Origin of the sequence: Aquimarina sp. AD10, from assembly GCF_003443715.1 — a bacterium.
In the GTDB taxonomy this organism is placed as follows: domain Bacteria; phylum Bacteroidota; class Bacteroidia; order Flavobacteriales; family Flavobacteriaceae; genus Aquimarina; species Aquimarina aggregata.
Genome location: NZ_CP031965.1, coordinates 1,498,087 through 1,613,429 on the forward strand (window position 1 = coordinate 1,498,087; position 115,343 = coordinate 1,613,429).

The following is a 115,343-nucleotide window of genomic DNA, read 5'->3' on the forward strand; positions in this document are numbered from 1 at the left end:
ACCTGAAAATATGGCAGGAACTCCTATCCTATCTCCGAGATCTGATGCAATTATAGCATGATTATTCTTTTCAAACTCTAAAATCAAATCATGCAAATATTCCTTTTCAAGTAACGGTTGATCTACCAAAGTAATTAATATCGCATCATAAGATTCATCTTCATTAAGAATCGTATTAACACCAAAACTTATTGTAGTCCCCATACCAGCACTCCAATTCGAATTTTTTAATATAGTGACTTGAAAATGGGCTATTTCTTGATAAACTAAATTATAATTTGCTCCTAAAACGACATAAGTAGATACATTTTCAATTTCCAGAGTTTGCATGATAGCATGACTTATTAAGGTGGTATTTCCCCATCGTAATAATTGTTTTGGAGTCCCCATTCTGCTAGAAGACCCCGCTGCCAAAATAAGGTGAGCAATCTTAGGTTTTATTTGAAAGGACATTTAAATGTTTTCGTTTTACATCATCATGAATAGCCCCTTTCTTGTCCTGTAATGGTATTGGTTTCTGGTTTCTTATTACCGATAGAATTTCTGCTATTATCGCAATTGCTATTTCTTGAGGAGTCTCTGCCCCTAAGTTTAATCCTGCTGGACCATGTAAAATATCTAAAAACTCTTCTGAAATCTCTGGGTGGTACTCTATAAATGCTGAAATTAATTTTTCTCTACGTCTAGCAGGACCTAATAAACCTATATAAATTGGATTATACTCTTTTAAAGCCTGTAGATACAATACATCTTTTGCAAAATTATGAGTCATTAAAATAATTGCTGTTTGATCATCAACATGATCAAGCTTTACATCTTCGGGTCCACAATTATGAATTTTACTGGCCCCTGGAAATTCTTTAAGTTGTTTAGGGCTCTGAGGGGTACTAATAACCTCAATTTCCCAACCAGTAACAGAAGCTAGTTGACATAACACTACCGCATCGTGTTCTGCCCCTATAATAATCAAACGAAAACAAGGTTCCATTATTCTTTGAAAACAAGGCAATGCGGTTGTCTGTGGTAAGTTACTTGAAAAAGAGATTTTCTGCTCTTCTTCAAACTGAATCACAGACCCCATACTTTTATTCGTTTCCGTTTTCGAAAAATACGATGTGATTTCAAAAGGTTTTCTTGAACTTAAATGTTTTTTTATTGAATCAATTACAGTTTCATCAATATCAAAGGGTTCTATAAGTATATATAGAATACCTTCACAACCAAGACGGTATTTACCATCATAGGTCATAATTTTTGGAATTCCAGATTGAAAAACCGATTGTGATTGGCGCAATACTTCTTTCTCTACGCAACCTCCACTAACAGCTCCTTTGGCAACCCCATTTTGTAAAATTAACATACCTACTCCTGGTCTTCTGTATGAAGAACCTTCTACATCAACTACAGTAGCCATAACAGCAAGAATTCCTTGCTGTCTGGCTTTTTCATAAGATGTTATAATTTCTTTAAATTCGTGCGTCATATATACCCAAATCTACCCAAGAGGGGCTTTAGTTTTCATATGTTTAATAAAGGGTTGTTTATACAAACGAATTCCTTTTGCTGCTTTAATAGCATTGGCAACAGCGGCACCTGCTGGCGGCAATGTAGGTTCTCCTAATCCCGTTGGTGCTATATCGCTCTCAATAAAGTGGGTTTCTACTACAGGAGTTTCATTAATTCTTATTAATCGGTATGTGTTAAAATTTACATCCTGAGGCTCTCCATTTTTAAAAGAAAAATCACCATACATAGCATGACCAACACCATCGATGACACCACCTTCTATTTGGTTCTTAGCTCCTAAAGGATTTACAACGATACCACAATCAACAACGCATGTAACCTTTTTTACTACAGGAATATCATTCTCTAGAACCACATCAGCTACTTCGGCAACATGCGTATTATGACAATAATATGCACTAAAACCTTGATAAACCCCTTCTTTGGCATTACCCCATCCTGATTTATCTACAGCAACTTTTATGACTTTTTCTAATCGTTCAGGAGAGTACTGAATACGCTCATCTGTAGTTCCTTTAACCTTTTGTAATAAATCTAAACGAAGCTGAATACGATCTTTTTCTAAGATTTCTGCCACTTCATCAAAGAAACTTTGTTCTGCAAATGACAAGAAATTAGTATATGGGGCTCTCCAGGCACCCGTAGTAATTTTGCTATTATAATTTGCTACATCAACTTGGTAGTTTTCTACTGCACCTGCAGGAAAGAAATTCGGGATTAATCCATACATATTTGAATTAACAGATGCTTCTTTAAGATGATATCCTGTAATTTCGCCATCTTTTATAGAAGCTGTTATTCTATATTTAATTGCCGGTCTATAAATTCCTGCAGACATGTCATCTTCTCGAGAATACACTACTTTTACAGGTTTTTTTGCCAAATTAGAAATCTCTGCAGCTTCCAAAGCAAAATCCCCATACAATCTTCTTCCAAATCCTCCTCCCATTCTTGTCATGTCGACTGAAACTTCTTCTGGTTTTCTATCTAGTAATTCAGCTACTCGTCTTGCCGTTCCTGCTGGAGTTTGAATAGGTCCTACTAAACGAACTTTATCTGTTGTCACATCTGCAAAGAAGTTCATAGGCTCCATACAGTTATGTGGTAAAAATGGAGATTCATATGTTCTTTCTACTATCTGATCTGCTGCTGCAAAGGCTTTTTTAACATCACCATCAGCTCTCATAGTGTTAAACTCTGAGCCTCCTAAAAGATCTGTTAAAATCTTATCATGATCTTCAGTATTCTCAAGTTTATCATCAGATGTCCAATTGGCTTTTAGTGCTTTCTTCCCTTTCATAGCTGCCCATGTATTAGTGGCTAAAACAGCTACTTTATCTCCGAATTTAATTACATCTTTTACACCATTAATAGCTCTGGCACCTGTATCATCAAAATCAACAAGTTTATTACCAAAAGCAGGAGGTCTTAATACCACAGCATATGACATACCTTCTTCCTTATAATCTAATCCATACAAAGGTTGACCTGTTGTAATTTTTTCTACATCTACATTACTTGCATCTTTTCCTATTATTTTGAAATCTTTTGGTTCTTTTAACGCTACTTTTTCCGGAACTTCTAAAGCGGCGGCTTCTTTTACAACATCTCCATATCCTAAAGTATCACCATTAGTATTGGTAATTACTCCATTTTCTGTTTTACATTCTGATGGTGCTATACCCCATCTTGCAGCAGCTGCATTCACCAACATTTGTCTGGCAGTTGCACCGGTTTGACGTAATGGTTCCCATCCATGTCTTATGGATTGACTTCCACCAGCTACTTGACGCGTAAAATTTTTAGTATCTAAAGCCCCTTGTACGACATGCACTTTATCCCATGACACATCAAGTTCTTCTGCAATAAGCATTGGCATAGAAGTTTTGACTCCTTGCCCTATTTCAGGGTTTGGCGAAAAAATTGTAACCATACCATTGTCGGCTATTTTTATAAATGCATTAAAATCATTAAAGTTCAATTTGGCGATATCAACAGGTGGTGCTACTTCAGGTTTACACGCTTGAAAAAGATTAAAACCAATCAACATTCCTCCACCAGCAAGGGTAGATGTTTTTATAAAGGACCTTCTGCTAAAAGAAGGTGAAACACTTTTCTTCATTTTTTGTGAAATTTAAATTGATTAGCTCATTTTACTAGCTGCAAGTTCTACCGCCTTTTCTATTCTATTATACGAAGCGCATCTGCAAATATTCCCACTCATAGCATCTCGAATTTCTGATCTATTAGGGTTCTTTTTTTCATTTAAAAATGCCGTTGCAGACATTATTTGTCCAGCTTGACAGTAACCACATTGTGGCACATCTATTTCTTTCCAAGCTTGTTGTACAGGATGCGTACCATCTTCAGAAATACCTTCAATAGTGGTAATTTCGCTATCTTCTATCATCGATACCTGAAGTAAACAACTTCTAGTAGCAGATCCATCGATATGCACAGTACAAGCACCACATTGACCGATACCACAGCCAAATTTAGTTCCAACCATATCTAAATGATCTCGAAGCACCCATAAAAGAGGGGTATCCTGATCGGCTTCAATGGCATGAGCTTTTCCATTTATTTTTAAATTATAAACTGGCATGAGTTTTGATTTTTTATGTTTAACTAGTCTAAATAAAGCAATTAACCATGAATTGCTACTTAATGTACTAAAAATTCATTTTAATGATTTCAACTTTAACAGACCTTTATAGTTCTATTAATACTATTTTCAAAATCCCTTTATAATTCCGAGATTTGCATTAAAACCATTCTTTTGACAAACAAGAAAATTGTTATTACTGGCGGGCCATCTACAGGTAAAACTACTATTATAAAACATTTAGAAAGCATTGGAGAAAAGTGCCTTCATGAAATATCGCGGCAAGTTACTTTAGAAGCTCAGGAACAAGGGGTTGAACAACTGTTTCTTGAAGATCCAACTTTGTTTAGCAAAAAACTTCTTGAAGGACGTATTAAACAATTTATCGAAGCTCAAGAACTTATTTCATCACGAATATTTTTAGATAGAGGTATTCCTGATGTACTCGCATACATGAATTATGCTAATGAAATAAATCCTCCTAGTTTCGTAGAAGCCTGTAAAAAACACAAGTATGACACTATCTTTTTGCTTCCCCCTTGGGAAGATATTCATGAAACAGATAATGAACGATATGAAAGTTTTGATCAAGCTTTACAAATACATCATCACCTTTATGAAACGTATACCTCATTTGGATATGATTGCATTGAGGTTCCTTTTGGCAAAGTAGATGTTCGTAGTGATTTCATTATAGAAAATGTTTTATAATTTTGATAAACTCACCTCTTCAAATATTAGAGCAGTACTGGAAACATAACAGTTTTAAACCTTTACAGGAAGAAATAATTAATTCTGTTTTAGAAGCAAATGACACCTTTGCATTATTGCCAACAGGTGGAGGAAAATCTATATGCTTTCAAATACCCGCTTTACTTAAAGAAGGGATTTGTATTGTAATATCACCATTGATTGCCCTTATGCAGGATCAGGTTTCAAACCTCCAGGCAAAAGGAATTAAAGCTATTGCCTTACCAAGTGGTATCAAATACTCTGAACTAGATACCTTACTTGACAACTGTATTTATGGAAATTATAAGTTTTTATACCTCTCTCCAGAAAGATTGCAGCAAGACATCGTTAAAGAGCGATTAAAGCAAATGAATATTAATCTTATCGCAGTTGACGAAGCGCATTGTATTTCTCAATGGGGAAACGACTTTCGCCCATCCTATAAAAAAATAAAAATTCTTAAGGATTTAAAACCAACCGCTCCTGTTATAGCATTAACAGCGTCTGCTACATCTCGAGTAGTTGATGATATTATTTCTGAACTCGATCTTTTTCAAACGAAAATATTTAGACAATCTTTTTTTAGATCTAATTTAGGGTATTGGGTTATTAAAGCTGAAGATAAAATATACAAAATAAATCAGATATTAAATAAATACCCCGGAACTTCTATTATTTATGTAAGAAACAGAAAAACAGCTGTAGAACTAAGTGACTTTTTAAACTCTAGCGGGTCCAGTGCTTCATATTATCATGGGGGCGTAGACGCTATAGAAAAAACAAAAAGATTCAAACTATGGCATAAAGAAGAAATTCGTGTTATGGTAGCAACTAGTGCTTTTGGTATGGGAATTGACAAACCCAATGTACGCACTGTAATACATTATAATATCCCAGAAAGTATCGAAAGTTACTTTCAAGAAGCAGGAAGAGCCGGAAGAGATGGCAAAAAGGCCTTTGCGTTTCTTTTAAAAAACGAAACAGATAACAATAGACTGAACAATCAATTTATAAAAGTATTACCAGATACTGATACCGTTAAAATCGTATATAGAAAATTAAGTAATTACTTTCGAATATCTTATGGAGAAGGTGAACAGTCTATTCATGAATTTGATTTCCATACTTTCTGTAAAACGTATAATATCAATACACTTGTATCTTATAATGTGTTACAGTTTCTTGACCGTTGTGGAGTTATACGATTCACACAGCGATTCACAAAAAAAAGTAGTCTACAAATACTCACCACTGGGAACCAATTATTAACGTATATAGAGAACAACAAAAATTACGAAATAGTGCTTAAGACTATTTTGAGAACTTATGGAGGTATCTTTGATGAAAAAATTGCTATAAATATCCCTGTTATAGCCTCCAAAGTCAATTTAGATGAAAAAGAAGTGATTATGTTATTACAAAAACTTCATACTTCTGAATTAGTCGATTTTAACTATAAGCAATATGATGCAGAAATCATCTTTTTGGTTCCGAGAGAAGATGATCATACAATTAATAGAATTAAACATCATTTAACCGAACAGAATAACGAAAAAATTAAAAAGGTAAATGCAATACTCAAATTCTCAGAAAACATTAGTCAATGTAAAAGTGTACAGTTACTAAATTACTTTGGAGAAAAAGAAGCTAAAGAATGTGGTATCTGTAGTTTTTGTAGTAACAAACAAAAAAATCATAAAAAACACGATATAACTAAAATACAAGAAGATATTATAAGGCTTTTACGAGAAAAAAAATTATCTTCAAGAGATTTGATAGCTATGTTAGCTTATCCAGAAGAAATTATTCTCGACGTTTTACGTGAAATGAATGCACATCAAATAATAAAAATAAATCACAACAATAATTACCAACTACTAAAAAAATGAGAGATTTACGAATCATATTCATGGGAACCCCAGATTTTGCTGTCGATACTTTAAAAACTATCGTTGAAAACAAATACAATGTTGTTGGTGTTATAACTGCACCTGATAGGCCTGCTGGCAGAGGTAGAAAATTAAAGGCTTCTGCCGTTAAGGAATATGCATTAACTAAACATCTAAATATATTACAACCAACAAATTTAAAAGATCCTGATTTTATAAAAGAACTAGAAGCTCTTAAACCAAACCTTAATGTAGTTGTAGCGTTTAGAATGCTTCCAAAGATAGTTTGGGATATGCCAGAATATGGCACATTTAACTTACATGCATCTCTGTTGCCAGATTATAGAGGAGCAGCTCCTATAAACTGGGTTGTTATTAATGGAGAACAAAAAACAGGTGTGACTACTTTTTTTATTGATGAAAAAATAGATACAGGTCATATCATTTTACAAAAGGAAGTGGCTATTGATGATAATGATACCGCTGGAGTACTTCATGATAAACTAATGACAGAAGGATCATTACTTGTATTACAAACTTTAGAATTAATTAAAGAAAACACTTTTACTATAAAAGAACAACCTAAAGAGGCCAAATTTAAAACTGCATACAAATTAAATCGTGAGAATACAAAAATAGATTGGAATGATGATATTAATATCATTAATAACCTTATTCGAGGTTTAAGTCCGTATCCAGCTGCTTGGTGTGAACTACAAAATAATGGTATAACACAAAACATAAAAATATATAATGCAATACCCCTAACAGAAGTTCATAATTTTGAAGTGGGAAAAATTGTGATCGAAGATACTATGATCAAGGTAGCAGTTAACAATGGGTATCTAATTATTACCAAATTACAACTCCCTGGAAAAAAAGCAATGGAAAGTAATGCCCTCTTAAATGGATATACTTTTTACAGAGACGCCAAAATGGCCTGAGGCTAGAGTATAGTTAGGATTTAAAAATCATCAAAAAACTTTATTGTTTATTAACAATCCCCTTGAGTTATCAACAAAACCCTGTATTTACTGGGCTAATCCTTGCACAAATCATAAATCCGTATAAATTTGTAGAGCGTTTAACATAAAGATTGGTTTAACCAACAATTAATTTAAAAACAGAATTATGAACAAAACAGAATTAATCGATGCAATGGCAGCTGATGCTGGAATCACAAAAGCAGCGGCTAAAAAAGCCTTAGAATCTTTTTTAGGAAACGTTGAAGGTAGCCTTAAAAAAGGTGATCGTGTTTCTTTAGTAGGATTCGGATCTTGGTCAGTTTCTAAAAGAGCTGCAAGAGAAGGTAGAAACCCACAAACAGGTAAAACTATCAAAATTGCTGCTAAAAACGTTGTTAAGTTTAAAGCTGGTGCTGATTTATCTAGTTCAGTAAATTAATCAGCTCTTTTCGATATTATTTAAAGCCCTTGATAATCAAGGGCTTTTTTTATTGATTACCAACAAAAACACCAAACAGCTTTGATTATTAGAAATATTTATTTAGCTTTAAGATAATCAAAGCCATCATATGATATCACTTCAACCATCAAAAGGACATCTATTAATTGCCGAACCATCTATAATCGGTGATGTGTCTTTTAATCGCTCTGTAGTACTTCTTGCAGATCATAGCGAACATGGTTCTATTGGTTTTATAATGAATAAACCTCTTGATTATCGATTAGCAGATCTTGTTCCTGAAATTGAATCGGAATTTAAAATTTATAATGGCGGTCCTGTTGAACAGGATAATTTATATTTTATTCATAAAGTTCCTGATCTCATACCCAATAGCGTAGAGATATCTTCAGGAATTTATTGGGGAGGAGATTTTTCTGTTGTTTCTGTACTCATTTCAGAAAACAAAATAACCCCTAATGAAATACGATTTTTCCTAGGGTATTCTGGATGGGATTCTGAACAATTAAATCAAGAGCTTGAAGCCAATTCTTGGGTAATTGTAGAAAATAGTTACAAGAAAAACATATTCGTAAAGTCATATGACACCTTTTGGAAAGAAAAAATGATTGAATTAGGAGGCGACTACTTACTTTGGTCTAATGCTCCAGAAGATCCAACATATAACTAACTACTTTTAATTTTACGTATTCAATCTTATTTTGGTATTTAATATACCCAATAATCGTTTGCTTATTTCTACAGTATACTCCTTTTTCCTAAATTTAGTAATAGGTACAATTCCTTGTATTACATTGGTAACAAATAATTCATCTGCCTTTTGCAATTCAAACGGAGAAATTGAGGCTTCTAGTACCTCATAATCTTTTAGTTCTTTAAGTATTCTCAACAATTGTGTTCTTAGTACACCTTTAAGACAACCATCAACTATTGGCGGTGTTTTTATAGTATTTCCTTTTACTAAGAATAAATTTCCATTTAAAGCTTCGATAATCATTTTATTCGAATTCATCAACAAGCAATTGTCAAACTTATTTTCTTTAGCAAATATACCAGCCAAAATATTGGTTATCTTGTTATTAGTTTTCAAGGTAGAAAGTAAATCTGCCGCTACATAATGATCTTTAAAAAGAGTCACTTCACACAAAGTTTCAGGTATATGATAAAAACCAGAATCTAAGGACGATACGGATATAGAGTATTCTACTTCATTTGATTTTGGAGTATATAAACCACCAGAGATCCTATGTACAATAATTTTGATTCTGGCGGCCTTTTTCTCCAGACCACTCTCTTTTATTAATTCTTTAATTTCTTGTTCTAAAAGCTCCGGAGTAAAACGCATGGGTATTTGCATTCTTAATATACGCATTGAGGCCATCAATCTAAAATAATGATCTTCCCAAAATAAAATATCACTGGCATTTACACGTATAGTTTCAAATACAGCATCTCCATATGCATATCCTCTATTTTTATACAAGCTTTCGTCTGTATCTTTTACAAGATTTCCATTAATATTGATCATAAAAAAAGTCCCATAAAATTTGAATTTCTATGGGGAATAAAAAAGTTAATAAAATAAAGGCAATTATGCTGACCCCAATACTTGCTTAAGGTTGCTTATCATATTATCCCACAGCATTTTACTCTCACTCATCTCATCTTCTTCAGAATAATCGGTTACCATTAAAGAAACATCTTTAGTTATTTCGTCAACCTGTATGCGCAATTCAAAAAAGTAATCGTTTCCTTCATCTTCATCTTCGGTCCATCTAAATTTAATACGCTCACCGCTTTTTTTACTTAAAAGTTTTGCTTCCTCTTCAGAATCATCCCAAATAAACGTGAATAATTCACCTCTCGAATTTACATTATCAGCAAACCATTCTGAGAGGCCAGATGGAGTAGATATATATTGATATAATAGTTGCGGCGAAGACTGTACCACAAATTCAAGTTCATATTTTGTTTTTTCAGACATATCATTAATTGTTGGTAAGCCAATATATAGATTAATTGTCGACTTTAAAAGGACAATGAAAAAAAAATTAATTATGCATTATTGTTTGCGGCATTCCATTTTGTTTTTATATTTGCACCCTCTTAAGGAATTCTTCAAAAAGAGTTCTGAAATAATAGAACGAATAAAAAGGTTTTATTGTTTAAAAAATAAGAGAATTAAGGCGAGGTAGCTCAGTTGGTTAGAGCGTCGGATTCATAACCCGGAGGTCGGGGGATCGTGCCCCCCTCTCGCTACATATGAAAGAAAAAGTCGAGATTTACATCTCGACTTTTTTTATTTTAAGATTAGTGATTCTACTATTCTTCAAATTTTTTTGAACAAATATTAATTAAATAGATGTAAAATAGAGATTCTTTGATTTAATGACACACTTTATTTTGTGCTAAAAGCACTATTTTATAAAGATAAATTCTCTATAAATAGTTCCGTACTCATCCGTAAATTGAAATATATAACCACCTTTTGGGAAATCTCTAATCGAGATTTTAGTATTCCTTTCTGCACTAACGTTAACTCTTTTTTTAATTCGGTTCACCATATCTATAATTGTAACTTCTCCCCTTATATTTTCGTTGCGGGAAAAATTAATATTATCCACTGTAGGGTTTGGCCAAACGTTGAAGGAAAGACTTTCATTTGAAAATCTTGCAGTAGTATCAATCGGACCAGTTTTATCTATTGAGTTGTCAACACGAACATCATTATTTATTCCAGTTTTTAGCGTTAAGTCATCAAAATAACCATCATTAGACGTACCGCTATTTCGCTGACTAAATAAACTCACTTTTATTTTACGAGTACCAACGGGAGCTATTCGTTCATCATTTATTTGTTCCCAATTACTACTAGTGTTTCTCCAATCACTGTCATAAGTATCTAATACAATTTCACTATCACTTATATATGCTACTTTAATTCGACTTCTATCGCGACCACGATATGATCTAGTAAAGCCATTAAATAAAAAGGATTGTTTGCCTGCATCGATAGTGGCTCTATATTTTTCGACATCTATATTCTGATAGATTTCACCCGTACCAGAATTACCTAACCAAAAAAAATAGTCTTTATCTTTAGCATCAGGATAGCCACTTTGCCCTCCCTGAACACGTTTACTGGTCCCTGATACTTGGATCCATGCATCAAGATTACTTTGCTCTGCACTACTTTGTTTTATCAAATTCTCACCGTAGCTTATATTCCCTCCATTATCAGGTTTTGGTATTTCATAGAAAACCATCATTGCTCTATGATCACTAGCATAATTATTTAACAATATTTCTGCTTCATCACCAGTTGGTCCATATCGTACGGCCTTTTTAGCGATAACATTTTCTCCTCGATGATAGATAATATCGATTCGATCATAAACCTCATTTGCTGATCTATTAGGAGTCCATGTATTACCAGGATCTAATATTTCATTAGGGTAAACTATGCGCCATGAATCTTTCAGGCCAATACTAGTTGCGCGTTGACTTGTTGGCCAATTTACTTTCATCATATGAATTCCTTCATCTGCTGCACGTTGTGTCCAATCTAAGTGACTAGGTTCATTAAAATCACCAGTAAAAAAAACTGGAGTTCCAGAAGGCACCATTTTTTGTATCTCATTCACTATTTTTATCATTTGAGCCGAACGTGCTCTATTAGCTGAGTTAATAGCTTTTAATTCTGATGTAATTTGACCATCGCGTATATCATATGGCCCATAGGGATATGATGTCAAATGGGCATTAAAAACAAAAACTTCTAATCCCTCTGGTAGTTTTACTTTAACACCATATGTATTGGTAGAAATAATAGGGTAACGAGAAATAATCGCTTCACTCTGACTATTTGTATGATAATAAAACCCTAAAGAGTTAGCCACACTTCGTGCTGCTCCATACGACTCTTGAATTCCAATAATATCTGCATCAGACGATCTAATAACATCAAGTACTGTTCTAGAACTTGTTGTAAATAATTTATTAAAAGTCATTACTTTCAAAGTACTTTGTCCTTGAATTAGGTTAATAACACAAAGTAATACCAGACTTGATAATACGTATTTTCTTTTCATTTTCACTATAATTAATTAGGTTTTAAGCATAACAGTTTCTCTGTTATATCCTAGTGAAAATATTTTATTTTAAACCTAACTATACTAAGTCTCAATTAAACTTCTGTTAAGTTAAAAGTCGGATTGATTTTATCTATTAAATTACATATCAACTCTATATTAAACTTTATTTCTGATCTTATAGTCTTAATCTAAGGAGGTTATTTACTTTGCTTTGATCATCATTTTTTGATGCTATTTTTTTTATCTTTACTTCTCGTTATAATGCTATCAATTATTACCCCATAATTAGCCTAATTTTATAAGTCATTATGTGGTTTTTAATTTCTATTCTTACCTTGGAGCTTTTAGCAGCTATCGCTGGAACGCTTTACATCAGAAAACGTCGTGTTACTAAACGATCTATACGTTATTTAGTCTATTTTTTATGGTTGACAGTTTTTGTTGAATATGTATTTGGTCTGATGCCTTATTACATAGAACATATCCCCTTATTAGTTAACTTAAAAAATGGATTTTTTTCGACCAATGTATGGGTATATAATGTTTACACTATTATAAGTGGCTTGTTCTACATCTATTTTATAGAACAACAAACACATATCCGGTGGATAAAAGGGTTTTTACGAGTATTAATACTACTCTTTATTTGCATTTGTGGTACCCAATTGGTGACGACGGATGGTTTTTTTGTTGAATTTCATAGATTACTTTATGCATACAATATTCTATTTGTTCTGATCGCAGTGATATTACTGCTTTACGATTACATAATGACTGATGAGATTATACCCATTCTTGACATTAGTATATCTGCGAGTATTGGAATATTTGTGTTTCACACTCTAGAGATACCATTAATAGTATATCGTTATATTGATTCGATAAGTGGCAGAGCTGCTTTTATATTATATGGCTTATTATCTGTAGCATGTCTATTTCTATATGGTCTATGTATTATAGGCTTTATATTAGGTTTGAAAAGAAAGGTGGATTGATTTATCGACTAGTCTTATTCATTATAATGTTATCAATAGAGGGTTATATACCCCAGAATCGATTAGGTAAAAGACTGTTACTGTAAATTTTGTTACGATAGAATCATCAATGATTACTAGTAACTATCAATATTTAACAATTTATTTAGTTTTTATTTCCTCTAGATTATTATATTTAATTCACTTAACGTCAACCACTTATTACCTACATCATATATCAACCCCGTTTTCAAACATTGATTTGAAAACGGTTTTTTTGTGTGCATTTCGAACATAAAAAAAGGTAAAATGTAGGTATATCACTTAGAACAAAAAAATCAAATAAATACTTGCATTAAAACCCTATGTAAGTAGTATTCCCTCTATCTGAATCCAATGGTAATCAGAGTAAACATCGTATCCCTAATTCATTGGTTGATTTCAATGGCTATTGTCATAATCAAAACCCTAAACCTAGACATTTAAAAATATGGTTTGAAACCAATTCTGAATAACATTTAGTAACACTGCAAATATCATAAACATATTAAGTAACGCACTTACTAAAACAAGTAGATCTTAATACAATAGTAAAGGGGGTAATTATTTTAACTTTTAAAACTTACAATATTATGAAAACAAAAAAAACAAGAATTAACACATTTATAGACTGGACTCGTTATCTAGTTTTTATGATCTTATGTTTTGGATATAATGGATGGAGCCAACCTGATATATTCAAACACATTGCCACCACATCAAATATTAGTGGTAACACTACCACGATAGACAATCCTACAACTAACGGAAAACCGAATGCAAAAGTATTTGTTACTCATGATTATGGTTCTGGTCCATATCACACTTCTCCTATTGGTGTCTATTATTCTGGTGGTAAATGGAAAATTTTCAACCAAGACAGAAGTGCTATGACAAATAATACGAAATTTAATATCCTCGTAGGGCCAGATTCTCCAAGAAGAGCTTTTGTGCATTCAGCCACTTCTTCTAACACTAATAGCCATATTACTACCATTGACCATCCAACTACTAATAATAGACCAGATGCTAAAATTATATTAACACAGCATTGGACAGGAACTTATAACCCCCATTCCTTGGGTGTATATTATGCTAGCGGGAAGTGGAGGATCTTTAATCAAGATTTTGCAAGCATGCCTGTAGGAGCAAAATTTAATATCCTTATCAACAATTCCAGAACCTACGTACACACAGCTTCATCTGCTGGAAACAGTCATATCACAATTTTGGATAATTCTCAAAGTAACAATAAGCCCGGAGCTTTTGTTTTTGTAACCAATAACTGGGGAACTAGTGGTCCTTATAATCCTCATGAAGTTGGAGCATGGTATAACGGCAGTAAATGGACATTATATAATGAGGACACACAACCAATCCCTGCAAATGCAAAATTTAACGTAATAGCTTACAATCCCTCAGCTTCAAACTTGAATGGTTATTTTGAGGGTAATGACAATGGTCATTATTATGTTAGACAGGTCGGAAAAAATATATATTGGTTTGGAGAACACCCCTCGGGTAACTGGGCCAATGTTTTTATAGGAGAAGTTAACGGAACTCAAATTCACGGTGAATTTTATGATGTTCCTAAAGGTCGATTTCAAGGAAGAGGAAAACTCATACTAGAAACTAATGTAAGCGAATCTGTAATTTATAAACTTTCTGGTTCTAATTTTGGTGGATCAAGCTGGTCAAAAGAAACGAGACCTTCTAATCTACCAGGTAGTAGAGTTGCAGGTTTTCAATCTAACAGCACCTTAACTGGAAGGTGGCGAGGAAATGATAATGGTTTTTATTATATAAGACAAATCGGCTCTATTGTAGTATGGTATGGCGAACGTAATTTTAGTTCAGGAATACCAACATGGTCTAACATTGCGATAGGATCCCGTTCTGGAAATACAATTAATCTTACTTGGGCAGATGTCCCAAAAGGAAATATTAATAATCATGGAAACCTTACTTTAAGAGTCAACAATATCAATCAACTTTCAAGAACTGCAGGAACAGGAGGCTTTGGGGGATCGTTATGGAATAGAAATAATCGGTCGCTAGTACCTTTATTGGCTAAAAATACTCAGGATATCAAAAGCTCAGTTAAAAAACCATATACCGAATTATCTAATAGCCCTAATCCTTTTTCAGACAAAACAGTTATTAAAATTCCTGATATTGGTACTTATAAAAGTGGAGAACTTTTGGTCGCTAATAGTAAAGGACAAAAAATATTAACTATCCCGATAAGAAAAGATCAGCACGAAGTTTCACTTAAAAAGGAGAATCTAAATCCTGGGGTTTACTTTTACTCATTAATAATAAATGGTAAGATAGTAGGGACACGTAAAATGATTATAATTAATTAGTAGTCTTATCTTTCTCATTGCCTCCTTTACTTTTATATAACAGATAATATAAAAAAAATGAACTATCCAGTACTATTAAATCTGGGTAGTTCATTACCAATCAAAAATAAAAAAAGGTGCAGGTTAGGGCTGCACCGATTAAATCTATATGTTTACGTTAAGGGTTATCCCCTTTTGCAATTTTGACTGGAACAAATTTACGGTAAAACCGTAAATTAACAAAATATTTTGATATTTTTTTTAAAAATATTTTTTTTACTACACTTATTCCTTTGAAAACCAGTCACAATTTCTGTTTTGATAATAATACTAATTCTACCAAATAAAATCCAGATGTAATGATTAACTTAGGTTCTCTTTTTTTTTGACAAAACTCTTATTTAACAACCTAATATTTAAAAAATCATATGAAAATACTAATCATTGGGGGAAACGGTACCATAGGTAAAAAAGTCTCATCATATTTTGCAAAAAAACACGAAATTATTATCGCAGGAAGAAGTAACGGTGATGTAAATGTCGATATTGCCAATAGTGACTCTATAGCGGCAATGTTTGAAAAGCTTGGTAAGGTAGACGCTATACTGTGTATCGCAGGAGAAGCGAAATGGGCTAATTTTAATGAATTAACCGAAGAAGATTATTATATTGGTTTAAGAAGTAAACTAATGGGACAAGTCAATATTGTTCGCATAGGTCAACATTATTTAAATCCAAATGGGTCGATAACCCTTTCTACTGGTATTCTGGCTGATGATCCTGTTGTCAAAACTACTAGTGCTGCAATGGTAAATGGAGGTATCCATAGTTTTGTACAAGCTGTAGCTTTGGAGGTAGAAAACGGAATACGTGTTAATGTTGTTTCTTTAGGAATGGTAGAAGATGCCTATGAAAAATACAAGGATTACTTTCCTGGACATAATCCTGTACCAATGAATAAAGTAGTTAACGCTTATGCAAGAAGTGTAGAGGGAAAAACGAACGGTCAAATTATACGATTTTATGAATAAATCTTTATAAAAAAACCATCTTAAATCTAGATTTAAGATGGTTTTTTTATATTATATTTTTTTAGGACTACATCTGAGCTGATAACGCATTCATTTGTTTTGATTTTACCTGCATATATTGACTTAACTTCTCTATTTCTTCACCAGGTAGCTTATTTATAAGCAAATCATACTGTTTTGTAAGACTATTACTTGCAGAATTTAACTTAAGAAAAGAGTCCATATCACTTGCTTCGACAGCTTTTTTATAATTTGACATATACTTCTCATAATCCCTTATATACTTTTGAACGTCGGCATTCTTTGTACTAGCAGACGTACCAGGGATTCGAACAAGTTTGGTGCTTTTCTTATTTTTTTTAGTTCCGCTCTTTTTAGAACTTTTTTTCTTTGTTGATTTTTTTTTCTTTTGAGATATTGCTTTTTCTTTTAATGCTTCTTCTGCAGCAATAGCAGTAGAATCTACAGCGGTTTCAACAATGTCAACTTTATCCGATTTAGGGTCTTTCTTACATGAAACGACTATCACCAACATTAAGCACAAAAAAGTAGCAAAAATGTTCTTTTTCATAATTTAAATTTTAAAATAATAAATAGCTATCTAAAAATATCTATCTATAACGATAAGGTTTAGCTTGAAAGTATTAAATTAATAATTTTTTATTACAACAGTGCTTTTAATTCATCAAAATTCATTTCGTTTTGGGTACCCAACTCCATGTTCTTGACAGTAAACGTTTCATTCTTTAATTCAGAATCACCCGCAAGTATAACGTATTTCGCACCTTTTTTATTAGCGTAATTCATTTGCTTTTTCATTTTAGTCGCATCTGGATATAACTCTGCTAATATCCCTTCTTGTCTTAATTTATTAATTGCTTTTAAAGAATATAATGCTTCGGCTTCACCAAAATTAATAAACAACGCCTTTGTTACTGGTGCCACTGTTTCAGGAAATAAATCTAATTCTTCCAGTACTAAATAAATCCTATCTAATCCAAAAGAAACTCCTACTCCACTCACATTTTTTAATCCAAAAATACCTGTAAGATCATCATAACGTCCACCACCACCGATGGATCCCATTTTTACGTTTTCGGGAGCCGCAACTTCAAAGATAGCTCCGGTATAATAATTTAAGCCTCTTGCCAAAGTAACATCTAAGTCCAAAGTAGCGCATTGTAGAGGAATTGTTTGAATAGCTTTTACGATAAACTCTAATTCTTTTACGCCTTGCATACCTTCTTCAGAAGAATTTAATAAATCTTTTAATTTATTAATTTTTTCTGTTGCATTTCCTTCAAAATTAAAAAGTGGTTGTACTTTAGTTATTGCATCTTCAGAAATCCCTTTAGACAACATCTCTTTCTTAACTCCTTCTTCTCCTATTTTATCAAGCTTATCAAGAGCAACAGTAAAATCTATTAGTTTATCACTGGCTCCAATAACTTCTGCTATACCGGATAATATTTTTCTATTATTCATCTTGATGGTAACTCCATCAAGCTTCAGTTTTGAAAAAACGCTATCATATAATTGAATAAAGTCTACTTCTTGCCATAGAGACTTACTTCCAACTACATCTGCATCACATTGAAAAAATTCTCTAAACCTACCTTTTTGGGGTCTATCGGCACGCCATACAGGCTGGATTTGATATCGCTTAAAAGGAAAGTCAATTTCATTTTGATGTTGTACAACATAACGTGCAAAAGGTACGGTTAGATCATAGCGTAAAGCTTTTTCACTAATTTTACTCGTCATTTTTGTACTATCCTTACTATCGTACAATGCATCATCAACTTTCTTTAAATAATCACCACTATTTAATATTTTAAAAATTAATCGATCACCTTCTTCGCCATATTTGCCCATAAGGGTATCGCTATTTTCAAAACTCGGAGTCTCTATTGGATGAAAACCAAACAATTGAAACTGCTCCTTTATGGTATCAATAATATAATGTCTTTTTGCTACCTCGATAGGTGAAAAATCTCTAGTTCCTTTTGGTATTGAAGGTTTTTGTGCCATTGTATTCTTTTTAATTTAAAGGTTTTTAATTGAACTGCTGATTATCAAAAACTTAAATCAGAACAATAAAAATTAAAAACCATTAGGGCTGCAAATATCTAAAAAAACTACAAAGTCATTTCTTCTAAACACAAAAAATCTAGTTTTTTAAGTAACTTTAATTACTTTTTGTAGTCATATACTAAAAACACATTTTATACACCTACTATGTTTTCACTTCTTAGAGAAAATATTCGTATTGCAATGGACTCTATAAAAGGGCAAGTATTAAGAACCATTCTTACGATTTTAATTATAGCAATAGGTATAACTGCATTAGTAGGTATCTTAACATTTTTAGGCGCATTAGAAAAAACTATAACAGGTGACTTTGCCTCTATGGGAGCAAATACGTTTAACCTACAACGGTATGAGTTTAATACTCGTAATAATAGGGATAGAGAAAAAATAAATCCTATTATTAACTATAGAAATGTAAGAGCATTTAATGACAAATTTCAATATCCGTTTTCAAAAACATCAGTATCCTTTACAGGAACCAGAGGAGCTGAAGTAAAATATGAAAATGAAAAAACAGATCCTGAGGCTTCTGTTCTTGGTGTTAACGAGAATTATCTTGAAAACACGGGTACAGAAATTGATAAAGGCCGAAACTTTACGTTTTTCGATATCCAGAATAACAATCATGTCTGTTTAATAGGTTCTGATTTTACAAAAAACTTATTTAAAAACACAAATCCGATAGGAAAGACAATTAGCATTCGCGGTGTGAAATTTAAAGTAATTGGACTTCTAGAAAGTAAAGGAGCGACTTTTAGAAATAATCAAGATTTGAAGGTATTAATTCCTTTACAACTAGCACGGTCTATATTTACCTTACCAAATATAAATTATAACATCAGTGTTAAAGTTGATGATAAACAATTCTTAGAAGGTGCCCAAGATGAAGCCATAGTTACATTTAGAAATATCAGAGGACTTAGTCCTGTTGAAGAAAACAATTTTGGTTTAGAACGTAGTGATGATCTTATCAACAGAATATCAAACATTACTTCGTACCTCTATTACGCAGCATGGATTATAAGTATTATTACAGTTTTTGGATCCTCGATAGCATTAATGAACATTATGCTTGTATCGGTAACAGAGCGTACTCGAGAAATAGGGGTTCGTAAAGCACTAGGCGCTAAAAAACATACTATTTCTGGTCAGTTTTTTTTAGAAACTGTTATCATAGGGCAATTTGGAGGTCTTATAGGTATAATTCTGGGTATTGCAGTTGGTAGTCTTGCTGCATCTATATCAAATTTTGAATTTACCATTCCTTGGCTTGCTATTGTAGCAGCCGTGGTTACCTCATTTTTGACTGCAGTAGTTTCTGGATTGTATCCGGCTGTAAAAGCAGCTAATCAAGATCCTATTGAATCGCTTAGGTACGAATAATAACATTAATTATTCTTTTCAATCTTCGACTAATTTGGCAAAATAATTGAATAATTCACCTTTTGTAATAGAAGCTCCTTTTTGTATTAGTGTAAATTTATCAAGATTTTTATCATCACTATATGCCTTAGAGGCATTATAAAATACGACTTCGTCATTCAATAAATTATCACGCAACCAGTCATACCCTGCCTGTGTAGTGACATCTATCTCTTCATTATTAATTTTGATAGCAATCAGAAGCATTTCATTATCCTTAAGTTCAAACAAATGAATTTGATCTTTAGAAAAATGCTCAAGATATTGGGCATTGTCTAATACTTTTTCCCAAACTAAATCACTAAAAATATCAATCTCTTCTTCTGCTACATCTGGTTTATTAGCTTTAATATCACTCCATTCATCTGCAGTAATAGATTGAGTAGCTAAGAAATTAATAAACTCTACATGTAGTTCTTCTAACTGTTCTTTTGTTAATCTAGCGTATTTCATTTTCTAAAAAAATTGACCGCAAAAATAACTATAAAATCAGGATTCATAAAACAATTAAGAGGTTCTTATTAAGGTTTACATTGAAAACCAATGATCTTTGCACTTTAAAGTTCTTATCTTTATATTTTACACGCAATACTTTCTTAATTATGACTAGATCAATTAAAATTTCGATCTTATACATCTTTTTATTTTTTCTAATAAATACTATGCAGGCTCAAAAATTATCTAACATTGAAAAGAACATCATCATATCTGTAGAAACTAATCATAAATCTGCACTATTATTTTTAGAAAAAGTAGTAAATCTTAACAGTGGCACCATGAATCATTTAGGTGTTAAAGAAGTCGGAAATGTTTTTAAAAAGGAATTCGACAATATTGGGCTGGATACGAAATGGATAGAAATGCCTAAAAAAGTAAATCGTGCTGGACATTTATTTGCTAAAACAAAGGGTACAAAAGGAAAAAAAATATTGCTCATTGGTCATCTAGACACTGTTTTTGAAAAAGACAGTCCTTTTCAACAATTTAAAATTGAAGGAGATACTGCTTATGGTCCTGGAGTAAACGACATGAAAGGGGGTAATGTAATTGTATTATATGCGTTAAAGGCATTACACGAAAGTAATTTATTAGAAAATGCTCAAATAACTATTGCATTTACAGGGGACGAAGAAAGTACTGGACAGCCATTAGACATTAGCCGAAAAGATTTAATCGAAGCTGCAAAAAACAATGACATCGCGCTAGGTTTTGAAACGTCAACAGGATTTAATTATGCCACTGTTGCTCGAAGAGGGTCTTCTGGATGGAAACTTGAAGTTAAAGGAAAAAGAGCCCATTCTTCAGGTATTTTTAATGAAAATATTGGAGCCGGAGCAATTTTTGAAGCCTCAAGAATTTTAAACTCTTTTTATACAGAAGTTAAAGGAGAAGAATTTTTAACCTTTAATCCCGGGGTAATTTTAGGCGGAACTGATATTGATTTTAATAAAGAATTAAATAAAGGAGAAGCTTTTGGTAAGAACAATGTTGTAGCGCAAACAGTTATAGTAAAAGGAGGATTACGTTTTATATCAGAAGAACAAAAAGAAAATACTCGATTAAAAATGAGTGCCATTGTCGAAAAAAACTTACCTCATACTTCAGCAAAAATAAGTTTTACAGATAGTTATCCCGCTATGCAACCTACGGCAGGAAATCTCAAATTATTAAAAATATTAAATGCTGTTAGTAACGATCTTGATCAAGGAGAAGTACAAGCTTACGATCCCGGAAAAAGAGGAGCTGCCGACACTTCTTTTGTTGCTGATTATGTAGATTGTCTAGATGGGCTTGGTACCATGGGTAAAGGAGCCCATACACCCAAAGAATCTTTAGATTTAACAACTTTTGAGGCGCTTACAAAACGTACAGCATTATTAATTTACAGACTAATCCAAAATTAAATTTCCAGATATAAAAAATCCATCGCTACAACCATAGCGATGGATTTTATTAAATCAATTACAAAATTTGCCCAATTAATTAAATATATATCGTAATCCAACTTGTGCTTGCCATCTTGAATCAAGACTAAAATCATTTGCAAATGTTTTAGTTTGTGACGGGTCAAAAGTATAGATTGGATTTGTTCTTCCTGGGTCTGCTACTGCATCAAAAGAAACTCCAATAGGTTGATCATTAACAGGGATTTCTATTACTCCCCAATCAGAACTTAATAAGTTTCCAAAATTTAGAATATCCAAACTTAATTGAATCGTGTTGGTTCGTTCTCCCACTTGTATATCATAATCTTGTAGAAATTTAACATCCCATCTTCCTCTCCAAGGACTTAAAATAGCATACTTTTCTGCATAACTACCTCTACGTCCACTTAAATATTCATCTTGCTGAATATATGCTTCATACGCCTGTCTTTGTGTTTGTTGTTCTGCGGCCGTTCCACTAAAATTAAATGTTGCCAAATCGGCTTGTGTAGGAATATAAATCAAATCATTAAGTGGCGAACCGTCTCCGTTTATATCACCAGAGTATGTATATGAGAACCTTCCACCTTGTGCATATTCATAAAAAGCACCTACAGAGGTTCTCCATTGTTTATTTTTACCATAGCTAAAGGATTTATTAAGTTGCCCTACAATTCTATGTTTATCTCCATATCGTGCTGTTGAACTAACAGCCTGGTTCACATTACCTAAAGCCGGATTTCTATCAAATGCATCACTAGAAATTTCTGCATCTAGAGAACTTGCATCTTCAGCTTCTAAGTAATTATAGGCAACACTGGCAAATATACCATTGCTAAAATTCTTTTGTAGTTTAAAAGACCAATTAAAAGAATACCCTACATTAGTATTTGTAAAAACATATGCGTTTGTTGGACCTCCAAATTCATTTACTGCTCTATCAGAAAGTTGATAAATAACCCTATTATCAGCTCCAGTGAGTGTACCAGTAGGAGTTCCTAAACCAAAATTTCTTACCATTTGAGCATTGATATCCTCTGTATAAATTACATCTGTTGATGCTACTATACCATTTTTAAATCTATAATCGATTCCCAAACTATTTCTAAATACCTGTGGAAACTGAAAATCAGGAGCTGAAGTTGTATAAAAAAAGAAATTTGGATTTGCCACCTGGTTTCCTATCCAAACAAAAGGTAAACGCCCTGTAAAAATACCTGTCCCCCCTCTTATTTGAAAAGTTTTATCTCCTTTAACATCATAATTAAAACCAAGTCTAGGAGACACTAATAACCTTCTTGTTGGTAAATCCAAACTATTTAATTGTGTTGGACTACCGTTTTGATCAAAATACGTGATTCCTGGCTGGTAATTACCATCTGGGAACGTTCCCCCTGCTCCTCTTTCAATATTTTCTGCGATCTTATCAACGGTGTCAAAATACAGTGGCTGATCGATTCTTAAACCATAAGTTAGCGTAAACTTATCGTTCATTTTCCATTTATCCTGAGCATAAAAGGCAAGTTGACCAACATTTGTTTCTGCCAAAGCCCAATTTCCTGAAGCATTGTTAGTATCAAAAACGTTTTGAGCATTTGCTAATGCAGCGGCTATAGTTCCATTATTAACAGCATCTTCAAAACTTGTACCTGGATTAGTTGGATCAATCCTCACACTCTGAAAAGCATCAAAAAATGTACTTACAGGACCTTGACCAGCTGCAGGATTTGCTGCTAAATCATACACCCCAAGATTAAAAGAATTATCGAATTCAAATCTCTCGAAACTAGCACCTAAAGTAATTGTATGATTTCCCGTTACAATATTTAAGTTATTTGTAATCTGATATACTTTTTGTTTCAAATTATTATTAATTGAAAAAGGCTCGTGCCCAGCTACTATATATCGAACTCCTTCTTGCTGAATATTAATTGGTGGTGCTGGTGTAGAAAAAGGATCTCGACTGTCATCAAAAGAAGTATAACCTGCCTGAAATTTATTAGATATATTTCCTCCAAAATTAGAATTTAATTCAACTAAAAATGAACTAATCTTATTATTGATTTGATATCCTGAGTTTCTAAATTGCAACGTAGTTAAGTCTGGTCCCCTTCTACCTATTGCTTCTCTATTTGCTGGTAAATCTCTAGACGCATTTAAAAAATTATACACTATAGCCATTCTATGATTATCATTTATATTCCAATCTAATTTAAGAAGACCCTTGGTAGACTCGGTATCATGAGTATACCCTTCGTATGCACCTGTTTCATATCCTAATGTTCTTAATTGCTCTGATACAAAATCTAAATCTTCAGCAGATACTCTAGATACATTTGCTCCTGTTAATCCTGGTCTAGCGGCTAAAAAATTTGAACCTAAATCTTCACGATCATCTTTTTCAAAATTTCCAAAGATGAAAAGTTTATTCTTAATAATAGGCCCTCCTACACTTACTCCATATTGCGCTTGTGTTAGATCTGGAACAATTATATCATCATCTCCAACTTTATCACCTGTCATATCCTGATTACGATAAAACCCATAAACAGTACCTTTCCATCGATTCGTACCACTTTTAGTTACAGCATTTACCGATGCTCCTGTAAATCCTGCTTGAGTCACATCATAAGGAGCTGTAGCCACTTGTATTTGATCAATTGCATCTAATGAGATTGGCTGGGCATTTGTTTGTCCACCTGGTGTTGCTGCATCTAACCCAAATGGATTATTAAAAATAGATCCATCTAAACTAAAATTATTAAACTGGTCATTTCTTCCTCCAAAAGAACCATTACTGGATGCGGTAGGCTCTAATCTGTAAAAATCAGCTGCTGACCTAGTAATTGTGGGCAGCGATTTTAATTCTCTACTACCAATACTAGTTTCTGCTCCTGTTCTTTCACTACTAAAAGTTGTGCTTTTATTTGATGTAATAATAACTTCTTCGAGTTGATTATCATCCTCTTGTAATATTATCTCTGCATTGAAAGTTTGTCCCAATTGCAAAAAAACATCATTTATAACATGTTTTTTAAACCCAACATAGCTTATTGAAATGGTATAAGGTCCACCAACTCTTAAGTTAATTAAATCGAACCGTCCGTCAAAATTAGTTGTCCCACCATAACTTGTTCCTGTAGGTTCATGAAGTGCTGTGATATTTGCCCCTGGTAATAATTGTTTTTCTAAATCATAAACGACACCAGAAATATTAGAGGTAGTGACTTGAGCATTACTAATAATACAAGTCAATACAAAAATTGCCATGAAAATTTTTTTCATTGAATTTGTAAATTTATGTGAATAATGAATTGTGTATATAAAGTAAAATAAAAAAATCGCTCGAATGAGCGATTTTCTTTTATATTATAAAACAGTTATTAACCGTATGATAACTAGTTATTAACCATTTATTAATTATTTCTGAGGAATAACTTCAAAAGCAACAGGAACAACTACTTGTCTATGAAGACGAACAGACGCTTCATATTGTCCTAAACGTTTGATAGTTCCACCAGGTACAGTTATAAATTTCTTTTCTAACTCAACACCTTCTTTACCAAAAGCTTCAGAAACATCTGCGTTAGAAATAGATCCAAATAATTTGTCTCCAGATCCTACTTTAGCAGCAATTTTAAACTCGAATGAACCAAGTTTTTTTGCAACTTTTTCTGCATCTTCTACTTCCTTCTTTTCTTTAAAAGCTCTTTGTTTTAAAGTCTCAGCTAATACTTTTTTCGCAGAAGGAGTAGCTAAAACAGCAGCACCTTGTGGGATTAAATAGTTACGTCCATAACCATTTTTCACTTCTACTACATCGTCTGCAAATCCTAGATTCTCGACGTCTCTCTTTAATATAAGTTCCATAGTGTTATGACGAATTTTATTTTAATAAATCACCAACGTATGGCATTAAAGCTAAATGTCTTGCTCTTTTTACAGCAACACTAACTTTACGTTGATATTTTAATGAAGTTCCTGTAAGACGACGAGGTAACAATTTACCTTGTTCATTTACAAATGCTATTAAGAAATCTGGATCTTTATAATCAATATATTTAATACCAGATTTTTTGAAACGACAATACTTTTTGTTTTTAGTAGTATCTATATTAAGAGGAGTAAGATATCTGATCTCTCCGTCTTTTTTTCCTTTAGCTTGTTGTTCTATAGATGACATATCTTAAGCTTTTTGTTTGTTTCTATTTCTTCTTTTCTCTGCCCAAGCAATAGCGTGTTTATCCAAACGTACAGTAAGGTAACGCATTACTCTTTCATCTCTTCTGTACTCAACTTCTAATGCGTTGATTACTTCACCAGGTACCTGGTATTCAAATAAGTGATAAAAACCACTTTTTTTGTGTTGGATTGCATAAGCAAGCTTTTTAAGCCCCCAATCCTCTTTGGATATCATCTTGGCACCGTTAGAAACAAGAATGTCTTCGTATTTCTTAACTGTTTCCTTTATCTGGTCATCAGATAAAACGGGATTCAAGATGAAAACAGTTTCGTAATGATTCATAAAAATCTATTTTAAATTAAAAATTGGCTGCAAAAGTAATGTTATTTTTTGTAATATTCAAAATGATACGTAAAAGAGTTCTATACTTTAGCACTGCAAAATCTTCAAAGGTATTCAATTCATCGTTATAAAGCACAATTCATCGATAAAATACACTTTTAGTCATGTTTTAAACAAAAATGTCATTACTATTGTATTATCATAAAACCAAATACAATGAAAAAGCCTCAAATAAAATGTGCCGTTGTTGATGACTCCCCTACACAACGTTTAGCAATTACAAATCAAATTAAAAAATATTGTCAATTAGAGCTTGTTGGAGTATGGAACAATGCTATTGAAGCCAAAAATGCTTTACTTGACGTAAAAGCAGATGTTTTATTTCTTGATATAGAAATGCCTGTATTAAATGGTTTTAAATTTCTTGATGACTTAGAAAACAAACCACATGTTGTTATTGTTACTGGAAAATCAAAATATGCTCATAAAGCATTTGATTATCACGCTATCGATTTTTTAAAAAAACCATTAAGATCAAATCGTTTTGGAACAGCAATAGAAAAAGTTTTACAAGTTTATAATTCAAAGTCGAACATAGAGCCTAATACATATTTTCCTTCAATATTTATTAAAAGTGGCACAAAACAGCATAAAGTGTATCTGAATGATATTTTATATATTTCTGCTATGGGAGACTTTGCAAAAGTTCATTTAGAAGGAAACAATTCATTAGTAATTACAGGGACCATGACATATTTAGAATCATTACTTCCTAATAAAAAATTCTTTAGAGCACACAGATCATTTATTGTTAATCTAGAAAAAATCGAAAACTTTACGACTAGATATATGGAAATCAAAAACGAAACGATACCTATTAGTCGACAAAAAAAACAGGAATTAAAGGACATTTTAAATTATATGTAATCGGTTTGAACAAAATTCTAATTACATAATGCAAGTATTTTGTTCTTAATTTTGTTAAATAGATTGATTGACAACACGTAACAGCTAAGCTTAAAAACAGCTGTAAAATAGGGAGTTATACCGATTAACCAAGACAAAACACTATTCATAAACAAGGCTACTAGCTCGATGAAACACTAACTTTTATCGACAAAAAACCCAAATTGTTTGTTGGAATAATTTATATTCATTAATATTGTAAATAGAATATATAACACTACACAAGTGGAACAATCTCAATTAAAATGTGCGGTAGTAGATGACTCTCGCCTTCAAAGACTCGCTATAGTCAAACTAATAGATGAACATTCTTCGCTAGAATTAGTGGCAGAATGGAATAATGCTATTGAGACTAAGAATGGATTATTAGATACTCAAGTAGATCTTTTATTTCTGGATATTGAAATGCCAATACTTACTGGTTTTGACCTTTTAGATGATTTAGAAAACAAACCTCATATCATTTTTGTTACAGGAAAAACAAAATACGCTTTTAAAGCTTTTGATTATGATGCAGTAGATTACTTAAGAAAACCATTAAAAAAGGATCGTTTCAACGCGGCAGTAGAAAAGGCATTAAGCATGTCTCGTTTAGGGACTGAAAGTGCAGTTGTAGAGGATGATGATTATATATTCGTGAAAAGTAATTTAAAGAAAAGGAAAATTTTTCTTAGTCAATTAAAATATGTTGAGGCGTTAGGTGATTACGTAAAACTTATTATGGAAGAAGGAGATCCAATTGTAGTTTTAGCTACTATGAAATCTTTTGAAGCACAATTACCAAGTGATCGATTCTTAAGAATACACAAGTCTTATATAGTTAACCTTGACAAAGTTGAACGCTACAATAGTCGTAATATAGAAATTGCAGACGAAAAAATACCTCTTAGTAGACATAAAAAACATTCTTTAATAGAAGCGCTAAACAACTAGTAATTATCTACATTTATAATAATTCTTACTCCTGAAAACTCTTTTATAGTTGCAAAAGAAGTATGTATCTTTTTTATAATGTCTTTAGTTTTTGCTAAAGATTGTTTTTGTGGTATTTTAATCAATATATTTTTATGATATTGATTTCTTATTCGTGATATTGGAGGAAATTCTGGTCCTAAAACATTTTCATGAAATGAATTTCTAAGAGAACGTGCAAGCCAGTCTATTGCACTATTGACTTTATTGTAGTCTTTATGTTTTCCTGTAATTTTTATGATTCTAAAAAAAGGAGGATACTTGTATTGATGTCGTTCTTCTATTTGATCTTTATACATCCCCTGAAAGTCATTTATTGATACTTGTTGAAGAATTTGATGATACGGATTATATGTTTGAATTAAAACCTTTCCTCTTTTCTTTGTTCTTCCGGCTCGTCCTGCAACTTGTTGCATCAATTGAAAACTACGCTCATGTGCTCTAAAATCTGGAAAATTAAGCAAATTGTCTGCATTCATTATACCAACAAGAGTTACATTTCTAAAATCCAAACCTTTTGACAACATTTGCGTACCAACTAAAATATCAATTTCTCCTTGTTCAAAACTATTTATGATCTTTTCATAACCATATTTCCCCCTGGTAGTATCTTGATCCATACGACCTATCTTATAATCAGGAAAAAGTTCTTTGAGCTCTTTTTCTATCTGTTCTGTCCCAAAACCTTTAGTCTGTAGTTCTGTACTATTACAAGCCATACATTGCAACAACATTGCCATATTATAACCACAATAATGACACCTTAATTGATTTCTATGATTATGATAGGTAAGACTAACATCACAGTTTGGACATTGTGGAGAATGCCCACATGTGTTACATTCTACAACAGGAGAATATCCTCTTCTATTTTGAAAAAGAATAACCTGTTCTTTTTCTCTCAAAGCATCTTGAATTCCTTCTAATAGTGTATCACTAAAATGCCCTGTCATTTGTTTCTTCTTATATTTCGTCTTTACATCGACTAAATTGATATCTGGCATAAGAACATTACCAAACCTTCTAGTCAGTTTTACTAAACCAAATTTATTCTTTATCGCATTATAATAGGTTTCTAATGAAGGTGTAGCAGACCCCAATAGCACTTTTGCCTTAAACATATGGCCTAATACAATAGCAGTGTCTCTTGCATGATATCTCGGTGCAGGGTCATATTGTTTAAAGGTACTTTCGTGCTCTTCATCAACAATAATGAGACCCAGGTTTGTAAATGGCAGAAATATAGCTGATCTGGCTCCAATAACTATTTGAGCCTTTGATTTAGCACCTTTGACATTATTCCATGCCTCTACTCTTTCGTTTACAGAATACTTAGAATGATACACAGTAAGTTTTTCTCCAAAATATTGTTGCAACCTACTAATAAGCTGAGTTGTCAAACCTATTTCTGGCAATAAATACAAAACCTGTCTACCTTGTTTAATAGTTTCCTCTATAAGTTTTACATATATCTCTGTTTTTCCGGAAGAAGTAACACCGTGTAACAAACAAACATCTTTTGTATTAAAAGACTCTTTTATCTCCTTAAAGGCTATATCTTGATATTCATTAAGCTTTTTACTTTCGTACTGAATATCGGCTTCATAATGCACTCTATCGGTTTGAACATGATACTCTTCTAGAATATTTTTATCAATTAAAGTCTTTATAACTGCACTGGAGCTATTTGATTTTTTAACAAGTTCAGTTACTTTAATCGGTTTTGAAGTTTGAGCTTCTAAAGTAAATAATTGCATCAATACTTCTCGTTGCTTTGGAGCCCGAGTAAGCGAATCAAGTAATAATTTTAAAGCTTCTTCTTCTTTATACTCTTGACGAAGTTTAATATATCTAACAATCTTTGGTTTATATTGCTCATAAATCTCTTCTTGTACAGTAATTACTTCCTTTTCTAGTAATCTTTTTATAACCGGAAGTACATTTTTCTTACTTACAATATTCATTATTTCCTGAATTCTAAGTAAACTTTGATATTGTAATGCCTCAAAGACTAAGAATTCATCATCTTTTAAAAGAAGTTCATCTACCGTATTGTTCTCGTTTTTAAGAACAATAGTTTCACTTTCGAGCAAGAAAGCGCTTGGTAAGGCAGCTCTCATCACTTCTCCTTTAGTACACATATAATAACTAGAAATCCAAGACCAAAGCTTTAGTTGATCCTTTGTAACAATAGGAGATTCGTCTAAAATATGTTCTATCTCTTTTGCTTCATAAACAATAGGAGGTGTTTGATGCACTACAGTAACCAGAGCAGCATAAATTTTACTTTTTCCAAATTGAACTGCTACTCTCATACCTGGCTTTACAAAAGCTGCTTCACTACTATTTATACTATAAGTAAACTCTTTATCGAGTGGTATAGGAAGAATTACATCTATAAAGTATGACATTAACGAGGTATAAAGAAAAAATAGACTAAACAGTTTCTAGCTTACAAAAATACAAGTTTAGTCTCTAGAAAGTCAAATAATATGTCTAGAAGTCATTTTTAGTTACTTTATTACATATTTACGCTATTCTAACATAGAAATAAAATAAATAAAGTCTACTCTCATAAAATACGAAAATAGCCTGATCATGATTTGATCAGGCTATTTTCGTATTTTATAAAAATCTATTTTTATTTCGTTTCTCCCAGCATTCCTCCTTTAATTATTTCGCATGCTGGTTCATTTCCAAGCCATATTTTAAATAAAGCGTACTTAAAATCACGGCCTTTAATAAAACCTAGTTCTTCTCCGTTTTTATATGTTTTGATTCCTTTTCCTTTTAGATACACTAAATCATAAAAATCATTAATCTTCATTGGAGAATCAAATAACTTAAGAAAATCTTCGATTCTTACATCTAGACTTTGAGTATTTCCAAACATAGCATCATCAAAACCTTTTCTGAATACTTTTATCATTCTTTCATTAGTAACCTTTTTAGAAGCAATATTTAATCGAATAGCCATTGTTTCATCAGATTCTAATACTTTTTTATCTTCATTATACTTTTGTTGCGTATATAAAGTACCTGCGTAAGTTTTAAATGACAGCACTTTTCTCATACCACCACCATTAAACACTAACTCTTCTCCATCAAAATTCACTTTCTCAGGGACTACAATATCTCCAATTCTAACTTGGGCAGATGCTATTGAACTGAATGTCAATGCAACTATTAGGGTAATTATTTTATTCATGGTTTAGTTTTTTTAAAGTTTAATTATACGTTTAGTTCTATAAAACGCCAAAAACTAACGTTAAAAAGTGTTAAATTTTTCACTCCTCTCTAAAACTGCTATGAAAAACTATACTTTTAACCACTTTTGAGTCCTGTATAAAAAGGCAATATACCCTCTTACATTTAATACTTTAGGGTTATCTTCATCGACCCATATTTTACAACGATACACCTTTCCGTTTTCTGGATCTAAGATAGTACCATCTTCGTATTCATTCCCGTCTTTTTCTAATTCATTGATTATAACCATACCTTCTATTGGTTGATTATGTTCTTCCCCATTACATTCAATACATAATTTACTTCTATCTTCTTCTTTCAATATTCTTTTGATTTTACCATAGAATTTGTCTCCTTCTTTGTAAATCTCTACTATAGATTTTGGTTTTCCTGTAGTATCATCGATAGTTTTCCATTCACCTACAATTTCTTGTTGTGCACTAGCAATACTAGAAATCAATAGTGATAGTGTAAAAAGTGTTTTGAAAATGTTCATGATAAATTGATAATTTGATTAGTGAAATTAAGACTAGAAAAGCTATCTGCAGCTCTGCAGATAGCTTATATATTAATAGAACTACGTTATTGGATACCTAACATCCCTTTTTTTATACCTTCACTTGCAGGTTCATCTCCAAGCCATATTTTAAACAAAGCATACTTAAAATCACGACCTTTTATGACACCTAATTCTTTCCCGTTTTTAAAAGCTTTTACTCCAACATCTTTTATATAAACTATGTCGAAAATATCATTCTTAACTATAGGTTCGGAAAAAAATTTAATAAACTGATTAATCCTTTTATCTAGAGGTTTCGTATTACCAAAGGTAGCTTTGTGAAAACCATCTCGCACTGCTTTGATCATTTTCTTTTGTGTTACAAAACCAGAAACTATATTTAATTTTATAGCCATCGTTTTATCAGATTCTAAGATCATCTTAGGATCTTTACTTTTACCTTGTAGATATAATCCACCAGCATACAAATCTATCCAAAGCATTTCTCTCATTCCTGCTCCGTTTAATTTTAAATCTGTATCTGCAAAATTTTCCTCATATGGTAAAATTGCTTTACCAACTCTTATTTGTCCAATTGCAGTAAAAGAAATAAAGGTAATAAGTATTAAAATAGTTTTCTTCATGTTAATTAAGGTTTAATTGGGGCTTATTAGATTTTTTTAACATTTTGTTGGCAAACAAATATAAAAAAATATTATGCGCGCACAACATTATGACGAATGCCTACCTTAATTTTAACAAAAATACAATTATATTTTATTGATTTCTAATTACCTAGCATTTCTTTCTTAAGTCCCTTATCCGCTGGTTTATTTCCTAACCAAATGTTAAAAAGAGCCACCTTAAAATCTAAACCAGTAACGTATCCTTTTTCTACTCCGTCCTTATAAATAACACTTCCTTTACCTTTTTCATACACAATATCATATACTTGATCAACCTCGATTTCATTATTAATAAAACCGATAAATTTTTCTATTCGTTCTTGGTAAGGTGCTAAATTACCATTTGTAGATTTTTCAAAACCTTCTCTTAATGCATTAGCCATTTTATTTGTAGACATTAGGCCTGATAAAATGTGTAGTTTAATAGCCATGGTTTCATCGGCCTCTGCAATTGCACTCGCACTTTTATTTTTCTTATTAAGATATAATCCTCCAGCATAAATATCGATAAAGAGTTTTTCTCTTAATCCTCCTCCATTAAAGACGAGACTTTCTTTATTGAATGTTACATTATTTGGTAAAGTTGCATCTCCAATTTTTACTTGTCCTTGTACGGATATAACCGTTACCAATGCTAAAAATAATACGCTTAGTTTTTTCATACTTAAAATTATCTGTTTGTGTTAAATTAAATTACTTATCAAAATTCTTTCTTAATTGGTTTAATGAGGCATTAAGCTCAAAACCCAACAATAATAGATTGGCATTGAGCCATATATACAGCATTAATATTAATACGGCTCCAATAGATCCATATAATTTATTATAATTTGAAAAATTATCTATATAAATTCCAAATAAATATGTAGTAATAATAATCAAAAAAGTAGTCATAAAAGCACCTGGAGAAAAGAATTTATTATTTCTTCCTTCTGAAGTGCCAAAATAGAATAGTGTCGCTACTATAATAAATATCATAAAAACGAACAACGCGTATTGACCAATTGTTAGCCAAAATAACGTATCATCTACCATTCCTATCTCATTTAAATTATTCACTAAATATGTAAAATACAATGTACCTATTACCGTAACTAACAATAAGGATGCCACGATTATAGATACTCCAAGTGCCACAAGATACTGTCTTACAAAATTTCTATTTAAATTGACGTGATAGGAATACTCAAAACCAGAAAAAACTGCATTTATTCCGTTTGTCATAAATAAGATTGAAAGTATAAATACCGTTGACAACAACCCTCCTCTTGGATTTGAGGCTATATCATTAAAAATCCCAGAAAAAAAACCTGATGTTTGTTTTGGTAATGCTCCATTTATAAACTCGAAAAAATTATTTTCAAAATTATCAATAGGTACATAAGGGATAAGATTTAAAAGAAAAAGCAAAAATGGAAATAATGAAAGAAAGAAACTCCATGAGATAGAACTTGCTCTTGCCGAAAAGGTTCCTTTTATAATTCCGATAACATAGATTTCAATCAAATCATATACCGACAATCCTTCAAAACCAGGAAGAACAAGTTTTTTCCCTAACTTAACCAAAAGATTAATCACAGGGATTTTACTTAACTTATCTTCAATTGCTTTTGACATATATTTTAGCTTATATCGCTTTTAGGCTTAAATCTAAATTATATACAGAGTGAGTTAACGCTCCACTACTTATATAATCAACACCACATTCTGCATATTTTCTAACGGTATCTTCATTAATACCTCCACTAGATTCTGTTAAACAGGTATCACCTATAAGCGCTACAGCTTTTTTAGTATCTTCGTAATTAAAATTATCAATTAATATCCGATATACTCCTGGGGTTTTAAGTATTTCTTTAATTTCATTAAGATCACGGGCTTCTACAATGATTTTAAGATCTAAACTATTATCTAATAAATACTGTTTTGTTTTCTCGATTGCCTTTGTAATACCGCCTGCAAAATCGATATGATTATCTTTTAGCATAATCATATCATAAAGTGCAAATCGATGATTTTCTCCTCCCCCAATTTTTACTGCCCACTTTTCTAATGCACGAATTCCAGGAGTAGTCTTTCGGGTATCCAAAATCTTTGTTCCTGTTCCATCTAACAGTTTTACAAAATGATTTGTTTTTGTAGCTATAGCACTCATTCTTTGCATAGCATTTAAAACTAATCGTTCTGCTTTTAGGATAGATTGTGATTTTCCTGACACATAAAAAGCGATGTCTCCGAATTTCACAGAAGCTCCATCCTGAATTTTAATGTCTATTATCATTTCGGGGTCGACATAATTAAATACCTGTTTTGCAAAATCTACTCCTGCTAAAATTCCATTATCTTTAACCAAAAGTTTTGCTTTTCCAGACACAGAACCAGGAATACATGCCAGCGAGCTATGGTCTCCGTCACCAACATCTTCTCGAATAGCATTGGATATAATCAAATCAATTTCTTTATCAAATTGGGCTTTACTAATCATATTGAATGGTTATTTTTGCTAATGTAAAAAAAAGAAGTCGGAAGTACGAGGTTCAAAGTACAATGAAACAACTTTTAAAAAAATACAATTATTTAGTATAGCACATGACCATTAAATTACTTGCAATAGGTAAAACTGACGACAAACAACTTGAAGAGCTTACTCAAAAGTATATCAAGAGGTTAGGGTTTTATGGTAAATTTATTTTTGAAGTAATTCCCGATCTTAAAAACTCAAAAAACCTTAGTGAAGCTCAGCAAAAAGAAAAGGAAGGTTCTTTAATTTTGAGTAAAGTAGAAAATTCTGATATTTTGGTAGTATTGGATGAAAATGGAAAACAATATGATTCTGTTCAATTTTCTGAAGTCTTACAAAAATATATGAATAGTGGGATTAAACAATTAATTTTTGTAATAGGAGGACCTTATGGATTTAGTCCTGAAGTCTATCAACGTGCTAATAGCAAATTATCACTATCAAAAATGACGTTTTCTCATCAAATGGTTCGTTTATTTTTTGTTGAACAATTATATAGAGGTTTTACAATATTAAAAAATGAACCTTATCATCATCGTTAGACAGTCATTTCTTTACTTAATTTTAATTACTACATTTACCAACCTTAAATATAATCTTACACTATGTTACCTTATCTAAAGCTTATTAAGTTTGACAACCTACTCATTATTGCTTTAGCACAAGTATGTATTAAATATGGGCTTTTTGAGCCTTTTGGTATTGCGATAACACTTAATAGTTTTGGCTTAGCTTTATTAATTGTTTCAAGTATTTCTATTGCTGCTGCAGGTAATATTATTATTGAAATTTACGATCGTGAAAATCTAGGAATAAAAGGCTTGTTATATGGATCAATAACAGAAAAGAGTGCCAATAGATTATTTATTATTTTTAATGTAATTGGAGTTGGTATTGGGTTTTATTTAGCTAACTTGATCAATAAACCAGGCTTTGTTGCTCTTTTTATAATTGTATCGGGAGTATTCTATTTATACGCTTCTTATTTAAAAGAAATAATAGGTCTTAAGAACATTACCATTAGTTTACTAGCGGGATTAAGTCTAGTGGTAGTTGGGGTTTTTGATCTTTTACCTGCTATAACTCCAAAAAATAAAGAATCACAAACTGTACTGTTTTCTATTGTATTAGACTACTCGATCTTTGCTTTTATGATTACTATGCTAAGAGAGTTAATAAAAGACTGTATTCATATAGATCGGGATCATAATATCGAGATAAAAACAATACCAATATTATTAGGTAAAACCAGAACTTCTAAATTAATTGGGGTATTGACAATTTTTCCGATACTCGCTATTATATATTATATTTATACCTATTTATTTTCTAATAGTACTGCTGTAATTTTAATATTATTTTGCTTGGTTGCTCCTTTGCTATATTTCATGATTAAAAGTTTTTCTGCACAAACAGATAAACAATTTTTACTTTTAAAAAATATCCTAAAAATATTGCTTGTTGTAACTGCCATTTCTCTATTACTTTATCAATTTATATTATTATAAATTATGCTAAAAGATATTTTAAAAGAATACAATATTATTCTTGCCTCGGGATCTCCAAGAAGACAACAGTTTTTCAAAGATTTAGATTTAGATTTTAAAATACAATTAAGAGAAATTAATGAAGTATATCCTGATTATTTAAAAGCAGAAGAAATATCAGATTATCTAGCCGAACTAAAATCAAAAGCTTTTACTGATCTTAACCCTAAAGATATCCTAATAACTAGTGATACGATTGTTTGGCACAACAATAAAGCTTTGGGGAAACCAAGAGATACAAATGAAGCAAAGGAAATGATTGCCTCATTATCTAATGATACTCATAAGGTTATCACATCTGTGTGTTTTAAAATGGGAAATGAGATCAGAGTTTTACATGATATCACAGAAGTTACTTTTAAGAAATTGAACCAAAAAGAAATCGAGTATTATGTCAACACCCATAAACCCTTAGATAAAGCAGGTGCTTATGGTATACAAGAATGGATTGGCTTTATTGGAATATCAAATATTAAGGGTAGTTATTTTAATGTAATGGGATTACCCACCCATATCGTTTATCAAACCTTAATCGATATTGCCACAAACAAAAACATTTAATGTTTTTGTATTTTTGTTGATTAAATTAATCACTTAGAGTACTATAGCGTTACTTATTTTTTTGGGAAATTTTTAATCTCTATAATAGGTCTATATATCTCTTTTTTAACAAAACCAGATACAGCATCTTACAATAATTGTGTATTAAATTTTGTTTTGGTCGCGGTCATAAAATTTAGGTATTCATAAGTCATTGCTTTTGTATAAATATCGATTGCAATACTTTCATTTATTACATGCTTTTTTTGGTATTCATTTAGAAAATTTCCCATAGTATAAGCACCTTCAAAATCATCATTTCCTGTAATCCAAGGAGCATAAAGGTTACCTGTTTCTGGTGGTGTTAATTGATTTCCCAGCCATGCCCATAGATATTCGCAAGGTATCATAACTATCAAAGCATAAATTGATTCCATTTGTGATACTACGTTAGATTCATACTCTGCATACTCCTTACAAGCTTTGCTAGGTACAATTCCGTTAGCGTCCTTGATATGCCATATATCCGGAAATGTCTTATTATATTTCTGATAGCTTTTGTGTTTTTTTAATAAAAATGCCTGAAGACCAGGATTGGTTGCTTTTTCTGCGGCTGTTAAGTAATCTTGTTCTCCATTAAAACAATAATATGCATCACTTACATTAAATCCACCATATGTTACTGGATCAAGTGTTCCATCTGCAAGTCCTTGAATAAAATCAGTATTTAAGGCATCATCTGCAATTTGCATACAATCATCCCACATTTTCCAGAAAAGGGAATTTGCTGGAGGTGGTGCCGTAGATAATTTATACTCAACTAAAAAGCTTTTATCTAATTCTATTCTTCTGTTGTTTTTCATGATTAAATAATTTTAAAATTCTATTAGTAAAACATATCAAATTATGCAATAACAATACATTATAAATTCATGACCTTATCAATTAACTACTTAATCTATAAGATTAATAGTCTATTGTAAATTAGGGTTTACTCATTAAAAAAAATATTTCATTCTATTTCATTTTATTTTTGGGAACAAAACAATTTTATAAAATGTTAATCGATATTGATAAATTATAGGTTTATTGTAATTTGCATATTAAAATTAATGCTATGAAAAGGTCTATATTATTATTTGGGATTTTAGGATTATTTGTAATTATTGCTTGTAGTAACATAAAAGCCGATAATATCTCAAAAACAGTTATAACAGAAGCCTCTTATACGGATACAGAGTCCAATACACTTTCAGAGGATTTCAAAAAATACTGGTATAATGGCACTGCAGAAATATCATCATATCAATTAGAACAAGCTAGATATGGCGAGATAAGAAAAGGAACATCTGTTCTCATATTTGTTACAGAAGATTTCTTACCTAATGAACAAGTAAAGGCGGATCAAAATAGTTCCAATAATATTCCGGTATTAAAATTAAATGCTACAAAAAAATTTAACACAGGTATTTATCCATATTCGATAATGCAAAGCACATTTTATCCTGTATCAGATAATAGACATGCTATAAAAGTATCTAGCTCAATGCAAGAATGGTGTGGTCATGTTTATGCACAACTAAATAACAGAGATGAATTCGAAATTATGTCACATTCTTATTTTCAAAATGAAGCTGACCAAGAATTTAAAATAGATAAGGCTATCTTAGAAAACGAACTTTGGACAAAAATTAGAATTAATCCAAGTAACTTACCTGTTGGCAACAAAATGATAATTCCGTCTTTAGAGTATTCAAGGTTAAGGCATAAAGAAATAAAACCTTTTAATGCAAAATGTTCATTACAAAAAAACGACGTAACGAGTACTTATACTATAGAATATCCTGAGTTAAAGCGAAGTTTAAGCATAACTTTTACAACTAAGTTTCCTTATGAAATAGAAAGTTGGACAGAAACTTTTAAAAGCGGTTATGGTTCTAATGCAAAAGAATTAACGACCACTGCCACTAAAATAAAACAAATTAAATCTGCTTATTGGGGTAAGAATCGTAATAAAGATGAAGTGCTAAGAACAGAGTTAGGGCTTCAATAACAATTTACAACAAGAACAAGAATTTAGCTTAAAAATATATCCAAGCAAAAAAACAATTACAATGATAAAATTATCTGAATCAGAAATACAGAAGAAACTTAAAGAAGTTGATGGGTGGGAATACAATGAAAATGCACTACATACAACTTTCGAGTTCAACGACTTTAAAGATGCTTTCTCTGTTATGACTCGTATTGCTTTTGAAGCAGAACTCCAACAACATCATCCAGACTGGTCTAATGTATATAATAAATTACAAATTAGTCTTTCTACACATGATGCTGGAGGAATAACAGAAAATGATTTTGTACTTGCAAAAACAATTGATAAGATTATTGAAGGAGATTCATAATCTTACCTTTAATCTAGTACACTATAATTTTTAGAATTTTACAAATCGAAGTCTAACAAACATTTGTCAAAAACTTGGTTTCTACTTATGTTTGTATTTACAATTTAAAATTATCGCAATGGGAAGAGCTTTCGAATTTAGAAAAGCACGTAAGATGAAACGTTGGTCAGCAATGGCTAAAGCGTTCACTAGAATAGGTAAAGATATCGTCATGGCTGTAAAAGAAGGCGGGCCTGATCCAACTTCTAATTCTCGTTTAAGAGCTGTAATACAGAACGCCAAATCTGTAAACATGCCAAAAGACAATATCGAACGTGCAATTAAAAAAGCATCTGATAAAGAACAGGGCGATTACAAAGAAGTACTTTTTGAAGGATACGCACCTCACGGAATTGCAATTCTGGTAGAGACTGCCACAGATAACAATAACAGGACCGTAGCAAATGTTAGATCTTATTTTAATAAATGCGATGGAAATTTAGGAACCTCTGGATCAGTAGAATTTATGTTTGATCATACCTGTAACTTTAGAATTAATGGTGAAGGTCTAGACCCAGAAGAATTAGAATTAGAGTTTATTGATTTTGGAGCAGAAGAGGTATTTCAAGACGATGATGGAATACTAATTTATGCCCCTTTTGAGAGTTTTGGGGCCATTCAAAAGGAACTTGAGAGCCGGGAAATAGAAATTTTATCTTCTGGATTTGAACGCATTCCTCAAGTAACAAAAAAGCTAACCCCTGAGCAAGCAGCTGATGTAGAGAAGCTTTTAGAGAAGATCGAAGAAGATGATGATGTACAGAATGTTTATCATACAATGGAAGAATCTTCTTCTGAGTAATGAAATATACCGTTTTAATATCTAAAAGAGTTTGATTTTCTTATCAGACTCTTTTTTTATGTAAATTATTCTTTTCAACCTATTCTAATAATTATTATTTTAAATACTTATCAAGTAATTTCCTTTATTTGAATTGAGCTAAAACTTTACTCATTAGTTTTAATATTTTCATTTATGAATAGTTAAAAAAAAGTTAATAAAATTTTTCACTTTTTTATTTTTTTTCTATTTTCGCTGCAAAATTCATAAAAACCCCAAAATGATTATGAAAAAAATCACCTTCCTATTTTTTCTGACTTCTATGTTAATTTTCCAATCTTGTTCTAGTGATAGTGATGAGGATAGTGGAGCATCATTACCTGATGAAATAACTTATGGTCGTGAAAAAGTTACCATTTCTTCTGCTTTGATTGAAGATTTCGGAAATGGATTTAATGGATATAATTATGACTTCACACTTAAGGGAACTCTCGATGGGAAAGAATATAGTTTTTATGTAGAATTGTACTCTCCTGTAATTGAAAATGACAATCGTTTTAGAAGTGGCATATTCTCTTATAATCCAAATCCTACAGAGCCTGCTTTCTTTTTTGATGATGCCTATATTACTGTTGATGGGCAAAGAGTAAATGTTACTGGAGGAAAAATTACGGTTAATGCAAATAGTGATACAAATTTTGAATTTACTACAGATGTAAGTATCGAAAATGGAAAATCCATGTCGGTTCTCTATGATGGACAATTTACTGTAGTAAGCGGTAGATAGTTTATAGCTTATATAAACATAACAAAAAGGGCGTATTGATCAATACGTCCTTTTTGTTATGTTTTATTTATATTTCCGACTTATATCTAAAACCTTCACTTATGAAATTATTAGCAACTATAATCTTATTCGTATTTGTATCAGCTAGCACATATGCCCAAGAAATGGATAACAACAAATTACAAGAAATTATTCATAAAAATGCGGATACCTTAAATGGTGTTTCGGGTAACTGGAAATTTTTGTATAAAGAGGTTCCTATGCTATGTGTTACAGATCAAACCAATAATAGAATGCGTATAATTTCGCCTATTGCCGAATCGAAAAAATTAGATAAAGATCTTTTATTAGATGCTATGACAGCTAATTTTCATTCAGCATTAGATGTTAAATATGCTATTTCAAATGAAATCCTTTGGTCTGTATATATACATCCTTTAAAAGAATTATCTAATGAACAAGTTGAAAACGCGATATCACAAGTATATTATGCTGCTAAGACATTCGGAACAACATTTTCTAGTACCGAATTAATTTTTGGAGGAGGTCAAGTAGAAGAAAAACCTAAGGATGATAAAATAATAGAAGAAAAAACTCGAAAATTTTAATCCACATTAAAACTATATCCAGGTATTTTTCCTTTTACGCCTTTGAAAAAGTTATACATGTATTCAAAATCTTTTTCAATACTATTTGTCGGATAAAACGGTTCTGAAATTACATTTTGTTTTTTTCCAAAATCAAAAGTAATCATAATTATAGGCACTTCTGCTTCTTTAGCAATATGATAAAAACCGGTTTTCCATTCTTTTACTTTCTTCCTAGTTCCTTCTGGAGCAATGGTAAGACGCAATTCTTCTCTTTTTTTAAACAACTCTGCTATTGCTTCAACTTTATTTTGACCAGGTGTTCTATCTAGAGGAATCCCTCCTACTTTTTTAAAATACCAACCCAAAGGCCATTTAAAGAGTTCTTTTTTTCCCAAAAAACTAATTTTAAGATTGACCAATTGTCGGATTAACAAGCCTATATAAAAGTCATGCCAACTCGTATGCGGCACTGCAATAACAACACATTTCTTGATATGGTCGGCATTAAAATCACCAATAATTTTCCAACCTAGTATTTTATAATAGATAAAAGATGATAAACGTTTCATAAAATACTAAGTTGAAAATATATTTATAAAGAACGATAAATTTTCTTTAATACCTCTGCATTAACTTCGGATTTCCAATCTTTACCCAAAGCATTTTCCCATAGTGGTTCTAAACTAAGTGCTACTTCGCACATAGTATCCAATTGTTCTGATGTGATATCAGCACAAACTCCAACAGGCAATGTTATATTATGATATTCTTTCATTTTTTTAAATATAGCGACTCCTTCTGGGTAATATTTTTCTAATTTATCAAATACAATGCAATTTCCAACACCATGTTTTGTTCCTAAAACATATGCCAATCCATAACTCATTGCATGAGCAACACCCACTTGTGAATATGCTATACTCATTCCTCCGTGCCAGGAAGCCATCATTAATTTTGAATCAGCATCTTCTTTTTCTAAATTATTTTCTAGAAAAATTTCTTTACACAAATCCAATGCTTTCTCACCATAACTTTGGCTAAAAGCATTCAGATATGTACCATTTAATGACTCTACACAATGAATATAACAATCCATACCTGTATAAAACCATTGATTTTTCGGCACATCATTAATTAATTCTGGATCTAAAATAACCTGATCAAATGGTGTAAAATCTGAATTAATACCTAGTTTTCGTTCTGGTCCAGTTAATACGGTAGTTCTAGACACTTCTGCTCCTGTTCCAGATATAGTTGGAATCCCAACATGATAAACAGCTTTGTTCTTAACCAAATCCCATCCTTGGTAATCCGCCGCACTTCCTGGATTGGTTAACATAATAGCTACAGCTTTTGACAAATCAAGTATAGAACCTCCACCAATTCCTATAATACCGCTTGGCGCAAACTGATAGGTACTATTAATTCTATTCACCAATTCATCTACTTGAGATGTTTTGGGTTCTTCTTCAGTTGATACATAAATTATTTCATCCATTGAACGTAATGGAATTCTATCTTCAATAAATGAGATATTATTTTCAAAAACACTATCTATTAAATAGATAAAAGGTGCAATACCATTTCGTACTGGAGAAATTATTTCTCCTATTTGGTCAAAAGCTCCTTTTCCAAATACTACTTTAGGAACCATTGGGAAGTTTTTATGTAAAGTAGTTTGTTTTTTATCGGAAGTAATCAAATAGTTTGTTTCCACTACATTTTCTTTTTTAATTATTTTCTTAGCTCTTTCTAAATCTTCCGGGGTATCAATTTCAACACCTTCGTGTCGAGTTTCAATCATTTTTATATTCTTACCATATTCAAGGTATCTAATACATTCTATTTTTTCAGAAGCTTCCAGTTCTTTCATTGGTAGCTTATAAAAATCCAAAATAGCTTGTTTTCTAAAAGCATAAACTCCTTTATGCTTATGATATGTATAATTTAATTCTTTATCTCTAGGATACGGAATTGGTGATCGTGAAAAATACAATGCATAGTTATTTTCATCTACAATAACCTTTACACTATTAGGATTCATAATATCATTCCAGTCACTAATAGGTGTCATAAGGCTTGCCAAATCGATTTTATCCGAATCATCTTCATAAAATACATTTAAGACTTTTTCAAGGCTTTCTCGATCAGTAAATGGCTCATCTCCCTGAACATTTACCACAATATCCACATCCAAACCTTCAACAGCTTCAGCGATTCTGTCACTACCACAACTATGTTCTTTAATGCTCATAATTGCTTCTCCACCATTAGAAACTATTTCTTCATAAATAATATCACTATCAGTGACTACATATACTGCATCAAATAATCCAGAATTAATAGTAGCTTCATAAGTTCTTCTGATCACTGTTGTTCCTTCAAGGTCTTGCATTAACTTACCAGGAAACCGCGTTGCAGCGTATCGCGCAGGAATCATTGCGATAATCTTAAGTTCTTTTTTGTTCAATGTTTGTTGCTTTTTGTAATAGCAAAATTAGCTTTTTTAAATCAATTTTCGAGCCAAGCTTTATATTTAGTTATCTATATAAATCTTAAAAAAATCATAAATATCAGCCAAAGAAAAGCTTATCAAATTTTTCTTTGTTTTATTTTACATCGATCTAAGAATAAAGAGCCTTTTATATAAAACACTTCAATAATAAAATACCCTACTATCTACTTAATTCTTTTTTTACCATTTTATATAATCAAATAATTCAATCCGTTAAAATAAAACAACTTAGCTTTCAATAAAAAAATCATTCTTAAATCCAATAAGATATAATTTCTTTTTGGCTCTAGTTACGGCTGTATAAAGCCAGCGTAAATAGTCTTTATTAATACCATCTGCCAAATAAGGCTGTTCTATAAATACGATATCCCACTGACCACCTTGAGATTTATGGCAAGTTATTGCATACGAAAACTTAACCTGTAGACTATTAAAGTACTTATTATTTTTCACTTTTAAAAATTTCTTATACTTAGATGTTTCATCTTCATAATCCTTCATCACCTCTTGATACAAAGTATTTGATTCTTCATAAGATAATGATGGGGTTTCAGATGTTAATGTCTCGAGAAGTAAAACTGTTTCAAAAGATTTTTGATTTGGATAATCAACCATGCTAATTTTGACCTCTGCAAACCTAAATCCATACAGTTCTTTTATGGCATAAATTTCTAGAATCTTAATGATATCACCATTCGCAATAAATCCAGCTTCGCTTTTGTTATCAAGCCAAAAATAATTATTCTTTACAACCATTAAATAATCTCCTGCAGAAAGTTCTTCTTCTTGAAAAAGAATTCTTGATCTTATTTGTTGGTTATAAATATTCGCTCTTTTATTTGATCGAAGTATAATCACAGATTCTTCATGACCAGAATCTGAGTAAGCTTCATTTAAGGCATCCATAATTTCATGACCATCGATACATCTAATTATATCGGTATATCCGGATATATTAAATTGAAAAGTATCATAAAAACCACCATTAAGCTGCTCTCTTAAATTAGTTGCATTCATTAAGATACCACTATTTTCGGCTTGCCTTACAACTTCGTCTAATTCTATCTGGGTCACATCCTTATTAAAACCCATAGATAGATTATCTGGATTAAGAGCAGGACTGACTTCCAGTTTTACTGGTGGTAATTGTGCTGTATCGCCTATAAAAAGGATTTTGCAATTATATCCTGAGTACACATACATCATCAAATCATCTAACAAAGAGCCATTTTCGAACAATTTACTGTCACTAGGAGTATCAGGAATCATAGATGCTTCGTCAACTATAAAAAGAGTGTCTCTACTTTTATTTTGTTTAAGCTGAAAAGCTAAACCACCGGATTGATTCTTTTTTGGATAATAAATGTTTCGATGGATCGTCTGTGCGTGCTTGCCAGAATAATTGCTAATTACTTTAGCTGCCCTTCCTGTAGGAGCAAGTAATACTGCTTTCAGCTTCGCTTTCCATAAATTCTTAACCAAAGTACCTATTAATGTTGTTTTTCCTGTTCCTGCATAACCCTTAAGAAGAAAAAGAGCATCTTTGGATCCCTCTAAAATGAAATGAGATAATTTCTGAAGTACAACGTCCTGTTTTAGAGTGGGTTCAAAAGGAAAATCTGTTTTCAATAATTCATAAAACTCTTTTTCCTTCATTGATTTATTTTAAATATAAACATCTAACTTAAGTTAATAAATCAAAGATAGGGATGATTTTTTGGCAATAAACTTTTACGATTAAAAAAAAATTGTAGATTTGCGTATACACTAATGTTTAAAGCTAAATCATAAAATGAAAATTGTTATTCAATTAGTTCTTTGGGTAGTTATAGGGTTTTTAGGATACTTGGTATTCAATTCTGTTATGGGACCTGTAAGATTCAACAAAGTAAAAGAAGTAAGATATGCTAAAGTCGTTGAAAATCTTAGAGATATACGTACCGCTCAATTGGCTTATAGATCTATAACTGGAAAATTTGAAAAAAATCCAGAAAAACTCATCACATTTATAGATACCGCTAAATTCACACTAACACAAAGAAGAGATTCTAGTTTTATAAGATTTAATAAAATCCTGAAAATTGACGAACCGAAAGATACTGTTGTTGTTGACACACTAGGGTATGCTTCAGTAAAAGATTCTTTGTTTAAAACTGGTAGTCATAAATCAATGTTGAAAATTCCTATTGCGGGCGTTGATGCAAAATTTGATTTAGATGCTGGTTTTATTAATAAAAATGACCTGAGAATCCCTGTTTTTGAAGCTAAAGTAGCAAAAGACGTACTTCTTCACGATCTTGACAAAGATTTGCTTGCTCAAGAGAAAGAAGTTGTTTCTGTTGATGGTGTTAATGGGGCATTTTTATCTGTTGGATCAATGATTGAAGTAAAAACATCTGGTAACTGGCCAATGACCTATGGTGCAAACGACCAATAATAATATAGATAATACATCTAAAAAATTGTCCATTCAGGTAAGCTTGAATGGACTTTCTTTTTGTACGAGAGACGCTATTGATCATACAATACTAACTGTTGAACAAGAAAATTTTGGAATACAATTAACTCCCGAGCAAATTTTAAATAAAATCAAATATACTTTTGATACGAATTCTAATTTAAAAGAAAACTTCGAAACAGTAGAAGTTATATATCAAAATGATCTTTATACTTTAGTTCCGAAACCTTTATTTGATGAAAATCAAGCAAAGGAATATTTAAATTACACTGTTAAAGTCTTCGATAATGATTTTATAGCATTTGATGAGTTAAATCAACATGATATTATTACCGTCTATATCCCTTATGCAAATATTCACAATTTCTTCTTTGAAACTTTTGGTTCTTTTACATACAAACATTCTACCACCATTTTAACGAATGCTTTGCTCTCACAAGAAAAAAATAGTGATGATATAACTGTTTTTGCTAATATGAATTCAAAGTCTTTTGATTTATTTGTAATCAATAAAGGACGGTTAATTCTAAGTAATACATATAGTCACGAGACTAAAGAGGATTTTTTATATTATTTGATGTTTGCTACAGAACAATTACAATTAAACCCAGAGGAATATCATTTGGTATTTCTTGGTGATATAAAGAAAAACAATGATTACCATAACATTGCACATCAATACATAAGAAAAGTTAGTTTTAGCAACCATCTGTTGAATTTAAAACTATCACCAGACATTCGACCTATAGAGCCCCATCAACACTTTGTTTTACTAAGTCTTTTTTAATATGCGTATCATTTCAGGAAAATATAAAGGAAAAATACTTTATGCTCCAAAAAAATTACCTGTTAGGCCTACAACTGATATGGCAAAAGAGGGATTGTTTAATATCTTAAATAATCATTACAATTTTTCTAATTTATCTGTAATTGATTTATTTGCAGGCACAGGTAATATTAGCTATGAATTTGCTTCAAGAGGCACAAAAGATATAACCGCAGTAGATGGGCATTATGCATGTTTGGGTTATATAAAAAATGTTTCTAAAGAACTTAATTTTACTATTGAGACTATCAAGAGTGACGTATACAAGTATCTTGAAAAATCAAGCAGTAAGGCCGATTTAATATTTGCTGATCCTCCTTATGATTTTGAAACAGAAAAATTTTCTAAAATAGCTATTCTCGTATTTGAAAAAAACCTTTTAAAAGACGATGGAGTTTTAATCATAGAACATTCAAAACATACTTCTTTAGAAGAAACTCCACATTTTAGCCATTCGCGAAAATATGGAGGCTCTGTATTTAGTTTTTTCGAAAAGTAATACTAATAATTATTGATTACTCATAACCGAAGTTCTTATAGAGAATTCGTCTATAGTAGTTAGATTACTTAAAGAGTCTATTTGATAAGAAGCATTGCTTATGATATCTTCATAAAAGGACAGTACTTTAGCATCAAATCCAGGTGTATCCTCAGCAGTTAGCTTAAAAATATCCATCTGATAAATAAAATTATTTAAAATATGATGACTTGAGCAAAGCATAGCCTTATAAATATTAAGCTTTGCATTTTCCAACTGTACCTTTTTACTATTTCTACGCATATCGATAAAAAGGAAAACGCAAAAAATTAAAAATGGAAAAATTAGTTCGTCTATCTCTAAATAATCAAAGCTTTTTAAGAAGGTAATGAATTGATCAAATAAATCTAACTCAAGGAGTATTGTCGACACATAAATAAAGGAGGAAAATACTAACCCTAAAAGCGTTAGTTTGTACTTATTCATTTGGTTAGGGGATTATAAAGTTAGGGAGTTGTGATTTGTAAGTTTTACTAGGGTTACGATTTAAATTATTAACAGAAAAAAATATACGTTTAGGGGTCTGACCAAATAAATATAAGTAAAATGACGTATTAGAATATTTATTTTACGAGTATTTTAACATAATTTTTATGATGAAAACCCATAATCTTATTAGTATAATGATTTAGATACTCTTTCTACTTTTAAAACCTTGTTTAAAAATTACGCAACTTCCTCACCTTTAGAAGCTTCCCATATCATAAACCATTCTTCATTTGTAATATCAACTTTTAAGGCCTCTACTGCAGATTGGATTCTATTAATTTTTGTTGATCCAATTATTGGTAAAATACGTGAAGGATGTTTTAAAATCCATGACATTAATATCTGATCCAAGCTGGCATTGTATTTTTTAGACAATTCAGCTACAATTCCATTAATTCTCAATACACTTTGATCAGGTTCTTTTGCAAAGAACTTTCCTCCTTCTAAAGTAGAATACCCCATTGGACTTATCTGTTTTGTAATGCATTGGTCTAAAGTTCCATCTTCGAATGGCTCTAAATGTAAAGGAGAAATCTTAATTTGATTTGTTACTAAGGGAATAAAAGCGTTTAACATTTCAAATTGTGAAGGTGTAAAATTAGATACACCAAAATGTAATACTTTACCATCTTCTTTTAGTTTCGAAAAGGCTGATATAATCTCTTCTGGGTTCATTAATGGACTTGGCCTATGAACCAATAATAAATCAATATAATCAGTTTCTAAATTCTTTAAAGATTTCTCTACTGATCTAAGTATATAATTTTTATCTAAATCATATGATTTAATGCCATTATCAGGCCTGTTTGGCGTTACTAATTTTATGCCGCATTTAGTAATTAGTTGCATTTTTTGCCGAAGAGCACTTTGGTTTTTTAAAGCATTCCCAAATAGTTCTTCAGTAGTATAGTGACCATATATATCAGCATGATCAAAAGTGGTTACCTCTATATTTAAGCAGTCTTCTATTAGTTTTTGAGTTTGGCTTACAGTTAGATTAGCGCCCCATTCTCCCCAATTCATACATCCTGCCACTATACGTGAAAATGTTGGGCCTTTTTTCGAAACCTGAATTTTCATATTTAAAGTTTTCAAAAGTTAATGTGTTATACTATAAGGACGATTAATAATCTATTGCATCATAAATCACTCTTTGTATCTCTGATCGAATATCGTTAGAAATCAGTTTACGATTTGCTGAATCAGGAAAAGTACGATTACTTAGAAATACATAAACAATTTCTTCTTCTGGATCTGCCCAGGTAAAGGTACCTGTAAATCCACTATGACCAAAGCTTGTCTTTGAAATACAGCCACATGTAGGTCCTATATCTCCTAATTGTGGCTTATCAAACCCCACTCCCCTACGTACATCTCTATTACAATAATAGCATGTATTAAACTCTTCTAAAGTTTGACTTTTAAAATATTGCTTTCCTCCATAGCTACCTCCGTTTAAGTACATTTGCATAATTTTAGCAACATCATTTGCATTAGAAAACAGCCCAGCATGTCCGCCAATTCCACCAAACATAGCGGCTCCTTGATCATGCACATAGCCATGGATAATCTCTTGTCTGAAGGCACCATCATTTTCTGTAGGTACAATTCTCTTTTTCTTAAATTTATTAGATGGCAAATAAGATGTATTGTTAGCACCTAATGATCTGTAAAAATGTTGTTGTGTGAGCGCATCTAACGAGTTTCCGTAATGATTTTCAATATATTTTTTTAATAAGTAATACGGTAAATCACTGTATTTATAACGTAGTCTTTTTCTTAATTCACTATCTCTTATTCTTAAAAATAAAGAATCGCGCATATCACTACGAAAATAAAGGTTCTCTGTTACTCTTATATTAAATTCATCTGAAGATTTAGTCCTATAATATTTTTTATCTGGCTTTTGTGTAACACTATCAAGAGTCTTTAAATAGAAAGGTATCCATGCTCTAAGTTTTGCATAATGAGAAAGCATCGACCTAATCGTAATATCTTTTTTGTTAGAATCTTTAAAAGAAGGTAACATTTCACCAACACGTGTATCCAAGGAAACGATTCCTTTATCTTTCATTTCTATAACAAGTGGTAAAGTGGCTAGTATTTTTGTTAATGATGCTAAATCATATATATCAGTTCCTTTAACTTTTCTTAGCTTATTATAGGTGTGATATCCATAATTTTTATTAAAAACAACTTTTCCTTTTCTTGCGACGATTAATTGCAATCCTGGAGCCATTTTTTCTTTTAATGTACGATCAACTATAGAATCTATTCTTTTTAACTTGTATGAATTCATTCCTACACTTTCTGGCAGGCCATAAGTCAATCTGTTTAATGATCTCGTTTCAATTCCAGTCCCTACCGGAAAATCTTCCCCTAAACTAACAGGAAGCTTTCCTTTTGCCCCTATTCCTCCAAAAAGCATTTGTGCTGCTTTTTCCTGAGAGACTTCACTGTTTTGATATGCCATTAAGATCCCTTCAAAATTTAAGGTAGTTAACATATCCAACATAGCATAGGGTCTCGCAAAAATATTTAACACTGTTGTGTTAAGCCTTGCAATTTCATACAACCAGACTAATTCTTTGTCAGTGAACTTATAATCTTTCCAAGGAGAAGCATTAGATTTATGAAAACCTATTACCACATAATTATAATTACGCAACTGATCGATCATCTCACTTAATTGATTTGCCTTAACCCAGTCGACTTTTGCATACTTATTAAGCTCTTGATAAAAAGCATCTCCAGAATCATCACCCATAGATACGTAGGCAACTTTTTTTAAATCTAGATTTTTGACGGGCATCACAGCTCTATCATTCTTTAAAACTGTTAATGAGTTTTCTACCAAACTATGATGAAGTGTTTTGTTTTTAACACTATTCAATTCTTCATATAAAAAAGCAGTTTCAACGGGCTTATACTTATGAAGCCCCACTTTGTATTTGGCTAATAATATTTTTCTAACAGAGTGAGCTAAGCGTTCTTCTGTTACAATTTTTGAATAGTAGGCAGAAATTATTTTTTGTGAAGCCAGAGGAACATCTTCTGAAATTAGCAGTACGTCGTTACCTGCTAAAAAGGCAGCTAAATCAATTTCTCCGGGGCTTTTAAAATCAGAAGCGCCTTTCATATTTAAAGCATCTGTAAAAATAAGTCCTTCAAAACTTAAGCTATCTTTAAGTAAAGTAGTTACTACTCCTTTAGAAATAGAAGAAGGGTACCCAACTCTAGATTCTAAACTCGGAATATTAAGATGTGCAACCATTACACTTGATAAGCCTTCTTTAATAAGTTGTTTATACGGATATAACTCAATACTATCTATTCTTTGAGCATTAAAATTTATCGTGGGTAAAGTTTTATGAGAATCGCTATCTGTATCACCATGACCAGGAAAATGTTTGGCACTTGCCATAATTCCTTCTTTCTGCATTCCTTTCATAAAGGCTAGTGATTTTTGAGTCACCATTTCTTTACTTTCGCCAAATGAACGATTTCCTATAATTGGGTTTTTAGGATTTGTATTGATATCTACTACCGGAGCAAAATTTATATGAATTCCAAGACGTTTACAATGTCTAGCAATTTGTCTGCCAGTTTCTTCAATCAAATCATTATTTTGTATGGCTCCCAAAGTCATATTCCATGGAAAAGCCTGAGTAGAATCTAAACGCATTGCGAGTCCCCACTCTGCATCCATACCAATTAATAAAGGTACTTTTGAAAGCTCTTGATATTCGTTATTTAATTTTGCTTGTCTATTAGGTCCCCCTTTGGAAAAAATTACTCCTCCGATATGATATTCTTCTATGAGTTTTTTTATTTTGTCTGTATCCTTTTTGGGTTTAGAAGAAAACACATCCACCATAAAAAGTTGTCCAACTTTTTCTTTAAGCGTCATTTTACTATACACACTATCCACCCAGCGTCTTTGAGCATCTTCATCTTCAGTAATTAGAGGGTTCTGAAATTGAGAATATGCACTAATCGTGATAAATAAAACAATAAAAGAAATATACTTTTTAATACTATGCCACACGAAAATTTTAGTTTAAAAACCGGTTGTGCCAACTATCTTTTGCTGGGACTTCCCAATTGGTTCGATATTCGGCAATATTAGTCACTAGGTTATTGAAAACGATAGTATTTGGGGATACTGATCTTTTTTTGGCCATCATCTTAAAATCTGATAGCGTTTTATAAGCTACAAATTCTCCTTGTTTAAAGGAAACATTCATCTTATCCATCAAATCAACACTATATAGTTGTTCTAAATCTTGGATAAAATGTACTGAAGCATCTATTGAGCAACCAGTAGCGGGATTAAGTCCTTGATCTAATCCTATTGTTATGAATCTTTTATATTTAATTTCATAACTAGCTTTAAGATCCGAACCATGTGCTGTCCATTGCTCTAAAAATTCGTTTAATTTATTTTTAATTTCTTCCAATTCCTCTTGAGAAAATGATCTATTTGCTTGATAAATCCACACTCTAGATGTTTCAGGAAGTTCATTGAAGTCTACCAACATTACCTATCTTTTTACTTTTTTACTAAAATAGCAAAAACTATTACTATTTCCCTTTAGAATCTATTTAAAAAAAGAGTTAATATGAAAAACATATTAACTCTACTTAAATTGTACTTTATTTGATAAATATATTATAAATCTTGTGCATTAGCTATAAGCTCTGCAACATCCATAACATCAATACTATCTTCTTTTTCTTTATTCTTAACACCATCGGTCATCATAGTGTTACAAAACGGACAACCAGCGGCAATTATATCGGGTTTTGTCTCTAAAGCATCTTCTGTTCTTTCAATATTTACATCTTTATTACCTGGTTCTGGTTCTTTGAACATTTGAGCACCTCCAGCACCACAACATAAACCATTTCGTTTACAGCGTTTCATTTCAATCAACTCAACTTCTAATTTTTTAAGTAAGTCTCTTGGTGCTTCATAAACATTATTTGCTCTACCCAGGTAACATGGATCATGAAAAGTAATTCGTTTCCCTTTAAATTTACCTCCTTCTACAGTTAATCTACCTTCATCTAATAAAGACTTAAGAAATTGGGTATGATGCATAACATCATAATCACCTCCTAAGACTGGATATTCATTTTTTAAGGTATTAAAACAATGAGGGCAGGCTGTTACAACCTTTTTAATTTCATATGCATTCATTACCTCAATATTGGTAACTGCTTGCATTTGAAATAAAAATTCATTTCCAGCTCGTTTTGCAGGATCTCCTGTACAACTTTCTTCTGTTCCTAAAACTGCAAAATCAACATTTGCACTATGAAGTAGTTTTACAAATGCTTTTGTAATCTTTTTCGCCCTATCATCAAAACTACCTGCACAACCTACCCAAAATAGCACTTCGGGTTTTTTACCTTCGGCCATATACTCTGCCATTGTGGGTACTTTTATAGTTTCGCTCATATTTAATACTTTATTTTTCTTAATTCCTTATTTAAAAGAAGGTGGATAGGAAAATCACTTATTTAATCGTGTTTTCCGTCGTCAAAAACCTCTATAGTCACCACTCTCTCTACCAATTCTGTAAATTTACCTGTGTATCGAGTTGCTTTTACTAAGTGATTATCAATCCAATGATAATTCCCCCCTCTTGGTTTACCCATTAACAGGCTGTGATACTTAAATCCATGTTTATTTAACCAAGATTCTGTTACTCCTCTATGTTCTTCTGTTCGCGATGTAAAGAAACATATGATATGTCCTTCATCAAACCATTTGTTTAATGTTACTAAAGCATCCGGAAATGGTTCACATGTAACCATACGTTCTGGTTCTTCATTCGGTACGTCTTCTGTAATTGTACCATCGATATCAATTAAATAATTTTTGATACCTTCTGGAAGTACAGGGCTAATATGCTCTCCTGCCTCTACTTTATCGTGTAGTAATTTTTCTACTTCTTCCTTCTTCATAACTATTATTTCTCTTTAGTTTAAATGGTTAATTGGTTAATTTAAATTAATACGTGATTATTTATTCTTTACTCCAGTTTACTCTATCCATTTGGTTGAATGGCCATGGAGCTCCGTTATTTTCTATATTAGACATCATATTATTTAGATCTGTTGGTGCTGCACTCTCTTCCATTACTAAATAACGTCTCATATCCATAATGATTGATAATGGACTTATGCTTACAGGACAAGCCTCAACACAAGCGTTACAACTTGTACATGCCCATAGTTCTTCTGTCGAAATATAGTCGTTTAATAATTGTTTACCATCATCGACAAAACTACCATTCTTATCAATATTATCACCCACTTCTTTAAGACGATCTCTGGTATCCATCATTATTTTACGAGGAGAAAGTTTCTTTCCTGTTTGATTTGCAGGACATTCACTAGTACAACGCCCACACTCGGTACATGTATAAGCATTAAGTAATTGTGCCCAATTAAGATCCATAACATCTGAAGCTCCAAACTTTTCAGGTTCACCTTCTTCTGCCTGATCTTCTGCAGGAGCTGCAAACGGATCAGCATTAGGATCCATCATTAACATTACTTCTTTGGTAACTGCTTCTAGATTATCTAGTTGCCCTTTGGGTTTTAAATCTCCATAGTATGTATTCGGGAAAGCTAATAAAATATGCAAGTGTTTAGAGAAATATAAATAGTTCAAAAACACTAGGATTCCAAGAATATGCAACCACCAGGCTCCTCTTTCTAAAAGTATAAGGCTTCCTTCTGACATTCCTTCAAAAAGCGGAGAAATAAACTGACTTATTGGATATGATCCTGCGCTGATATAATGCCCAGAACCTAATTCTTGTAACTGTAGATCAGCAGCATTCATAACCAAAAATAAGGTCATTAATACCATTTCGAAATACAAGATAAGATTACCATCATTTTTAGGCCATCCTTTCATCTCGGGGTTCCAAAAACGTTTAAGTTTAATAACATTACGACGTGTCCAAAATAAAATAACTCCTACAAATACTAAAAATGCTAAAATCTCGAATGAGCCAATCAGAAAGTCATAAAGAGGTCCTAAGAATGAAAATATTCTATGCGTACCAAAAATACCATCGATAATAATCTCGAGTACCTCTATATTAATAATAATAAAACCTATGTAAACTACGATATGTAAAATACCTGCTATTGGTCTTCTTACCATTTTAGATTGCCCTAGAGCAATCATAGCCATATTTTTAAATCGCGCTGCTTTATCATCTGACCTATCTACATCTTTACCAAGGCGAATGTTACGAATAACCTTACGGATATTCTTTATAAAATATCCAATCCCAGCCACTAAGGCAATTACAAATAAGATATTAGGTATGTATTGCATAATCTATTAATTAATTTATTGAGTCTGTTGGTTTTTCGTATGGTGCATTTTTCTTTCCAAAAACAGAAATATGAACGTAACGTTTTGGATTTAGTCTTAAGTCCTGAAGCAAAAGCTCTAATTGTTTACTTGTCTTTTCTAAATTATCGTATAATTTATCATCCTTCAACAATTTTCCTGCTGTACCTTTTCCTGACTTTAAATCTTGTGAAATTTTATCAAAATTAACTAAGACAGCTTCCAATTCCTTTCCTATTTTACCAATATTGATATTTGACAATGAATCTGATACCTTATTTAATTTTGTAGAAATTTCATCTGCGTTTCTAAATGCATTACTCAATTTATCTTCATTAGCTATCATAAGGTTATTTAACCTTCTTGATGTTCCTTTAAAGTCTTTTACGCTCTCACTTAAATCTTTAAAAATAGTATTAAGGTTATTTTTATTATCTACATTAAGAATACCGTTAACAGATGTCAACAATGTATCTGCATCGGTTATAGCGGCTTCTAACTTTTCCTGTAAAGGTGCTAACTTATCATTTACCAATTCTAACAAACCAGCTTCTACTCTGCCTGGTAACGTATCCCTATCTTTTGCTTCAAGTCCTTTTTCATACTTTGGCATTATTGCTAAAGATTTTCCTCCTATTAAGCCTCCGCCATATACTTTTGCTTCACTATTTTTAGAAAATGAAAAATCATTACCAACTGTAAACTCTACGACCAAATTACCTTCGGTATCAGCAAAATCGATAGATACTACCTGACCAACCACTAAGCCATTTATAGTAACGGGGGAAGATGGTATTAATCCTTCGACATTTTTATAGACTGCATATAATGTTCTATCATTTTCGAGAAGATTTTTCCCTTTTAAAAAGCTATATCCAAAAATCAAAAGTGCTATAGCGCATATCGCTAAAATTCCTGTTTTAACTTCTCGAGTAAATTTCAAAATATATTATGTTTTAGGACACAAATTTAGAATAAAAAAACTTTTCTACTACCTATTCTTTGAGGAATTCTTAGTATTTATTTAGATTAATTAGAAGAAATATTAGCTTTTAGTGCTTCTGTTAAAGGAATTGCTTCATTATTCCGAAAAGCTGCTATAAAACTAGAATCGTATCCTTTTCCTGTTGCAATTTCTTTAAGCTCCTGTATTAGAGTATAGTTAGAGGTACTTCCAAAATAATATTTATACAAGTCCCCAGACTTAATTTTTGACAATTGATCAAGCCCGTTAAAGTTAAAGGGTTGCAACTCTATATCGGTTGAACCGGCAGCAATTTGTACTTTAAAAACAACATCTTCGTACACCTGTCCTCCTTCTATTTTAGGTGTCTTCGTTTCTACTACCTTAGGAGTCTCTGTTTTTGGAACATAATATATAGCATCTAGACTTTCTTTATAATCTATTATAGAGGTTACAATAGATTTTGCCATTTCGGCCTGTCCTTTCTTAGAATTTAAAAATTTACCTTCTTTATTATTGGTTAAAAAACCAAGTTCTATAAGAACACTAGGCATATATGTTTGGTGTAGTACTACAAATCCAGCTTGTTTTACTCCACGACTTTTTCTACTTAATGTCTTTTTAAACCTGTTTTGAACAAAACTGGCGAGTGTAAGGCTTTGGTCCAAATATTCTTCTTGCATTAATGTTAGCCCTATTATAGATTCTGGAGAATTAGGATCAAAACCATCATAATTGGCTTCATAATTATCTTCTAAAAGAATAACTGAATTTTCGTTTTTAGCAACATTAAAGTTTTCATCATTTGCATGCAACCCTAAAACAAATGTTTCTGTACCGTAGGCTTGGGAACGGTGAGAATTGCAATGTACAGAAACAAAAAGATCTGCTCCTGCCTTATTGGCAATACTACCTCGTTCATGCAACTCTATAAAATTATCAGTTTTTCGGGTATATACAACCTTAAACCTAGGGTCTTTTTCTAATGCCTTACCAACAGATAACACTACATTTAAAGAAATAGTTTTTTCTTCATATCCGTTTCCTCTATTACCAGAATCATGTCCCCCATGTCCTGCATCTAAAACTACTACAAATTTCTTTTTTTCTTGTAAAGTTTCGGGATTCTGAAACCCGTATATTATAAAAATTACAACTCCCAGAAAAATACTATATGTTATATTTCGTTTCATCAACTACAAATAATTTACTATAAAATTGAAACATTCCATTTTTGTTCCCGTATTTAATAACAGACATGAAAAAATAATAATTATATGCTTCATAAAAAAGATACTATAACCCAACTATTTAAATGGGTTTTAAAATATCTAAATAACATATTTTTTTATTTTTTTACCAATTACAATCTAGGCATCAAAAATATATGTAATTTTGGCACTTCAAAAACTAAGCCATAGTTTCACAAAAATAGGATTTAAACCATTGCAAACAAAGGTACGACAGATAGTTTATTCACTAAGTTTTTCACTTTTTTGTTTTTGTCAAGTTACTGCACAAGAAACAAACGAGACTACAGAGGTACCTATTCCTGCTGTTAAGGATTCGATTTCGGGGATAACCCCTATAAACAAAAAGGATTCGATAATTACTCAACAAAACGGGATTAAGATTAACCCAGAAGAACTCTTAAGTGAAAAAGCTCAGGATACAACAAAAAAAGACAGCTTAGCTGCAGAATCACAGCTCTTAACGGATAAAGTTGATTACAAATCAACTGATTATATGCGTTTAAGTCGTAGAGAAAACAAAATGTACTTATACAATGAGGCAGAAATCATCTATGGTGATATGCAGATTAATGCTGGATTTATCGTTGTTGATAATGAAAAAAATGAAGTTTATGCTTATGGTATTAAAGATTCTTTAGGCAATTATACACAAACTCCCATATTCAAACAATCACAAAATATAGTAGAACCGGATTCTATTCGATTTAATTTTGATACAGAAAAGGCTTTAATCTATAATTCCAGGACCGAGCAAAATGGTTTTAAAATCAAGAATGAAGTTTCAAAGAGAGAAAATGACTCTGTTGTTTATATGAAAAATGTAAAATTTACAACTTCAGAAAATATAGAAGATCCTGAGTATTATTTCTACGCTAGACGTATCAAATTTGTTCCTAAGAAAAAAATTGTTACGGGATTAGTAAATATGTTTATTGCTGATGTGCCAACTATATTAGGTTTGCCCTTTGGTTATTTCCCGCTTACAGAAGATAGAACATCGGGTTTTATTATCCCTAATCCTGGTGAAGAAAGAAATCGTGGCTATTTTCTACAGAATGGTGGGTATTACTTTGCACTTAGTGATTATGCAGATTTGACACTCTTAGGAGATTATTATACTAATGGAAGTTATACTTTAGCCGTTGAATCAGCATATGCAAAACGATATAAATTTAGAGGAAACTTAAGGTTTAGATACGAAAACAACCTTACAAGTGAAAGAGGTTTTCCCGATTTTGCCCAAAGAACTACTTATAACATACAGTGGACTCATAGCCAAGATGCTAAAGCGAATCCTAATTCTCGTTTTTCTGCTTCTGTAAATTTTGGTAGTAGTGACTTTTTTCAACAATCAACTAATCAACTTAACACGGGTAACTTCTTAAATAACCAGATTAGTTCTTCTATATCATATTCGAAAACTTTTCCTGGAGATCCACAGGTTAATTTTAATGCAGCTGCTACGCATAACTCTAATACAAATACAGGTACTGTAAATATGACTTTACCTAATATTAATGCCAGTGTATCAAGAGTTTTTCCTTTTGCTCCAAAAGTAGGTGTCAAAAAAGGGATTATTCAAAATATTAATACACAATATAATGTTAGAGCAGAAAACAGAATTACTACTACAGATGATGACTTATTCTCAGCTCGAATGTTCGACGAAGCTAGAGCAGGAATACAGCACTCTATACCTATAAGTACAAATTTTAAAATTTTTAGATATATCAGTGCTAGTGCTGGAACAAATTATCAAGAAAATTGGGTCTTTGAAACCATAGATCAAGAATTTGATCCTGAACTTAACAATGGTCAGGGAGGCGTACAAAGAGACACCATAAAAGGCTTTGATTCCTACCGTACATATAATTTTTCTACAAGTCTAGGGACTACTATATATGGTACTTTTAATTTTAAAAAAGGTAAAAAAATAGAGGCTATTAGGCATACCATGAGACCATCTATAAGCTACAGCATCAATCCTGATTTTGGTCAGTTTTATACATCTTATGAACGACCTATTGAAGATAACCCTACAACTCCAGAAATTGAAACAGGAGTTGAAGATGTAGTGTATTCGAGATTTGAAGGTGGCTTTTTTGGAGCTCCAAGTAACGTATTTTCAAGTAGTATTGGTTTTTCTTTAAGTAATAACTTAGAAATGAAAGTGCGCAGTAAGGATTCTACTGCTCTTGAAGCAAAAAAAGTAACAATATTAAATAATTTAAATATTAGCACTTCTTATAATATAGCTGCTGATACCCTTAATCTAAGTCCTATTGCAATATCAGGAAATATCCCTATTGTCCAGAATAAATTAGACATTAATTTTAATGCTCAGTTAGATCCATATGCCTTAGATAATAATAACCGTAGAATTGATGTTTGGAACATCGATAATGGGGGGAGTTTATTTAGACTTACACGAGCTAGTGCAAACTTTGGATATTCTTTTTCAAGTAAAGATTTTGAAAAAGGAAAATCAAATGAAGACCCCTTAGAAAATCAAAACTTTAGAAACGAAGGTAGGCCTGATAATCTTTTTGGAGGTGTCACAGATTTTGGAGAGAATAGATCATACGATAAGGATAAAAGCAAAGACACTAATCAGGACGTTCAAAATTATAATTACAAAATCCCATGGACCTTGCGGATCTCATATAATGTAAACTACAGTAATAATGCAAGGCAAAATGAAATATCATCGAATTCAGTCATGTTTTCTGGAGATGTAGAACTTGCTCCAAGATGGAGTGTTGGTGTATCATCGGGATATGATTTCAGAAACCCTGGTTTTACTTTTACTAATTTTAGATTTCAAAGAGATCTTGAAAGTTGGGTTATGAATTTTAACTGGATTCCGTTTAGCGAACGTACCTCATGGAATTTCTTTATTGGTATTAAATCTAATGTTTTAAGTGATATCAAATGGGATAAACGACGTGAACCAGATAGACAGTTGTAATAAATTCTATTACAATTTAGATATTTAAAAATTGAATAACACCTTTAATCTCTTCTCATAATGAAAAAAATAATTACCACTGCTAAAGCTCCAGCCCCTATTGGACCTTATAATCAAGCTATATTAAACGGAAATACATTGTATACTTCTGGACAAATTGCAATTAATCCAGACACAGGAGAATTAGTACTTGATGATATTAAAACGGAAGCAGAACAAGTTATGCAGAATTTAAAAGCTATTCTTGATCAAGTTGAAATGACTTTCGAAAATGTAATCAAAACCACAATTTTCTTAAATGACATGAATAACTTTGCTCAAGTAAATGAAGTTTATGGTGGGTATTTTAACGAGGATACTGCCCCAGCAAGAGAAACAGTTGCTGTAGCTGCTTTACCCAAGTTTGTTAATGTTGAGATTTCTGTTATCGCAGTAAAATAGATAGTATTTCTTTTAATATATAAGACATTATCCTTCTAAAGTATATTTGATTTACTTTAGAAGGATTTATAGTTATATCATTTATTTACAACCTTTGTCTTAGAAAGCGTATCATGCCACCCAGTACCTTCACCTAAAAATGAAAATGCATCAAAAGGGATATAACGACATAGACTTCTTAGTAAAATTGTTCCCGCCTCGGGCGCATTTCCTTGCTCATCAACAACTTTAGTCCCTGTAATTATCTTACCCATTGTTCTGCTAGTAGTCATCTCAAAGAACGTATAATATGTTACACCAATTACAAATCCAAATACATAATTTAGTATGGGATTTTCTTGTTCTAATGCATACATGGTTTCCGGTGAGAATAAAGCCAATAAAATTCCTGCAACGAAACTAAAAATAATGATAAATATATAATCAATAATTAAATTAGCAAATCTTTGTCCTTGACTGGCCTCTTTATGATTTAAGGCTCTCTCTAATTCTTGAACTTTTTCTTTTTCTTTAAGGGTTACATCCTCTTCATAATGCTCACAAGTTTCTTGAAAATCTGCTACCGTATTGGTTAATCCGCAAATTACTCCTTGTTTCATATCAAATTTTTGATTTTTACAAACTTTGCAAAACACAAGTTGTTTTTGTCTATTCATAATTGATGGTTTATTTAGTTTTCCTTTTATTCATGTCAATTGATCAGGAATTGTTACCATCTTATATGGCATTTTAAATCTTAGACATCAATTTTAGTTTGACAAATCAGAAAAGTATACCTTATTAATTACTCTTATCTTAGGGTGGGGTATTCTTGTACTTATTTGTTTTAGGAAAAAGGAAGATATTATGAAAACTACGCTTATTTGTGTTATTACATTTTTTAGTGTGATTATGTGTATTGCGCAAAGTACATCTACCAACTATATTTTTGGGAACTCACAAAACAGCACGTATCAAAGTGGTAATTTTATGAGTTGGGCAAACAATCTTAATAACAATACTACTCTAAACTATACTTTTAATAAACCTTTTGTTGTTCGTACTACACAAAACAACTATTATTCCCCCATATTAACAAGACCAATAAAACTAAACTACTCTATAGGATTTAACCCTAGCACAACTCACTTAAGTCCTTCATTTTTCTACATAATATCCAATAAGTCAGGAAGCAATGCTTTAAACCCAGGAGCTTATATACTGTTTGATTTAGGTAGAAACAATATATATGATGAATTATCAGCATCAGAAATAGTGGTTGGGAGTTTTATTCAAGTATTAAATATAATAAGCTGTTTTCAAATTTAGGAAGAGTTTTTATGAATTAAGTCCTATGCTTAAATTCAAAATTTCTTTATCATTGTAATGGTTATATTACTTTAAGTTACACTATAAGCCTTTAAGTAATAATTCTGCTGTAGCTGGATTTGTTGCCAATGGCACATTATAAACATCGCAAAGGCGCATTAACATAAAAATATCTGGCTCATGTGGATGCTTAGCTAATGGATCTCTAAAAAAGATAACCATATCAACTTTTTTTTCGGCAACTCCAGAGGCTATTTGTGCATCACCTCCAAGTGGGCCTGACAATAACGCATCAACCTCAAAACCTGCTCTCTTTGCTTTTTCGCCTGTAGTTCCGGTAGAAATTAATTTTATGTTTTTTGAATGTAATATTTCTTGATGCTCGTTTAAAAATTGAACCATCTCTGCTTTCTTACCATCATGTGCTATAATTGCAATTGTCATTTCTAATTTTATATTTCTTATTTATAATACCTTCTTATGTCGAAAGGATATCAGATATTCTTAGTAATTCTTTATTAATCCCATGATCTTCTTTTAATCCGGTATCAAAACTGGTAGCTGCTATTTCGTTATTAATTATTCCTACCATTATATTTTTTTCGCCATCTAACAATAACTCAACCGCTTTAACACATAATCTACTAGCTAATGTTCTATCAAAACACGAAGGAGACCCGCCTCTTTGCATATGACCTAATACGGTTACTTTCACTTCATAATCCGGTAAATTTTCGGTTACATAATCAGCTAGTTCATACACATTTTTACCAATTTTATCTCCTTCACTTACCACGACAATACTTGATGATTTACCAGAACGTTTACTACGCTTTAAGGATTCTAACAGTCTATCTAATCCCAAATCCTCTTCAGGAATTAAGATTTCCTCTGCTCCTGCTCCGACACCAGTGTTTAACGCAATAAATCCGGCATCTCTACCCATTACTTCAATAAAGAATAATCGATCATGTGAACTTGCCGTATCTCTAATTTTATCTATCGCCTCGATAACTGTATTTAGAGCAGTATCATATCCTATAGTGAAATTTGTTCCTGCAATATCATTATCTATAGTTCCTGGTACTCCTATAACTGGAATATCGTACTCTTCACTAAAAATCTGTCCACCTCTAAATGTACCATCTCCCCCAATTAATACCATTGCATCAACACCAATCTTTTTGAGGTTATCTGCTGCTTTTTTTCTACCTTCTGGAGTTCTAAAATCTTTTGACCTAGCAGATTTTAATATCGTTCCTCCTTGGCTAATAATATTACGAACGCTACGTGCATTCATCATACAATAGTCTCCCTCTATCATTCCTTGATAACCTCTGTAAAACCCTATACATTTTACATTGTAATATGCACATGCCCTCGCTACGGCACGTATTGCAGCATTCATACCTGGGGAATCTCCGCCGGATGTCATAACACCGATTGTTGTAATTTCTCTGGCCATGTATTTTTGTTTATTGTCTATTATGTAAAATAGTCGTAGTTTTTCTACTTCACCACTACCTACATTTATTTATTTTTTTCTGTAAAGTTAATAAAATCTGGTTTTTCAATTTTGATTGTATCTCCTGGTTTTGCAATAGAATCTTGAACTTTTTTAGTTTTAAAAATCTTAGTCCATAATTCATTAAAATTATCAAAATCTACCGAGTATGACAAGCCAACTCCTTGTTCATAGATTTGATTTCCTGCACCGATAAATTGAATATCGTTTTGACGATTAAAGACTTTTCCTCTTAACGATCCATCTTCATTAAATAGATATTCTATTTCTACATCTCCTATTACTCCAGAATCATTTGCTCCTCCGATAGGTACTCCTACTCGTCCATTTATTAATATTTTATTATTGATTTGCGTCGAAAGTGTTAATCCGAATTGATCTGCATTTTCCTGATCTAATGTTCGAACTCCTTGTACATAGTTAAGTCCTACTTGAAATTTATCATCTTCGTCAGAAAAAATACTATTAAAAAGACCCGAAACTCTTTCGGCAGCAATACCACCTGTAATGGCATTGGCATCCAAAGTACCACTGTAAAATTGCCCAGATGATACTAAAGATAATGCCTGCAATTCTTTAGTTGATTGATCACTTAGTCTGTAATCTAATTCACTTTTTGCTACAGAACTAAGGTTAGGAAATTCTATATTAAAATTAATATTAGGTTGGATTAATTCTCCTTGAAGATCTACCACAACTTCTACCGGTATTTTACGATTTATAGAAGCACTTTCTAACAATATTGCAGGGTTTGCTTCAGTTTTATATACAGCACTAAGGTCTAAAACGGCTCTAGTTGGACTTCCTGACCAGTTTATAGTTCCTCCATCTCGTACTGTAAATAGTTTTTCTACAAATGGTCCGTATCTAAAGTTATACGTTCCTTCGTATGCCACAAAATCACCCCACATTTTAAACTTTCCATTGGTATTAATTTCAATCAGTAAGGTTCCCGCTCCTCGACCTTTTAATGAGCTTCCTGTATTTTTATCAATTACAATTTCTACTTCTGCGTTATTATTTACATCAAGATCAAAATTAAGTTCTAAACCTTTTACATCTTCTAAGACAATCTCTTTTCCTTCTAATCGGGCTCTTTTCTCCTCTTGACTAAGAAAATGTATGTAGCTATTATCACCAATAGATTCTGTTTCATTTAAAGGTATTTTAAAACTAGTACCTTTTTCTGTGGTAGCATTAACATCAATCACCAAACCGTCTGTAGGGCCTTTTATTTCGGCTTCACCACTTATAAATCCTGTACCATAATATAAGGATTCTTCATCCTCTTCTGTATCTAAAACTAACAACCTATCGTTAGCCAGCAATTTAAGTCCTAACTCCCATTTCGAGAAACGTCGATGGGCTATAAAGCCTGACAAGATACCTTTTGTATCGTATTTTGTATCTGTAATATTAACATCATCAAAATCAAATTTCTGTTTACTAAGTAGGACTTTTGAATCTTCTTCAAAATCAAGATCAACATTTAAATAAGGAACTGTAAGACCCGATTTATTCAAAGTTAGAACACCATCAATATTAGGGTTTTTATAACTACCAGATACTTTTGCTTGTCCAGAAACAAACCCTCTTATATTAGAAACCACTATACCACCTAAAGCACTAAACCCAGAAATATCCACCTCATCTAAGTCAACATCTACTGCTATAGATGAATTTTTATCCGAAACATTTATTAAACCTACTGCAGAAAGGATTTGCTTCTCTTCACTACTTAGTTTAGTATCTATATTATACTTTGTTAAGTCAGAATTACCATCTACCTTAAGCTGTAACTGTCCTAGTAATGTTTCATTTACAGTTAAATCATTTATAGTAATTTCGGTATTGGGTAAGTACAATGAATTTTCCTGAATGATTGCTAACTCCCCATTTATCTTTCCCTTTAAATTTAAACTATCTATACGCGGAGTCACTTTGTTTAAATCTACATTGTCAAACGTAGCTGTTAGATTTTTGTAATCTTTACCTCTAGTAACTCCATCTATACGTATTGCCTCATCATTATAATCAAGCATTATAGATTGAATACTTATGTTTTTAAAATCATTATCAAAAACGATCTTATTTTTATCTCTACTTTTCTCTCTATTTGCATACCAGGTATACCCTTTATACGTAAAATCAGACTTTCTAAAACCTACAACAGAGTTATTCTCTTCGTTAATTGTATGATAGAACTCAAGATTGAAATTATCATCATTATTTTTACCACCTTTAAATTCTGAGTGAATAAACAAGGTATCTTTTAAAGTCACATTAATTAGACTAAACTCTGATGCATCATAATACTTTGAATCAATACTATCTATTGCCACGTATGTATTAAAAAGAGGGTTTTTATTATCAACTTGCACATCTATATTCTCCATATAGTTATCATATGCAGTAATCGATGGAGACTTAAAAGTAAGCTTAAATTCTGAATCATCACTCTCTACTTTTCCTTTAATAATAGTATTAGGAGCAAATTGTATTTCGGGAAAAAACACATCTATAATTTTATTATAAATACTAAAATTAAACTCCATGAACTCATGATCAGTGATCTCAGTTGCTTCAAAATTAGTATATAAACTACCTATAGAATTTCTAAATAGATCATATACGTTTTCAAATCTAAAAACACCCTTTACATTTCCTTCGATAATATCTGGGCTATTAATTTTAATTGTCCTTACATTATCCTTATCAAAATCTGAAGTAATATCAAAATCTTCAAAGTAATATCCTGCATTTTGATTTCGATATAATGTTTTTGCAAAAGAAATTGTCCCAAAAGCATCATTTACTCCCGTTCCTTTAATATTCATATATACGTCTCCATTAAATACAGAAACACTATCCCTTGTGAAAATATTTAATCTATGGAGATCAACATGATCAACATTTGCTACAAAATCATAATTATTGACTTCTTCTGATAAATCTGCGACGCCCTTAAAATTAAATTGCGCATTAGGGTCTCGAGAGCTCATATCCCCGTCAAAAACCCGATCTTTAAGGTTTCCTATTGCTTTTAAATTCGTGTAGGTATATCCATTAAAATCCAGTTTATTGATATCTCCTTCTATTTTGGTATCAAGACTTTCTAAGGTAAAGCCACTCCCGTCAACATGTATATCAAAAGCTGCATTACCTATCGATTCTCGATCAACTAACTGACCAACATTAAAGTTATTAGAGATAATATTTCCGTTATATGTAGCTTTCGTTAAATCATTTAGATTTTCTAATAAAACAAAGGCATTTACTTTTCCTAATTGGGAAAAAAGATTCATATCAACATCAACAGCTTTTCTAGTAACTATAGCATTACCTATAGCCATAACACTTCCAAACTGATGTATTTGTTTTGGTAAAGAGTTTCCTAAAACGTTTGGCAATAGATTTATTAAATCATAATAATTCGTAGTTACATTATCAAAATCGCCATCTAGTTCAAAATTTGTAACATTTGTGACCGCATTTCGAATTCTTATATCTCCTTTAATACTAGATCTATCGAGCCCAGAAATATTGGTATTTAAAACCCTGAAATCATTAAGTGTACCTCTAACAGAAGTGTTTTTGAGTTTGAAATTATGGTTTTTTCCAAATTCTTTGTAAAATGGAATAAGATCATTTGTAGACACTGTAGCTTTATTAAAGATAGCATTGATCTTTACTTTATTAACAAAATCAGACAACCCTCCTGGTTTATATGAGAATTGAATATCTCCTTGAACATTAGAATCTGGAGTTTCTATACTCAGTTCTTGAAAATTCATTTCATCGGATTTGATAGAAAAGCAAGTTTGTAACTTTGAAATACGTAATCCCCGCTTATCTTTAAATGTTAACGCATTAATATTTAAATATACATCTGCATCATCAACCATAAGGTTATCTGCAGCTAAATTAATTGCGCTATAATTAATTACTTCTGGACTACTTAGATTTTCATCTATAAAATTATATCGCCCTTCATTAATACTAATATGTTTAGTAGTAAGTAAAAACTTCTCTTTTGAAGATGACTTATTGGTACTATTAAATTTACGGATGAAAGTCATAAGATTATCACTACTCTCATCCTTATAAATTTTCATATTAAAAATTAAATCTTCTATTGCAACATCACCAAGTTCTGGTTTGTTATTCGCAATATCGGTTAAACTACCAATAGATGTTGTAATTCCCGAAGCATATAGCAGCGTATCTTGATGATGATCTTTGACAAAAATTTCTTTAAGTCTTACACCTCCTGCATATGTTAATCCAATTCTTCCTATAGCGATGTCAACACCATAATCTTTATTAAGTTTATTTGTGATTTTTTTTCCTAAATATGTTTGCACCGCAGGTACAGAAAATACAATCACTAAAAATGCAAAAAGTGAAAAAAGGACATGAAATACCCTTAACAATATTTTCCTTAATTTTTTGATACGTTTTATTGTTTTAACTTTGTAGACAATATTAACAATTTCTATGCCCTTTTCCTCATAATGGATCAACAAAAAATATACATTTTAGGTATTGAGTCTTCTTGTGATGATACCTCTGCCGCCATATTATGCAACGGAAAAGTTTTATCTAATGTGGTAGCCTCTCAAAAAATACACGAACAATATGGTGGAGTTGTGCCCGAATTAGCTTCTAGAGCTCACCAACAAAACATTGTTCCTGTAATTGATCAAGCTTTAAAACAAGCAGGTATTGACAAAAAACAGTTAGATGGTATTGCCTTTACAAGAGGTCCAGGGCTTATGGGTTCATTACTCGTAGGAACCTCTTTTGCTAAATCATTAGCACTAGCTTTGGATATTCCGCTTATTGATGTAAATCATATGCAAGCACATATTCTTGCACATTTTATTGAAGAAGAAGAATTTGATAAACCCGAGTTTCCCTTTTTGGCAATGACCATTAGTGGAGGTCATACGCAAATCGTTAAAGTAGACAATTACTTTGATATGGAAGTAATTGGAGAAACTCTGGATGATGCCGTGGGAGAAGCCTTTGATAAAAGCGCTAAAATATTTGGGCTTCCTTATCCCGGAGGTCCATTAATTGATAAGCATGCAAAACTTGGTAACCCAAAAGCTTTCTTATTTCCAAAACCTAAAGTAGGAGAACTCAATTTTAGTTTTAGCGGATTAAAGACTTCTGTTCTTTATTTTACCCAGAAGAAATTAAAAGAAAACCCAAATTTTATAGCAGAAAACCTTAATGATATTTGTGCTTCATTACAACATACAATTATTAATATTCTTGTTGATAAGTTGAAAAAAGCTTCAAAACAAACAGGCATAAAACGTATTGCCATTGGTGGTGGAGTATCTGCTAATTCGGGTATTAGAGCTGCACTAAAAGAAGGAGAACATAAATTTGGGTGGAAAACATTTGTTCCTAAATTTGAATATACTACTGATAATGCCGCAATGATAGGAATTGTTGGATATTTGAAGTTTTTGAAAAAAGACTTTACAGACATGAGCGTTGTAGCTAAATCTAGAATAAAATTCTAATGCAACTATTTTATAATGATACCTTAACAGAAACGAGCACTAGCATAAAGTTCTCGCGAGAAGAAAGTAAACACATCTCTAAAGTTCTTCGAAAACAGGAAGGAGATACATTAAATATTACTAATGGCAAAGGTCTTTTGTTTACTGCCAGTATTACTTTCTCTAACCCCTCGCAATGCCATGCGACAATAGATTCGTATACCCTAGAAGCTCGTAAACCATATCGATTACATCTAGTGGTAGCCCCCACCAAAATGAATGATCGATATGAATGGTTTTTAGAAAAAGCTACAGAAATAGGTATTCATGAAATAACTCCGATAATTTGTGACCATAGTGAACGAAAAGTAATCAAACAAGAGCGCTTTGAACGTATTTTACTAAGCGCAATGAAACAATCTTTGCAATGCTACTTACCTAAACTCAATCCCGCAATATCATTTTCTAATTTTATTAGCACTACTAATCATGATCAATTATACATTGCTCATTGTGAAGAAACAAAAAAACAATCGCTAAAGGATGTCCTTAAACAAGGTTCTAGTTATACTATACTTATCGGTCCAGAAGGAGATTTTTCAACTAAAGAAATCGAATTAGCATTAACGTCTGGATATACGCCTGTTACTTTAGGGGATACTAGACTAAGAACTGAAACAGCAGCTATGGTGGCTACTCACAGTGTAGCTTTTATAAATTCATAGATAATATAATGAGCCACTTTACAAAACTGTATAGTAGCTCATTATTGCTATTTTGAAAATGTGATAATTAGTACCGTTATTCTTTAAAGAATTTTTTTACTAAAGTTTCTCCATTTTCTGTTTTTAGTTTAACAATATAAACTCCAGGTTCAAGGGTTTCTGTTGCCACAATTGTTTTTCCCGTTTCGCCTATTTGGATATTTTGGATTACTTCTTTACCCTGAATATCAAAAACTCCACCATAAGTTGTTTTTGATGTTCTTTTAACATCTATAGTAAGAAGGTTTTTGGCAGGGTTTGGAAAAAGCGACACCCCTGATTCTTCATTAATATCCTTGATATCGTCTGTTTTGCCACTAATTGCAATACCACATCGATCTTGCTTGTACTCCATACGAATAACTTTTGGATCAATTTTTCTAAATTCATCTACAAAAATCTGTTCGGCAATTTTAGTCAGGCAAGGCTCATGTTTAAATACTTCTAATTTAATTTCTCTCTCACATTGTGGCGTAGATTTTCCTGTATCTGTTGTTTCTACAAGGTAAATATCTGTAGCTCCTGCTCCTATTGTTGTTGTATATCCTGTAAAAGCAAAACCTTTGTCAAAATCATCTCGTACTAATTCTGTCCCCATTTCCTGACCAGTTCGCCCATAATTATACCCCCATAAGAAATTACCACCTGCATCTGCCTGAAACAATAATGCTTTTCTAGTTGAAGTAAATTGGTCTCCAACTATAGTATAGAGAGGGCTTCCTGTTGCACTTGCTGTTATTTGCAAACTACGACCATATTCGTTTCTCTCTGTACCATACGTTTTCATACCCATAAAATCTCCATTACTTCGTAAATACATTAGAAAAGCATCAAATGAATTATTAATACCGAAACTATTCGTGTATCCAGTTAGCACATAATTACCGTCACGACCTTGCTTTATACAAGTTCCCACATTTAAATAACGTCTCATGGGATCTAACTCTTTTGGATACCCAATAACTCTTTGCCACTCTATATTTAAATCTGGCTTAAGTTTTACTACAAAAATATCTGTTGGTGGGTTAACCAATGTGGCACTGCCTCCGCAATCAAAATCTGTACTAGATCCTGTAATAATGTATCCTCCATCACGAGTTTGTTCTATCCATAAGCCACGTTGATCCCCTTTGCCTCCAATGACGGTGGCTCTTGTTAGATTCCCTTGATCATCTGTTCTTACAACGTACATATTTGTTCTTGGTAATGATTGAGAATAACTTCTTGTTTCTCCAACCATAATATAGCCAGGCCTACCATTTTCGTCTTTGATATTTTGTACACAATGCGCTGCATCATATTGATCTCGACCATAAACTTTAGAAAAAACAGGAGCACCATTAACATTAGTTCCTATGAGTAGGGCATCTCCCCCACCAAAACCAAAGCTTCTTGTGATACCAGCGGCTACATAAGCAGCAGGATTATTTGGGCTAAAATTTGTTGATTGCCTTACCGAATTAAAATATTCGAAATCTTGCCCCCCATAAACCCGAGACCAAATTTGATTACCATTTAGATCGGTTTTGACCAAGGTAGCTTCTAGACTTCCTATGAAATTTCTTGAAGTATATCCAGCTACTAAATACCCCTTTTCAACCTTTTGTAGTTGAGTTAAAGATCTACCCATTTCAGATTGTTCAGTTCCAAAGGAATGTTGAAACTGTGCTAAACCGATGTTTATCATCAAACAACAGCTAACACAACATAAAAGTTTTTTCATGATTTTGTGTATTAAATGGTTAATTATAAATTGATTTATGTAACTAAGTACTAGAATATATATGAAAAACAAAAGAGCTAAACAACTGATAAACAAGGGTTAAAAACCTATAACGAAGTAAGGTTTTACTATCGAAATTAAAGACTTAACAAATGCTTAAACCTCTATTTAAATTATAAATCGATACCTTTATGCCCTCAATTATTACTACAATGTTTAAGACACTCTACATCATTTTCTTCTTGTTACTTTTAAGTTGTTCATCTAATACAAACTCTACTAGTGTAACTAAACCTATAGATCAAGAAAACTCTATTAGTGAGTTAACTTACATAGATGAATTTGTAATACCTACTCAAGATATAGAAGGTGTTCCTATTGGTGGTTTTTCTGGAATTGATTATCAAAATGGAAAGTGGTATATTATCTGTGATACTTCTACTCCTCCTATTAGATATTATGAAGCTGACATTTCATATAATGAAACTTCTTTTACAAAGGTAGATATTACTAAAATGCATATTATTAATGATGCGACTGGTACACCACTAACACAAGGTGCAGTAGATCCAGAGAGTATTAGGGTAGACACTAGCTCTAACACGCTTCTTTACACTAGTGAAGGATCTATTAATAATGCTATAGACCCCGCATTAATAGAAATATCTGCTCAAGGAAATCAATTAAAAAGTTTCACCCTTCCTGATAACTTTAGAGCTCAACTTGAAACTGATTCATCGGGTCCAAGACATAATGGTGTTTTAGAAGGTCTTTCGATAAGTTTTGATACTAAAGGATATTGGGTATCTTTTGAATTACCTCTAATAGAGGATGGCCCAGAACCTACAACAACAGATACAGAATCTCCTGTTCGTATTACATTATTCAATAAATCATCTGGAGTTGCAGAACGACAATTTGCTTATGAACTTGACCCTGTAGCAAAAGAGGCTGCATTAGGTACCTCTTTTGAAGTAAATGGTCTTGTAGAAATACTTGAATATGATAAAGACAAATTTTTGGCATTAGAACGCTCTTTTTCTTCTGGATATATAAATGGGGGTAATACTGTTAAAATTTATAAGGTAGACGCTTCAAACGCCACAAATACTATTGATATGAATGCTTTATCTACAGGCTCATATACTAAGGCAACAAAAACATTACTCTTTAATTTTGAAACTATTCGAGGGCAATTAACGAATACTACAGTTGATAATCTTGAAGGGATCACTTTTGGACCAAAATTAGCCGACGGAAGTCGAACATTGGTCATAATCTCGGATAATAATTTCAATACTTTTTTCCCACAACTAAATCAACTTATTGTTTTTAAAGTAACTCCTTAAAAAGAGATAGCGATACTAAATTTTTATTTCAAACTGGTCAGCCATTCATCTAAGCGTGTTGTCCAATTTTGTAAATACCCTTTCCCGATTGCTAATCCGAAACCATGTCCTCCTTTAGGATATATATGCATTTCTGTATAGACTTTTTTTTCGATAAGGGCTGTATAAAAAGAAATGCTATTAAGTACAGAAACAGCTTTATCATCTGAAGCATGGACTATAAAGGTTGGTGATGTATCTTTATCTACATACAATTCGTTAGAAAAATAGTCCACTAATTCTGGTTTTGGAGAATCTCCTAACAAATTATCCTTAGATCCTTGATGTGTAATATTTTCTTTCATAGAGATAACAGGATATACTAATACCATAAAATTTGGTTTTGCGCTTACTGTGTCTAAAACATCAACTTTTTTATATTCTTTGTTTCTATAATGAGTGCCTAAAGTTGCTGCTAAATGTCCTCCTGCAGAGAACCCCATAACTCCTATTTGGTCTCTATTAATATTCCATTTTTCAGCATTACTTCGAATTATTCTCATTGCCCTTTGCGCATCTTGCAATGGAGCTTTATATCCAACATTAACTGACTTAGACTTTGGTAATCTATACTTGAGTACGAAGGCTGCTATCCCTTTAGAATTTAACCATTTTGCAATATCTGTTCCTTCCCAATCATACGCAAGTCCTCCATACCCTCCTCCAGGACATATCATTATTGCTCTACCAGAAGCATTTTGTTTACTTGGCAAATAAATTTCTAAGGATGGTTTTTGTACTTTTCTAATCCAGAATATGTTACCTTTCTCTCTTGTTTCCACCTCATCAGAGATCAAATAATTGGGTATCAAATCTTGCCAAATAGGCAAAGTATCTTGACTTGAACAAATTGTACTATTCAAGAACAACAAAATACTAAGAGGTACGTAAAAGATATTTCTAAGGATATTATACATTTTTTTATTTTAATTGATCATGTTTAATTTTATAAAGGTTTGCTTCTTATTATTACGTTTTCTAAGCTATCCAATGGTTTTATTTTTTTATTCTCGATTCCACTTTTAATTTGTGAATTTACGATATAGTGATACTTATCATTTCCTATTTCTCCAGTAGTACTGGAATCAAATTCTTTACCCGTATCAAACACCTCAACATTGGTAATCTCTGTAAATTCGTCGTTTACATAAAATTTAGAAATCTTTGTGCTCTGATGTCCTATAAAGTAGTTTTTATAAAATGATAAGCCATCAATAACTTTAGCATTTATATTTGGCGCAACTTTAAGTAAGCTTTGTTCTTTTGTTTGTATATCAATTTTTACAATACCTTCATTAGTGGATACGAACAATAATTGTTTCGGTTGATAAAAAGTAATACCATTAGGAAAACTAAAATTAGTTAACTCTATATAAGGTTCTAATTCTTTTTTGGCAGCATCGAATTTAAACAATCGGGCATTTGCAGTTTCTGTAATAATTACATCGTCATTTGGTAATACAGTCAAATCATTAAAAAAGCTCCTTAGGCTATCCTTTACTATATAATGTTCCTTTTCATTAGTACGAACATTATACCGCATTAAACCTGTCTCCCATCTATCTTGATTTGTTTGATTTACAATAGGTGCTAATGCTAAATTAATCCACAAGTCATGTGATTTCTCGACAAATTCGATACCTATCGGGCTTAAATCCCCAAAAACCTCTTTCGTTATCAGGTCTTTATATGTTCCGTCTGATTGTATCTCTATTATTTTTTGTTTATAAATGGCACCTACATATATTGATTTTGAATTGGTATTATATGCGACACCTTCTGGTATTAAATCTTTATTTAAAAGTATATCTGTTTTTTCTGATGCCTTTGGGGTACATCTACTTAACAAAATAAATACTACCAATATAACAAAGCTATTTATGTACTTTTTCATGACACCTTATTTACTATTATGTATTGTTTCCTGTCTCATAACGAACAAGGTAATAAGTCACAATTAGTGTTTATGTTAATTTTACGGTAATCTTTACTAAAGTAAACCATACCTTATTTATGTTAGTTTTAAACTCATTCTATGCATACCTCTTAATTCATCTTTGAAATGCGCTATTTCTAAACGTGTTTTGCTATGAAATTTAAAACCTATTTTTTTATAAAAACTAATCGCATTAATATTTGTATCTATTACACATAAAAAGAGTACTTTTTTCTGTTTTTTCTTAATCAGGCCTATCAATTCTATCATTACTTTTTTACCAATACCTTTACCACTAAATTTAGGAAGTACATAGATTTTTTCTAATTCGCAATTGTTTAATTCTGATAATTTATTAGATGATTTGTAATTAATTTTAAGAAAGCCAATATTTTCATTTTCAACAATAATAAAGTAATATGCAATAGAAGAATCTATTAACTCTGCGCTTAAACGCTTATCTCCAAACTCTCTTTTTAAATAAAGCGTTAAACCGTTCTCGGTCCAATGATCTGCAAAAACTTGTGTATAGGATTCTTTACAAACTTTTTGTAGCGTTAGAATATCTTGTAATACTGCCTTTTTTAACTTCATATGTTTTTAAGTAACTAAGTATTTCGTAACATTTCTATATTTAGAATACTTATGATTTTGTATACAACACATTGGATGAAATAAAATCATTAATCAGAAAACCAATGTTTTCTATCCAACTTATATACTACACATTCGCTTTTTCCAAAAAATCTATTTTCGACATAATGAAACCCGATTTTTTCATAAAAACGAATCGCTTTAGTATTCGATACCAGTGGATCAATTAAAATTGTATTTACATTATCATTATTAAAACAGTAATCAATCGCTAGTTTCATCATCTGAGTACCATAGCCCTTACCCAAATCTTCTTGTTCTCCTATCCAAATATCTATTGCTCTTTGATTATCGGGAACATCACCCCAATACTGCGAATCTTCTTTCTTTGGATCAATGATTTGAATAAATCCAATAGCCCTTCCGCTTATTTCTGCAATAAACTGTGCTCTCCAATCTGGAAAACGATTAAGTTCATATTCCCAATCCCAATCATCATCTGGGTCAGAATCAATAACATGCTGTTGTTGATCCCAATATTTTACAAGTTCCAGATCTTTGTTTGTTGCTATTCGTAAATTTACTTGTTCATTGGTATTCATAGTATTTTGCCAACGATTTTTATTTTTTACAATATTCTAAAGTACTATAAAACTTAAAATGTATTTATTTTACTAATTTATAAAATTCGTTACTCAATACTATTTTCAGAAAACAGTACATTTCGTTGATTAAGTATTTTTTTATTTCCTTTCAATTCTACTTTTCCAGATAATCTAATATCGGTTGAAGAAGCTCCTATCTTAAACTCGTACATACCAGGTTTAATAATCCATTTGCCATTTGCATAATAGGCCAATTGTTCTGGAGAGACTTTTATTGTAATTCTCTTTTTTTTCTTTTTCTCTATAAACACTCTTACAAATCCTTTTAATTCAATAGGTTCTAATTCCTTAATTTCTTTTGGTGGACTTACATACAATTGTGCAATTTCTGCACCATCAAAATCTCCTAAATTTTCTATTTCGAAGGAAATCGATATTTGCTTCTCTTCGATACTATAACTTTTAGGCATCTTGAGGTCTTTATACTTATATGAGGTATAACTTAATCCATATCCAAAAGGGTACATAGGTTGATCTAATGGATCATACCCTTTACTATACCAAATAGGCGCTTGTTTATTTGTGCGTGGATATGTTAGTGTTAATTTACCAGAGGGGTTTACTTTACCCAAAAGAATATCTGCTAATGCGTTGCCCCCTTCTTCACCTGGGAACCATGCCTGTAAAATAGCAGCACATCCAGATTCTATATTTGTAATAATTTGCGGGCGACCACCAAATAAAACCAAAATTACCGGTTTACCTGTTGCTATTAACTGTTTTACAAAATCTTCCTGTTCTCCTGGCAATCGAATATCTTTGCGATCTCGTCCTTCTCCTACAAGGTATAATTGTTCTCCCATTGCTGCAATAATTACATCGCTATTGACAGAAATTTGAATAGCTCTTGATACATCGGGTTTAGGTAAGTCTTTTATATTTAAATATTCTAAGTTTTTACTTCTTTCATCTCCCAAAGCGTTATCTACTTTTTCTATCTCATCATTCATTGACTTAGTCCAATCACATCCCCTTTCATATGTAATTTCTACTCCTTTTTTTACATTAGCCTTGAGGCCATCGAGTAATGTTACAAGTTTTGGATTTTTAGGATCTACAGGGTATTTCCACCAATAAGCGGCTAATGATTGATAAGAATAGTCACCAAGTAAAGATTGTACTGCTGCAGCATTTGGACCAACAACTGCAATTTTTTTTATATCTGTAGAAATAGGTAGTACACCATTATTTTTTAGCAAGACGATAGATTGACAAGCTGATTCATAGGCTCTTTTGCGGTTTTCTGGCGGATCAAAATCTATTTTCTTTTCTTCAAAAGGTAGTATTTCATTATTCAATAAACCCAATCGTTCTTTTAAAAGTAACACTCGCTGCACTGCAGTATCTATTATCTTTTGATCGATCAATCCTTCATCAAGAGCTTCTTTTAAATATGGAAAACTCATTCCGAAAGGTAATTCAACATCTAATCCAGCAGTAATACTTTTAATCGCAGCATCTTTATCGTTTTTAGCATATTTATATTTTGTATATACTTGTTTAACTGACCAAAAATCTGAAATTACAACACCATCAAACCCCAATTTTGTACGTAAAATATCAACCAAAAGTTCTTTGTTTGCAGAACATGGAATCCCTTTAATAGTATGATAACCGGCCATCGCACTTTGGACATTGCCAAATCGTACCGTTGCTTCATGTGGTAATAAAGTCTCTTCAAAAAAAACTTTTTCATTATCTGTACCTCCTGCATAACCTGCAAAATGTTTTGTAGTAGCCGCAACTCCCTTAGAAAGATCTTCTCCTTGCAATCCTTTTACAAAGGCAAGTCCCATTTTTGCAATGAAATATGGTTCTTCCCCAAAACTTTCTTCGATCCGGCCCCAGTGTGAATTTCGACAAATATCAAGCATAGGAGAAAGTGCCTGAGTAGCTCCCACTTTTCTCATAAGTTTTGCAGACATTGCAGTATTCTCTCTTAAAAGATCTGGATTCCATGTGCATCCAATACCTATCTGCTGGGGTAAGGTAGTAGCTCCTTTTGCAGCAAATCCAGAAATTGCCTCTTCATGAAATATGGCTGGTATACCATTTGGAGTCTCATGTATTAAATACTGTTGTAAATCCCATATTACTTTTTTTAGTTCATCGGGGTTTAAATCTGTTGAAGATGAGAATTGTGCCAAATGCCCAATCCCATATGGTATTTTTTTTCTGCAAGAATCTAATGAAAGGCTTTTTCCATCTAATAAATCTCTGAGCCAAGCACCTTGTAACTGAGAAATCTTTTCTTCGGTCGACATTTTAGCAAGTAATAGGTGCCAGTTTTTTTCTTTCTTTGAAATTGTTTCAGAATTAGGTTTTGGTTGACAAGAAATTGAAATCAACAAACCTAAAATGGTCATGAACTTAAATATTTTAATACTAGTGTGAGACATATTGCTCTTTGTTTTTCATAAATTAGTGTGCCTAAATTTATTCTGAAAAACCTACAGACAATACATCAAATGGGTAAAACAATAACATTAACTATCTTTTATAACCTTTATGATTTTACCCATTTGGCATAACCGCTTTTTTTAAGTACCTGATGGCTTAATTTTTAAGCTATTTATTCTTAATTTATTTTTATCATTTCAAATCCAACCCTGATAAATTGCAATCAAAGCAATTGTATCAAAAAATCCATGTATAGCAATGTTAAACCATAAATCATAACTACGTTTATAAAAAATTAAAGCCAATGTTGACCCTATAATTCCTGTAATTATTTGTCCATTTATCCCCTGATAACCATGCAAATAACCAAACAAGATGCCAAACAATACTATATTAATCGTTAGACTTAATTTACCATCTCCAAAAAACTTTGTGAATTGCTTCATGAAATAGCCTCTCCAAACAATCTCTTCTCCAAACGCGGCAGATATCCATATAAAAGGTAATACACTCAAAGAACCAATAAAGTTTCCCCTAAGCTTATCAAAATTAGAAAAATCAATATAATCACCTGTAAAATGACTCACTCCTGGAATCAAAACAAAATAGTATAGTATAAATAAACCAATAGCTATTAAAGGAGTGTATATTAAAAGTGGAATTACCTTAAATTTATGTTTTTGAAACCCTAGTGACTTAAGCATGCCTTTTTTGAATTCTATGGCACTTGCAATCAAAATAATTATAGCGGCTATGATAGTTTCAAAATAATCAAAGCCTAAAGGCAAAAGCCAAATAAAAAAGACACAAATAATAGCTAGAAGAGGAATAATTTTAGTTCGTAAAGTAATAGTATTCATTTTTTTTGTATTTAAATTTCAAAAACGAAATAACGATCAAACTCCCATAAAATCAACCAAAAACAATACCCTATATCTGAATGGTAGCAAAATTTTGACTGAATAGTCTTGAGAATTTATAGTTTGTGCTCGAACCAATCTATAAATTCTTGTTTCTTATACCTACTAATTATAATTTTTGAGATGTTCTTACCAAAAGTACCTGGTTTAAGACTCACGGATAATTTTCCATTTTCAATCTTTTCAATCTCATCTACAGCACGTGCATGAAGAAATGTTTGCCTATTGGCTCTAAAAAATAACTTTATATTAGTATTACTTTCTATTTCATTTAAAGAAAAATCGGTCGCCAAAGTATCTCCGTTCATTAAAAGAACGTATACAACTTTATCCTCACTAAAAAAATATCCTATTTCTTTGTAGGTGATTAATCTTCTTTTTCCTCCTTTGGTAATACTAAGTTTGCCTTCAATAGTTTCTAATTTATGAAGATCATAAATATCCTGAGCAAACATTACAACAATAAAAATTAAACTTAACATGAGAGTAATTACCAAACCTGTAAGTAAATAATAAAACTGGTAATCGGCGTCTATTATCCAGCCAAAAATATAATATACCGGTATGTAAATCAACACAATGTAGCCAAGAGTAGATAACAGAAATAAGCCCAAAACACGAACATTTAGCTGTTTTAGAAAATACTTATTCTTATATCGTTTAAAATTCCTTTCTGCAATTAACATAACTGCCGTACCTATTACCATCGTAGTAATAATTGAATATAAAGGGAAATTATATGAATCGCTAAGTGGAAAATGATCACTTTGCGTTAAATGATTTGCAATTACAGAAATTCCCAGCAAGCCGAGTGCTTTTTGCAAATGAGGTTTTTTAAAACTAAACGTTGTCTTTAAAATATCTCTTAGTACTTTCATTTATATCTTAATTCAACGCTAAAATATTGATAAATTAGATATTATCTGAACCCTCGAAGAGAAACTCTTTTGGCTTAACACAATATATCAAAACATATAATTACTAGTAATCAATCCATTAGGTCCACTAGAAAAATTATAAAATATATTTACTATAAACCTTGTTAGTAATACTAAGGTTTATGAGAACAGAAGTTCCATCTGGATATTACATCTTTCATATGGAGTATCTATGCCTACAACTTTTTGAAACCCTAGTTTTTCATATAATGATATGGCAGGTTTTAATATTGTATTACTTTCAAGATATATACTTTTGGCTCCCAATGATTTTGCTTTTTCAATGCTAGATTTCCCTAACAGATAGCCAATACCTTTACCCTGTGCTTTAGGAGAAACAGCCATTTTAGCAAGTTCATAATCATACTTTTTATTTTTCATTTTAATCAAAGCACAAACTCCTAGAACATTTTGATCTTGAATTGCAACTAAAATTTTACCTCCACTATCTAAAATATATTTTTGAGGATCATCTAATGCTTTTCTATCGGCATCTTCTATTTTAAAAAAAGTTTTGATCCATTCTTCATTTAGTTCTTTAAATGCAGTGTGATATTTTGATGTGTAATCTATAATTTCTACAGTTGATGACTCTCTAATTTTCTTTTGTTCAATCACACGCTTTAAAAGAGATTTTTCGTTTAATAAGTATTCAAATTCTTGGATAGCTAACCAAATATTATGTGTGGTTTGATTTAATGTAGTTTTAACTGCATTTTCAACATCTTTATATTGTTGTTGTATTTGTATAGACATGTCTATACCCTTAGGAGTTAACACAATATTGTTTTTACGTTTGTCCAGAGTATCTTTTTGTTCTAAAACGAGTCCCACTTTAGACATTTCTCTAACAATTTTAATGACAGAGGGGTGCGAATGACCAATTTCATTAGCGATTGCAGTAATTGATTTTCCTGTATTTTGATTAGATAAAAAATAGAAAACAGGAAACCATTTAGGTTTTAATGCGACACCATAAAGATTATAAATTCGTTCGGCATCTTCTGAAACTATAGTACTAAGAGCTCTTAACCTACTTCCTAGAGCCATTTCTCCGATTTTATCAAAATCCATTTTAATATGTATTTAAATACGTAACTAGTTACAAATATATCAAAAATATTAAAACACATCTGTAAATTTTTAAATAAGGCTCAGAAAATAGAATGTTCTCATATACCATCAGCATCTCATCAACAGGCAATAACAGTTACATAATAAAGCCTTAACTATTGTAAGCTAAGGCCTTAATATTGTAAAAGATCCAAAATCACTTCTCTCTTTTTGGTACTAAATTTAGAAGACCATACAACTACCCTTGTTTATAAAATTTATTTTAGAAATATTAACAAACATAAACTTATAAATTTGCCATAAACTGGAGATCTGCCAATGTCGCAACACCATTATGAATAGCAATTACATTAGATACTACTAATTCTTTTTCTGCAATGTAATCTAACAAATAAGTAGCACGCTCTGCTATAATAGATTTAGACTCTTCATTAAAATTAGTAGTTCCCAAACCTGCTGCTACAGCTACAAAACCCCCAGCATTAAATAAATCTGAAACTATAAAAGATTCACTTTCTGGAACATAAACAGCCACTATATTCTCTGAGTGAGAATTTAAGCCTAACAATTCTGTTTTAAGTAAATAAATTTGTAAGGCTCCACCATCTAATGTGGTTACATCCGAGATACCTTCTACTTCGACATTGGTTGTCGGATTGATCGCCAGTGCATCAGGAAGAAGAGAAGAATGGTTTGTTAAAACCCTTTCTGTAAGACCTACTCCTTCTTCTCCCACATAAACCTTACCGGATTCCTGTGCCAATTCTCTTACTCCACCAAAATGATCAAAATGCGTATGAGTCACAATTACACCTTCAATTTTTTCACCTGGAAAAGCATCATTTTTTATAGTATTTATAATACTTCTTGTCCACCTTGGATTTAAAGGGGGCTCAACGACTACCACTCCCGTTGAAGTTTTGATAGCAACAGACCATGACCCTACATCAGCTCTTCCAATTATTTTTAAATTTGGCCCAATTGTTTGATCAGCTACATTTGGACCTGCAGGTGTAGTAACCGCGCCATTATTTAAAGGTTGATCAAAACTATTAACAAATCCTAATGCATTAAATCGTTCATACCACCAAGAAGAATAGATTCCAAACTCACCTTGTTCATCTATATAGTCTCCATCAGTATTTTCTGGTGTAAATGTAGCTTCTGTAAAAGTAGGGTTCATTTCAATATTTGAAAGTTCTTCAACCTTTATAACCTCACCATTAAAAGTATGAGTTAATTTACCTGGAAACATCGTTTCGCCAACAGTTTTCCACTCTTCATAATTTACTTCAAACACGACATCTCCATTAATAAAATCCACCTCGGTTACCTGTGCACTTTTCGGTAAACTTGTATTCTGATCAATAACCAACGTTATATTTAATCCATCAATACCTGTTGGTATGGTAAAATTTGAAGAAACTGATGAAGACAGATCGTTAGTTGCGATCACCTGTTTTAAAAGCTCAATCGGATTACTCATTTTTTGGATTTTTAAATACGCTTCTATTCGGCTAGAAAATAATGGAAGCGGAGCAGTAGCACCAAAAAAGTGAGAACCAAAACCCGAATTTCCTGAGTAAGATCCTTTTTGATTATTAATAATAGTTGTAGAATTATCTACCTGAAAAGGAAAAGGAAATTTAATATCAAGTGATGAAAAATCATACCTAACTTTTCGGGTATTTAATTCGGTAGAAACGGTACGCACATATTCTGAAGTATTTATTGGATTAGAAACGTTTGGTTCTTCCTCCTCATACTCATTAGTTTGACCTTCTACTGTATACATCATAGTAGTGATATTATTTATCACAGATGTACCTCCTAACGTATTTACTACTTGGTCTAATGAGATATTTGATTCTCCTCTTCTTGAATTATTATCGTCATTATTGCATGAAATAATGAATAACACTAAAACAAGGGTTAAAACATAATATCTTAATAAATTAAATTTCATATACTGTATATTTTTAAATGTTTAAGCAATATTACATCACATAAAAAATCTTCTCATTCACCTACGTGAATGAGAAGATTTTTTTAACATTTAAACAATTTATTTAATGAGACTTATGTTTTCTATCTTCAAAAAGCTAACACTTATTGATTCCGAATACGACTAAGAGATTGTGGTTTTATACCTAGATAAGAAGCTATCATATAATGCGGTATGTCATCCAATATTGTAGGCACACTCTCAATGAGATCATGATACCTTTTTTGAGCACTTTGACTGTTAATATTATAAATTCTTTTAAGCATTTGATTATATGAATTCTGAATACCTATTCGATAATACTTTTCGTAAATAGGATACTTTTTTGATATATAATCATAAGTTTCACGATTTATTAGAAGTAGATCAGTTTCTTGAAAAGCCTGAATATTAAAATGAGTAGGTGAGCCATTAAAAAAACTAAATAAATCTCCTAACCAAGTGCCTGTATATCCTATTTGTATAACATGTGTCCGTGCAGCTGTATCTACTCGATAGTTTACCAGTAACCCCTTTTGGATAAACGGAAGATATCTGGCTATTTTTCCTTCTTCAATAAAATGTTCTTTTTTATTTATCTTTTTTATAATCAACCTTTCTTCTAAATTAAGATAAGCTTCAAGAGGTAAATCTATGTGTTTTTTAAATTGTTTATAAAGTTGAGGATATTGCATCGGTCTTGAAAAATATTGCTAAAAAAATTAACTATCATTTTTATATTCTAAAAATACGACTTTACAAAAAAGAAAAATACTAATGTTATTTTAATAATTTGTAGGTACTCTGGAATATTTCATTCCATTTGGAGCTACTGGCCACTCTTCTTTTTCATGAAACTTATATTGTAATGCTCTTGAAATCATTTGTTTTATTTTCTCTCCATTTTCTTTACCAACAATGTATAATGTTGCATCGATTCCGGAAGTAACACCCGATGAAGTAATAAATCCTCCCTCATCAACGTAACGCACATTTTTAATCAACTTGATTTTTGGATATTGCTTTGCAAAATCATCAGCTACAAAATAATGCGTAGTTGCTTTTTTATTTGTTAGAACACCTGTTCTTGCCAGAAGATAAGAGCCTGTGCAAATTGATACAATTTTAGTTTTTTGCTTGGCATTCATTTTTAAAATAAAATTTGTAAACGTATCATTTACAACTAAATCATTAATAACAGGCATACTTGCCCCAGGAATTATTAGATAATCTACATCAGGCATATTTTGTATCGTAAAATCAGGTTTTAATTTAACAAAATCATTTTCTGTACCTATCATCATTGTATCCAATCCAACTGTAAAAACTTCGTATTTCCCTCTTGTTAGTTTTCGTGCTTTAGAAAAAACCTCAATAGGCCCAGAAAAGTCTTGTAATACTGCATCTTGGTATATTAATACAGCTATTTTTTTGGTTTCTGTAACTTTATTTTTTGATCTCGTAAGAGAGTCCATTACTTTATCATGACTTATTTTATGAGAGTTATTTTTCTGAGCAATTAGATTTAATGAATAGGTGAATATATAGATCACAATTAGTATATATTTCATATAAGTAAGGTTAAGGTTGGGTTATAAGAACAATTAATCAGAAGAACTTAAAATTTAATGACTTACAGATATTAATTTTAAGTCAAAAACAAGGCTGTAAAATTAAGGAATTATCCTTGCTACAGCCCTGTTACAAGTACATTTTAGTATTTCTTTAATTATTATTTCACAACTGTTGCCTCTAATTCTATTTTCAAAGTTTCAAAAAGACTTTTTACTTCTAAAAGAGTACTTGCTTGTTCTATTTCATGTTTGGATATCCAATTTTGAAAACTATTGAAACAAGAAAAAAGCTCTTCTGTTGAAGTAGTATACACATTCAATCTCACTATGTTTTCACATTTATATCCTGCTTCTTGTATTACCTTTTCTAAATTTTGTATTGCCATGATTAATTGAGACTTCATATCACCTGTACTTGATTTCCCATTTGCATCAATTGCAGTCTGACCAGAAACATAAAGAGTTCCTTCTGCTTGCTTTACCTCTACGGCTTGCACATAACTTCTTTCGTTTTGCCATTTCCAAGGGTTGATAATTCTTTTTTCCATATGTCTTTCATCTTTATTTTGTGCGAACACTGCCACAGTTGTAAATACCATGGTTATAAATGCTTTTTGTTTACCATTCATAATTATGATTATATATTTACTGCAAAGATTTGTACAATAGCATTAATTTATGCGTGATAAATATCACAATTATCAATAGCTAAAGAATTAAGAAGAAAATCTACTAAGTGTTTCTCTTGTAACTCCCAAATAAGAAGCCAATAAGGTTTTAGGAACACGTTGAAAAAGTGAGGGGTTTTGTTTTAGTAATTGCACATACCTTTCTTTTGCATTAGATGTTAAAAAAGATAAAATTCTATTTTGTGCAGCAATATGACCAGCATTGGATTTTTTAAGAAAAAAACTTTCCATTTTAGGTAAGCCATCAGATAGCTTTTGATAATCCTTCAACGAAATACAAAACACTTCTGTATCTTCGATACATTGCAATGACATTTTTGCTTTTGTCTGGGTAAAATACGCTAAAAAATCACTTTCCCACCAATCTTCCATTGCAAATGAGACAATATGTTGTTTCCCTCCTTTATCATCATATACTAACTTTAAAAGGCCAGAAATAACAAAATAACAATACAATACAGATTTTCCTTTTTGAATTAGGAAATCATTTTTTTATATTTTTTTATAGAAAAGTGAGATGCAATAAAAGTAAATTCATCATTAGTAATAGGTACTACTTTTTCGATATGTTCTCTAAGTTTCTCTTTCATTCAACAAAACTACTGATACCTTACATTTAAACTATAATACTTCTAAATATTCCAATCTACTTTTAACTTCAGAATTTTCGCTTACAACTTCTTCGATATTCTTTAATTGTATATCAAACTTGTAATTATATCGCTTGGATTGCATTACTATAATTGAATTTAATATCAATAGCGCTTCGGCAGGTTTTTTAGAATTATAAAGTGTATTTATCATAACAGCAGAAGGATTTTCGACATTAATTATTCCTAAATATTCTGCAGCTCGTACACGATTTAAATTTTCTGGATCATTACTTGCAATTGTTCTTATTATGGACTCTAGAGCGCTAGCATCTTTTTTAAAGTTACTACAAGTAATTAATCCCCAATATCGTTGCCATGGGTCTTTTGAGGTTAGACTATTCATCACCTCTTGTTTTACACTTTCAAATTTTGATAGACATAAGTTTGAAATATCTATATACTTATGAATCTCTTTTTTGTGCTCTTTTCCGTATTGTACTGGGTTTTCAATTGCTTTTTCAATTAAAAAATGTTCTGGGAAAAATGACAAATCTGGCATTTCTTTCACCCATTTATCAAGACGCTCTCGTAAATCGTTAGAAATAGTATGATATTTTGGTTGTGAAATCAGATTTTTAGTCTCATATGGGTCGGACTCTATATCAAAAAGCATTTCTGGGGTGCGCTCTTTATAAAAAGCAGCTTGTATATCATTTAACTTACCTTCTTCATATAAAGACTGCCATTCTTTAAAAGCTAGTTGTTTATATCTATAATTATTTAAAATACCATCATAATTAAAAGGTTGATAATTTCTGATATATTTATATTTCCCTTTGCGAATTGCACGTACTTGATCATATTTTTCATCAAACCTATCAGCATAACTGTAGGTTTCATCTCTAGTATTTACCTCATCTACGCTAATATTCTTTCCTAAAAAAGCTCTTCCATCAATTTTTTCAGGGATATATATTCCTGCCAAGTTTAATACTGTTGGCGCTAGATCAATAAAACTAACAAACCCTTTATTGACAATCCCTTTTTCATTGCCAGCTAAATGTTTGTATTTTTCAGGTACATGAACAACAAGAGGCACATGAAGTCCCGTTTCATATAAATATCCTTTACTTCCGGGTAATGCTCCACCATGATCTCCGAAATAAAATATAAATGTGTTCTCTAATAGTCCATCCTCTTCAAGTGCTTTAACAACCTCACCCACTTTAGTATCCATTTCCTGCATCTTATCGCGATAAAGTGCATTGGTATATCTAAAAATTTTAGTATTTGGATGGTTTGGTTGTACTTTAAATGTATTCTCTCCAGTTTTGGTAGAATTCAACATCATTTCTTCTTTTGTAAAATGCAGACTTCCTTCATGGGTAATACCAATATTATAGACATGAAAAAAGGGTTGCCCTACTTTTCTGTTTCTCCATGAGGCATTCTTAGAAGAATCATCCCATACACTATCTCCTTTTTTAATATTATAATCTTCTTTGTTATTGTTAGTTGTATAATATCCTGCATTTCTTAAATATGCTGGAAACATCATCAAAGAATCTGGCATGGGAACCATTTTAAGTTTTCTATGATATTGTGCTCCTATTCTTGGCCCATAACTTCCTGTAATTATAGCCGAACGAGCCACACTACAAACTGGGGCATTTGAAAATGCTCTACTATATGTTATGCCATGATTTGCTAATGATTCAATATTAGGAGTCGCAACTCCATTATCATCAAACATCTTTAGATAATGTTTTGAATTGTCTTCTGAGGTTATCCAAACTATATTTGGTTTTTCAATTTTAGTCTTCGTTTTATTACATGAAATAGTAGAAGTTAATAAAACAAGTAGTATTGGTAAGATTAAACATAACCTTTGAAAATATTTCATAATTTGTAATGTTAGCACCATTCTAATTCTTAACCAGTCTATAAACTTGTTACTTGACTATCAAATTATATATCAAGATAGTCGAAGCTAATGATTTTTTTACTCAATTTATAATACCTCTTTATATAGAAGTATTACTTTTTTTCCATATTTATTATCCGAATTGCACCAATTAAGCTTACTAATTATTTCATCAGGCACTTCTTTGTTCTGAAATTTCTTAAATCCAAACTTAGCATAAAAATCATGTAAATTTTCAAAAGGTAAACACCAAATTGCAACTTGTTTAAAAGGGTTTTTGTTACATAGTTCTCTTACTATAGCATCTGCAACACCTAACTTTCTATAATCAGGCAACACATAGATTCCTCCAAGTTCAATATTAGTAGGGTCGATTTTAACTAACCTACCAATTCCTGCATTTTCATTTCCGACTTTGGCTATAATGATAAATTCATTTTCGAAATTAGAACTCACAAAATTGATAGTATTATATTGAGAATTCACCCAATTAATATCTTCTTTTGTTGCTTGTTTTACTGTTATTGCTTTCATAATAAACCATTATACTCATACACAAAATGTATCTACTAAAATAGGGGTACCATATTAATTGAGCAATATATCTAGATATTAAAATTCAATAAAAAATCGGTTAACTTTTTTATTTGGTTGGTAAAATCTACTCTAGGTTCTAGTGATATTGTTTCACAGCGTATTCTTAAAAAAATCCAAGGCTAACACTAACGTCTCTTCATGTATAGCTTTTCTACTAACTGTAGGCTTATCAATTGTAATTTCGGGTGCTATTTGTTTTCCAAATTCTGTGGATTCATTTAAAAAAACATAATGCCCTACATCTTTACCAAACAAATGTATTTTACTTGTTTTAATTAAGTCATTATACTTTACTGCATTATTTTTTACAGGTGTATTTGCATCACCTTTTCCTGCTACAATAAAAACAGGAGCGGATATTTTATTTGTTTGTTCTTTAGAATGAAATCCAAACCCAATTGCGGGCGCCATTACAAAAAATGCTTTAATCCTATCATCTTTTACATGATCTTTATAGGTATGATATGATGAAACGATTAGGCTATCTGTATCAAAATCTATGATTTCATCTGTTTTAGGAAACTCAGCAGGCATTTCTCTTTCTACATCATTTTCATCACCTTTAACTTGTCTATCAACATACCCACCTGCTAATGCAATATTAGTATAGCCGCCTAAGGAAAAACCTACTCCGCCAATTCTTGATGTATCCACTTTTGTACCAATTTCATTATCTTTAAGAACATTTGTGAGAACAAATTGAACATCAATAGCACGTTCCCACCATTTTACAAATTCTCTAGGTATTTTATTAAAAGTAGAGTTTCCATAATGGTCAAGGGAGACCACAATATATCCTTCTTTTACCATTCTTTCGATAAACCATGTTAGCGAAAATCTGTTACCTCCCGTTCCATGCGATACTAAGATTAGTGGAAACTTTTCGTCAGAAATAGTGGCATTGGGTATTGTTTCTATAGTTTTAAAAAGTGCTTTTCTACTTTCCTTTGGTTCTTTTTTGATCACACTATCTAAGGTAGGATACCATATTTCGGTTAATAATGGTCTATCTCTTGATTGATCTATAAAGGTTACTGATTTTTGCCCTATTCTAAAAGGTTTCGTTTTTGGTTCAGTGCAGGATAGAAATAAGGTTATTATACTTAAAATAAAAAGTGTATTTTTCATCTATTGGTTTGTCAGTTTACCGTAAAAGACAAACCAAATCATAAATTGTTACAGTGTCGCCATAAATTAAGGTATAATCAATGCCAATGTTTAGAAATCCCTAAGAATAGCTGTATTAACGATTCTTAGGGATGATTAACTATACTGTTTCTTTTAAGCCATTCCAAACGCCTGTAGCCGCAACTTTTTCTGCATATTCGGTAAAACTGATTGGTTTTCTTTTAAGCACTTGTTCTATATCATTTGTTATTTCTGAATTCTTCGGATTCCCCAGTACTTCGGTAAACAAATACTCTATCAGCCAGATAAAGTCTTCTGGCACATTTGCATCTCTCATACCCTGAGAGTATTCTTGTATAGAAATAGGTACAAAAGTTATTGCACGATTACTTGCATTTGCAATGGTAGCAATAGCTTGCTTAAAGGTCAACAATTCTGGACCAGTTAATTGATAAATTTGCCCATTATGTTTGTCATCTAGAATTGCTTTAACTGCTACTTCTGCAATATCATCGGTATCAACAAATGGAATTTTGACTTCTGCTTGAGGAAGTGCTACAACTCCATCTAAAACTGGATCCAATAAAAAGTTCTCATTAAAATTTTGATTAAACCAACTTGCCCTAACTATGGTATAATCGATTCCCGAATGAATCACTACTTGTTCGCATAATTCTGCTTCCCGCTCTCCTTTTCCTGATAAAAGCACTAGCTTTTTTACTGATGATTTTCTAGCTTGATTAACCAATTCTTCAATTGCTTCTAAAGCACCTGGTACAGCTAAATCTGGTTGGTATGTAATATATACTTTATCCATACCTGAAAGGGCCTTTGACCAATTTCCTGGTTGGTGCCAGTCAAAAGATGGCTGGGCCGATCTGGAGCCCACTCTTACATTATGACCGCTCTCTTTAAGAAGATGAACAATTTTTCTTCCTGTTTTTCCTGTTCCTCCTATTACTAAGATGTTTTCTAATTTCATTTTTATTTGCTTTAATGTTAATATTTATTTTATACTTATTTGATTTAAAATCTTTTACGACTTTCACTTTATAAACAGCAGTCTTATTAGTAGTAATGAGAACGAGATAAAAGAAGTAAGTGTTCTCACCCAATGCCAACGATTCCAAGGTCTCTCAAAACTTTTACGTAAATCAGATAATTCTAATTCGGTCATTGCTTCTAAGATTGTCTTATCTAAGGTTTCGTTAAGAGGCACATTTTTAAAAACTGTAACCATACCAATCCCTACAAAAAAGAGAATAGCAGCGCTAAAGAATACCCAAAAGACTGCAGGGTTTTCGTTTCTACTTAAATAAACATTTAAAAAAAGTAGGATGACTGGACCAAAAAACACAATCAAGAAGTTGGGATTAATAATAGCCCTATTCATAGCTTGAAATGATTCTAGAAATGTAAGGTTATCTAATCTCCCTATTCCTGACGTTATCGCATTCGACCATGTAAAGCATAGACCTGCTGTTAATCCTGTTCCTAGAAGACTTAAAAAGAGCACTGTAGATTTTAAAGATAGTTCCATATACTTATTTTTTAGTGGACGTAATCCAGTTAAGTAAATTTTGATATTCTTCGCTTGTAAGTTTGATTTTCTTGCCTTTTGGCATTCTTTTTTTAACAAATACTTGTTTATAGACATCATCTGCCCATGAGTTCATGTTTTCGAGAGTAAATAATCGTCTTCGATTTCGTTTAGCATGACAAACATTACATTTATTGTCAAGTATTTGAAAGCTTTTTGTTGTGATTGAGTCCGCTACGTTTCTTTTTACAAAAGACAAAGGAACATACTCTATATTGTTCACTTGAACAGCTGTAAATTCAAGGTTTGTATATAGACTTAATGCCACAATAAATTTTAATAGTACTGTCATCATTCAACATTTTTAATTGTTTGATGTAGCAAATGTCTATAGAAATTGATGCAATAATTTATTCGAAAAGAAGTATAATTTGTTCGAAAAGTTTGTTATTTAATTTGACTAGGTCTATAGCCAAACTTTTTAGCAAAAGCATTAGAAAAAGAACTCAAGCTGTCATATCCAACTTGCCAAGCTGCTTCCTGTACGGTTGCTTTTTTATCACGTATAAGTTTATGAGCATTTGATAGGCGTTCATTTTGAAGATATTTGAACACTGGTACCCCAAAAACTTCTTTAAATTCTTTTTTAAGTTTAGTAGTATTAAGTCCAATTTGTTTAGAAAGTTCTGTAAGTGAAGGAGGGTTTTCTAGGTTTGTCAACAAAATATCCCGTACCTCATTAAGCTTATCTCGATGAGTTGATTTTAATTTAGGTTCTTGCATTAAAGCTAGTTGTCCAAAAAAGTGAGAAAGTAGCGTAGTAATTTGACTCCTAAAAAACATCATCTTCGTTTTACCCTTATATTGATTAGCAAAAATCGAATCTATAATTTGTTCCATCTCTGGTGTCATAAAAAAACTTGGTCCTTCTACATAGTGATCCCTAGGTTTTACTAATTCTGCTAAAAGTTCTCCAAAAATTTCACCTTCTTGGTTAGGTAAATGATCTAGATTATGTATGGCAGTAGCGACCACTATACATTTTAAGTCTTTATCCGGAGCTATCGTATGTTCAAATTCAACCTTTTCATCTGCGTAAAAAGAAAGCGTTAATCCTTTGGTGTGCTGATATTCTTTTCTTTTTTGTCCATATTTTACTGAAAGATCAACATTACCTGATCCATAAAAAGCAATCGCAATTAACGGTTCTTCAAAATAACAAGAGTCCACCTCTATGGTTTTTGCACTTGCTTCTTCAACAAGAATAATAAAGTCATTGATATGAATAAAATCTCGAGTCATGGAAATGCTTTCAATGCTAAAAATACAAAATGACTTCTTTTTTAGAAATAAAAACTGGCGCTATTATAAAATAATATATATCCTTTATTTTATAAAATTACTTTTCATCTGTAATCCATTGGATTCCATTTTTTGTTAATCGATAATCTTTTAAAGTTTTAACTTTTGTTTTGATCAAAATCGAATCTCCTTTATGAGAACCTTGAAAAACAAACGTCTCACTAGGCAGTTCTTTATATCGAAATTTATATATATCATCTAAAGTATCCTTAATAAGTTTGAACATTATAGTTTTCTGAATTGTATCCACACTAAAAGAATAGGTATGTTTTTTATTATTTATACTTATTATTTTGAGTGATTCAGGTCTTCTTGAGTTTCCATTAAATGATATGCTTTTCCATCTATGTCCCATTGAACTAGGTATTGTATCTCCATTAATTTTTTGTACTTCTACATTATGAAAACCAGTCATATAAGAATATTTATTTCTCTTTTGAGAACGAATTCTATTAGAATAGGTAAAAAAACATGAAATAATAAAATACAACAATATAGAGCCTTTAATTAAGTAACCTATTTTCTTGATCTTTTCATTAGAAAATAAAGGCGGTTCAATTATGGGGTCTACAGGTTTATTAAATACAAAAAAGTTGAGCAGTCTTTTAATATCATTACTAATTAATAGAATGGTCATTAATAAAAGATGAATAGCAAACATCTTTACTCTAACATCATAACCTATATCTATTATTACTACATTTATCATTGCTATGAACAAAATGAATGCTCCGAGAAAAGTAGATTTTCGAAACAACAACAAAATTCCTCCTATTACTTCAACCCAACCTGTAAACATAGTATATACCTTAGAATGGCTCATGAAAATCCATAAAAAGCCCATTCCTGTATGATCTCCTACCGTTCTTTCGAGTGTATCCAGATCCATTTCTCCAAACTGAAGCATAAAAACCTTTGCCAATCCATAAATTATAAGGGTTAACCCTACATGATACCTAAGAATTGTCCTAGTGAGAGTTTTTAACTTTGAATCATACTTAAATTCAATTTTTGAATCTGTATATACCCAAATAGTAGCGCCGAATACTGAAAGTAAAGTTATTAGCAAAAACCTGCTATAGTCATATTTAGAATCAAAACCATTAAGAAGGTATTCTTTATCAAACTCCCAACCAAGAATAAATTCTCCAAACCAAATAGTAATATCTTTCCAAAAAGAAATATCATCTGTATTTAACTCATTAACATACTCAAAACCATAAGGGTATATATAAAATATAAGATATAAAAATATAAATCTAAGAAAAAATTTATTTAAGAAACTCTGCCTAGTTTTTTTAAAATTAATCATTTAACATTTTTAGTTTTTCTACAATAATTTAAAATAAAACCTCTAGTTTGATTATATATCATATATCTGTAAAACATATCTAATATTCCTTTTCGAAATAATCCCATACTTCATTGCCCAACTTTTCGCCATTTTCAGAATTTGTAAAAAGTACATATCCCCATTTTTTTTCTATATCCATTAAATACCAACATGTAAAACCGTCATTGCTGCCACCATGAAAATATGTTGTATTATACGGCTTATCGGCCGTTACAAAACCTAAAGTATAATAAATATTCATCCCAGAGGATAATGTTGATACTGTTGAGTGATGTTTAAACAATTCCTGATAGCTTTCTTCAGATAAAAGCTTCTTGTTCATGGTTGCAATCATCCATTTAGAAAAATCTAATGGTTCAGAATGAATAGATGATGCTGAAACGAATTTATCCTTATCTTTTTTATACCAATAATTGTTTTTCCAATCTATCAATTTTTTTTCGTTAGTATAAGGCTCTGCTTTATGCTCATTAACATAAGTGGTTGGAATAAAAGTTGTGTATTTCATCCCTAGAGGTTTTGCAATCTTATTTTGGAAGATTATTTCTAGGCCGTGCCAATCGGTTTTTTCTATATGCTTCAATACATTTGATAAATATTGATATCCCTCTCCAGAATATTCGTATGCTGTTCCTGGTTCAAATTTAATTTTAAGTTTTTTATCTTCTTCATTTTCTCTCCAATTAGGAAAACCGGACCTATGACTTAATATCATTCTAGCCGTAATCTTTTTATACCTCTCATCGTACTCAATATCTGGATAACTTAAATATTGGAATAATGGTTTATCTAAATCCAATTTACCCTCTTCGACATATTTCATAACAAAAGATGCAAAAACTGATTTAGACATTGATGCTCCTTCAAAAATAGTAGTATTAGTAACTGGCATTTTCTTTTCAAGATTTGCATATCCAAACGTTTGATGATACACCACTTTACTATCATTTATAATCGCAATTGAGAGTCCAGGGATATTTAAGGTATCCATTCTAGATTTGAGAAAAAGACTTATGGTATCTGATGAAATTTCAAATCCTTTTAGATTTTTAATTGCATTTTGGTTCTGAGCTATACAACTTGTAGTTATTAGAACTAAATAAAAAAAGTAAATAAATCTCGATGTTTTGTTTTTTGTCATCTTGGTTTTTAAACTAATATACAATACTAAACAGTTTATATTCCTTATCTATATTTTAAATATTAATCATTCTATTTTTATAGGTCCACCTGTCCCCATCAATCGCTCTGACACTATAAAATTATTTTTAATAAAGTTATAATCATCTCCATCTCCTGCATAAATTGCATATCGCGCTTCAACTTTATTATGTGTTATCGAAATAATATTATTCGAAATAATATTTTGAATATTATATTTATCATTAGTGATAGGATTATCATCCTGAATTTTTAAAATATGAATACCATCATAAACTGCACTATCTTGCTCTTGAGTTCCGGAGCTAATATATCTATGCCTATTAAAATTCATTATGGTATTAGATTGAATAGAAGAATTTTTTGAATGTTCAATATAAATACCATGAAAACGTTTGTTTAAAATTTGATTATTATGAATTGTTGTGAAATGGGCATAATCAATATGAATTCCATGACCTGAAGGGAATTCATCACTATTTGCATCACTAAAATAATATAGTCTATTTGGGTTTCCAGTAAAGGAACCATCGATTAAGTTATTGCTTATAGAACCATAAACACCTCCAAAACCCTTAATTGCGGTACCTCCTGAACCAAAAATAGAATTACCTTCTACTTTTGTTCTATCAATATTTCCTTCAAAAAAAGTTTTACAATCATCAGCATAATTATTACTAATATGATTGTAATATCCTATCCCTCTGAATTTTTCAAAAGAAGGCAAGTCACCAATAACACCATTTTCTGACCTTTTATATATATAGCCACTATGTCTTATTTTAATACAGGCGGATCCATTTAACGAAGTATCTTTTGAATATCCGCCCATTGAATGAAATCTATTTCTATCAATTATATACCCTCTAGTTTGAGAATTTAAATCTATACTAGGTAATTCTTGATTTTCCGGATCAAACTGTGCTTCCTTTACAAAAACTCCAATATAACTAGCTCCAAAAAAGTTATCTGTAACTTTTAAGTTAGCTCCCTCTGCATAAATACAATACTTAAAATGAGTAAACCTACAATTACTTACAGCTGCATCTATATCTTTAGTCCCATCTGATCGTACAAAATTTAGAGCTTTACCCTTTGCGTTAATACCTTTATTAGTTTTGATTTCTTTAGTGAAATTTATATCCGAAATAATAATTCCATAAATTGAAATATTAAAAATACTAGAAACACTTGAGTTAGTTGCAACTAAGTCATTAGCGACAGTACTTCCTGCAGAATACGTGCCCTTGCCTTTAATTTTTATTGATGGCGTATTAATATTGATAGGACTAGTAATTAAGTATTCATTTCCTTTAAGTAGTAACTCGCCTCCACCAATTAACGAATTAATAGCTTTTTGAATAGTGATATCATCATTATAATTTACTGTAGAGTTTTGATAAGAACACTCACCAAACCATTCTGGATACACTTTCTGGTTATGAATTCTTATTTTATGATCTAATTCACTTGTTTCAAAAATTTGGTTCGTTGTAGCTATAATATTTCCTTTAATATTTACAGAAGTCGAATCACTTACGATTAATTTATTTCCTGTATAAAAGTTAAGAGTAACTTTTGATGGTACATCTAAGTTCTGTTGAATCAACACATCTCCCTTAATTGATATAGTTCCATATCCATTATTTGAAGTGTTAAAGCTATTTATAGCATTTTGAATATCGACTTGAGTTCCGCCTGAAACTATAATTTCTTCTTGAGAAGAACACAAGAAAGGAGTTAACATTAACAATAACCCTAAGAGTACTTTTTTCATAATATTTTTTGATTTATGTGTAATTAATTAAAACATCATATGTATATGTTTTAGTAAAGCAAAACGTTACTTAAAAGAAACTTAAAATCATAAAAAAAGCCTATCAATTACCAATGTAACTAATAGGCTTTTTGTTTATATATATTGTATATTATTAGATATCCACTTTTGTAGCTCCTGTAGTTCTTAAAGAAGTATCTTGTGTGTACCCTATAATTGATAATTTATCATTTGTATGTACCCAACTAGGTATCGTAATTGCAACCATACCTTTATCATCTCTTTTTACTGTTCGAGTTGCTACAATATTGGTGTTTTTCAATTTTCTATTACGATTCTCTCCTCTAGCTATATTTGTTGTACGCTCTGATACAACTAAAGTTAAAGTTACAGTATTAAAATTCGCACCGTTTACCTTATAATCAAAAGATAGTATATCGCCATTCTGTTTTATATTATCTAAATTAATACTATTTGTTGTTTTTGCTTTTTTATACTTCTTTAAAGCATCGCTTGCTTTATAACGGTTTGACCCCGTAAAATGCTCACTTCCATTAACCACTAATTGAGGAGTGTAAATAGACCTACTTCTAAATTGTGAACCATAATCTCTTTGATAATCACTAAACTCTTCTGTGCTAAAAGGATCTCGCCAACCTAAACGGTTCCAATAATCTACATGATATGATAAAACAAAAACATTTTGATCCTGATATTCTTCTCTAATTTCATCGAGCAATTCATCTGCCGGAGGGCAACTACTACATCCTTGAGATGTAAATAACTCTAACACCACAGCAGTATCATTATTACTTTGTGCACTTAGAGACAAAGAACAAATGCTTATTAATATCATCAAAAGCTTCTTTTTCATCAACATAATTTTAGTACTTTTAGATTTTATTATTTAGACGTTTTCTATGAGTAAACTTACAGGGTTATTGATTTTACTACTATTATCAAGTACATTGCAAGCGCAGGATATAGCTGTAATACAATATAAAGGTGGTGGTGATTGGTATAGTAATCCTACAGCATTACCCAACCTTATTAAATTTTGTAATCAAAACATAAATACTCGTATTACTGCTAAGCCTAAAACAGTTAAACCAGAAAGTGTAGATATTTTTCAATATCCATATTTACATATGACTGGTCATGGGAATGTTTTTTTTACTGATCAAGATGCAGAAAATCTAAGAAATTATCTTCTTAGTGGTGGTTTTTTGCATATTGATGATAATTACGGGATGGAACCTTATATTAAAAAAGAGTTGGTAAAAGTATTTCCTGATAAAGAATTAAAAGAAATACCAGTATCACATCCTATTTTTTCTTCGAAATATGATTTTCCTGAAGGCTTACCTAAAATTCATGAACATGACGGAAAACGTCCACAAGCATTAGGTATCATACATGAAGATCGTCTTGTATTACTTTTTACTTTTGAAAGTGATCTTGGTGATGGTTGGGAAAACCCAGAAGTACATAATGATCCGGAAGATGTTCGTTTGAAAGCCTTAAAAATGGGAGCGAATATTATTAAGTATGCCTTTGAGAATTAAATTTATACATGAGTGAACAATTACATCATGGTAATCAAATATTTACCAAAAAACAGTTTCCAATAACTTTAATTTGTGATCAAGTAAATTCACCTGCCAACATAGGGAGCTTATTTAGAATTGCAGATAGCTTTGGAATTGAACAAATTTACTTTTGTGGTAACGATATAAAGGTGACTAGCAAACGCATGCAACGAACAGCAAGATCTACTCACGAAATTGTTCCTTATCATAAAGCCGAAAAAACTATTACTATCGTAAAAAATTTAAAGGCTGAAGGGTATACTATAATAGCATTAGAAATTACAGGAAACAGTATTCCTGTCTCTCTTATAGACGCCAAATTGTCAAAAAAAATAGCAATAGTAATAGGCGAAGAAAATTTTGGAGTATCCGAAGATGTGTTAAACCTTGCAGATCAAAGTATTCATATTAACATGTATGGTAATAATAGTAGTATGAATGTGGCTACAGCGACAGGAATTGCACTTTATGAAATCACAAAACAAATGCTTACCCCCTAAAAAGCAATAAAACTTTGTAAATTTGAGTACTCATCACTCATAAATGAAAAAAAATGAATTCTAAAACACTGGCTTATGGCATATTAAGAGCAGTTGCTATCATAGTAGGGATACTAATATTACTATGGTTTTTATATAAAATACAATCTGTTCTTATCTACATTGCCTTTGCTGCAGTAATCTCTCTAATGGGACGACCATTAGTCTCTTTTCTAAAAAGGAAACTTAAGTTTAATAATACACTTGCTGTTGTATTTACCTTATTTATTACTATAGGATTATTCTTCAGTATTTTTATGCTTTTCGTTCCTATCGTTGTAGAGCAAGGACAATTAATAGGAGAAATAGATGTAAATAGACTGGGCGATGATGTAGATCGGTTTAATCAGGAAGTAAGTGATTACTTTAATGTTGAAAAATTAAGCCTTTTAGAACTTATCAAGAAAACAGATCTAATGCAGTTTTTTGATCTAAAAGCTATTCCTGATACTATTAATTCTTTTTTAAGCGGTTTTGGTGCAGTTTTAATAGGTACATTCTCTGTTCTTTTTATCTCGTTTTTCCTACTAAAAGACAGTTTATTACTAGAAAATAGTTTATTGGTTTTTGCTAAAAAAGAAGATGAAAATAAGTTTATGAGAGCATTTACTAAGATCAAGGATTTATTATCTCGTTATTTTGTAGGTCTTCTTCTGCAAGTATCTATTTTATTCATATTATATACTGTTTTACTATTAATTTTTGGCGTTCATAATGCCATCGCCGTAGCATTAATAGCTGCAATTCTTAATCTAATCCCCTATGTTGGACCTTTATTCGGAGCAGTTTTGGTACTAATTTTAGCAGTAACCAGCAACCTAGGATCTGATTTTTCTACCATAATACTACCCAAATTAAGCTATATATTAATTGGGTATTTGATTATACAACTCATTGATAATTTCTTAAATCAACCTTTGATTTTTGGGACAAGTGTAAAATCACATCCTTTAGAAATTTTTCTTGCTATTCTAATTTTTGGTTTATTGTTTGGAATAGGGGGATTAATTGTTGCTGTACCTTTTTACACTGCTATTAAAGTAATTGCAAAAGAATCGCTATCAGAATATAAAATTGTAAAAAAACTTACTAAAGATTTATAAGAAAGTTTCTAGATTGAATTTAAAGGTTTTACATAAAGAAGTGCAACAATTTATTTTTGATAAATCAAATACGTCAATTGATTTAAGCGCCTTGATTTTAAAAGGAAGTCCTTTTGAAGATATTACATCTCAAGAACTTGCACAGCAGATCAGTGGTCGCTTAAAAGCCAAAGAAAAACTACCTACTTGGTCTTCAAAATCTGGAATTTATTACCCTCCAACATTAAATCTAGAGCAGACTTCATCCGAAAAAACTGCGTACTATAAAAGTAAATTAGTTTCTGGTGACACTTTAATCGATCTTACTGGTGGTTTTGGTATTGATGATTACTTTTTTTCTCAACAAATGAAACATGTAATTCATTGTGAATTAAATCCAGAATTAAGTCATATTTCACATCACAATTTCTCTGTCCTAGAAGCCATAAATATAACATCTTCTGTTGGGGACGGATTAGAAACACTATCCACATTAGATACTGTAGATTGGATTTACATTGATCCATCAAGAAGACATGAACATAAAGGTAAAGTTTTCTTTCTTGAAGACTGCATTCCTAATGTACCTGTTAACCTTACGTTTCTTTTTAGTAAAACCAAAAATATAGCCATTAAAACCTCCCCATTATTAGATATAAATAGTGGTTTAAAGTCATTACAATTTGTTAAAGAAATACATGTTATTGCCGTTAACAATGAGGTCAAAGAATTACTTTGGATTTTAGATAGCACTTTTGATGGTGATTGTACAATGATCACAAAAAACATAAAGAAAATGGGCGAAGAAGAGTTTATTTTTCTCTTAAAAGATGAGCCACAACAATTATTATCTTTAGGAGATCCTGAAACGTATTTATACGAGCCTAATGCTGCTATTTTAAAAAGTGGTGGTTTTTTAAGTATCGCTAGTGCTTTTGGATTAAAAAAGCTTCATCAACATTCGCACCTATATACAGCTGACCATAAAATTGATTTCCCCGGCAGGTGTTTTAAAATTGAATCTATACATCCTTATCAAAAAAAAACACTTGCTAAGTTAGGAATTCAAAAAGCCAATATCACTACCCGTAACTTTCCCGAATCTGTAACTCAAATAAGAAAAAAACTTAAAATTAAGGATGGAGGAGAAAATTATTTATTTTTTACGACGGATATGAATAACAAAAAAATAGTTATTCATTGTAAAAAATGAATCATTAAGACTTAGAAAACACATCAGAGTGCGCTATAAACCCTTCTATATATTCTTTTAAGTACATTGAAGAAATAGATGCTACATTATCAAGTATAAACTTTTTATCCTCTTCAATATTTTTATAATACCCTATTATTTTAGGAGCGTTTGATTGAATACTAAGTCGAATCATCCTAAGCTCTATGTTCTTTGGTTCTAAGTCAATAGATTTATCGATCATCTTTTTACCTTTATTAAAATAAGACATTTTATTAAAAGGATTCCAAGAATTGGCAGCCTTTAAAGCTAATGCAGCTCCATGATAACCCTTATAAATAGCACCATCATTTTTTAATGCTTTTTCGGTTAGCTCATAAAATCGCTCTGCATGTTCTGAAGATTGATCACATACTTTATAAGAATCACGTATTTGTTCTACACTAACAATATCATTAGTAGAATTCATACACAAAATAGAAAATATAAAAATTAAATACTGCATGAAAAAATTATAAAGTTATATCGCCTTAAGAACGGTTTATTTAGAAATAAGTTGCAGGGTTAAGAAGAACTTGAAAAAAACCTCTTAACCCTACTAAAAATGTATCTATTTGATAATTTTAGCAAATCCTTTTATATCTGAATCTGTTAAATTATATGAACCTTCTTCTTTTAGATAGATAATCTCACCTGTTAAGCTATGTATAATAGAAATTATCTTTTTTTGATTAAATTGAGTATGCATTAAGTAATAAAAATCTTCGCCATTAATAATTTTATTGCTTAGTTCTTCATTATCTATAATTTCATATTTATGATTATATTTTCCAAATATATCTTCAGCGGTTCTGGTTTTACCCCAAGTGGCGGCCAATGCATTATATTTCTTTAATATCCATTTAGGTGCATATAATGTCTTTTCTTTTAATTCTTTAATCTTGTCTTCTTTTTTTATCCCATCTTCGATTACTAAATTTTCAGAATTAGACAGTCTTCTATTTAACTCTTGAAAATAGTTTTTTACATAGCCCATATTAAAATTATAAAAGCCTGGTTCTTCTCCATATTTTGCATTAATCTTATCCATGCTTCCTATTCGCATTTTGGAACTTATATCCTGACGATATCTAATATTGGGTGTAAAGAATATTTCGGCTACATTAAGATAGTCGTATTTCAATTTTCCTTTTTTTCCTTTTTTGATATTTTCGTAATTTGAAGTCATCATAAATTTAAAAACGATATACTCTCCAACGGTTCTTGTTCCTGGGCCCATAACTCCGCCCGTTTTTTGTTTTGTATATCCATTGTCAATTAATTGAATAATTGAATTACCCTGTGAGATATATTTTTCTAAATTTTCCTTGAATGTATCTTGATCTACAAAAAGAGTTTCGTTAAAATTCCAAACTTCAGAAATTAGTGCTTTAAACTTTTCTGCATCCACTACTTTTGGAACTACAAATAATGTTTTTGCGCTTTTAACTTTATCAAAAACACCTTGCTTATGTTTTGATACATATAAATTAATAGGGGACTTACTTTTACCAATATTTATTTGCGCGTGCGACGTACCAATACAAGCCAATAATAAGGCTATTACAATGTTTTTCATAGTTGATTTTGTTAGTTTTAGAATAAATGAATAGTATCTATACTATTTCACAATGTTTATTTCACGAAGTAAAGAAATCCGGATTTATTTTACTAATGAAATTTTAAGTAATAGGTTATTTTTTTTACCATCAAAAGCCTCAAGAATAATATCTTTATTGGGTAAAAAAGGCGCTTTGGTAAGCTCTAACACATCTAATCTTGCATTTCTTATATCACTTCCTGTTAAAATAGCCTCTTTTGTTGCCTCTCCGGTTGCATCATCAATAATATAAGAAGTTAAATAAATAAACTCTTTTTTTCCATCAAAATATCGCGTAGGAGTTTCTTCAAAAGATCGTTTTAGGTTTGTAAAATCGTCTATAAAAAACAGATAATGTTTACCTGCATTTACAAAATTCATATATGACATACTTCGTTTACCAATAGTTCCTAATTGATATTTTGGTAGTTTATGCATCCATGACATTTGACCTTCTTTTGTTGCTTTAAATGCAAAAATATCTCTGTAGTAGTATTTATATGTAGTTCTTGAACCAGAAGAACTAGAAGTTGTAAAAGCCTCTACAAAACGTTGCTCACTAAATACCGTAACACTGCCGTCACTATTAAATAAAACATCATTAACTCTTAAATCTTCTAAATCTTTTTTATCATTTTCTTTTTGAGTTCCTTCGTTAATACGAGCTTCTCTATTTACTATAAGGGCTTGTATCTTATCATCAGGAATATCACTTTTTATGAGCGTACTTATTGTACCATCATCTGTTAAGCGTGCAGAAAACACTCCAGAAGTTTCGGCTTTATTATCGTTGTTAGCATAAAGTCCTGCTACTCTTACTACTCCACCTTTATCTGCTTCTACTACCCCATCGATAATAGATTTTCCAGGGATATCGATTTTACTTCTAACAATTTCCTTCTGTTTTTCGGTAATCTTAAATACTTCTGTATGATATGTCGACTCTAATTTATTTTTTTCTTCAAGAGATTCATTAAAAATAGAAGCAGTCATATAGAAATCACCTTTATTATCTATCATGAAGTCTTCATTCTGAATCTTATCGGATGCATACGGAAGTATAACTTTTCTTCTCCATAAAAGATTGAGTCCATCACTAAATACAGTAATTCCTATTTTATCTGCTTTACGATCACTTGTTTCTACTCTAAATAGTACTAATAACTTTCTACCATCAGGAGATTTTTTAAATGCGAACTTATTAATCCTTCCTCCTGCATCAAACCCATAAGTACTTTTAAAACCAAAATCTCTATCTATATTCTCCTTATCACTAACTAGTAGTATTGGTTTTTTTGCAATAATTCCCGTTGGAGATATTTTTTGACCATAAGCTCGATCTTTGATGGTATAAAAAACAACTGCATTTTCTCCTAGTTTCATTACAGATTGAAAATTCCCTTTATCTTCTATAACTTGTCGTTTTTTTATATCTTCTTTAAGATCATCAAGGTTATATCTTTGGATCGTCATATTTTTTCTACCTTTCTTAATAGAAACCATCCTATTTCCTGAAGCAATATTATAGGTATTGGAACTTTTAATTCTCTTGTACTTCTCTCCTACTTTAAATGTAAAATCTTCTAATAATACAGGTTTCTGAGCAAAAACAGAAGTTGTAAGAAAAAGCGCTAGTAAGAAAATAAATTTGGGATTCATTTTTGTGTCATTTTTATAAATACTCATAACATCGTATAATAGGTCAATAGTATACAAATATATAAAAAGAGTTTCTTTAGGTAATTTTAGTACAAACTATATACCATAAAAAAAATATGAAAAAACTGATTTTCAACTTTTTAAAAAAAACTTGAAATTAAATAAAAAATAATGCTAAAAAAATGTTGCATTGTAGATACATAAAAGCTACATTTGCATCCGCATTTGAAATATTAATGCGGAGTTCTTAACAAGATTTTGGAGAGGTGCCAGAGTGGTAATGGAGCAGATTGCTAATCTGTCGACGCGCAAGTGTCGCCGGGGTTCGAGTCCCCGTCTCTCCGCATTTTTGTTTTTTTTCTCGGGGTGTAGCGTAGCCCGGTTATCGCGCCGCGTTTGGGACGCGGAGGTCGCAGGTTCGAATCCTGCCACCCCGACTACAATAGAGTTACGGGCTCGTAGCTCAGCTGGATAGAGCACCTCCCTTCTAAGGAGGCGGTCATAGGTTCGAATCCTATCGGGCTCACAAAAAGCCATACTAGTTTTAGTATGGCTTTTTTGTTTTTATATAATTCATTATGAAAAGCCCAAATAGTCCTTCAATAATTACTACATTAGAAATAAATCTTCGTAAACATTAAAAGAAGTTCTAGTAATAAAATTAAAAACTATGGTTTACTCTCTAAATGAAGACAAGGTAACGTTAATTGGCAATCATCACTTTATAGCCGATAATGCAACTGTAATTGGAAAAGTATCAATTCAAAACAATTCGAGCGTTTGGTTTGGAGCGGTGATACGCGGTGATGAACAAATACTAATTGGAGAAAACACAAATATTCAAGATGGTGCTGTTTTACATACAGATCCGGGAAATATTATGAAAATAGGTAATGGTGTAACTATTGGTCATAGAGCAGTTGTACACGGTTGTACGATTGGCAATAATACCCTTATAGGGATTAATGCTGTAATTCTTGACAATGTAGAAATTGGCAATAATTGCGTAATCGGAGCAAATTCTTTAGTAAAAGAAGGAACTATTATTCCTGATAACGCTATGGTTGTAGGTTCTCCTGCAAAAATTGTAAAAGAATTAAGTACTACTCATGAAAAAATGCTTAAAACTGCCTCTGATATTTATGTTTCTAAAATTGATAAATACACACATGGATTACGGGAGCAAAAATTGAGTTAGTTTAACCTTAATCAAAAAAAGTATATTACCATCTAATATCATTTCTCGGTAGAATTTAATGTTATTAAATTCTACCGAGAAATGATAACTATTATTAGACTTGATTACATATTAATTTAAAGCCTTATTGTTTAACTATTTTTCTAAAAACAGTTTGTTGTTCCCCTTCTAGCTTTATAAGAAAAATTGAACCTTTAAAATACTTTAATGAATCAAATTTCACAAAATTAGATCCGAAGATTGAATATTCTTGAATCAATTGTCCTGAAATACTAAATATACTTGCTTTATTAAATTTGTGATGTAGTGGTAAACTTAAATGTATCTGATCCAAGAATGGATTTGGGTATATAAATACCCTATCTAATATTGCAAGCTCCTTAACAGGCTCATCATCTAATTCGTCTACTATATTATTTTGAGAACTAAAAAATACTGCCTTTGCAGTTGTATTTTCGTATATTTTTATGTTTCTAAAAAAGCTTGTATTACCACTACCATTATCTAAATCATTAACGAGAATAAGGTTCATTGCATTTCCTGTATAGGATTGTCCTACAGGTATAATATATCGTTTATAATTATTTGAAGGGTTATAGGTATCAAAACTTCTAATACCCCAATTTTGAGTCCCATAAACCTTAAAAATCCTATTACTACTCAATCCATTATTTTCATCAAAACCGATACCATGAATTTCTCCTTCTACAGTGCTTTTAAACTCAAATTCTATAACTGTATTTGCTGTTATCGAATACGTATTTATTGATCGTTTCCATGTATTATTAACCAAATGAGCTGTGCTACCATTATCTTCTATAAAAAAAGCACCATCAATATCTTGATTAGCATACGACTGAATACCTGCAGCATTAAAATCTATACAAACCGCACAACCAGTTGGAGGGTTAGAAGTATCAGGAGGGCCAAGAAGTTCTATCTCACTAATTTGAGTCATACTTATGTTTCCCTTATTTTTAGTCGTATTTATACGATAGTAACTATAACTATTTGTATTTATAAAACTCAACATTTTTTTTTCAAATCGATTTACCCAGCTTTGCCCAGACCAACTAGTAATAGTTGTCCAATCGTTTCCATTATTTGACCCTTGTATATTAAAATCCTCGGGTCTCTATCAGGAACATCATTAGCACTTGTTACTGTAATAGCATTTACGATTACTTCCTCGGGTAATTTAATCTGGATCCAACTAGGGTTTGTTGTACTAGGAACTCCTCCATTATCAAGCCATTTACTCCAATCTACATTTTGAGTTCCACTAACAAATAGATTATCAAAAGCTTTAGTTGCACTTTCTGCATTATTAATTTCTGCTCTAGCTGTGATCACACCTCTTCCTACAGGATTTGTATGATCAACAGTACTAATTGTATTTGTTCTAAAACTCCATACTGGACCTGTTGTAGTTCCAAGTGTATTTACTTCATCTATTCTCCAATAATAAAGCGTATTTGGATTTAAATTCCCTGGATTATAGGATGAATTGGATTGGTTTCCTTTAAAATCTCCAGATCCCAAAGTAGCATTGGTTCCTAAATAAACATTATGCGTATTAGTACCTGATCCTGCAGTCCAACTTAGGGTACTATTTATATTTACATTTGTTGCAGAATTAGCAGGTATTGGAGAGTTTGCAATGCCAGGAACACTGCCAGGAGATACTGCTGTATTAATTGCATTGGCATATGCTGCAACTGCAGAACTATTATCAAAATCATCATAAATCCACATAAATCCCCCTGTAATGCCGCAGTTACTTTGCCACATGTTCATTCTACTTTCTACCGTAGATGTGCTCGATTGACCAGAACCACCCCATAAACCAGGATATACCGGAATTCCAAAATCCCATGATGATGAACATGGATTATTGCCTCCCCCACCTGCATAACATTGTAAGTATGTTCTATCAATATTACCAGGATAACTAGTATTAACTTGATTTACCAGCGTTCTCCAGAAGTTACTATTCGTATAAGGCACAATGGCATTTTTAAAACCTAGCCCTGCAAGCATTTTTGTAAAAGCTACGGCAGATGGCGCATGGTATGTACTTTCATCATCATTATTAAAAGCATCTATTGCTGGGATTGCTGTTTTTAATGCTTCAAAATTCTTATACAAGGTTGTACCTGGTCCAAACCCTTCTGAATTATAAAAGTTTTGTACAGCAGCAAAAGTTCCTGAACCGGCTGCACTTAATCCAAATTCTACTCTAGTAACAGATGTTGGTACTGTTTTTAACATAGCGACATCTGCTGGGAAATTTGGGTATTGCTGATTACCTACATATACTCCATTTTTTACTAAAGGAAATTCACCATTAAAACCTAAATCTCCATTAGCTTCTATGTGTATCGTCCAAACTATTACAGTAGTATATCCAGAATTGCGCAGTTCATTAATAGAAATATTTCTATTATTATAAATAGGTCCTCCTGCGTAGATTGCGGACTCTTGTGCCAAGAGTACCATATTTATTGTCGTTAAAAAAAAGCATACCAGTCCCAAGAGAATTTTTGTGTGTGTTTTCATGATATATTTGGTTAATGTTAAGTTATCTTACTAAGATATTGTTTTAAGATAAAACACCTCCATTTTTAACCCACATTTCTACTGATAACCAAACTGTTATAATCTAAAACACAAAATCATATTAAAATACACGTGCTTTAAATCATAAGCAGAATTCTTATTTTTTTATATCAGATAGACATTTCATTTAATCAATTAAAATAAACTCGCTACGTCTATTTAATTGATGTTCTTGATCTTCGCATGGTATCGCATTAGCACATTTATTGATTAAATTAGTTTCACCATATCCTCTTCCTGTAACTCTAGAAGGATCTATTTCTCCTTTTTGCAGTATATATTTAACTGTACTTTTTGCTCTCCTTTCACTTAAATACATATTGTAATTATCATCTGCTCGACTATCTGTATGTGATCTTACATCAATCTTAAGTTCTGGATATTCTTTTAACGCAGCGATTATTTTTTGTAGTTCTACCTCTGCATCTGGTCTAATAAAAGACTTATCAAGATCAAAATAGATAGGTTCTAAATCTAATAATAATGCAAGATCATCTCCTTTTTTATATTCTTTTTTATCATCAATACTACCTGTAGAAATTTGTAAGGCCAAATTATGCTCGTACTCAAGAGCATTATTGGTAGCAAGAATTGCTTCTGTTGGGCTGTAAGACGTTTTTGTCGCTCTAACGATATATGAGGTTTCACATTCTAGATCAAACTTATATCTTCCTTTATTATCTGTGGCTACAAGTCCTATTTCTTGGTTATTATCATCCATTAGCATCACTTCTGCATTTGCTAACACCTCTTTTGAAACTGCATCGGTAACAACTCCTGTCACATACTGATTACATTCTGTTATAAGATCTTCGGTTTGCTTAAAACTATAAATATCATCATTTCCTTTTCCTCCTCTTCTGTTACTTGCAAAATACCCTATCTTAGTATTTTCATTAAGTACAAAAGTAAAATCATCTTCGTCACTATTTACCGGTTTCCCAACATTATATGGTATAGAAAATTCTCCTGTTTCTTCTGGTACACTTACAAATACATCCAATCCCCCTAAACCGATATGTCCATCACTGGCAAAATACAATCGTCCAGAATCACTTATATACGGAAATGTTTCTCTTCCTTCTGTATTAATTTTATCTCCAAGATTTCTTGGAGTTCCAAAAGTGCCATCCTGATTTATTGCTACTTCGTATAAATCAGAAAGTCCCCTACTATCAGCCATATCACTGGCAAAATACAATTTAGTTCCATCTGCACTTAATGCAGGATGGGCTACCGAATATTCATCACTATTAAAAGGCAATTCTTCGATATCAGTCCATTTATCCTCTTTTAATTTAGCTCTATATATTTTCAAAAGTATTGTTCCTTCTGTATTTGTACCTAACTTTCTTTTGGTATAATTGTTTCTTGTAAAATAAACGGTTTGGCCATCTTTACTGAAAGACGTAGAGGATTCATGAAATTTTGTATTGATCTTTCCTTTCATTTTTTTAGGAGATTGAAGAATTCCGTTAGCTTCAATTATATCCGAAGAAAATAAATCTAAAAAAGGCATCTCATTCCATTCATGTAAAACTTTTGTCATTCCACTACCCGCCCTAGATGAAGCAAAAACTAATTGTCCAAGGTGATTAAAACTTGGTGCATATTCAGAATATTTAGAATTAACACTTAACTTTAAAAGCCTAAATTTTCCAGATTGCATCTCTATAAATTTAAGATAGTCACGAGTATTCATAAAATACTCGGCTCTTTGATCATTACCTGTAATAACATTAAACTTTTCCATTACTTGATCAGCATCATCATATCGCTCTATGCTCTTTAAACTTTGAGAGTATCTAAATAAATATTCAGGATCAATTTCTTCATTATATTTACTAGTAAGTTTTTCGTACCAAGGAACAGCATCTTCTAATTGTGCATTGAAATAATAAGAATCTCCTAATTTTTTGAATAATTCACGTGATTCATATCCACTTTCTGCAACTTGGAGATAAATTTTACGCGCATCTACAAAAGCAAATCGATTAAAGTTTTCATTAGCTTTTTCGAGACGTTTATTCTGAGCATACAAACTACATGAAATGAATATGCATATAGCTGTAAGTATGACGTATTTATTAAAATTCATTTTGATCATATTTTTCACTTTCTTTAGGAACTCCTACTAAAAGAAACGCGGAGTTAGCATTCTATTGTATTTTTTAAAGAGTTCGAATCTTAACATGACTTCGTAACTACCGTCATTAAATTGGGATCTTCCCAACTCTGTAGTTTCTCTATCATAAGCAAACCCAATCATTAAAGCATCAGAAATTTGGAAACCTACCTGACCTGTAACTGCTGCACTCCATCGATATGCAACTCCTAATGTTAATCGTTGGTACAATAAGAAATTGGCAGAAACATCAACCTGCAAAGGAGCCCCAAAAACTAATTTAGTTAATACTGCTGGTTTAAATTTTATATCATTACTAATGTCAAATACATATCCTGTAATACCGTAATAATTAATTCTTTCTTCTGCTAAAAAACTTACAGCATCGCTATCACTACTTGTGGACCCCTCATCAAAATGATCTGTTTCTAACATATTGGGAACACTTAGTCCAAAATAAAACTTATTAGTATGATAATACAATCCAACTCCTACCTGTGGACTAAACTTATTATCAATGTTTGCATTAAACAGGTTATCATTGGCATTAAATTGCCTTAATTCTTGAAAATCAATATTAAGTAAGTGAGCTCCAGCTTTCAAACCGAAACTTAACTTCCCTCGTTCGGAAGTTGGTATCGTATATGAAAAATCAACACTAATATACGTTTCATCTGTAGGTCCAATTTCATCATTGACCACTGATAAACCAAGTCCCATTCGTTCTTCACTTCCTAACGGAGTATTAAGTGTTAATGTCTGTGTTCTTGGAGCACCTTCTAGACCTACCCATTGACTTCTATGCAATCCCATTATACTCATAACACCTCTACTACCAGCATAGGCTGGGTTGACACTAATGGTATTATACATATACTGTGTATATTGAGCATCCTGTTGTGCATAGTTATAATAAAACGCAAAGCTCAAAAGGGCTGTGATAATTTTTGCGTGTAGTTTTTTCATCCGCTCTGATTTACATTTTTGATTAAACCCATAGAGTACGTCTATGGGTACTTTGTTTTTATTAATTATCTATTTATATACAAGTATCCTGCTCTATTTTTACTTTCTCCAGATTGGAGAACATATTCTAAAACATAATAGTAAGTACCGGCTGGTAGTTGATCTTTTTCCTCGACTGTGGTTCTTCCTGTAGAAATACCCTTGAAGAAATTATTGTTCCGGCCATAATTCTTAGACCCATATACTTTTACTCCCCAACGGTTGTATATTTCTAGTGTATTCTCAAGGTTTTCTATTCCTTGAATTACGAAAACATCATTGGATCCATCTCCATTTGGAGTAATTCCTGTATAAACGATGACTCCATCTTCTGCATCGGGATCAATGTTATTTGGTTCAAGGTAATCAGGAGTACCATTACCATCTATATCTCTAGCATCTTCTGGATCACCATCCCCGTTAGGGTCTGGAGATTCGTTTTCGGTTAAAATGGTATCATTGTCATCATCTATATCTAAATAATCAGGAGTACCATCACCATCTGTATCTGTATCAGTAGGATCATTATTAACATCATAATCCTCTTCTACTGTATTTACTGTATCACCATCATCATCTATATCTAAATAGTCTGGAGTACCATCATCATCCGTATCTTGAGTATTTCCTGTAGTAGGATCTATATCTCCATCTGGATTAGGATTTTCATCAAGAGTAGGCACATTGTCACCATCGTCGTCTATATCTAAGTAATCATCAATACCATCTCCATCGGTATCTTGTGTAACTCCTGTCATAGGGTCTCCGTCTCCATCTGGATTTGGATTTTCTGCGATTGTACTTACACCATCTCCGTCATCGTCAATGTCTAAATAGTTGGGGATTCCATCTCTATCTGTATCATCATCAACCGGATTACTATTAATATTAACATCTTCATGGATTGTATCTACTCCATCATTGTCATCGTCTATATCTCTATAGTCTACTTCATCAACGGTGTCCGTATTTTGTGTATCGTCTGATCCATTATTCAACTCATCATTGGTGTCAAAACCATCATTAATATCACTTCCTTCATAATCATCTAACAGTCCATCACCATCTGCATCACCAATATCATTCGCTTCTATGAATCCTGCTTCTGTAGCATCCAAAACACCATCATTATCACTATCAAAATCAATATAATCAGGTTGATCTATTCCATCTGTATTTATTGCAGTAATACCCTGATCACCTGTTCCTTCATACGCATCGTCTAATCCGTCCATATCCAAATCTATACCTGAAGGTGGAACATATCCCACAGTAGGCTGACTCTCAACATTATCTGGAATACCATCATTATCCGAATCAATATCCTGGAAGTTTGGAATACCATCACCATCACTATCATTTTCTCCCGGAGTCCCTTCTGTGTAGGGATTATTATCACCATCTAAATTGGGATCTTCAGCAGTATCCAATATTCCGTCATTATCATCATCTAAATCTAAACTATCAGAAATACCGTCATTATCTAAGTCATCATTATCCAGATAATCTGGAATTGTATCTCCATCTGTATCTACTGCATCATCTGGATTACCATCTGTATTTGGATCTGGTTCTTCATTAATGGTGTCTATACCATCATTATCGTCATCGGTATCTAAATAATCAGGAGTACTATCACCATCTGTATCTTGATCGGTTGGATCATTATCTCCATCATAGTCCTCTTCTACAGTATTTACACTATCTCCATCGTCATCTTCGTCTAAGTAATCAGGAACACCATTACCATCAGTATCTTGAGCATCAGGAATACCATCACCATTAGTATCTGGATTACCATCACCATCTGCATTCGGATTCTCATCTATTGTAGGTATATTGTCTCCATCATCATCTGTATCCAGATAATCAGGAATTGTATCATTATCGGTGTCTTGTGTTATTCCTGTATTAGGATCTCCGTCACCGTCTGGATTTGGATTCTCTTCAGAAGTATTTACCCCGTCTCCATCATCGTCGATATCTAGATAATCAGGAATACTATCACCATCACTATCTTGATTGGTTGGATTGTTATCTCCATCATAATCTTCTTCTGCTGTATCTACACCATCGTTATCATCATCAAGATCTCTATAATCTACTTCATCAATAGTGTCTGTATTTTGTGTATCATCTGATCCATTGTTCAATTCATCATTAGGATCAAAACCATCATTAGGATCACTACCTTCATAATCATCTAGTAAACCATCACCATCG

The 115,343-nt window shown here is 31.6% G+C and carries 103 protein-coding genes, 4 tRNA genes and 2 pseudogenes (2 of these 109 only partly in view); 37 read left to right on the top strand and 72 right to left on the bottom strand.

Features of this window, described 5'->3' with window-relative positions; genetic code table 11:
* The 4 genes in view from D1816_RS06385 to D1816_RS06400 are tightly spaced (at most 21 nt apart) and all read right to left on the bottom strand, a layout consistent with a single transcriptional unit that may run on beyond the window.
* A protein-coding gene (locus D1816_RS06385) for an NTP transferase domain-containing protein (protein WP_118501684.1) crosses the window boundary here: on the bottom strand, positions 1–453 show its 5' portion. It extends 162 nt beyond the left edge of the window; only the first 453 of its 615 coding nucleotides appear in the window; its start codon is at positions 451–453; its stop codon lies beyond the left edge, outside the window.
* Positions 431–1,483, bottom strand: coding sequence for an XdhC family protein (locus D1816_RS06390; RefSeq protein WP_118501686.1), 1,053 nt, complete (start codon positions 1,481–1,483; stop codon positions 431–433). Before D1816_RS06390 ends, D1816_RS06385 begins: the two co-directional genes overlap by 23 nt.
* Positions 1,484–1,495: 12 nt before the next feature.
* Positions 1,496–3,649, bottom strand: coding sequence for a xanthine dehydrogenase family protein molybdopterin-binding subunit (locus D1816_RS06395; RefSeq protein WP_118501688.1), 2,154 nt, complete (start codon positions 3,647–3,649; stop codon positions 1,496–1,498).
* A gap of 21 nt (positions 3,650–3,670) precedes the next feature.
* A complete protein-coding gene (locus tag D1816_RS06400) occupies positions 3,671–4,132 on the bottom strand; it encodes a (2Fe-2S)-binding protein (protein ID WP_066308978.1) in 462 nt (153 codons plus the stop codon).
* A gap of 174 nt (positions 4,133–4,306) precedes the next feature.
* Between D1816_RS06400 and D1816_RS06405 the strand changes: the two genes are divergently transcribed.
* From D1816_RS06405 to D1816_RS06425, 5 genes are all read left to right on the top strand, one after another.
* The gene (locus D1816_RS06405) at positions 4,307–4,843 is read left to right on the top strand and encodes an AAA family ATPase (RefSeq protein WP_118501690.1); all 537 of its coding nucleotides are present in this window, start codon (positions 4,307–4,309) and stop codon (positions 4,841–4,843) included.
* 2 nt (positions 4,844–4,845) lie between these two features.
* Entirely contained in the window at positions 4,846–6,753 is a 1,908-nt protein-coding gene (locus tag D1816_RS06410) for an ATP-dependent DNA helicase RecQ (protein ID WP_369887287.1), read from the top strand.
* Positions 6,750–7,697: a methionyl-tRNA formyltransferase gene (gene fmt / locus D1816_RS06415; RefSeq protein WP_118501692.1), complete on the top strand. Its 948-nt coding sequence runs from the start codon at positions 6,750–6,752 to the stop codon at positions 7,695–7,697. Before D1816_RS06410 ends, fmt begins: the two co-directional genes overlap by 4 nt.
* 187 nt (positions 7,698–7,884) lie before the next feature.
* Positions 7,885–8,157 (top strand): HU family DNA-binding protein, encoded by a 273-nt coding sequence (locus D1816_RS06420; protein WP_027391128.1) that lies wholly within the window; start codon positions 7,885–7,887, stop codon positions 8,155–8,157.
* Positions 8,158–8,287: 130 nt separating this feature from the next.
* Positions 8,288–8,848 (top strand): YqgE/AlgH family protein, encoded by a 561-nt coding sequence (locus D1816_RS06425; protein ID WP_066308968.1) that lies wholly within the window; start codon positions 8,288–8,290, stop codon positions 8,846–8,848.
* 12 nt (positions 8,849–8,860) lie between these two features.
* On the opposite strand, the gene D1816_RS06430 is transcribed toward D1816_RS06425, so the two are convergent.
* Entirely contained in the window at positions 8,861–9,706 is an 846-nt protein-coding gene (locus tag D1816_RS06430; RefSeq protein ID WP_066308967.1) for an aminotransferase class IV, read from the bottom strand.
* A gap of 63 nt (positions 9,707–9,769) precedes the next feature.
* A complete protein-coding gene (locus D1816_RS06435) occupies positions 9,770–10,162 on the bottom strand; it encodes an START-like domain-containing protein (RefSeq protein ID WP_066308965.1) in 393 nt (130 codons plus the stop codon).
* Positions 10,163–10,363: 201 nt separating this feature from the next.
* Here D1816_RS06435 and D1816_RS06440 point away from each other — a divergent pair.
* Positions 10,364–10,437 (top strand) — tRNA-Met (locus D1816_RS06440).
* Positions 10,438–10,595: 158 nt separating this feature from the next.
* On the opposite strand, the gene D1816_RS06445 is transcribed toward D1816_RS06440, so the two are convergent.
* Positions 10,596–12,269, bottom strand: a complete 1,674-nt coding sequence (locus tag D1816_RS06445; RefSeq protein WP_066308964.1) for an endonuclease/exonuclease/phosphatase family protein — start codon at positions 12,267–12,269, stop codon at positions 10,596–10,598.
* 1,609 nt (positions 12,270–13,878) lie between these two features.
* Here D1816_RS06445 and D1816_RS25970 point away from each other — a divergent pair.
* Both D1816_RS25970 and D1816_RS06460 read left to right on the top strand, forming a co-directional pair.
* Positions 13,879–15,651: a hypothetical protein gene (locus D1816_RS25970; protein ID WP_199729968.1), complete on the top strand. Its 1,773-nt coding sequence runs from the start codon at positions 13,879–13,881 to the stop codon at positions 15,649–15,651.
* Between the two features lie 407 nt (positions 15,652–16,058).
* Positions 16,059–16,661: a short chain dehydrogenase gene (locus D1816_RS06460; protein ID WP_066308955.1), complete on the top strand. Its 603-nt coding sequence runs from the start codon at positions 16,059–16,061 to the stop codon at positions 16,659–16,661.
* 67 nt (positions 16,662–16,728) lie between these two features.
* On the opposite strand, the gene D1816_RS06465 is transcribed toward D1816_RS06460, so the two are convergent.
* Positions 16,729–17,232, bottom strand: coding sequence for a hypothetical protein (locus D1816_RS06465; RefSeq protein WP_120702457.1), 504 nt, complete (start codon positions 17,230–17,232; stop codon positions 16,729–16,731).
* A 92-nt stretch (positions 17,233–17,324) separates the two neighbouring features.
* A complete protein-coding gene (gene hisS / locus D1816_RS06470) occupies positions 17,325–18,692 on the bottom strand; it encodes a histidine--tRNA ligase (protein WP_118501698.1) in 1,368 nt (455 codons plus the stop codon).
* 207 nt (positions 18,693–18,899) lie between these two features.
* On the opposite strand from hisS, the gene D1816_RS06475 reads away from it, so the two are divergent.
* Positions 18,900–20,135: an ABC transporter permease gene (locus D1816_RS06475; RefSeq protein ID WP_066308950.1), complete on the top strand. Its 1,236-nt coding sequence runs from the start codon at positions 18,900–18,902 to the stop codon at positions 20,133–20,135.
* Between the two features lie 18 nt (positions 20,136–20,153).
* Here the strand turns inward: D1816_RS06475 and D1816_RS06480 are convergent, their stop codons facing one another.
* Complete coding sequence (locus tag D1816_RS06480; protein ID WP_118501700.1) at positions 20,154–20,627, bottom strand: DUF6495 family protein; 474 nt, start codon at positions 20,625–20,627, stop codon at positions 20,154–20,156.
* Positions 20,628–20,836: 209 nt separating this feature from the next.
* On the opposite strand from D1816_RS06480, the gene D1816_RS06485 reads away from it, so the two are divergent.
* Positions 20,837–22,078, top strand: coding sequence for a M20/M25/M40 family metallo-hydrolase (locus tag D1816_RS06485; RefSeq protein WP_233565306.1), 1,242 nt, complete (start codon positions 20,837–20,839; stop codon positions 22,076–22,078).
* A 75-nt stretch (positions 22,079–22,153) separates the two neighbouring features.
* On the opposite strand, the gene D1816_RS06490 is transcribed toward D1816_RS06485, so the two are convergent.
* From D1816_RS06490 to rpsF, 4 genes are all read right to left on the bottom strand, one after another.
* Positions 22,154–25,384 carry a TonB-dependent receptor gene (locus D1816_RS06490; RefSeq protein WP_118501704.1) on the bottom strand — a complete coding sequence of 1,077 codons (3,231 nt, stop codon included), beginning with the start codon at positions 25,382–25,384 and terminating at the stop codon, positions 22,154–22,156.
* A 135-nt stretch (positions 25,385–25,519) separates the two neighbouring features.
* Positions 25,520–25,969 (bottom strand): 50S ribosomal protein L9, encoded by a 450-nt coding sequence (gene rplI, locus D1816_RS06495; RefSeq protein WP_066308938.1) that lies wholly within the window; start codon positions 25,967–25,969, stop codon positions 25,520–25,522.
* Positions 25,970–25,985: 16 nt separating this feature from the next.
* Positions 25,986–26,282, bottom strand: coding sequence for a 30S ribosomal protein S18 (rpsR, locus tag D1816_RS06500; RefSeq protein ID WP_066308935.1), 297 nt, complete (start codon positions 26,280–26,282; stop codon positions 25,986–25,988).
* Positions 26,283–26,285: 3 nt separating this feature from the next.
* The gene (gene rpsF / locus D1816_RS06505; protein WP_066308934.1) at positions 26,286–26,624 is read right to left on the bottom strand and encodes a 30S ribosomal protein S6; all 339 of its coding nucleotides are present in this window, start codon (positions 26,622–26,624) and stop codon (positions 26,286–26,288) included.
* Between the two features lie 216 nt (positions 26,625–26,840).
* Here rpsF and D1816_RS06510 point away from each other — a divergent pair, with 216 nt between their 5' ends.
* Together D1816_RS06510 and D1816_RS06515 are read left to right on the top strand one after the other, a co-directional pair.
* Positions 26,841–27,551 carry a LytTR family DNA-binding domain-containing protein gene (locus D1816_RS06510; protein ID WP_118501706.1) on the top strand — a complete coding sequence of 237 codons (711 nt, stop codon included), beginning with the start codon at positions 26,841–26,843 and terminating at the stop codon, positions 27,549–27,551.
* A gap of 264 nt (positions 27,552–27,815) precedes the next feature.
* Positions 27,816–28,523 carry a LytTR family DNA-binding domain-containing protein gene (locus D1816_RS06515; protein WP_066308929.1) on the top strand — a complete coding sequence of 236 codons (708 nt, stop codon included), beginning with the start codon at positions 27,816–27,818 and terminating at the stop codon, positions 28,521–28,523.
* On the opposite strand, the gene priA is transcribed toward D1816_RS06515, so the two are convergent.
* The 7 genes from priA to nadC form a co-directional block, all read right to left on the bottom strand.
* Positions 28,520–30,973 carry a primosomal protein N' gene (gene priA, locus D1816_RS06520; RefSeq protein ID WP_118501708.1) on the bottom strand — a complete coding sequence of 818 codons (2,454 nt, stop codon included), beginning with the start codon at positions 30,971–30,973 and terminating at the stop codon, positions 28,520–28,522. The genes D1816_RS06515 and priA overlap by 4 nt on opposite strands.
* Positions 30,974–31,203: 230 nt before the next feature.
* On the bottom strand, positions 31,204–31,770 hold the full coding sequence (locus tag D1816_RS06525) for a chalcone isomerase family protein (protein WP_066308927.1): 567 nt from the start codon (positions 31,768–31,770) through the stop codon (positions 31,204–31,206).
* A gap of 108 nt (positions 31,771–31,878) precedes the next feature.
* A complete protein-coding gene (locus tag D1816_RS06530; protein WP_118501710.1) occupies positions 31,879–32,307 on the bottom strand; it encodes a DUF2147 domain-containing protein in 429 nt (142 codons plus the stop codon).
* Between the two features lie 86 nt (positions 32,308–32,393).
* Positions 32,394–32,954 (bottom strand): chalcone isomerase family protein, encoded by a 561-nt coding sequence (locus D1816_RS06535; RefSeq protein ID WP_118501712.1) that lies wholly within the window; start codon positions 32,952–32,954, stop codon positions 32,394–32,396.
* Positions 32,955–33,097: 143 nt separating this feature from the next.
* Positions 33,098–33,658: a chalcone isomerase family protein gene (locus tag D1816_RS06540; RefSeq protein WP_066308922.1), complete on the bottom strand. Its 561-nt coding sequence runs from the start codon at positions 33,656–33,658 to the stop codon at positions 33,098–33,100.
* A 31-nt stretch (positions 33,659–33,689) separates the two neighbouring features.
* On the bottom strand, positions 33,690–34,613 hold the full coding sequence (locus D1816_RS06545; protein ID WP_118501715.1) for a YihY/virulence factor BrkB family protein: 924 nt from the start codon (positions 34,611–34,613) through the stop codon (positions 33,690–33,692).
* A gap of 10 nt (positions 34,614–34,623) precedes the next feature.
* On the bottom strand, positions 34,624–35,481 hold the full coding sequence (gene nadC / locus D1816_RS06550; RefSeq protein ID WP_066308914.1) for a carboxylating nicotinate-nucleotide diphosphorylase: 858 nt from the start codon (positions 35,479–35,481) through the stop codon (positions 34,624–34,626).
* Between the two features lie 104 nt (positions 35,482–35,585).
* Between nadC and rlmH the strand changes: the two genes are divergently transcribed.
* From rlmH to D1816_RS06565, 3 genes are all read left to right on the top strand, one after another.
* Positions 35,586–36,059: a 23S rRNA (pseudouridine(1915)-N(3))-methyltransferase RlmH gene (gene rlmH / locus D1816_RS06555; protein ID WP_118501717.1), complete on the top strand. Its 474-nt coding sequence runs from the start codon at positions 35,586–35,588 to the stop codon at positions 36,057–36,059.
* A gap of 63 nt (positions 36,060–36,122) precedes the next feature.
* Positions 36,123–37,025, top strand: coding sequence for a geranylgeranylglycerol-phosphate geranylgeranyltransferase (locus D1816_RS06560; RefSeq protein WP_118501718.1), 903 nt, complete (start codon positions 36,123–36,125; stop codon positions 37,023–37,025).
* A 3-nt stretch (positions 37,026–37,028) separates the two neighbouring features.
* Positions 37,029–37,625, top strand: a complete 597-nt coding sequence (locus D1816_RS06565; protein ID WP_118501720.1) for a Maf-like protein — start codon at positions 37,029–37,031, stop codon at positions 37,623–37,625.
* 128 nt (positions 37,626–37,753) lie between these two features.
* On the opposite strand, the gene D1816_RS06570 is transcribed toward D1816_RS06565, so the two are convergent.
* Positions 37,754–38,467 (bottom strand): TenA family transcriptional regulator, encoded by a 714-nt coding sequence (locus D1816_RS06570; protein ID WP_118501722.1) that lies wholly within the window; start codon positions 38,465–38,467, stop codon positions 37,754–37,756.
* A gap of 254 nt (positions 38,468–38,721) precedes the next feature.
* Here D1816_RS06570 and D1816_RS06575 point away from each other — a divergent pair, with 254 nt between their 5' ends.
* From D1816_RS06575 to D1816_RS06595, 5 genes are all read left to right on the top strand, one after another.
* Complete coding sequence (locus tag D1816_RS06575) at positions 38,722–39,657, top strand: septum formation inhibitor Maf (RefSeq protein ID WP_118501724.1); 936 nt, start codon at positions 38,722–38,724, stop codon at positions 39,655–39,657.
* 61 nt (positions 39,658–39,718) lie between these two features.
* Entirely contained in the window at positions 39,719–40,009 is a 291-nt protein-coding gene (locus tag D1816_RS06580) for a 4a-hydroxytetrahydrobiopterin dehydratase (RefSeq protein WP_066308899.1), read from the top strand.
* Positions 40,010–40,127: 118 nt separating this feature from the next.
* A complete protein-coding gene (locus D1816_RS06585; RefSeq protein WP_066308895.1) occupies positions 40,128–40,850 on the top strand; it encodes a YebC/PmpR family DNA-binding transcriptional regulator in 723 nt (240 codons plus the stop codon).
* A 265-nt stretch (positions 40,851–41,115) separates the two neighbouring features.
* Positions 41,116–41,616 carry a hypothetical protein gene (locus tag D1816_RS06590; RefSeq protein WP_147405086.1) on the top strand — a complete coding sequence of 167 codons (501 nt, stop codon included), beginning with the start codon at positions 41,116–41,118 and terminating at the stop codon, positions 41,614–41,616.
* 101 nt (positions 41,617–41,717) lie between these two features.
* Complete coding sequence (locus D1816_RS06595) at positions 41,718–42,224, top strand: hypothetical protein (protein WP_118501726.1); 507 nt, start codon at positions 41,718–41,720, stop codon at positions 42,222–42,224.
* Here D1816_RS06595 and D1816_RS06600 read toward each other — a convergent pair.
* The 4 genes and pseudogenes from D1816_RS06600 to D1816_RS06610 all read right to left on the bottom strand — a co-directional run bounded on the left by D1816_RS06600 (position 42,221) and on the right by D1816_RS06610 (position 46,377).
* A complete protein-coding gene (locus D1816_RS06600; protein ID WP_066308890.1) occupies positions 42,221–42,775 on the bottom strand; it encodes a 1-acyl-sn-glycerol-3-phosphate acyltransferase in 555 nt (184 codons plus the stop codon). The two genes, D1816_RS06595 and D1816_RS06600, sit on opposite strands and share 4 nt — an antisense overlap.
* Positions 42,776–42,798: 23 nt before the next feature.
* Positions 42,799–43,860 (bottom strand): iron-containing alcohol dehydrogenase family protein, encoded by a 1,062-nt coding sequence (locus D1816_RS26040; protein ID WP_233565293.1) that lies wholly within the window; start codon positions 43,858–43,860, stop codon positions 42,799–42,801.
* Positions 43,861–43,935: 75 nt separating this feature from the next.
* Positions 43,936–44,646 (bottom strand): annotated as a pseudogene (gene kdsB, locus D1816_RS26045) (3-deoxy-manno-octulosonate cytidylyltransferase); the annotation flags it as partial.
* Between the two features lie 303 nt (positions 44,647–44,949).
* Positions 44,950–46,377 (bottom strand): ATP-dependent RecD-like DNA helicase, encoded by a 1,428-nt coding sequence (locus tag D1816_RS06610; RefSeq protein ID WP_066308888.1) that lies wholly within the window; start codon positions 46,375–46,377, stop codon positions 44,950–44,952.
* 136 nt (positions 46,378–46,513) lie between these two features.
* On the opposite strand from D1816_RS06610, the gene D1816_RS06615 reads away from it, so the two are divergent.
* From D1816_RS06615 to D1816_RS06625, 3 genes are read left to right on the top strand one after another with little or no spacing between them, the layout of a single operon-like run.
* Positions 46,514–47,158, top strand: a complete 645-nt coding sequence (locus D1816_RS06615) for a hypothetical protein (RefSeq protein WP_066308885.1) — start codon at positions 46,514–46,516, stop codon at positions 47,156–47,158.
* The gene (locus tag D1816_RS06620; RefSeq protein WP_118501728.1) at positions 47,139–47,966 is read left to right on the top strand and encodes a DUF3822 family protein; all 828 of its coding nucleotides are present in this window, start codon (positions 47,139–47,141) and stop codon (positions 47,964–47,966) included. The genes D1816_RS06615 and D1816_RS06620 overlap by 20 nt, the downstream gene beginning before the upstream one ends.
* A 1-nt stretch (position 47,967) precedes the next feature.
* A complete protein-coding gene (locus D1816_RS06625) occupies positions 47,968–48,504 on the top strand; it encodes an RsmD family RNA methyltransferase (RefSeq protein ID WP_066308881.1) in 537 nt (178 codons plus the stop codon).
* A 9-nt stretch (positions 48,505–48,513) separates the two neighbouring features.
* On the opposite strand, the gene D1816_RS06630 is transcribed toward D1816_RS06625, so the two are convergent.
* The 9 genes from D1816_RS06630 to D1816_RS06670 form a co-directional block, all read right to left on the bottom strand.
* Positions 48,514–48,969 (bottom strand): hypothetical protein, encoded by a 456-nt coding sequence (locus tag D1816_RS06630; RefSeq protein ID WP_066308876.1) that lies wholly within the window; start codon positions 48,967–48,969, stop codon positions 48,514–48,516.
* A gap of 240 nt (positions 48,970–49,209) precedes the next feature.
* Entirely contained in the window at positions 49,210–50,112 is a 903-nt protein-coding gene (locus D1816_RS06635; protein ID WP_118501730.1) for an aldo/keto reductase family oxidoreductase, read from the bottom strand.
* Positions 50,113–50,155: 43 nt separating this feature from the next.
* Entirely contained in the window at positions 50,156–53,080 is a 2,925-nt protein-coding gene (locus D1816_RS06640; protein ID WP_232517324.1) for a glycoside hydrolase family 3 N-terminal domain-containing protein, read from the bottom strand.
* A 7-nt stretch (positions 53,081–53,087) separates the two neighbouring features.
* Entirely contained in the window at positions 53,088–53,573 is a 486-nt protein-coding gene (locus tag D1816_RS06645) for an ABC transporter ATPase (RefSeq protein WP_066308872.1), read from the bottom strand.
* A 131-nt stretch (positions 53,574–53,704) separates the two neighbouring features.
* Positions 53,705–54,496 (bottom strand): (Fe-S)-binding protein, encoded by a 792-nt coding sequence (locus D1816_RS06650; protein ID WP_066308869.1) that lies wholly within the window; start codon positions 54,494–54,496, stop codon positions 53,705–53,707.
* A 62-nt stretch (positions 54,497–54,558) separates the two neighbouring features.
* Entirely contained in the window at positions 54,559–55,005 is a 447-nt protein-coding gene (locus D1816_RS06655) for a phosphoheptose isomerase (RefSeq protein ID WP_066308866.1), read from the bottom strand.
* Positions 55,006–55,066: 61 nt separating this feature from the next.
* On the bottom strand, positions 55,067–56,395 hold the full coding sequence (locus D1816_RS06660; protein ID WP_066308863.1) for a (Fe-S)-binding protein: 1,329 nt from the start codon (positions 56,393–56,395) through the stop codon (positions 55,067–55,069).
* Positions 56,396–56,405: 10 nt separating this feature from the next.
* Complete coding sequence (locus D1816_RS06665) at positions 56,406–57,356, bottom strand: MlaD family protein (RefSeq protein WP_066308862.1); 951 nt, start codon at positions 57,354–57,356, stop codon at positions 56,406–56,408.
* Between the two features lie 86 nt (positions 57,357–57,442).
* Positions 57,443–58,570 carry an N-acetylmuramoyl-L-alanine amidase gene (locus D1816_RS06670; protein ID WP_066308861.1) on the bottom strand — a complete coding sequence of 376 codons (1,128 nt, stop codon included), beginning with the start codon at positions 58,568–58,570 and terminating at the stop codon, positions 57,443–57,445.
* Positions 58,571–58,772: 202 nt separating this feature from the next.
* Between D1816_RS06670 and D1816_RS06675 the strand changes: the two genes are divergently transcribed.
* The gene (locus D1816_RS06675) at positions 58,773–61,598 is read left to right on the top strand and encodes a putative LPS assembly protein LptD (RefSeq protein ID WP_118501732.1); all 2,826 of its coding nucleotides are present in this window, start codon (positions 58,773–58,775) and stop codon (positions 61,596–61,598) included.
* 60 nt (positions 61,599–61,658) lie between these two features.
* A complete protein-coding gene (locus tag D1816_RS06680) occupies positions 61,659–62,039 on the top strand; it encodes a RidA family protein (protein ID WP_066308854.1) in 381 nt (126 codons plus the stop codon).
* Between the two features lie 77 nt (positions 62,040–62,116).
* On the opposite strand, the gene D1816_RS06685 is transcribed toward D1816_RS06680, so the two are convergent.
* Positions 62,117–62,695 carry an RDD family protein gene (locus tag D1816_RS06685; protein WP_118501734.1) on the bottom strand — a complete coding sequence of 193 codons (579 nt, stop codon included), beginning with the start codon at positions 62,693–62,695 and terminating at the stop codon, positions 62,117–62,119.
* A gap of 190 nt (positions 62,696–62,885) precedes the next feature.
* Between D1816_RS06685 and D1816_RS06690 the strand changes: the two genes are divergently transcribed.
* Complete coding sequence (locus D1816_RS06690; RefSeq protein ID WP_118501737.1) at positions 62,886–63,347, top strand: hypothetical protein; 462 nt, start codon at positions 62,886–62,888, stop codon at positions 63,345–63,347.
* Between the two features lie 81 nt (positions 63,348–63,428).
* Here D1816_RS06690 and D1816_RS06695 read toward each other — a convergent pair whose 3' ends face one another.
* From D1816_RS06695 to D1816_RS06705, 3 genes are all read right to left on the bottom strand, one after another.
* Entirely contained in the window at positions 63,429–63,791 is a 363-nt protein-coding gene (locus D1816_RS06695) for a methylglyoxal synthase (protein ID WP_066308851.1), read from the bottom strand.
* Positions 63,792–63,825: 34 nt separating this feature from the next.
* Positions 63,826–64,812 carry a 6-phosphofructokinase gene (gene pfkA / locus D1816_RS06700; protein ID WP_118501739.1) on the bottom strand — a complete coding sequence of 329 codons (987 nt, stop codon included), beginning with the start codon at positions 64,810–64,812 and terminating at the stop codon, positions 63,826–63,828.
* Positions 64,813–64,877: 65 nt separating this feature from the next.
* Positions 64,878–69,305 carry a translocation/assembly module TamB domain-containing protein gene (locus D1816_RS06705; protein ID WP_118506221.1) on the bottom strand — a complete coding sequence of 1,476 codons (4,428 nt, stop codon included), beginning with the start codon at positions 69,303–69,305 and terminating at the stop codon, positions 64,878–64,880.
* 81 nt (positions 69,306–69,386) lie between these two features.
* Here D1816_RS06705 and tsaD point away from each other — a divergent pair, with 81 nt between their 5' ends.
* Both tsaD and D1816_RS06715 read left to right on the top strand, forming a co-directional pair.
* Positions 69,387–70,409: a tRNA (adenosine(37)-N6)-threonylcarbamoyltransferase complex transferase subunit TsaD gene (gene tsaD, locus D1816_RS06710; protein WP_118501741.1), complete on the top strand. Its 1,023-nt coding sequence runs from the start codon at positions 69,387–69,389 to the stop codon at positions 70,407–70,409.
* Complete coding sequence (locus D1816_RS06715) at positions 70,409–71,113, top strand: 16S rRNA (uracil(1498)-N(3))-methyltransferase (protein ID WP_066308842.1); 705 nt, start codon at positions 70,409–70,411, stop codon at positions 71,111–71,113. Before tsaD ends, D1816_RS06715 begins: the two co-directional genes overlap by 1 nt.
* 76 nt (positions 71,114–71,189) lie before the next feature.
* On the opposite strand, the gene D1816_RS06720 is transcribed toward D1816_RS06715, so the two are convergent.
* Positions 71,190–72,875: a T9SS type A sorting domain-containing protein gene (locus D1816_RS06720; RefSeq protein ID WP_118501743.1), complete on the bottom strand. Its 1,686-nt coding sequence runs from the start codon at positions 72,873–72,875 to the stop codon at positions 71,190–71,192.
* A gap of 191 nt (positions 72,876–73,066) precedes the next feature.
* Between D1816_RS06720 and D1816_RS06725 the strand changes: the two genes are divergently transcribed.
* Positions 73,067–74,224 (top strand): esterase-like activity of phytase family protein, encoded by a 1,158-nt coding sequence (locus tag D1816_RS06725; RefSeq protein WP_118501745.1) that lies wholly within the window; start codon positions 73,067–73,069, stop codon positions 74,222–74,224.
* 23 nt (positions 74,225–74,247) lie between these two features.
* On the opposite strand, the gene D1816_RS06730 is transcribed toward D1816_RS06725, so the two are convergent.
* The 24 genes and pseudogenes from D1816_RS06730 to D1816_RS06845 all read right to left on the bottom strand — a co-directional run bounded on the left by D1816_RS06730 (position 74,248) and on the right by D1816_RS06845 (position 99,347).
* The gene (locus D1816_RS06730) at positions 74,248–75,180 is read right to left on the bottom strand and encodes an alpha/beta hydrolase (protein WP_118501747.1); all 933 of its coding nucleotides are present in this window, start codon (positions 75,178–75,180) and stop codon (positions 74,248–74,250) included.
* Positions 75,181–75,209: 29 nt separating this feature from the next.
* Positions 75,210–76,157: a hypothetical protein gene (locus tag D1816_RS06735; RefSeq protein ID WP_066308831.1), complete on the bottom strand. Its 948-nt coding sequence runs from the start codon at positions 76,155–76,157 to the stop codon at positions 75,210–75,212.
* Between the two features lie 117 nt (positions 76,158–76,274).
* The gene (locus tag D1816_RS06740; protein WP_118501751.1) at positions 76,275–76,793 is read right to left on the bottom strand and encodes a GNAT family N-acetyltransferase; all 519 of its coding nucleotides are present in this window, start codon (positions 76,791–76,793) and stop codon (positions 76,275–76,277) included.
* Between the two features lie 89 nt (positions 76,794–76,882).
* The gene (locus D1816_RS06745) at positions 76,883–77,395 is read right to left on the bottom strand and encodes a GNAT family N-acetyltransferase (RefSeq protein WP_066308829.1); all 513 of its coding nucleotides are present in this window, start codon (positions 77,393–77,395) and stop codon (positions 76,883–76,885) included.
* Positions 77,396–77,484: 89 nt separating this feature from the next.
* Positions 77,485–79,824 carry a glycoside hydrolase family 3 N-terminal domain-containing protein gene (locus D1816_RS06750; protein ID WP_158597761.1) on the bottom strand — a complete coding sequence of 780 codons (2,340 nt, stop codon included), beginning with the start codon at positions 79,822–79,824 and terminating at the stop codon, positions 77,485–77,487.
* Positions 79,825–80,055: 231 nt separating this feature from the next.
* Entirely contained in the window at positions 80,056–80,718 is a 663-nt protein-coding gene (locus D1816_RS06755; protein ID WP_118501755.1) for a CPBP family intramembrane glutamic endopeptidase, read from the bottom strand.
* A gap of 116 nt (positions 80,719–80,834) precedes the next feature.
* Positions 80,835–81,656 carry a LytTR family DNA-binding domain-containing protein gene (locus D1816_RS06760; protein WP_118501757.1) on the bottom strand — a complete coding sequence of 274 codons (822 nt, stop codon included), beginning with the start codon at positions 81,654–81,656 and terminating at the stop codon, positions 80,835–80,837.
* Between the two features lie 180 nt (positions 81,657–81,836).
* Positions 81,837–82,790 (bottom strand): bifunctional helix-turn-helix transcriptional regulator/GNAT family N-acetyltransferase, encoded by a 954-nt coding sequence (locus D1816_RS06765; protein WP_118501759.1) that lies wholly within the window; start codon positions 82,788–82,790, stop codon positions 81,837–81,839.
* A gap of 286 nt (positions 82,791–83,076) precedes the next feature.
* On the bottom strand, positions 83,077–84,756 hold the full coding sequence (locus D1816_RS06770) for an MBL fold metallo-hydrolase (protein ID WP_118501761.1): 1,680 nt from the start codon (positions 84,754–84,756) through the stop codon (positions 83,077–83,079).
* A 143-nt stretch (positions 84,757–84,899) separates the two neighbouring features.
* Positions 84,900–85,469, bottom strand: a complete 570-nt coding sequence (locus D1816_RS06775) for a Crp/Fnr family transcriptional regulator (RefSeq protein WP_118501764.1) — start codon at positions 85,467–85,469, stop codon at positions 84,900–84,902.
* Between the two features lie 90 nt (positions 85,470–85,559).
* A complete protein-coding gene (locus D1816_RS06780) occupies positions 85,560–86,345 on the bottom strand; it encodes a DJ-1/PfpI family protein (RefSeq protein WP_118501766.1) in 786 nt (261 codons plus the stop codon).
* A gap of 161 nt (positions 86,346–86,506) precedes the next feature.
* Complete coding sequence (locus D1816_RS06785) at positions 86,507–86,896, bottom strand: RidA family protein (protein WP_118506222.1); 390 nt, start codon at positions 86,894–86,896, stop codon at positions 86,507–86,509.
* Between the two features lie 168 nt (positions 86,897–87,064).
* Positions 87,065–87,627 (bottom strand): annotated as a pseudogene (locus D1816_RS06790) (Crp/Fnr family transcriptional regulator).
* Positions 87,628–87,658: 31 nt separating this feature from the next.
* A complete protein-coding gene (locus D1816_RS06795) occupies positions 87,659–89,533 on the bottom strand; it encodes a sulfatase (protein WP_118501768.1) in 1,875 nt (624 codons plus the stop codon).
* Between the two features lie 108 nt (positions 89,534–89,641).
* On the bottom strand, positions 89,642–90,088 hold the full coding sequence (locus tag D1816_RS06800) for a GNAT family N-acetyltransferase (protein WP_118501770.1): 447 nt from the start codon (positions 90,086–90,088) through the stop codon (positions 89,642–89,644).
* 153 nt (positions 90,089–90,241) lie between these two features.
* Complete coding sequence (locus D1816_RS06805; protein WP_118501772.1) at positions 90,242–91,279, bottom strand: dienelactone hydrolase; 1,038 nt, start codon at positions 91,277–91,279, stop codon at positions 90,242–90,244.
* Between the two features lie 139 nt (positions 91,280–91,418).
* Positions 91,419–92,261, bottom strand: coding sequence for an NAD(P)H-binding protein (locus D1816_RS06810; RefSeq protein WP_118501774.1), 843 nt, complete (start codon positions 92,259–92,261; stop codon positions 91,419–91,421).
* A gap of 63 nt (positions 92,262–92,324) precedes the next feature.
* Positions 92,325–92,819: a DUF1772 domain-containing protein gene (locus tag D1816_RS06815; protein ID WP_118501776.1), complete on the bottom strand. Its 495-nt coding sequence runs from the start codon at positions 92,817–92,819 to the stop codon at positions 92,325–92,327.
* Positions 92,820–92,823: 4 nt separating this feature from the next.
* Entirely contained in the window at positions 92,824–93,171 is a 348-nt protein-coding gene (locus tag D1816_RS06820; protein ID WP_158597762.1) for a hypothetical protein, read from the bottom strand.
* A 95-nt stretch (positions 93,172–93,266) separates the two neighbouring features.
* A complete protein-coding gene (locus tag D1816_RS06825) occupies positions 93,267–94,121 on the bottom strand; it encodes an AraC family transcriptional regulator (protein WP_066308789.1) in 855 nt (284 codons plus the stop codon).
* A 97-nt stretch (positions 94,122–94,218) separates the two neighbouring features.
* On the bottom strand, positions 94,219–95,493 hold the full coding sequence (locus tag D1816_RS06830) for a DoxX family protein (RefSeq protein ID WP_118501780.1): 1,275 nt from the start codon (positions 95,491–95,493) through the stop codon (positions 94,219–94,221).
* Between the two features lie 79 nt (positions 95,494–95,572).
* Positions 95,573–96,676: a serine hydrolase gene (locus D1816_RS06835; protein WP_118501782.1), complete on the bottom strand. Its 1,104-nt coding sequence runs from the start codon at positions 96,674–96,676 to the stop codon at positions 95,573–95,575.
* Positions 96,677–96,742: 66 nt separating this feature from the next.
* Positions 96,743–98,473: a right-handed parallel beta-helix repeat-containing protein gene (locus D1816_RS06840; protein ID WP_118501784.1), complete on the bottom strand. Its 1,731-nt coding sequence runs from the start codon at positions 98,471–98,473 to the stop codon at positions 96,743–96,745.
* Positions 98,474–98,627: 154 nt separating this feature from the next.
* On the bottom strand, positions 98,628–99,347 hold the full coding sequence (locus D1816_RS06845) for a thioredoxin family protein (RefSeq protein ID WP_158597763.1): 720 nt from the start codon (positions 99,345–99,347) through the stop codon (positions 98,628–98,630).
* A gap of 46 nt (positions 99,348–99,393) precedes the next feature.
* On the opposite strand from D1816_RS06845, the gene D1816_RS06850 reads away from it, so the two are divergent.
* The 4 genes from D1816_RS06850 to D1816_RS06865 are packed head-to-tail and all read left to right on the top strand — an operon-like array spanning position 99,394 to position 102,896.
* Entirely contained in the window at positions 99,394–100,038 is a 645-nt protein-coding gene (locus D1816_RS06850; protein WP_066308765.1) for a DUF4159 domain-containing protein, read from the top strand.
* A gap of 8 nt (positions 100,039–100,046) precedes the next feature.
* Entirely contained in the window at positions 100,047–100,562 is a 516-nt protein-coding gene (locus D1816_RS06855; protein ID WP_118501788.1) for a TrmH family RNA methyltransferase, read from the top strand.
* A 53-nt stretch (positions 100,563–100,615) separates the two neighbouring features.
* Positions 100,616–101,704, top strand: coding sequence for an AI-2E family transporter (locus D1816_RS06860; protein ID WP_066308761.1), 1,089 nt, complete (start codon positions 100,616–100,618; stop codon positions 101,702–101,704).
* Between the two features lie 13 nt (positions 101,705–101,717).
* Complete coding sequence (locus D1816_RS06865; RefSeq protein WP_118501790.1) at positions 101,718–102,896, top strand: class I SAM-dependent methyltransferase; 1,179 nt, start codon at positions 101,718–101,720, stop codon at positions 102,894–102,896.
* A 4-nt stretch (positions 102,897–102,900) separates the two neighbouring features.
* On the opposite strand, the gene D1816_RS06870 is transcribed toward D1816_RS06865, so the two are convergent.
* The 3 genes from D1816_RS06870 to D1816_RS06880 form a co-directional block, all read right to left on the bottom strand.
* Entirely contained in the window at positions 102,901–103,344 is a 444-nt protein-coding gene (locus D1816_RS06870) for a hypothetical protein (protein WP_118501793.1), read from the bottom strand.
* Between the two features lie 141 nt (positions 103,345–103,485).
* The gene (locus tag D1816_RS06875; protein ID WP_118501795.1) at positions 103,486–104,493 is read right to left on the bottom strand and encodes a hypothetical protein; all 1,008 of its coding nucleotides are present in this window, start codon (positions 104,491–104,493) and stop codon (positions 103,486–103,488) included.
* Positions 104,494–104,577: 84 nt separating this feature from the next.
* A complete protein-coding gene (locus D1816_RS06880; protein ID WP_147405087.1) occupies positions 104,578–106,173 on the bottom strand; it encodes a hypothetical protein in 1,596 nt (531 codons plus the stop codon).
* Positions 106,174–106,433: 260 nt separating this feature from the next.
* Between D1816_RS06880 and D1816_RS06885 the strand changes: the two genes are divergently transcribed.
* The 4 genes from D1816_RS06885 to D1816_RS06900 all read left to right on the top strand — a co-directional run bounded on the left by D1816_RS06885 (position 106,434) and on the right by D1816_RS06900 (position 107,371).
* Positions 106,434–106,517, top strand: a tRNA-Ser gene (locus tag D1816_RS06885).
* A gap of 18 nt (positions 106,518–106,535) precedes the next feature.
* Positions 106,536–106,610, top strand: a tRNA-Pro gene (locus tag D1816_RS06890).
* A gap of 15 nt (positions 106,611–106,625) precedes the next feature.
* A tRNA-Arg gene (locus tag D1816_RS06895) sits at positions 106,626–106,699 on the top strand.
* Positions 106,700–106,843: 144 nt separating this feature from the next.
* On the top strand, positions 106,844–107,371 hold the full coding sequence (locus D1816_RS06900) for a gamma carbonic anhydrase family protein (protein ID WP_118501799.1): 528 nt from the start codon (positions 106,844–106,846) through the stop codon (positions 107,369–107,371).
* A 124-nt stretch (positions 107,372–107,495) separates the two neighbouring features.
* Here D1816_RS06900 and D1816_RS06905 read toward each other — a convergent pair whose 3' ends face one another.
* The 5 genes from D1816_RS06905 to D1816_RS06925 form a co-directional block, all read right to left on the bottom strand.
* Positions 107,496–108,329, bottom strand: a complete 834-nt coding sequence (locus D1816_RS06905; protein ID WP_162900335.1) for a T9SS type A sorting domain-containing protein — start codon at positions 108,327–108,329, stop codon at positions 107,496–107,498.
* A gap of 92 nt (positions 108,330–108,421) precedes the next feature.
* On the bottom strand, positions 108,422–109,930 hold the full coding sequence (locus D1816_RS06910) for a hypothetical protein (RefSeq protein WP_162900336.1): 1,509 nt from the start codon (positions 109,928–109,930) through the stop codon (positions 108,422–108,424).
* Positions 109,931–110,117: 187 nt separating this feature from the next.
* A complete protein-coding gene (locus D1816_RS06915; RefSeq protein ID WP_233565292.1) occupies positions 110,118–112,088 on the bottom strand; it encodes an OmpA family protein in 1,971 nt (656 codons plus the stop codon).
* Positions 112,089–112,124: 36 nt separating this feature from the next.
* On the bottom strand, positions 112,125–113,081 hold the full coding sequence (locus tag D1816_RS06920; protein ID WP_066308576.1) for a type IX secretion system membrane protein PorP/SprF: 957 nt from the start codon (positions 113,079–113,081) through the stop codon (positions 112,125–112,127).
* Positions 113,082–113,146: 65 nt separating this feature from the next.
* Positions 113,147–115,343 carry the 3' portion of a choice-of-anchor L domain-containing protein gene (locus D1816_RS06925; RefSeq protein WP_118501807.1) on the bottom strand. It continues 10,004 nt past the right edge of the window, so 2,197 of the gene's 12,201 nt are visible here — the last part of the coding sequence; its start codon lies off the right edge, out of view; the stop codon is at positions 113,147–113,149.

Coding starts and splice junctions, on each gene's coding strand:
- D1816_RS06390 (WP_118501686.1), bottom strand. CDS start 1,483: ATGACGCACGAATTTAAAGAAATTATAACATCTTATGAAAAAGCCAGA.
- D1816_RS06395 (WP_118501688.1), bottom strand. CDS start 3,649: ATGAAGAAAAGTGTTTCACCTTCTTTTAGCAGAAGGTCCTTTATAAAA.
- D1816_RS06400 (WP_066308978.1), bottom strand. CDS start 4,132: ATGCCAGTTTATAATTTAAAAATAAATGGAAAAGCTCATGCCATTGAA.
- fmt (WP_118501692.1), top strand. CDS start 6,750: ATGAGAGATTTACGAATCATATTCATGGGAACCCCAGATTTTGCTGTC.
- D1816_RS06420 (WP_027391128.1), top strand. CDS start 7,885: ATGAACAAAACAGAATTAATCGATGCAATGGCAGCTGATGCTGGAATC.
- D1816_RS06425 (WP_066308968.1), top strand. CDS start 8,288: ATGATATCACTTCAACCATCAAAAGGACATCTATTAATTGCCGAACCA.
- D1816_RS06430 (WP_066308967.1), bottom strand. CDS start 9,706: ATGATCAATATTAATGGAAATCTTGTAAAAGATACAGACGAAAGCTTG.
- D1816_RS06435 (WP_066308965.1), bottom strand. CDS start 10,162: ATGTCTGAAAAAACAAAATATGAACTTGAATTTGTGGTACAGTCTTCG.
- D1816_RS06445 (WP_066308964.1), bottom strand. CDS start 12,269: ATGAAAAGAAAATACGTATTATCAAGTCTGGTATTACTTTGTGTTATT.
- D1816_RS25970 (WP_199729968.1), top strand. CDS start 13,879: ATGAAAACAAAAAAAACAAGAATTAACACATTTATAGACTGGACTCGT.
- D1816_RS06460 (WP_066308955.1), top strand. CDS start 16,059: ATGAAAATACTAATCATTGGGGGAAACGGTACCATAGGTAAAAAAGTC.
- D1816_RS06465 (WP_120702457.1), bottom strand. CDS start 17,232: ATGAAAAAGAACATTTTTGCTACTTTTTTGTGCTTAATGTTGGTGATA.
- hisS (WP_118501698.1), bottom strand. CDS start 18,692: ATGGCACAAAAACCTTCAATACCAAAAGGAACTAGAGATTTTTCACCT.
- D1816_RS06475 (WP_066308950.1), top strand. CDS start 18,900: ATGTTTTCACTTCTTAGAGAAAATATTCGTATTGCAATGGACTCTATA.
- D1816_RS06480 (WP_118501700.1), bottom strand. CDS start 20,627: ATGAAATACGCTAGATTAACAAAAGAACAGTTAGAAGAACTACATGTA.
- D1816_RS06485 (WP_233565306.1), top strand. CDS start 20,837: ATGCAGGCTCAAAAATTATCTAACATTGAAAAGAACATCATCATATCT.
- D1816_RS06490 (WP_118501704.1), bottom strand. CDS start 25,384: ATGAAAAAAATTTTCATGGCAATTTTTGTATTGACTTGTATTATTAGT.
- rplI (WP_066308938.1), bottom strand. CDS start 25,969: ATGGAACTTATATTAAAGAGAGACGTCGAGAATCTAGGATTTGCAGAC.
- rpsR (WP_066308935.1), bottom strand. CDS start 26,282: ATGTCATCTATAGAACAACAAGCTAAAGGAAAAAAAGACGGAGAGATC.
- rpsF (WP_066308934.1), bottom strand. CDS start 26,624: ATGAATCATTACGAAACTGTTTTCATCTTGAATCCCGTTTTATCTGAT.
- D1816_RS06510 (WP_118501706.1), top strand. CDS start 26,841: ATGAAAAAGCCTCAAATAAAATGTGCCGTTGTTGATGACTCCCCTACA.
- priA (WP_118501708.1), bottom strand. CDS start 30,973: ATGTCATACTTTATAGATGTAATTCTTCCTATACCACTCGATAAAGAG.
- D1816_RS06525 (WP_066308927.1), bottom strand. CDS start 31,770: ATGAATAAAATAATTACCCTAATAGTTGCATTGACATTCAGTTCAATA.
- D1816_RS06530 (WP_118501710.1), bottom strand. CDS start 32,307: ATGAACATTTTCAAAACACTTTTTACACTATCACTATTGATTTCTAGT.
- D1816_RS06535 (WP_118501712.1), bottom strand. CDS start 32,954: ATGAAGAAAACTATTTTAATACTTATTACCTTTATTTCTTTTACTGCA.
- D1816_RS06540 (WP_066308922.1), bottom strand. CDS start 33,658: ATGAAAAAACTAAGCGTATTATTTTTAGCATTGGTAACGGTTATATCC.
- D1816_RS06545 (WP_118501715.1), bottom strand. CDS start 34,613: ATGTCAAAAGCAATTGAAGATAAGTTAAGTAAAATCCCTGTGATTAAT.
- nadC (WP_066308914.1), bottom strand. CDS start 35,481: ATGATTAGTAAAGCCCAATTTGATAAAGAAATTGATTTGATTATATCC.
- rlmH (WP_118501717.1), top strand. CDS start 35,586: ATGACCATTAAATTACTTGCAATAGGTAAAACTGACGACAAACAACTT.
- D1816_RS06560 (WP_118501718.1), top strand. CDS start 36,123: ATGTTACCTTATCTAAAGCTTATTAAGTTTGACAACCTACTCATTATT.
- D1816_RS06565 (WP_118501720.1), top strand. CDS start 37,029: ATGCTAAAAGATATTTTAAAAGAATACAATATTATTCTTGCCTCGGGA.
- D1816_RS06570 (WP_118501722.1), bottom strand. CDS start 38,467: ATGAAAAACAACAGAAGAATAGAATTAGATAAAAGCTTTTTAGTTGAG.
- D1816_RS06575 (WP_118501724.1), top strand. CDS start 38,722: ATGAAAAGGTCTATATTATTATTTGGGATTTTAGGATTATTTGTAATT.
- D1816_RS06580 (WP_066308899.1), top strand. CDS start 39,719: ATGATAAAATTATCTGAATCAGAAATACAGAAGAAACTTAAAGAAGTT.
- D1816_RS06585 (WP_066308895.1), top strand. CDS start 40,128: ATGGGAAGAGCTTTCGAATTTAGAAAAGCACGTAAGATGAAACGTTGG.
- D1816_RS06590 (WP_147405086.1), top strand. CDS start 41,116: ATGAAAAAAATCACCTTCCTATTTTTTCTGACTTCTATGTTAATTTTC.
- D1816_RS06595 (WP_118501726.1), top strand. CDS start 41,718: ATGAAATTATTAGCAACTATAATCTTATTCGTATTTGTATCAGCTAGC.
- D1816_RS06600 (WP_066308890.1), bottom strand. CDS start 42,775: ATGAAACGTTTATCATCTTTTATCTATTATAAAATACTAGGTTGGAAA.
- D1816_RS26040 (WP_233565293.1), bottom strand. CDS start 43,860: ATGGTTCCTAAAGTAGTATTTGGAAAAGGAGCTTTTGACCAAATAGGA.
- D1816_RS06610 (WP_066308888.1), bottom strand. CDS start 46,377: ATGAAGGAAAAAGAGTTTTATGAATTATTGAAAACAGATTTTCCTTTT.
- D1816_RS06615 (WP_066308885.1), top strand. CDS start 46,514: ATGAAAATTGTTATTCAATTAGTTCTTTGGGTAGTTATAGGGTTTTTA.
- D1816_RS06620 (WP_118501728.1), top strand. CDS start 47,139: ATGGTGCAAACGACCAATAATAATATAGATAATACATCTAAAAAATTG.
- D1816_RS06625 (WP_066308881.1), top strand. CDS start 47,968: ATGCGTATCATTTCAGGAAAATATAAAGGAAAAATACTTTATGCTCCA.
- D1816_RS06630 (WP_066308876.1), bottom strand. CDS start 48,969: ATGAATAAGTACAAACTAACGCTTTTAGGGTTAGTATTTTCCTCCTTT.
- D1816_RS06635 (WP_118501730.1), bottom strand. CDS start 50,112: ATGAAAATTCAGGTTTCGAAAAAAGGCCCAACATTTTCACGTATAGTG.
- D1816_RS06645 (WP_066308872.1), bottom strand. CDS start 53,573: ATGTTGGTAGACTTCAATGAACTTCCTGAAACATCTAGAGTGTGGATT.
- D1816_RS06650 (WP_066308869.1), bottom strand. CDS start 54,496: ATGAGCGAAACTATAAAAGTACCCACAATGGCAGAGTATATGGCCGAA.
- D1816_RS06655 (WP_066308866.1), bottom strand. CDS start 55,005: ATGAAGAAGGAAGAAGTAGAAAAATTACTACACGATAAAGTAGAGGCA.
- D1816_RS06660 (WP_066308863.1), bottom strand. CDS start 56,395: ATGCAATACATACCTAATATCTTATTTGTAATTGCCTTAGTGGCTGGG.
- D1816_RS06670 (WP_066308861.1), bottom strand. CDS start 58,570: ATGAAACGAAATATAACATATAGTATTTTTCTGGGAGTTGTAATTTTT.
- D1816_RS06680 (WP_066308854.1), top strand. CDS start 61,659: ATGAAAAAAATAATTACCACTGCTAAAGCTCCAGCCCCTATTGGACCT.
- D1816_RS06685 (WP_118501734.1), bottom strand. CDS start 62,695: ATGAATAGACAAAAACAACTTGTGTTTTGCAAAGTTTGTAAAAATCAA.
- D1816_RS06690 (WP_118501737.1), top strand. CDS start 62,886: ATGAAAACTACGCTTATTTGTGTTATTACATTTTTTAGTGTGATTATG.
- D1816_RS06695 (WP_066308851.1), bottom strand. CDS start 63,791: ATGACAATTGCAATTATAGCACATGATGGTAAGAAAGCAGAGATGGTT.
- pfkA (WP_118501739.1), bottom strand. CDS start 64,812: ATGGCCAGAGAAATTACAACAATCGGTGTTATGACATCCGGCGGAGAT.
- tsaD (WP_118501741.1), top strand. CDS start 69,387: ATGGATCAACAAAAAATATACATTTTAGGTATTGAGTCTTCTTGTGAT.
- D1816_RS06715 (WP_066308842.1), top strand. CDS start 70,409: ATGCAACTATTTTATAATGATACCTTAACAGAAACGAGCACTAGCATA.
- D1816_RS06720 (WP_118501743.1), bottom strand. CDS start 72,875: ATGAAAAAACTTTTATGTTGTGTTAGCTGTTGTTTGATGATAAACATC.
- D1816_RS06725 (WP_118501745.1), top strand. CDS start 73,067: ATGCCCTCAATTATTACTACAATGTTTAAGACACTCTACATCATTTTC.
- D1816_RS06730 (WP_118501747.1), bottom strand. CDS start 75,180: ATGTATAATATCCTTAGAAATATCTTTTACGTACCTCTTAGTATTTTG.
- D1816_RS06735 (WP_066308831.1), bottom strand. CDS start 76,157: ATGAAAAAGTACATAAATAGCTTTGTTATATTGGTAGTATTTATTTTG.
- D1816_RS06740 (WP_118501751.1), bottom strand. CDS start 76,793: ATGAAGTTAAAAAAGGCAGTATTACAAGATATTCTAACGCTACAAAAA.
- D1816_RS06745 (WP_066308829.1), bottom strand. CDS start 77,395: ATGAATACCAATGAACAAGTAAATTTACGAATAGCAACAAACAAAGAT.
- D1816_RS06750 (WP_158597761.1), bottom strand. CDS start 79,824: ATGACCATTTTAGGTTTGTTGATTTCAATTTCTTGTCAACCAAAACCT.
- D1816_RS06755 (WP_118501755.1), bottom strand. CDS start 80,718: ATGAATACTATTACTTTACGAACTAAAATTATTCCTCTTCTAGCTATT.
- D1816_RS06760 (WP_118501757.1), bottom strand. CDS start 81,656: ATGAAAGTACTAAGAGATATTTTAAAGACAACGTTTAGTTTTAAAAAA.
- D1816_RS06765 (WP_118501759.1), bottom strand. CDS start 82,790: ATGGATTTTGATAAAATCGGAGAAATGGCTCTAGGAAGTAGGTTAAGA.
- D1816_RS06770 (WP_118501761.1), bottom strand. CDS start 84,756: ATGAAATTTAATTTATTAAGATATTATGTTTTAACCCTTGTTTTAGTG.
- D1816_RS06775 (WP_118501764.1), bottom strand. CDS start 85,469: ATGCAATATCCTCAACTTTATAAACAATTTAAAAAACACATAGATTTA.
- D1816_RS06780 (WP_118501766.1), bottom strand. CDS start 86,345: ATGAAATATATACTAATTGTGATCTATATATTCACCTATTCATTAAAT.
- D1816_RS06785 (WP_118506222.1), bottom strand. CDS start 86,896: ATGGAAAAAAGAATTATCAACCCTTGGAAATGGCAAAACGAAAGAAGT.
- D1816_RS06795 (WP_118501768.1), bottom strand. CDS start 89,533: ATGAAATATTTTCAAAGGTTATGTTTAATCTTACCAATACTACTTGTT.
- D1816_RS06800 (WP_118501770.1), bottom strand. CDS start 90,088: ATGAAAGCAATAACAGTAAAACAAGCAACAAAAGAAGATATTAATTGG.
- D1816_RS06805 (WP_118501772.1), bottom strand. CDS start 91,279: ATGAAAAATACACTTTTTATTTTAAGTATAATAACCTTATTTCTATCC.
- D1816_RS06810 (WP_118501774.1), bottom strand. CDS start 92,261: ATGAAATTAGAAAACATCTTAGTAATAGGAGGAACAGGAAAAACAGGA.
- D1816_RS06815 (WP_118501776.1), bottom strand. CDS start 92,819: ATGGAACTATCTTTAAAATCTACAGTGCTCTTTTTAAGTCTTCTAGGA.
- D1816_RS06820 (WP_158597762.1), bottom strand. CDS start 93,171: ATGACAGTACTATTAAAATTTATTGTGGCATTAAGTCTATATACAAAC.
- D1816_RS06825 (WP_066308789.1), bottom strand. CDS start 94,121: ATGACTCGAGATTTTATTCATATCAATGACTTTATTATTCTTGTTGAA.
- D1816_RS06830 (WP_118501780.1), bottom strand. CDS start 95,493: ATGATTAATTTTAAAAAAACTAGGCAGAGTTTCTTAAATAAATTTTTT.
- D1816_RS06835 (WP_118501782.1), bottom strand. CDS start 96,676: ATGACAAAAAACAAAACATCGAGATTTATTTACTTTTTTTATTTAGTT.
- D1816_RS06840 (WP_118501784.1), bottom strand. CDS start 98,473: ATGAAAAAAGTACTCTTAGGGTTATTGTTAATGTTAACTCCTTTCTTG.
- D1816_RS06845 (WP_158597763.1), bottom strand. CDS start 99,347: ATGAAAAAGAAGCTTTTGATGATATTAATAAGCATTTGTTCTTTGTCT.
- D1816_RS06850 (WP_066308765.1), top strand. CDS start 99,394: ATGAGTAAACTTACAGGGTTATTGATTTTACTACTATTATCAAGTACA.
- D1816_RS06855 (WP_118501788.1), top strand. CDS start 100,047: ATGAGTGAACAATTACATCATGGTAATCAAATATTTACCAAAAAACAG.
- D1816_RS06860 (WP_066308761.1), top strand. CDS start 100,616: ATGAATTCTAAAACACTGGCTTATGGCATATTAAGAGCAGTTGCTATC.
- D1816_RS06870 (WP_118501793.1), bottom strand. CDS start 103,344: ATGAATTCTACTAATGATATTGTTAGTGTAGAACAAATACGTGATTCT.
- D1816_RS06875 (WP_118501795.1), bottom strand. CDS start 104,493: ATGAAAAACATTGTAATAGCCTTATTATTGGCTTGTATTGGTACGTCG.
- D1816_RS06880 (WP_147405087.1), bottom strand. CDS start 106,173: ATGAATCCCAAATTTATTTTCTTACTAGCGCTTTTTCTTACAACTTCT.
- D1816_RS06900 (WP_118501799.1), top strand. CDS start 106,844: ATGGTTTACTCTCTAAATGAAGACAAGGTAACGTTAATTGGCAATCAT.
- D1816_RS06905 (WP_162900335.1), bottom strand. CDS start 108,329: ATGACTCAAATTAGTGAGATAGAACTTCTTGGCCCTCCTGATACTTCT.
- D1816_RS06910 (WP_162900336.1), bottom strand. CDS start 109,930: ATGAAAACACACACAAAAATTCTCTTGGGACTGGTATGCTTTTTTTTA.
- D1816_RS06915 (WP_233565292.1), bottom strand. CDS start 112,088: ATGAATTTTAATAAATACGTCATACTTACAGCTATATGCATATTCATT.
- D1816_RS06920 (WP_066308576.1), bottom strand. CDS start 113,081: ATGAAAAAACTACACGCAAAAATTATCACAGCCCTTTTGAGCTTTGCG.